The 115,343-nt window shown below is 38.6% G+C and carries 103 protein-coding genes, 1 tRNA gene, 6 pseudogenes, 1 riboswitch and 1 other annotated feature (2 of these 112 only partly in view); of the genes and pseudogenes, 43 read left to right on the top strand and 67 right to left on the bottom strand.

Features of this window, described 5'->3' with window-relative positions:
- The 3 genes and pseudogenes from NSQ41_RS14795 to NSQ41_RS14805 form a co-directional block, all read right to left on the bottom strand.
- A protein-coding gene (locus tag NSQ41_RS14795) for a hypothetical protein (protein ID WP_339210251.1) crosses the window boundary here: on the bottom strand, positions 1-479 show its 5' portion. The gene continues 139 nt to the left of window position 1, outside the view; the window shows 479 of its 618 coding nt (coding positions 1-479); the start codon lies at positions 477-479; its stop codon lies off the left edge, out of view.
- Positions 480-573: 94 nt separating this feature from the next.
- Positions 574-810, bottom strand: a complete 237-nt coding sequence (locus tag NSQ41_RS14800; RefSeq protein ID WP_066246758.1) for a hypothetical protein — start codon at positions 808-810, stop codon at positions 574-576.
- Positions 811-1,757 (bottom strand): annotated as a pseudogene (locus tag NSQ41_RS14805) (RHS repeat-associated core domain-containing protein); the annotation flags it as partial.
- Positions 1,758-2,290: 533 nt separating this feature from the next.
- On the opposite strand from NSQ41_RS14805, the pseudogene NSQ41_RS14810 reads away from it, so the two are divergent.
- Positions 2,291-2,437, top strand: a pseudogene (locus tag NSQ41_RS14810) (ISNCY family transposase); the annotation flags it as partial.
- Between the two features lie 400 nt (positions 2,438-2,837).
- Here NSQ41_RS14810 and NSQ41_RS14815 read toward each other — a convergent pair.
- The 9 genes and pseudogenes from NSQ41_RS14815 to tyrS all read right to left on the bottom strand — a co-directional run bounded on the left by NSQ41_RS14815 (position 2,838) and on the right by tyrS (position 15,581).
- Positions 2,838-3,215, bottom strand: a complete 378-nt coding sequence (locus NSQ41_RS14815) for a DUF2750 domain-containing protein (protein ID WP_311066398.1) — start codon at positions 3,213-3,215, stop codon at positions 2,838-2,840.
- A 4-nt stretch (positions 3,216-3,219) separates the two neighbouring features.
- A pseudogene (locus tag NSQ41_RS14820) lies at positions 3,220-3,851 on the bottom strand (polymorphic toxin type 8 domain-containing protein); the annotation flags it as partial.
- Between the two features lie 89 nt (positions 3,852-3,940).
- A complete protein-coding gene (locus NSQ41_RS14825; protein ID WP_327856380.1) occupies positions 3,941-4,369 on the bottom strand; it encodes a hypothetical protein in 429 nt (142 codons plus the stop codon).
- 18 nt (positions 4,370-4,387) lie between these two features.
- Positions 4,388-5,035, bottom strand: coding sequence for an RHS repeat-associated core domain-containing protein (locus NSQ41_RS14830; RefSeq protein WP_339210254.1), 648 nt, complete (start codon positions 5,033-5,035; stop codon positions 4,388-4,390).
- Positions 5,036-5,161: 126 nt separating this feature from the next.
- The gene (locus NSQ41_RS14835) at positions 5,162-5,509 is read right to left on the bottom strand and encodes a hypothetical protein (RefSeq protein ID WP_144597829.1); all 348 of its coding nucleotides are present in this window, start codon (positions 5,507-5,509) and stop codon (positions 5,162-5,164) included.
- 39 nt (positions 5,510-5,548) lie between these two features.
- Positions 5,549-6,363, bottom strand: a pseudogene (locus tag NSQ41_RS14840) (RHS repeat-associated core domain-containing protein); the annotation flags it as partial.
- A 118-nt stretch (positions 6,364-6,481) separates the two neighbouring features.
- Positions 6,482-7,051, bottom strand: coding sequence for a hypothetical protein (locus tag NSQ41_RS14845; protein WP_339210256.1), 570 nt, complete (start codon positions 7,049-7,051; stop codon positions 6,482-6,484).
- 15 nt (positions 7,052-7,066) lie between these two features.
- On the bottom strand, positions 7,067-13,300 hold the full coding sequence (locus NSQ41_RS14850; protein WP_339211642.1) for a DNRLRE domain-containing protein: 6,234 nt from the start codon (positions 13,298-13,300) through the stop codon (positions 7,067-7,069).
- Between the two features lie 1,018 nt (positions 13,301-14,318).
- A complete protein-coding gene (tyrS, locus tag NSQ41_RS14855) occupies positions 14,319-15,581 on the bottom strand; it encodes a tyrosine--tRNA ligase (protein ID WP_327863974.1) in 1,263 nt (420 codons plus the stop codon).
- A 48-nt stretch (positions 15,582-15,629) separates the two neighbouring features.
- Positions 15,630-15,845, bottom strand: a binding site (T-box leader).
- A 128-nt stretch (positions 15,846-15,973) separates the two neighbouring features.
- Between tyrS and NSQ41_RS14860 the strand changes: the two genes are divergently transcribed.
- Complete coding sequence (locus NSQ41_RS14860; protein WP_339210258.1) at positions 15,974-18,763, top strand: transglycosylase domain-containing protein; 2,790 nt, start codon at positions 15,974-15,976, stop codon at positions 18,761-18,763.
- A gap of 129 nt (positions 18,764-18,892) precedes the next feature.
- On the opposite strand, the gene NSQ41_RS14865 is transcribed toward NSQ41_RS14860, so the two are convergent.
- The gene (locus NSQ41_RS14865) at positions 18,893-19,339 is read right to left on the bottom strand and encodes a GNAT family N-acetyltransferase (RefSeq protein ID WP_063387342.1); all 447 of its coding nucleotides are present in this window, start codon (positions 19,337-19,339) and stop codon (positions 18,893-18,895) included.
- Between the two features lie 115 nt (positions 19,340-19,454).
- Positions 19,455-21,170, bottom strand: coding sequence for an acetate--CoA ligase (acsA, locus tag NSQ41_RS14870; protein WP_339210260.1), 1,716 nt, complete (start codon positions 21,168-21,170; stop codon positions 19,455-19,457).
- A gap of 159 nt (positions 21,171-21,329) precedes the next feature.
- Here acsA and NSQ41_RS14875 point away from each other — a divergent pair, with 159 nt between their 5' ends.
- The 3 genes from NSQ41_RS14875 to NSQ41_RS14885 are packed head-to-tail and all read left to right on the top strand — an operon-like array spanning position 21,330 to position 23,836.
- Entirely contained in the window at positions 21,330-21,962 is a 633-nt protein-coding gene (locus NSQ41_RS14875; protein ID WP_066248879.1) for a GNAT family N-acetyltransferase, read from the top strand.
- A 34-nt stretch (positions 21,963-21,996) separates the two neighbouring features.
- Positions 21,997-22,638 (top strand): acetoin utilization AcuB family protein, encoded by a 642-nt coding sequence (locus NSQ41_RS14880; RefSeq protein ID WP_063387339.1) that lies wholly within the window; start codon positions 21,997-21,999, stop codon positions 22,636-22,638.
- Between the two features lies 1 nt (position 22,639).
- Entirely contained in the window at positions 22,640-23,836 is a 1,197-nt protein-coding gene (locus NSQ41_RS14885) for an acetoin utilization protein AcuC (protein WP_339210261.1), read from the top strand.
- 35 nt (positions 23,837-23,871) lie between these two features.
- Here the strand turns inward: NSQ41_RS14885 and ccpA are convergent, their stop codons facing one another.
- The 4 genes from ccpA to NSQ41_RS14905 form a co-directional block, all read right to left on the bottom strand.
- On the bottom strand, positions 23,872-24,876 hold the full coding sequence (gene ccpA / locus NSQ41_RS14890) for a catabolite control protein A (RefSeq protein WP_063387337.1): 1,005 nt from the start codon (positions 24,874-24,876) through the stop codon (positions 23,872-23,874).
- A 240-nt stretch (positions 24,877-25,116) separates the two neighbouring features.
- Positions 25,117-26,193 (bottom strand): bifunctional 3-deoxy-7-phosphoheptulonate synthase/chorismate mutase, encoded by a 1,077-nt coding sequence (locus tag NSQ41_RS14895; protein ID WP_063387336.1) that lies wholly within the window; start codon positions 26,191-26,193, stop codon positions 25,117-25,119.
- Positions 26,194-26,670: 477 nt separating this feature from the next.
- Positions 26,671-27,114: a YtxH domain-containing protein gene (locus NSQ41_RS14900; protein WP_063387335.1), complete on the bottom strand. Its 444-nt coding sequence runs from the start codon at positions 27,112-27,114 to the stop codon at positions 26,671-26,673.
- Positions 27,115-27,146: 32 nt separating this feature from the next.
- The gene (locus NSQ41_RS14905) at positions 27,147-27,578 is read right to left on the bottom strand and encodes a DUF948 domain-containing protein (protein WP_063387334.1); all 432 of its coding nucleotides are present in this window, start codon (positions 27,576-27,578) and stop codon (positions 27,147-27,149) included.
- Between the two features lie 197 nt (positions 27,579-27,775).
- Between NSQ41_RS14905 and NSQ41_RS14910 the strand changes: the two genes are divergently transcribed.
- The gene (locus tag NSQ41_RS14910; RefSeq protein WP_066248885.1) at positions 27,776-28,891 is read left to right on the top strand and encodes an aminopeptidase; all 1,116 of its coding nucleotides are present in this window, start codon (positions 27,776-27,778) and stop codon (positions 28,889-28,891) included.
- Positions 28,892-28,950: 59 nt separating this feature from the next.
- On the opposite strand, the gene murC is transcribed toward NSQ41_RS14910, so the two are convergent.
- The 10 genes from murC to NSQ41_RS14960 form a co-directional block, all read right to left on the bottom strand.
- Complete coding sequence (gene murC / locus NSQ41_RS14915; protein WP_063387332.1) at positions 28,951-30,249, bottom strand: UDP-N-acetylmuramate--L-alanine ligase; 1,299 nt, start codon at positions 30,247-30,249, stop codon at positions 28,951-28,953.
- Between the two features lie 203 nt (positions 30,250-30,452).
- Positions 30,453-33,035, bottom strand: a complete 2,583-nt coding sequence (locus NSQ41_RS14920; RefSeq protein ID WP_339193236.1) for a DNA translocase FtsK — start codon at positions 33,033-33,035, stop codon at positions 30,453-30,455.
- Positions 33,036-33,188: 153 nt separating this feature from the next.
- Positions 33,189-34,448 carry a M48 family metallopeptidase gene (locus tag NSQ41_RS14925; RefSeq protein WP_063387330.1) on the bottom strand — a complete coding sequence of 420 codons (1,260 nt, stop codon included), beginning with the start codon at positions 34,446-34,448 and terminating at the stop codon, positions 33,189-33,191.
- An 83-nt stretch (positions 34,449-34,531) separates the two neighbouring features.
- Positions 34,532-34,837: an AzlD domain-containing protein gene (locus NSQ41_RS14930; RefSeq protein ID WP_094244638.1), complete on the bottom strand. Its 306-nt coding sequence runs from the start codon at positions 34,835-34,837 to the stop codon at positions 34,532-34,534.
- Positions 34,830-35,549 carry an AzlC family ABC transporter permease gene (locus NSQ41_RS14935; RefSeq protein WP_094244637.1) on the bottom strand — a complete coding sequence of 240 codons (720 nt, stop codon included), beginning with the start codon at positions 35,547-35,549 and terminating at the stop codon, positions 34,830-34,832. Before NSQ41_RS14935 ends, NSQ41_RS14930 begins: the two co-directional genes overlap by 8 nt.
- Positions 35,550-35,567: 18 nt before the next feature.
- Positions 35,568-36,125: an XRE family transcriptional regulator gene (locus NSQ41_RS14940; RefSeq protein ID WP_339193237.1), complete on the bottom strand. Its 558-nt coding sequence runs from the start codon at positions 36,123-36,125 to the stop codon at positions 35,568-35,570.
- A gap of 105 nt (positions 36,126-36,230) precedes the next feature.
- Entirely contained in the window at positions 36,231-37,019 is a 789-nt protein-coding gene (locus NSQ41_RS14945; protein WP_063387326.1) for an ABC transporter ATP-binding protein, read from the bottom strand.
- Positions 36,994-37,962, bottom strand: coding sequence for an ABC transporter permease (locus NSQ41_RS14950; RefSeq protein ID WP_339210262.1), 969 nt, complete (start codon positions 37,960-37,962; stop codon positions 36,994-36,996). The genes NSQ41_RS14945 and NSQ41_RS14950 overlap by 26 nt, the downstream gene beginning before the upstream one ends.
- Positions 37,963-37,979: 17 nt before the next feature.
- Positions 37,980-38,942, bottom strand: coding sequence for an ABC transporter substrate-binding protein (locus tag NSQ41_RS14955; RefSeq protein WP_063387481.1), 963 nt, complete (start codon positions 38,940-38,942; stop codon positions 37,980-37,982).
- 263 nt (positions 38,943-39,205) lie between these two features.
- Positions 39,206-39,943 (bottom strand): MBL fold metallo-hydrolase, encoded by a 738-nt coding sequence (locus tag NSQ41_RS14960; protein WP_066248904.1) that lies wholly within the window; start codon positions 39,941-39,943, stop codon positions 39,206-39,208.
- Positions 39,944-40,046: 103 nt separating this feature from the next.
- Between NSQ41_RS14960 and yhfH the strand changes: the two genes are divergently transcribed.
- Positions 40,047-40,178, top strand: a complete 132-nt coding sequence (gene yhfH, locus NSQ41_RS14965) for a protein YhfH (protein ID WP_065095529.1) — start codon at positions 40,047-40,049, stop codon at positions 40,176-40,178.
- Positions 40,179-40,239: 61 nt separating this feature from the next.
- Here the strand turns inward: yhfH and NSQ41_RS14970 are convergent, their stop codons facing one another.
- From NSQ41_RS14970 to NSQ41_RS14990, 5 genes are all read right to left on the bottom strand, one after another.
- A complete protein-coding gene (locus NSQ41_RS14970; protein ID WP_339197135.1) occupies positions 40,240-41,253 on the bottom strand; it encodes a LacI family DNA-binding transcriptional regulator in 1,014 nt (337 codons plus the stop codon).
- 277 nt (positions 41,254-41,530) lie between these two features.
- On the bottom strand, positions 41,531-42,949 hold the full coding sequence (gene hemY / locus NSQ41_RS14975; RefSeq protein ID WP_094244633.1) for a protoporphyrinogen oxidase: 1,419 nt from the start codon (positions 42,947-42,949) through the stop codon (positions 41,531-41,533).
- 12 nt (positions 42,950-42,961) lie between these two features.
- Positions 42,962-43,900: a ferrochelatase gene (gene hemH / locus NSQ41_RS14980; protein ID WP_063387321.1), complete on the bottom strand. Its 939-nt coding sequence runs from the start codon at positions 43,898-43,900 to the stop codon at positions 42,962-42,964.
- A gap of 41 nt (positions 43,901-43,941) precedes the next feature.
- On the bottom strand, positions 43,942-44,982 hold the full coding sequence (hemE, locus tag NSQ41_RS14985; protein WP_339210263.1) for a uroporphyrinogen decarboxylase: 1,041 nt from the start codon (positions 44,980-44,982) through the stop codon (positions 43,942-43,944).
- 127 nt (positions 44,983-45,109) lie between these two features.
- Positions 45,110-47,221 carry a PBP1A family penicillin-binding protein gene (locus NSQ41_RS14990; protein WP_339211643.1) on the bottom strand — a complete coding sequence of 704 codons (2,112 nt, stop codon included), beginning with the start codon at positions 47,219-47,221 and terminating at the stop codon, positions 45,110-45,112.
- A 133-nt stretch (positions 47,222-47,354) separates the two neighbouring features.
- Here NSQ41_RS14990 and NSQ41_RS14995 point away from each other — a divergent pair, with 133 nt between their 5' ends.
- The 8 genes from NSQ41_RS14995 to NSQ41_RS15030 all read left to right on the top strand — a co-directional run bounded on the left by NSQ41_RS14995 (position 47,355) and on the right by NSQ41_RS15030 (position 54,425).
- Positions 47,355-47,861: an antibiotic biosynthesis monooxygenase gene (locus tag NSQ41_RS14995; RefSeq protein WP_339210265.1), complete on the top strand. Its 507-nt coding sequence runs from the start codon at positions 47,355-47,357 to the stop codon at positions 47,859-47,861.
- 110 nt (positions 47,862-47,971) lie between these two features.
- Positions 47,972-48,721 carry an ABC transporter ATP-binding protein gene (locus tag NSQ41_RS15000; protein ID WP_063387318.1) on the top strand — a complete coding sequence of 250 codons (750 nt, stop codon included), beginning with the start codon at positions 47,972-47,974 and terminating at the stop codon, positions 48,719-48,721.
- Positions 48,705-49,916, top strand: coding sequence for an ABC transporter permease (locus tag NSQ41_RS15005; protein ID WP_339210267.1), 1,212 nt, complete (start codon positions 48,705-48,707; stop codon positions 49,914-49,916). The genes NSQ41_RS15000 and NSQ41_RS15005 overlap by 17 nt, the downstream gene beginning before the upstream one ends.
- A gap of 683 nt (positions 49,917-50,599) precedes the next feature.
- On the top strand, positions 50,600-51,022 hold the full coding sequence (locus NSQ41_RS15010; protein WP_063387316.1) for an HIT family protein: 423 nt from the start codon (positions 50,600-50,602) through the stop codon (positions 51,020-51,022).
- Between the two features lie 130 nt (positions 51,023-51,152).
- A complete protein-coding gene (gene serC, locus NSQ41_RS15015; RefSeq protein WP_063387315.1) occupies positions 51,153-52,232 on the top strand; it encodes a 3-phosphoserine/phosphohydroxythreonine transaminase in 1,080 nt (359 codons plus the stop codon).
- A gap of 82 nt (positions 52,233-52,314) precedes the next feature.
- Positions 52,315-52,842: a tryptophan transporter gene (locus NSQ41_RS15020; RefSeq protein WP_063387314.1), complete on the top strand. Its 528-nt coding sequence runs from the start codon at positions 52,315-52,317 to the stop codon at positions 52,840-52,842.
- Between the two features lie 319 nt (positions 52,843-53,161).
- Positions 53,162-53,527, top strand: coding sequence for a hypothetical protein (locus NSQ41_RS15025; protein WP_063387312.1), 366 nt, complete (start codon positions 53,162-53,164; stop codon positions 53,525-53,527).
- A gap of 295 nt (positions 53,528-53,822) precedes the next feature.
- Entirely contained in the window at positions 53,823-54,425 is a 603-nt protein-coding gene (locus NSQ41_RS15030; RefSeq protein WP_066248920.1) for an HTH-type transcriptional regulator Hpr, read from the top strand.
- Here NSQ41_RS15030 and NSQ41_RS15035 read toward each other — a convergent pair.
- A complete protein-coding gene (locus NSQ41_RS15035; RefSeq protein WP_063387310.1) occupies positions 54,409-54,747 on the bottom strand; it encodes a DUF1878 family protein in 339 nt (112 codons plus the stop codon). The genes NSQ41_RS15030 and NSQ41_RS15035 overlap by 17 nt on opposite strands.
- A gap of 123 nt (positions 54,748-54,870) precedes the next feature.
- On the opposite strand from NSQ41_RS15035, the gene NSQ41_RS15040 reads away from it, so the two are divergent.
- Positions 54,871-55,050: a hypothetical protein gene (locus tag NSQ41_RS15040; protein WP_066248923.1), complete on the top strand. Its 180-nt coding sequence runs from the start codon at positions 54,871-54,873 to the stop codon at positions 55,048-55,050.
- Between the two features lie 63 nt (positions 55,051-55,113).
- On the opposite strand, the gene NSQ41_RS15045 is transcribed toward NSQ41_RS15040, so the two are convergent.
- Positions 55,114-55,200, bottom strand: a complete 87-nt coding sequence (locus NSQ41_RS15045) for a YjcZ family sporulation protein (protein ID WP_063387309.1) — start codon at positions 55,198-55,200, stop codon at positions 55,114-55,116.
- 209 nt (positions 55,201-55,409) lie between these two features.
- Here NSQ41_RS15045 and NSQ41_RS15050 point away from each other — a divergent pair, with 209 nt between their 5' ends.
- Positions 55,410-56,246, top strand: coding sequence for a peptidylprolyl isomerase (locus NSQ41_RS15050; protein ID WP_094244627.1), 837 nt, complete (start codon positions 55,410-55,412; stop codon positions 56,244-56,246).
- A 272-nt stretch (positions 56,247-56,518) separates the two neighbouring features.
- Here the strand turns inward: NSQ41_RS15050 and NSQ41_RS15055 are convergent, their stop codons facing one another.
- The 4 genes from NSQ41_RS15055 to NSQ41_RS15070 all read right to left on the bottom strand — a co-directional run bounded on the left by NSQ41_RS15055 (position 56,519) and on the right by NSQ41_RS15070 (position 62,039).
- Positions 56,519-56,713: a sporulation YhaL family protein gene (locus NSQ41_RS15055; protein WP_063387307.1), complete on the bottom strand. Its 195-nt coding sequence runs from the start codon at positions 56,711-56,713 to the stop codon at positions 56,519-56,521.
- A 70-nt stretch (positions 56,714-56,783) separates the two neighbouring features.
- Positions 56,784-57,728 (bottom strand): 3'-5' exoribonuclease YhaM, encoded by a 945-nt coding sequence (gene yhaM / locus NSQ41_RS15060; protein WP_066248928.1) that lies wholly within the window; start codon positions 57,726-57,728, stop codon positions 56,784-56,786.
- Positions 57,729-57,808: 80 nt separating this feature from the next.
- Positions 57,809-60,787: an AAA family ATPase gene (locus NSQ41_RS15065; protein ID WP_339197151.1), complete on the bottom strand. Its 2,979-nt coding sequence runs from the start codon at positions 60,785-60,787 to the stop codon at positions 57,809-57,811.
- Positions 60,788-60,800: 13 nt separating this feature from the next.
- A complete protein-coding gene (locus NSQ41_RS15070) occupies positions 60,801-62,039 on the bottom strand; it encodes a DNA repair exonuclease (RefSeq protein WP_339197153.1) in 1,239 nt (412 codons plus the stop codon).
- A 178-nt stretch (positions 62,040-62,217) separates the two neighbouring features.
- Here NSQ41_RS15070 and NSQ41_RS15075 point away from each other — a divergent pair, with 178 nt between their 5' ends.
- A complete protein-coding gene (locus tag NSQ41_RS15075; protein WP_066248936.1) occupies positions 62,218-62,403 on the top strand; it encodes a YhzD family protein in 186 nt (61 codons plus the stop codon).
- A 779-nt stretch (positions 62,404-63,182) separates the two neighbouring features.
- On the opposite strand, the gene NSQ41_RS15080 is transcribed toward NSQ41_RS15075, so the two are convergent.
- The 10 genes from NSQ41_RS15080 to NSQ41_RS15125 form a co-directional block, all read right to left on the bottom strand.
- Positions 63,183-64,676: a coproporphyrinogen III oxidase gene (locus NSQ41_RS15080; RefSeq protein WP_130158840.1), complete on the bottom strand. Its 1,494-nt coding sequence runs from the start codon at positions 64,674-64,676 to the stop codon at positions 63,183-63,185.
- Between the two features lie 97 nt (positions 64,677-64,773).
- The gene (locus NSQ41_RS15085) at positions 64,774-65,637 is read right to left on the bottom strand and encodes a Cof-type HAD-IIB family hydrolase (protein WP_094244621.1); all 864 of its coding nucleotides are present in this window, start codon (positions 65,635-65,637) and stop codon (positions 64,774-64,776) included.
- A gap of 95 nt (positions 65,638-65,732) precedes the next feature.
- On the bottom strand, positions 65,733-66,962 hold the full coding sequence (locus tag NSQ41_RS15090; protein ID WP_063387298.1) for an ROK family transcriptional regulator: 1,230 nt from the start codon (positions 66,960-66,962) through the stop codon (positions 65,733-65,735).
- A gap of 181 nt (positions 66,963-67,143) precedes the next feature.
- Positions 67,144-67,551, bottom strand: a complete 408-nt coding sequence (locus tag NSQ41_RS15095; protein WP_339197162.1) for a GreA/GreB family elongation factor — start codon at positions 67,549-67,551, stop codon at positions 67,144-67,146.
- A 183-nt stretch (positions 67,552-67,734) separates the two neighbouring features.
- A complete protein-coding gene (locus tag NSQ41_RS15100; RefSeq protein WP_339210270.1) occupies positions 67,735-68,082 on the bottom strand; it encodes a YlbF family regulator in 348 nt (115 codons plus the stop codon).
- A 119-nt stretch (positions 68,083-68,201) separates the two neighbouring features.
- Positions 68,202-69,404, bottom strand: coding sequence for a Ger(x)C family spore germination protein (locus tag NSQ41_RS15105; protein WP_311066422.1), 1,203 nt, complete (start codon positions 69,402-69,404; stop codon positions 68,202-68,204).
- Positions 69,401-70,510, bottom strand: a complete 1,110-nt coding sequence (locus tag NSQ41_RS15110; protein WP_339210272.1) for an endospore germination permease — start codon at positions 70,508-70,510, stop codon at positions 69,401-69,403. The genes NSQ41_RS15105 and NSQ41_RS15110 overlap by 4 nt, the downstream gene beginning before the upstream one ends.
- Before the next feature lie 15 nt (positions 70,511-70,525).
- Positions 70,526-70,759, bottom strand: a complete 234-nt coding sequence (locus NSQ41_RS15115) for a hypothetical protein (protein WP_066248956.1) — start codon at positions 70,757-70,759, stop codon at positions 70,526-70,528.
- Between the two features lie 24 nt (positions 70,760-70,783).
- Positions 70,784-72,409, bottom strand: a complete 1,626-nt coding sequence (locus NSQ41_RS15120) for a spore germination protein (RefSeq protein WP_130158436.1) — start codon at positions 72,407-72,409, stop codon at positions 70,784-70,786.
- Positions 72,410-72,516: 107 nt separating this feature from the next.
- Positions 72,517-73,644, bottom strand: coding sequence for a DUF445 family protein (locus NSQ41_RS15125; protein ID WP_339210274.1), 1,128 nt, complete (start codon positions 73,642-73,644; stop codon positions 72,517-72,519).
- Between the two features lie 120 nt (positions 73,645-73,764).
- Here NSQ41_RS15125 and NSQ41_RS15130 point away from each other — a divergent pair, with 120 nt between their 5' ends.
- The 5 genes from NSQ41_RS15130 to NSQ41_RS15150 all read left to right on the top strand — a co-directional run bounded on the left by NSQ41_RS15130 (position 73,765) and on the right by NSQ41_RS15150 (position 78,979).
- Positions 73,765-75,126, top strand: a complete 1,362-nt coding sequence (locus NSQ41_RS15130) for a YheC/YheD family protein (protein ID WP_082829491.1) — start codon at positions 73,765-73,767, stop codon at positions 75,124-75,126.
- 53 nt (positions 75,127-75,179) lie between these two features.
- Positions 75,180-76,289: a YheC/YheD family protein gene (locus tag NSQ41_RS15135; protein ID WP_339197170.1), complete on the top strand. Its 1,110-nt coding sequence runs from the start codon at positions 75,180-75,182 to the stop codon at positions 76,287-76,289.
- Positions 76,273-77,625 carry a YheC/YheD family protein gene (locus tag NSQ41_RS15140; protein ID WP_339210276.1) on the top strand — a complete coding sequence of 451 codons (1,353 nt, stop codon included), beginning with the start codon at positions 76,273-76,275 and terminating at the stop codon, positions 77,623-77,625. The genes NSQ41_RS15135 and NSQ41_RS15140 overlap by 17 nt, the downstream gene beginning before the upstream one ends.
- The gene (locus tag NSQ41_RS15145; protein WP_339210278.1) at positions 77,615-78,655 is read left to right on the top strand and encodes a YheC/YheD family protein; all 1,041 of its coding nucleotides are present in this window, start codon (positions 77,615-77,617) and stop codon (positions 78,653-78,655) included. Before NSQ41_RS15140 ends, NSQ41_RS15145 begins: the two co-directional genes overlap by 11 nt.
- A 126-nt stretch (positions 78,656-78,781) precedes the next feature.
- Positions 78,782-78,979 (top strand): hypothetical protein, encoded by a 198-nt coding sequence (locus NSQ41_RS15150; protein ID WP_144597082.1) that lies wholly within the window; start codon positions 78,782-78,784, stop codon positions 78,977-78,979.
- A gap of 83 nt (positions 78,980-79,062) precedes the next feature.
- Here the strand turns inward: NSQ41_RS15150 and NSQ41_RS15155 are convergent, their stop codons facing one another.
- A complete protein-coding gene (locus NSQ41_RS15155) occupies positions 79,063-79,308 on the bottom strand; it encodes a hypothetical protein (RefSeq protein WP_339210279.1) in 246 nt (81 codons plus the stop codon).
- Positions 79,309-79,557: 249 nt separating this feature from the next.
- Here NSQ41_RS15155 and NSQ41_RS15160 point away from each other — a divergent pair, with 249 nt between their 5' ends.
- A complete protein-coding gene (locus NSQ41_RS15160) occupies positions 79,558-79,773 on the top strand; it encodes an alpha/beta-type small acid-soluble spore protein (RefSeq protein WP_063387285.1) in 216 nt (71 codons plus the stop codon).
- A gap of 75 nt (positions 79,774-79,848) precedes the next feature.
- Positions 79,849-80,055 carry a DUF1657 domain-containing protein gene (locus NSQ41_RS15165; RefSeq protein WP_063387284.1) on the top strand — a complete coding sequence of 69 codons (207 nt, stop codon included), beginning with the start codon at positions 79,849-79,851 and terminating at the stop codon, positions 80,053-80,055.
- A 628-nt stretch (positions 80,056-80,683) separates the two neighbouring features.
- On the opposite strand, the pseudogene NSQ41_RS15170 reads toward NSQ41_RS15165, so the two are convergent.
- Positions 80,684-82,044, bottom strand: a pseudogene (locus tag NSQ41_RS15170) (transposase).
- Positions 82,045-82,301: 257 nt separating this feature from the next.
- Here NSQ41_RS15170 and NSQ41_RS15175 point away from each other — a divergent pair.
- Complete coding sequence (locus NSQ41_RS15175) at positions 82,302-83,591, top strand: globin-coupled sensor protein (RefSeq protein WP_130158449.1); 1,290 nt, start codon at positions 82,302-82,304, stop codon at positions 83,589-83,591.
- A 373-nt stretch (positions 83,592-83,964) separates the two neighbouring features.
- Here the strand turns inward: NSQ41_RS15175 and NSQ41_RS15180 are convergent, their stop codons facing one another.
- The 5 genes from NSQ41_RS15180 to NSQ41_RS15200 form a co-directional block, all read right to left on the bottom strand.
- On the bottom strand, positions 83,965-84,669 hold the full coding sequence (locus tag NSQ41_RS15180) for an ABC transporter ATP-binding protein (protein WP_094244608.1): 705 nt from the start codon (positions 84,667-84,669) through the stop codon (positions 83,965-83,967).
- A complete protein-coding gene (locus tag NSQ41_RS15185) occupies positions 84,662-85,417 on the bottom strand; it encodes an ABC transporter ATP-binding protein (protein WP_339193252.1) in 756 nt (251 codons plus the stop codon). The genes NSQ41_RS15180 and NSQ41_RS15185 overlap by 8 nt, the downstream gene beginning before the upstream one ends.
- Positions 85,414-86,406 (bottom strand): branched-chain amino acid ABC transporter permease, encoded by a 993-nt coding sequence (locus tag NSQ41_RS15190; RefSeq protein WP_339193253.1) that lies wholly within the window; start codon positions 86,404-86,406, stop codon positions 85,414-85,416. Before NSQ41_RS15190 ends, NSQ41_RS15185 begins: the two co-directional genes overlap by 4 nt.
- Positions 86,407-87,267, bottom strand: coding sequence for a branched-chain amino acid ABC transporter permease (locus NSQ41_RS15195; RefSeq protein ID WP_063387478.1), 861 nt, complete (start codon positions 87,265-87,267; stop codon positions 86,407-86,409).
- 89 nt (positions 87,268-87,356) lie between these two features.
- The gene (locus NSQ41_RS15200) at positions 87,357-88,568 is read right to left on the bottom strand and encodes an ABC transporter substrate-binding protein (protein ID WP_339193254.1); all 1,212 of its coding nucleotides are present in this window, start codon (positions 88,566-88,568) and stop codon (positions 87,357-87,359) included.
- A 560-nt stretch (positions 88,569-89,128) separates the two neighbouring features.
- On the opposite strand from NSQ41_RS15200, the pseudogene NSQ41_RS15205 reads away from it, so the two are divergent.
- From NSQ41_RS15205 to NSQ41_RS15240, 8 genes and pseudogenes are all read left to right on the top strand, one after another.
- Positions 89,129-90,312, top strand: a pseudogene (locus NSQ41_RS15205) (IS701 family transposase).
- Positions 90,313-90,457: 145 nt separating this feature from the next.
- Complete coding sequence (locus NSQ41_RS15210; protein ID WP_063387274.1) at positions 90,458-90,898, top strand: Hsp20/alpha crystallin family protein; 441 nt, start codon at positions 90,458-90,460, stop codon at positions 90,896-90,898.
- Positions 90,899-91,031: 133 nt separating this feature from the next.
- Positions 91,032-91,211: riboswitch (cobalamin riboswitch) on the top strand.
- 135 nt (positions 91,212-91,346) lie between these two features.
- Positions 91,347-93,611 carry a ribonucleoside-diphosphate reductase subunit alpha gene (locus NSQ41_RS15215; protein ID WP_066250873.1) on the top strand — a complete coding sequence of 755 codons (2,265 nt, stop codon included), beginning with the start codon at positions 91,347-91,349 and terminating at the stop codon, positions 93,609-93,611.
- Between the two features lie 12 nt (positions 93,612-93,623).
- Positions 93,624-94,667, top strand: a complete 1,044-nt coding sequence (locus NSQ41_RS15220) for a ribonucleotide-diphosphate reductase subunit beta (protein WP_063387272.1) — start codon at positions 93,624-93,626, stop codon at positions 94,665-94,667.
- A 187-nt stretch (positions 94,668-94,854) separates the two neighbouring features.
- Positions 94,855-95,145: a hypothetical protein gene (locus tag NSQ41_RS15225; protein ID WP_339193255.1), complete on the top strand. Its 291-nt coding sequence runs from the start codon at positions 94,855-94,857 to the stop codon at positions 95,143-95,145.
- 87 nt (positions 95,146-95,232) lie between these two features.
- Positions 95,233-95,640 (top strand): fluoride efflux transporter CrcB, encoded by a 408-nt coding sequence (crcB, locus tag NSQ41_RS15230; protein ID WP_339193256.1) that lies wholly within the window; start codon positions 95,233-95,235, stop codon positions 95,638-95,640.
- Between the two features lie 12 nt (positions 95,641-95,652).
- Positions 95,653-96,015: a fluoride efflux transporter CrcB gene (gene crcB, locus NSQ41_RS15235; protein ID WP_063387269.1), complete on the top strand. Its 363-nt coding sequence runs from the start codon at positions 95,653-95,655 to the stop codon at positions 96,013-96,015.
- A gap of 60 nt (positions 96,016-96,075) precedes the next feature.
- A tRNA-Pro gene (locus tag NSQ41_RS15240) sits at positions 96,076-96,149 on the top strand.
- Positions 96,150-96,224: 75 nt separating this feature from the next.
- On the opposite strand, the gene NSQ41_RS15245 is transcribed toward NSQ41_RS15240, so the two are convergent.
- The gene (locus tag NSQ41_RS15245) at positions 96,225-97,316 is read right to left on the bottom strand and encodes an AI-2E family transporter (RefSeq protein WP_066250881.1); all 1,092 of its coding nucleotides are present in this window, start codon (positions 97,314-97,316) and stop codon (positions 96,225-96,227) included.
- Positions 97,317-97,457: 141 nt separating this feature from the next.
- Positions 97,458-98,486 carry a sporulation integral membrane protein YtvI gene (gene ytvI / locus NSQ41_RS15250; RefSeq protein ID WP_327848610.1) on the bottom strand — a complete coding sequence of 343 codons (1,029 nt, stop codon included), beginning with the start codon at positions 98,484-98,486 and terminating at the stop codon, positions 97,458-97,460.
- Positions 98,487-98,865: 379 nt separating this feature from the next.
- On the opposite strand from ytvI, the gene NSQ41_RS15255 reads away from it, so the two are divergent.
- Genes NSQ41_RS15255 through NSQ41_RS15265 form a run of 3 tightly spaced genes read left to right on the top strand, consistent with a single transcriptional unit; the run spans position 98,866 to position 100,292 of the window.
- Positions 98,866-99,312 (top strand): sporulation protein, encoded by a 447-nt coding sequence (locus tag NSQ41_RS15255; protein ID WP_063387267.1) that lies wholly within the window; start codon positions 98,866-98,868, stop codon positions 99,310-99,312.
- Positions 99,275-99,550 (top strand): DUF1232 domain-containing protein, encoded by a 276-nt coding sequence (locus NSQ41_RS15260; RefSeq protein WP_066250884.1) that lies wholly within the window; start codon positions 99,275-99,277, stop codon positions 99,548-99,550. The genes NSQ41_RS15255 and NSQ41_RS15260 overlap by 38 nt, the downstream gene beginning before the upstream one ends.
- Before the next feature lie 52 nt (positions 99,551-99,602).
- Complete coding sequence (locus tag NSQ41_RS15265) at positions 99,603-100,292, top strand: TerC family protein (protein WP_066250886.1); 690 nt, start codon at positions 99,603-99,605, stop codon at positions 100,290-100,292.
- 173 nt (positions 100,293-100,465) lie between these two features.
- On the opposite strand, the gene NSQ41_RS15270 is transcribed toward NSQ41_RS15265, so the two are convergent.
- Together NSQ41_RS15270 and hmpA are read right to left on the bottom strand one after the other, a co-directional pair.
- The gene (locus tag NSQ41_RS15270) at positions 100,466-101,881 is read right to left on the bottom strand and encodes a SpoVR family protein (protein WP_063387264.1); all 1,416 of its coding nucleotides are present in this window, start codon (positions 101,879-101,881) and stop codon (positions 100,466-100,468) included.
- 234 nt (positions 101,882-102,115) lie between these two features.
- A complete protein-coding gene (gene hmpA, locus NSQ41_RS15275) occupies positions 102,116-103,336 on the bottom strand; it encodes an NO-inducible flavohemoprotein (RefSeq protein ID WP_339193257.1) in 1,221 nt (406 codons plus the stop codon).
- A 177-nt stretch (positions 103,337-103,513) separates the two neighbouring features.
- Here hmpA and NSQ41_RS15280 point away from each other — a divergent pair, with 177 nt between their 5' ends.
- Together NSQ41_RS15280 and NSQ41_RS15285 are read left to right on the top strand one after the other, a co-directional pair.
- On the top strand, positions 103,514-103,951 hold the full coding sequence (locus NSQ41_RS15280) for an Rrf2 family transcriptional regulator (protein ID WP_063387262.1): 438 nt from the start codon (positions 103,514-103,516) through the stop codon (positions 103,949-103,951).
- A gap of 155 nt (positions 103,952-104,106) precedes the next feature.
- Complete coding sequence (locus tag NSQ41_RS15285; protein WP_063387261.1) at positions 104,107-104,352, top strand: YhdB family protein; 246 nt, start codon at positions 104,107-104,109, stop codon at positions 104,350-104,352.
- A 342-nt stretch (positions 104,353-104,694) separates the two neighbouring features.
- Here NSQ41_RS15285 and NSQ41_RS15290 read toward each other — a convergent pair whose 3' ends face one another.
- Positions 104,695-106,443 (bottom strand): phospho-sugar mutase, encoded by a 1,749-nt coding sequence (locus NSQ41_RS15290; RefSeq protein WP_063387260.1) that lies wholly within the window; start codon positions 106,441-106,443, stop codon positions 104,695-104,697.
- A 297-nt stretch (positions 106,444-106,740) separates the two neighbouring features.
- Positions 106,741-107,163: a CBS domain-containing protein gene (locus NSQ41_RS15295; protein WP_063387258.1), complete on the bottom strand. Its 423-nt coding sequence runs from the start codon at positions 107,161-107,163 to the stop codon at positions 106,741-106,743.
- A 158-nt stretch (positions 107,164-107,321) separates the two neighbouring features.
- Between NSQ41_RS15295 and NSQ41_RS15300 the strand changes: the two genes are divergently transcribed.
- Positions 107,322-107,741 (top strand): disulfide oxidoreductase, encoded by a 420-nt coding sequence (locus tag NSQ41_RS15300; protein WP_063387257.1) that lies wholly within the window; start codon positions 107,322-107,324, stop codon positions 107,739-107,741.
- A gap of 299 nt (positions 107,742-108,040) precedes the next feature.
- Entirely contained in the window at positions 108,041-108,514 is a 474-nt protein-coding gene (locus NSQ41_RS15305; RefSeq protein WP_339210281.1) for a thioredoxin family protein, read from the top strand.
- A 171-nt stretch (positions 108,515-108,685) separates the two neighbouring features.
- Here NSQ41_RS15305 and ltrA read toward each other — a convergent pair whose 3' ends face one another.
- The 3 genes from ltrA to NSQ41_RS15320 form a co-directional block, all read right to left on the bottom strand.
- Positions 108,686-109,945, bottom strand: a complete 1,260-nt coding sequence (ltrA, locus tag NSQ41_RS15310; RefSeq protein ID WP_094245397.1) for a group II intron reverse transcriptase/maturase — start codon at positions 109,943-109,945, stop codon at positions 108,686-108,688.
- An 896-nt stretch (positions 109,946-110,841) separates the two neighbouring features.
- Positions 110,842-111,666 (bottom strand): aldo/keto reductase, encoded by an 825-nt coding sequence (locus tag NSQ41_RS15315; protein ID WP_094244595.1) that lies wholly within the window; start codon positions 111,664-111,666, stop codon positions 110,842-110,844.
- Between the two features lie 81 nt (positions 111,667-111,747).
- A complete protein-coding gene (locus NSQ41_RS15320; protein WP_327848599.1) occupies positions 111,748-112,323 on the bottom strand; it encodes an NAD(P)H-dependent oxidoreductase in 576 nt (191 codons plus the stop codon).
- Positions 112,324-112,521: 198 nt separating this feature from the next.
- On the opposite strand from NSQ41_RS15320, the gene NSQ41_RS15325 reads away from it, so the two are divergent.
- A complete protein-coding gene (locus NSQ41_RS15325; protein ID WP_339210283.1) occupies positions 112,522-112,761 on the top strand; it encodes a hypothetical protein in 240 nt (79 codons plus the stop codon).
- 101 nt (positions 112,762-112,862) lie between these two features.
- Complete coding sequence (locus NSQ41_RS15330) at positions 112,863-113,480, top strand: DedA family protein (protein WP_117016936.1); 618 nt, start codon at positions 112,863-112,865, stop codon at positions 113,478-113,480.
- Between the two features lie 201 nt (positions 113,481-113,681).
- Here NSQ41_RS15330 and NSQ41_RS15335 read toward each other — a convergent pair whose 3' ends face one another.
- Both NSQ41_RS15335 and NSQ41_RS15340 read right to left on the bottom strand, forming a co-directional pair.
- Positions 113,682-114,830 carry a thiolase family protein gene (locus tag NSQ41_RS15335; protein ID WP_339210284.1) on the bottom strand — a complete coding sequence of 383 codons (1,149 nt, stop codon included), beginning with the start codon at positions 114,828-114,830 and terminating at the stop codon, positions 113,682-113,684.
- On the bottom strand, positions 114,827-115,343 hold the 3' portion of the coding sequence (locus tag NSQ41_RS15340) for an AMP-binding protein (protein ID WP_339210285.1). The gene runs 965 nt beyond the window's last position; only the last 517 of its 1,482 coding nucleotides appear in the window; the start codon falls outside the window, past its right edge; its stop codon occupies positions 114,827-114,829. Before NSQ41_RS15340 ends, NSQ41_RS15335 begins: the two co-directional genes overlap by 4 nt.

Below are 115,343 nucleotides of genomic sequence, written 5' to 3' on the forward strand. Positions count from 1 at the left end.
TCCTTATACATTTTTTCACTGAATGCAATAACGCAAACCTCTTTTTCTCTTTCTGCCCATATTCCCCACTTCATTGAAGGAGAAGCCCATACTACAGTATAGGAATTAACAAATATGGAGTCGGCTGGACTATCTTCTGGACTGAAATTCAAAATATCCAAGTATTGATCAGGGGTAATACTTATTTCTAACTTAACCCAATTAAAATAATCGAACTCTTTAAAATAATAGGTTATTGGATCAGGATCAAGTACAGCCATTATGATAAAATCATCATTTGTTTTATTAGCTAATTCCCTGATTTCACTCCAGAATTCGTCTGTCATAGTGAAATCAAATTCTTTAAACAAGTAATTTGTAAACTCTTTATGAAATACTTGGTTTGGTAAAGAACTATTAGAAATAAAAATTGTATTTATAAGATTTTTGAGATTCTCAAATTCCCTCATATTATCAATAAATTTATTTTTATATTCCATTATTTCGCCCCTAACCTTATTTTTAAAGTATCTTTTTTACCATTGGGACTATAAATCGTAAATCTGAGAAATTTCACCTTTTAAACAGACATACTTACATAAAACACCTTCCAATTTCGTCTATTAATCTCTCTAATTTTATCCCCAGCTCATTTGGTTCATCATCATTTAATCCTTTTTCCAAAAACTCTTCATTTACAATATCTCTCAATTCGTTACCTAAAGTTTCATTTATATTAATTTCATTATTTAAAACCCACAGAAGGTCGGGTCTACGGGATTCCAAGCATTCTCTTAATAAAAGTAACATATCTGCGCTTAGCTTTAACATTTACTTCCTCCTTATACCTTTTGAGCCCTTTGCGTAAGTAGTAATTATTTTTCCGTTCTTATTTAGAACTACAACCGCATTCTTACCCACATATTTCGTTCTTCCTCCTGACTGTTGAACCACTTTTTTTTGGGTTTCTAGTTGCATCTAGAATAGCTTTAGGAGCCACTCCTCTACCACCATCTCTTTGCATAGCCTGTGCTAAACCATGTTTAGTATATCTTGTTATTTTTCCAGCTACAGCCTTTCTAGTAACTTTAGCAAAATTTAGAGCCCGTCTAGCTTTATACACCCTATACGCAATTTTGGCACCTTTAAACGCCGCACCGCCAACCAATCTCACACCAACGGCAATCGCCGCAGCCTTCCAACCACCTTTTTTAAATGCCTTATACCCATCATACGCCGCAAATCCCGCATTAATCGCCATCCACACAAAATGCCCATCCGGATCGACCAGCATCACCGGATTGTTGTTCGCATACGTATAAAGCCGTTCTGTGTAAGGATATCGTCCGAATCTCCTGGATCAGGGTCCATGGACAAGAACACGCCATGAGTTGGATGGTAGTATCGGGCGATCAAGTAGTAGAGTCCAGTCTCTTCATCATATTGGTATCCGGCATAGCGGTACGGGTTTTCTTCTGCCATCCCACCTGATTGGGAGAGAAGCTTGCCCCATGTGTCGTATTGATAGCGCGCGGCAAGGTTTCCTTGGGCATCCGTCAAAGCAATGACATCGCCATGCGCGTTGTAGTGGTAGAAGTAGGTGGCATTGCCTTTTTCATCGCCAAGAGCTGGTCGTTTTCTCCGTATACATACGATCTTACCACATTTCCGCTCGCATCGGTTTCATACAAGACGTTGAGGCTGTCGCCTTGATAATGGTAGTTGGTCACAACCCCATTTACTTTCTTTTGGATGCGCCGGCCGTCTTCGTCGTATTTTTATAACAAAAAGAGATTATACCCGAAATTCCGGTATAACCTCTGACCAAGAAACACTTTAATGCCGTTCTTGCGATTGAATCATCGAGTGTAGCCAAAAGATCGCTTTCTCTTTTTTTAAATGCTAGGCTTCATCTCTAATTTATAAGGTTTTAACTCTCTTTTAATAAAATCTTATGAATATCCTCGATGTTTGAGGTCGTAGGGAGCATATACGGAGTATTTCCAAGGCTGATGAAAAGTTTCGCTAACATGCTTCAAAAGTGAAAACTAGTCCACTAGTTAAAATAATAGTCTTCTTCTAAAATGTTTATTGCATAATAAAAATGCAGAGCTTTGCAGAGAATTTGGCTTATGCCAACTTTACATGGAGTGGTGGGCGGGATAGCCTTGTTAGGCGAAGCCAGCCCTTGATATTGCTGGCTTTCTGGCTTTTTAATCACGCCCACAGAGGCTTCATATCAAGTTGCAATTCTCTGCACTTTTCTTTGCAAAACTCTGTATTTTTCTTTGCTAAAAACAGCCAATGGCTGTGGCTGTTTGGGCTTCGACGGGAGATTGAACGGGTATTTAACGAGTAAAGAGTAATGGGATGGAGCCCCCCATGATATGGATTTCATCGATATTTACTGCATGTGTTATGTTGCATTCTTATGCATAATTTCGAGTTTTTACTCTAGTTTTGCAACACCATCGAGCATATTCAACCTCCACCTCATGGATACGCAGGACGAAGGAATGTGTGGACCATCATCTAGTGATACTTGGGAGGGTGAGCAACCATGAGAAGTGTGGAGACTTTTAGCACGGTCATACGCAGTATTATAGATATTGTAAATATGTTCCGTAGGATAGGTCTTAACATGTAAATATATTGTATAAATTCAAGTAATATTTATTTATATGAGGTGGCAAAGCTATCATGTGTTTGCGAAATTTAAAAAAAACGTAAGAAATCTGAAGAAAATTAAAGTTTATAGAGGGAGGTTCTAAAAATGAATTTACAAAAAGAGCGGCAGTTACTGAACTGCCGCTCTTTTACCCCAAAATTTTACTATAGATAACGTTGCTATCAAAAGTCTAATAATTTTCTAATTCACCTTCTAAATCTCCTAACAAAACTTCAACTTCCATTACTGCGGAATCATAACCATTCCAAAAAATCGATGGTCTATATCCATCTTCTTTTATCCTAGGAAGCCATTCATTCATAAACTCATCGAGTTCAATTGGTTCAGGAGTATATCCTTCCCATTCTTTGGCGGCACAATATTGAGCAAATTCTCTTTTAGGCCAAAAAGGAATTAGTAGATTGCCATTATCATCCTCAGTCATTGCCCAACCGTCTTCGTAGAGTCCCCATACCTCTCCCCAATCGACCACTTTTTTTATAAAGTATTCATACCTTTTGTTAGCTGGTAAGTTAAGAACAGAGTAAAATTCTTTTTCATTTATCATGTTTTTACCTCCTTCTTCCATAGCGATCATACTTGTGCTGAGTTCTATGATTTCTTATTGTTTGTATATCACTGTGTTCGTACCCGTATCCTTTTCTTGCCTCATATCCACGTCTATGAGCTAACTCATATCCCTTTGGCACTCTTATAGTTCTTCTTTTCCCCTTTTAATCTCATTAATATCACGTCGAATTTCACCACGTAAAGCTGATGATAATTTATCATCATTTGCTAATTCTCTTAAACGTGCTTGTTTACCTCTTCTACCACTAGCAAAAAACTGTAAATCCAACCTTCCAGCCCGTCTAACTTTATACACCCTATACGCAATTTTGGCACCTTTAAACGCAGCACCACCAACAAGCCCTACGCCTACTGCAATCGCCGCCGCTTTCCAACCGCCTTTTTTAAAGGCCTTATACCCATCATACGCCGCAAATCCCGCATTAATCGCCATCCACACAAAATGCCCATCCGGATCGACCAGCATCACCGGGTTGTTATTTACGTACGTATAACCGTTTTGTGTGAGGATATCATCCGAATCTCCTGGATCTGGATCTAACGATAAGAACACGCCATGCGTGGGATGGTAGTAGCGGGCGATCAAGTAGTATAGACCCGTTTCTCGGTCATAAAAGTCACTCTTTTATATGGTTTACTTGACAAATACTAGTTTATAGTACGAAGGACGTCGTTTTTCCAATATTAGTCAATTAAAAGCTTTTAACTTTGATTTTTAAGTGGATAATCTACTAGAAACTCCTCCCCATTAATCACTATACTTTTCGCTTCAATAAATAATAGTGCCTCCCAAAACTCAAGTACAAAATTAGCCGAAGAAAAATATTCGTCAACCCATTGTTCTTTTGTCGAGCTAATATGAATTTTACCTATGCCATTTTGATAATAGTCAATTGAAGTTAGTTCAATGTAATCCCCATCTTCTGGATTAATAGGATTTAAGCGGGAATCTCCGGAATTTTCTACGAAATAAAAAGAAGAAACACCCTTAAATACAATCTTATAATATTCCTTATTATCACTTAATTTAACGTTTAGGCTAATCGTATGAGATAAAATATCTATATGAAAGCTTTCGACTACGGTAGCCCACATTTCATTTAATAAAGCAATTAATTTTTTCAGATCCATATTCATTACTCACCTCATCTATCTCCTGTATTTACTAATCGCTCTCACAATTTGTTTATAGGATCTTCTTGATACATTAATATGTGTAAGTTCTCTATGACTAGACCATTCACCGTTTAGCTTCAAAGAGCCTCGACCATCTTTACTTATTCTAAAGTACGGTTTATTACGTATTCCACCCTTATTCATAACTCTTACAACTAGGGGCTTTCTACCATCTGCAATAGTTACCTTCCATCCATCTCCCTTAGTTCTCCCTAAAGTTCCACCAAATTTTTTTGATACTTTTTTCGCTAAACGATAAGTTCTTGAAAATTTACCTGCTTTATATGCTCTATACGCAATTTTGGCACCTTTAAACGCAGCACCACCAACCAGTCCTACGCCAACGGCAATCGCCGCAGCCTTCCAACCACCTTTTTTAAATGCCTTATACCCATCATACGCCGCAAATCCTGCATTGATGGCCATCCAGACAAAATGTCCATCCGGATCCACCAACATCACCGGGTTGTTGTTCGCGTACGTATATCCGTTTTGTATAAGGATATCGTCCGAATCTCCTGGATCAGGGTCCATGGATAAAAACACGCCATGAGTTGGATGATAGTATCGGGCAATCAGGTAGTATAGACCCGTTTCATGGTCATATTTGGTATCCCGCATAGCGGTAGGTTTTTTTCTTCTGTTTCCCGAATTCTAAGATGGTTTCCCCATACCTCGTAATTGAAAAGGCAGATTTCCCCTAGCTAAGAAACCTGCCTTTCTCTCTTATAAAATTTCTTACATAGTCTACAACTTCTTATCTTTTTGAGGTGGATTTAAAAACATATCATCATCAATGTCATATCCTTCTGGAGCCCAATAAGTTTCAGGATAACCATATTCATTAAACAACTTCCTCAAATACCTTATCGTTTCACTCCATGTCAAAAAAGTAACAAAACTATAAGGTGGATCTCCTTCATTATTCCATACTGCCCAAGTTCTATTTGGCAATTCAGTAACATACCATCCCCCGTCTTCTGGAATATGAAACATAAAGAATGTATTATCACTAGCCTCAGACCATGTACGATAGCCAAGCTCTTTAGCAAACTGTTCATATTTGCTAAAGAAAATCTTTTTAAAAAAATTCATTTTTCCCTCCACATATAAACATTTTACAAAATATATAAGCTATTTTTTCCTGTTCTTCGCTTTCCATATTGTAATCCTCCAGGCTTCTCCACTTCTATAAAATTTACCTTTAAAATGAGGATGATTTTTAGTAAACTTGTTACTTTGTAAATGATAACCATGGTTATTATGCGGAGGATGGAGTTCTATAGATCTATATTTCCTTTTACCTTTATTATTTTTAGTAGAATAAAGAACTCCCCAATATCCTTTACCCGAATCGTTTGCCCCCTTTATCCGTCCTATTTTGTGAATTTTAAAGCCTGTTTTCTTTATCTTTTGAAATATGTCTTTAAATAATTTAGCCCTGTGCCCATCCGGATCGACCAGCATCACCGGGTTGTTATTTGCGTACGTATAACCGTTTTGTGTGAGGATATCATCGTCATCCCCCGGGTCGGGATCTAAAGATAAGAACACGCCATGCTCTGGGTGATAGTATCGGGCAATCAAATAGTGCAGTCCGGTCTCTTCGTCATATTGGTATCCTGCGTAGCGATATGGGTTTTCCGCTGCCATATCCCCCGATTGGGAAAGAATCTTGCCCCACGCATCGTATTGATAGCGCGCCACGATGTTTCCTTGCTCATCCGTTAAGGCGATGACATCGCCATGCGCGTTATAATGGTAAAAATACGTCGCATTGCCTTTTTTCATGGAAAGGAGTTGTCCGTTTTCTCCGTATACATATATTGTACCACATTTCCACTCGCATCGGTTTCATACAAGACGTTGAGGCTGTCGTCTTGATAATGGTAGTTGGTCACAACCCCATTTACTTTCTTTTGAATGCGCCGGCCATCTTCGTCGTATTTTGATATAACAAAAAGAGGTTATCCCCGAAACTCTGGGATAACCTTTTGACCGAGAAACACTTGGAAGCCCTCCTTACGATTTTATCATCGAGTTTAGCAAAAAGATCGCTTCCTCTTTTTAAATGATAGGCTTCATCTCTAATGTATAAGGTTTTAACTCCCTTTTTAATAAAATCTTATCAATATCTTTGATGTTTGAGGTCGTAAGGAGCACATACGGAGTATTTCCAAGGCTAATTAAAAGTTTTTCATCATTATTGGCTAACATAAGGGCTGCCCCTGCCTCAAAAGTAAAATCTAGCTCATTGGAGTTCGTTTTACAATAGTATGCATCCTCCAAAAAAGTAATAAGCTGAAATCCATTTTGAGATTGCATTTCTTTTATTTGAATAAACTCTAGTTTCTCTTTAGGATTAAACGATTGTAATTTTGGCATTTCTTTTTCCTTTACAATTAAAAGATGGTCAATCTCTGCTTTATAAGCGATTTCCGTTTGTTCCGCCGTCACTACATAAAATTCATGATGATTCACCTGTAATACGACTTGCATGCAGCTAAAAGCTTCCCGATAATCAGGATCCAAATCTGAAGAACTTATGAATACTCTTATATGTTGTGATTGAGAAATACTACGTAAATCATCAAGCTTTGTTTGGATCGGAATAAGGTAATGTGGTACCGATGACAATTGAACCCCTCCTTTTTAAAAATGTATATCCTCATAAACTCCGCCGCGTTTTAAATCTAGATTAATCTTCCATGTTCCGTCTTTTCGCTTTTTATATCGAATTTGATATTTATTGTCAGGGGTATACCTTCTCACAGAATTTCCATCTCTTTTTTGAATGACTTTTTTCCCTTTCGTTAAGTGCCTAAATATACTTTTAGCTACAGCTTTACCACCGGGCAAATCGGTATTAATCCTAGTCCGATGTTTTTTAGCATTTTTACCAAGAAGCCACACAAATTTAAGGCTTTTCCCTGTATGTCTGACAAGTTTTAATTTTCCTCCACCAATCGCACCTAAGGCCGCTTTTTTAGCTACGTATTTCCATCCTCTTCCGGTTTTATACGCTTTATATCCTTCATACGCCGCAAATCCCGCATTGATGACCATCCAAACAAAGTGCCCATCCGGATCGACCAGCATCACTGGATTGTTGTTCGCATACGTATAGCCGTTCTGTGTAAGGATATCGTCAGAATCTCCTGGATCAGGGTCCATGGACAAGAACACGCCATGCTCTGGGTGGTAGTATCGGGCAATCAGGTAGTATAGACCCGTTTCTCGGTCATATTGGTATCCCGCATATCGGTATGGGTTTTCGTCGGCCAAGGAGCCGGATTGGGAAAGAATATTCCCCCACGTATCGTATTGATAGCGCGCGGCAATGTTTCCTTGCGCATCCGTCAAAGCAATGACATCGCCATGGGCGTTATAGTGGTAAAAGTAGGTGGCACTACCTTTTTTCATCGCCAACAGCTGGCCGTTTTCTCCGTATATATACGATCTTACCACATTTCCGCTTGCATCGGTTTCATACAGAACGTTGAGGCTGTCGCTTTGATAATGGTAGTTGGTCACAATCCCATTTACTTTCTTTTGAATGCGCCGGCCGTCTTCATCGTATTTGTAGGTGACAAACGGAGTGCTTTCGCCTTTTCTTGTAATCGAAACCAATTGGTCCGCTTCGTTCCATTCATATCGATACTGGCCGTCTTCCAATCGATTGCCGTTGGCATCGTACGTGATCGTTTCACTGCCAAACCGAATAAGCTGATTGGCCTCGTTATAATCGGCATTTGTCGTCGTCGACTGCCCACCCTTTGTTTTCACGACTTTCGTCCGGTTGCCGAATCCATCATACGTATACTCGATCTTCGTTCCGTCTGGAAGCTCTTCTTCCACTAATTGATCCAGCTCATCATAACGGTAATCGATTGCTTTTCCTGTTGGGAATTCCACTTTCGTCCGATTGCCGTTTTCATCATAACGGTACGTTTCGGACAGTATTTCTTTTCCGTCCGCTGTACCAACCGATACGTTTTCGACGAGGCCGCGATCATCATATATAAAGGTTGAACCGGCTCCGTTTCCTGTCGTGAAGGTGCGGATGTTTCCTTTCTCGTCGTAGTCAAAGCGGTACGTATACGTCCCGTCTGTCACAATTGTATTTTGGTCCAAGGCATTATATTGAAAATTCACTGTTTGGCTAAAGGAGCCATGGGAAAACATAAACTGCTGCAATTTATCCGATGTCGTTGGATATTGCCATTTTTGCAGTCCACCGCGATCGGATTGTTCGATAACACGGTTCGCCGAATCAAATTTTCTTGTCTTCGTCGTGCCGTCTTTTAGATATTGGACGGAAAGTTCGTTTCCATTTTTATCGTAGCTGAATTCGTAATATGGGACGTTATTGTAGGAAATTGTTTTGACTCTTTCCGTTCCGTCATAAGACCATTGAATCGTGTTTCCCTTCGGAAGGACTGTTTTAGTTTTATTTCCATTTGCATCATATTCATTCGTCGTCGTATCTTTGAGCGGACCAACAGTTTTAATGAGTTTATCAGCTGCATCATACGAGTAGGTAAAGGTTTGCGACCGGCCGCCGCTTGTCCGAATGACTTTTGATGTCATATTTCCGTTCGCGTCATAATCATAATTGACGGAAGTGCCGTTCGCTAACAGCAGCTGTTTTAAGCGATTCGATAAATCATACGTGTATTCTTTCTTGTTTCCTTTCTCATCGAACTCGCTCAATATATTACCAACGGCATCATAATTCTTTTTCGTAACATATCCGGCTTCATCAGTTTCTTGAATAACATAGTTTCCGCTAGAATCATACTTATTTTTCGTCACGACGTTTCCTTCCATCAAACGGATCGCGTCAAACCACACTGTTCCCGTGTAATTGCCTCGAAACACAACGGATACATCGATTTTATCGATGGGCTTCGAAGGATTGATGGAAACGGCGGCACGGTTCCATTCTTGGGTTCCGATCGGAAAGTCTGCAGCATACGTTTGAGTTGCCCCGTCTGTAAAATACGCTTTAGCCGTTATGGAATAGTCGCTCGGGCTCACCGTACCGTTTGCTTTGACATCCTGCGCTTTCGAAAGACCTGTGAGTGTCAAACGAAGCGGTGTATCATTTGATGTTTGGCCAACAATCACCGTCTGTTTATATTCGCCGGCCGATTGCGTGGTGCTTGTTCTTAAAAATTTTAAAGAGGATCCTCCGTCAAAGGATTGCGTAGAATCCACACTTCCTCCTGTTCCGTTCCAATTCGCAATGGTCCCTTCAAAACTGCTATTGATAACTGGGTTATAACTCGAAGAAACCTGTGCCTCTTCCAATTGGATGCTATCAAACCAGGCTTCTCCGGAAGCATCTGGAGACTTATGATCGACCTCTAAATACACGCGAATTTTGACGGCACTCGGTGGAGTAGTAAACGTCACTTGCCGTTCTGTCCATGGTCTCGTACCGGTTAGTTGGCTGTAGCGATTGTCAGCCCAAGAAATCCGGCGATTTTGACTGTCTAAAAATTCGATATTAAAGAACGCATTGGCCTTCGTCAAATTCGTTTTGATCTTCCCGCTTAACGTATACGTCGTGTTCGGTTTCACGGCAATTTCTTGGGTAGCCGCCACATAGCCAAGTTCCGTTCCAGGCGAACTTGAGGCAGTGACGATTTTTAAAGTTTTTCTTCCAAGCGACCGATGATGACGATTCGTGTCTTCAAACAATTGTCCGGAATCGTTAGAACGAAGAAGATTCCAAGCTGTGATTCCCTGTTCGAAGCCGCTATTTGAGAGTAAGTTCGCTGCACTGCCTAATGTATTGCTTTCTTCAATAATATTCCCATAGGTATCGTATTTTGCTATAGAAGATGTTTTTCCGGATTGATCAGTTTCGGATACAGGATTTAAGCCATCGTAGGCAATCGTAGTGGTATCGCCTTCCGTATCTGTCTCGGAGATGACATCATTATTTTTGTTATACTTGTATGTTTCTGTACCGTACTGATCTTTCACCGATAACACATTCCCGTTTGCATCATACGTATATGTTTCAGTAGGTTTCACAGCATTTTGATCATTCGGATCCCGTGATTCTACTAGATTATTTCCCTCATACACGTAGCTTGTCGTAATGTTTAACCCGCCTGCATCTTCGATTATTTGAATGGGGTTCGCTGCTTCATTAAAGGTATACTGAATTTTGCGGCCATTCGGCTGGATCACGACGAGCTGCCGTTTCGTTTGATCATAATTCAACTTATAAATGCGGTTCTCGGGATCTATTACTTGACTGATCCTGTCTCCATTGTAAATGAATTGATTGACAACAGCTTTAGCTTCTGTATGCGTCGGTTCATATACTTTCTCTAGACGGCCATGTTCATTATATTCGTATCTCGTGGTTTCTTTGCCCGCCTTGGTGACTTTTGTTAACAAACCATTCTGATACTCAAACGTGATCGAACGGTTTAGTGGATCGGTAATTTTTTGAATTTTGCCGCTTGCGTTATACTCCATAGTCAGTTTTCTTCCTGATGCATCAATAATGGACACAAGCTTTCCATTCGCATAACTATAAGTCGTTGTATTTCCATGACCGTCGACCATTTTGGTTAACTTTCCGTCGCTTTTTCGGAAGTGAATTTTCGTTTGATCTTTGTCGGTCAATATATATTCATCGGCTGTTTCGCTTAATTCCAAATAAACACCTGTCGGAGCTTTATAAGTACCATCGGATAGCTTCGTGAATATATGGAGCGTACCATCTTCATCTGTAAATCTCGCTTCTTTACCCTGAGCAATGATGCTTATTTCCGCATCACTCTGCCATCCTTTTCCAAATAATCCATCCGAAGTAGATAGACTATTGTAAGTTCTTGTCATTCCTAGCCCCGGTCCTCTTCCAGAAATCGATACATCATCTTCGTCGACGATGAGGTTACCGGTAGCGGCATTCACGCTTGCATAAGGAACATCAATGATGGACCAGTATTCCTCCTTTCCTAAATACTCATTCCCCTCCGGAATTTTTACCGTCAACGCCTGATTGGAATATATTGTTTCCCCATCTGCATCGTATGCACTGAGTCTAAACCAGTAATTGGTGCTTGTCGCGTAATTTGTCCCCATTTTTGCATATAATGGGGAAGGATCCTTCGGAAGCTCCATTCCCTTTCCATCATGATGCAGCGTTAAAGATCCGGAAGCCCCTTTTTGGATTTCCTCTGAAGTAGGCCAGATTCCTTTATTTTGAGTCGTCCAATGGTCCACATCTCCTACATCAAATGCTTCATAGTACTGGCCGTTAAATATCCACACTTTGTAGCCTGTTGCACCGGGAATTTTTTTCCAATCCAGCATAACATAACCGGATTTGCTTCCTAATTGGTTGGCGTAAGCAAATCCAGAAGGAGCTGACGGCACAGGTAAATCCGAAATGCTCGGCTTATACGCATCCGAGTAGACGGTTTCCCCTTGAGCGTTATAGGCACTGACACGAATCCAGTAGTTGGTCGCCGTTGCATATTTTGTTCCTGCATTTTCATAGACTGGGGAAGGATCAACGGCCAATTCTGCGCCAAGACCATCATGTAAATGGAGTTTATAGCGGCCAGTATTTATTTCTGCAGCAGTTGGCCAATATTTTTTGTTTTTCGTTGTCCAAGAAGTGACGTTCCCGACATCAAGCGATTCATAGTTTGAACCGTTAAAAAGCCAAATTTTATACCCCGTCGCTCCGCTCACCGGTTTCCATTTGAAATCGATATATCCTGTTCCGTTGCCATTGGTATAACTAACCCCCGTTGGTGCAGATGGTTTCTTCAAATTAGGAATGGTTGGCATAAAGGCTCCAGACATGGCGCTTTCGCCTTGGGGAAAAATCGCGCTTACTCGGAACCAGTAGTTCTTGTTATTCGGATAACTTCCTCCTGAATTTCGATAGACTGGGGAAGGATCGACAGCCAGCTCCGTTCCTTTCTGATCTTGGTGCAGGTCGTATTTTCCGGCGTTAATTTCAGAAGAAGTCGGCCAAATTTTCTTTCCATTAGTGCTCCAAGAGGTAACATTGCCTACCTCAAAGGCTTCGTATGATTTACCGTTATATATCCATACTTTATAGCCCTTTGCCCCAGGAACCGGATCCCATGATACATTCACATATCCTGTGCCGTCTCCATTGCTAAAAACTGTTCCTTTAGGAGTTTGGGGAGCAGGGATCGTATACGTCACCGACAAATACGGTTTATAATTACTATTCGTAGAAGAAACGACTTTTTTCCAATAGGTTTTTCCATTTCCATTCGTATGAAGTTTGAAACCATACTGTTGCTTCTTGCCAGAAGCCCATTCTTTAACTGTATTCGTTACATTAAATTCCGCCCATTGATCTCTGGCCACATCAACTTTCCCAATATTAGTTGAAGAGGGCTTATTATTCCAATTCAATGCACTAGCTGACCATGAACCATTCACAGCATCTAACCATAACCCCGTTTTGGTGGTAGAGGAGTATGAATGGGTTACATAAACATTAAAAGTGGCATTCGTAATATTCATATTCTGTATACTTGATAGATTGTGATTTAAGAAAGCATAGCAAGTGCCGGTTGTGTTATCATAATAACCAACTTTTAAAACATACTGTCCTTGTACTGAATCCCATTTACTGGATGAAGAACTGTAATTAGTCGTTGGATATGCACTCATCACAAATGTATCCGTTGACACATTTATTGAAGTGCTTGGATCAATATAAACTGGATATACGCGTTTAGGATCTTTCAACCATTCAGGATCAGCTTTTATCGTTAAAACATATCCTTGCGCTTCTTTTTGCAATTCGTATGTTACATCTTCTGAACGCTCTACTTCACCAGAGTATTCATCGACATTGGAATCTACCATAAACGGCTTCGGCAGTTCAAAAACCTTTTCTTTTTCTTGATTCATAAACAGTATTGAACCATCATTTTGGACTTCAGCCTTTAAATCCGTTTTCAAATAAAATTTAAATATATGATAACCGGTAAATGAGTGAAGAACTAAATCTTCTTTTGTCGCTTGATTGAATGTAATATTCTGTAAATCTATAAAAGGAAAGATATTTTTGTGAAAAATTTTATTATCTTTTTTCTTATAAATAGCAGAAACATCCTTCGCCTTTATTGGCTGTACACCATTGCCGGCTGCTTCTAAAATGGAAAAGGAAATTGAATGTCCATTATAATGGAAAGTGGCATATTCTCCTTTGACCATTTTTTTATGAAAGTTTGTCTCGATAATAGTATTCTCTGTTTCGACAGAATTCGACTGATCGGTGCTTTCTGTTAGATTTGGAGAAATTTCCTCAAATGGCTTCCCCTTCTTTTTCCTTATATGGATCGGCTCAAAATAAATCTTTTTGGTAAATGTGCCATCACCATTGTAAAAAACTTTTGTATTCTCTGTCCGTTCCTCAATGATTTCCCCTCGTTTAAGGTTAATTTTAGGGGTCGGGACTTTTGACGGTAAATGACTTTCAGTAGAGTTGTGGTCTTTAGAATGAATGGTTTCTGCGAAAACGTCTAAAGGAACGGATGAGAAAAATAACAGATTCACAATTGCCCATATCAACCATTTTTAAACGACTAATTTTCATATAATTCCTCCTTTTCAATAATTTGTTAAATTGATTGTACTTTATAAAAGCTAGATTTAGGTACATTTTTTGACATACAAAATTCTGTATTTTTCGACAAATTTCGCTTCTTTTGTACGAAAAAACCCCCCTTCAATGAATAAATTAATCCATTCAATTGAAGGGGGAATGCTTTTGACCTATTTAATAGAATACGGGTATGAGCGGTGGTCGTTTAGAATCACTCGCCCGTATATTTTCCAATTGATTTTAATAGGCCCCTAAAGTGTGAGCAGAGGCTTATGATTATTTGAAATGAATTAAGAAATATTTCTTTTTGCCCCGGCGGATCACAGCAAATTGACCTTCGATGGTGTCTTTTTCAGACACAATATAATCAAGCTCCTGCACCCGTTCGCCGTTAATGTAAATCGCACCGTTTCCGATGTCTTCTCTTGCCTGCCGTTTCGATGGAGAAATTTTCGCCTGAACTAATAAATCGACTAATCCGATTTCTTTTTCGGTCGTTTCATACGAAGGCACATCTTTAAAGCCTTGTTTTATTTCTTCTGCTGTTAAAGCTTTTATATTGCCGCTGAACAGCGCTTCGGAAATTTTGACTGCCTGTTTGAGTGCTTCTTCGCCATGGACAAGTTTTGTCACTTCTTCCGCTAACGCTTTTTGCGCAGACCGTTTTTCAGGAGCATTTTTCACTTCTTCTGCCAATTGTTCAATTTCTTCTTTTGATAAGAAAGTAAAATATTTTAAATATTTGATGACATCCCGGTCATCGGTATTGATCCAAAATTGATAAAATTCGTAAGGCGATGTTTTTTCTTTATCGAGCCAGATGGCTCCTCCTTCCGTTTTGCCGAATTTTGTGCCGTCGGCTTTCGTGACGAGCTGGAGTGTAAGACCGTATGCTTTCGCATTTTCTTCCGTTTTTCGAATTAGTTCAAGTCCTGACGTAATATTTCCCCATTGGTCGCTTCCGCCGATTTGCAAGCGGCAATCATAGGTTTGGTACAGCTTTAAAAAATCGTACGATTGCAAAATCATGTAGCTGAATTCCGTAAAGGAAATGCCCGTTTCAATTCTTGACTGCACGGTTTCTTTCGCCAGCATATAGTTTATGCCAAAGCTTTTGCCGATATCGCGCAAAAATGTGATGACATCCAATGGCCCGATCCAATCGTAGTTGTTGGCCAAAATGGCCGGATTCCCTTCTTTTTCAAAATCCAAAAAGCGGGAAAGCTGTTCCTTAATGCGTTCTGACCACTGCTTCACCGTTTCTTTTTCATTTAATGTTCTTTCCTGTTTTTTTCCGCTTGGATCGCCGATCAAGCCTGTTGCGCCGCCAACAAGAGCAATCGGTTGATGACCTGCCTCTTGAAATCTTTTTAACGTTAAAATCGGCAGCAAATGCCCGATATGAAGGCTGTCTGCCGTCGGGTCAAAACCGCAGTACAGCTTCACCTGTTCCTCTGACAACAATTTATCTAATCCTTCTTCATCCGTTACTTGATTAATGAGTCCGCGATATTTTAAATCTTCTAGCAAAGCATTCATCAAACCCACTCCTTTTCAAATTTTATCCAAATAAAAAACGCCCCTTCATGAAGGGACGTATAATTACGCGGTACCACCCTGCTTAAGAACATTTGCATGTTCTTCACTCATTCTGATAACGGCTAAAACCGTCCTTTGCTACTTCACTTTCACAAAGAATGCTCATGGAGGTAATTCACAAAGCATTTATGTGCTGATTCGCACCGGCCATCAGCTCTCTGAAACAGGGAAATGCCTGCTACTTTCTCCAATCAACGCTCAAGTATTTTTTTCATTAATAAACATTTTTAGCATAATTGACATCCTTTGTCAACTAAGATTAGAACAGAGGGCGTCAACCGGAGAAAAAAATATGCTATAATAAACTAGATTTTGTAGAGGGATGATGAAAAATGGAGAAATGGTACGAATTTTTTAGGAAGGTAAGCTCCTTTTATCACAAGCACCAGCAAAAAATGGTCATTGCCTATAACGTAACATGGAACTTATTTCTTTTACTATTAGTTATCGGTTTAATAGGCTTCTCCTTTATCGGAGGATTAGGAGCTGGTTATTTTGCATCGCTTGTAAAAGATGAGCCGATCCGTTCCGAAAAAGAATTGGAAAAAGACATTTACGATTATTCTGAAACAACGAAAGTGTACTTTGCAGACAATGTCTATTTAGGGAAAATTCGCACAGATCTTGAACGTGAAAAAATCAAAATTGATCAAATTTCCGAGCATTTAAAACATGCAATTGTTGCAGTGGAGGACGAATATTTTTACGAGCATAAAGGGATTGTCCCAAAGGCGATCATGCGGGCGATTTTCCAGGAGTTCTCAAACTCTTCTGTCAGAACCGGCGGAAGCACCCTCACACAGCAATTAATTAAAAACCAAATATTGACCAACGAAGTGTCATTTGAAAGAAAAGCAAAAGAAATCCTGCTAGCATTGAGATTAGAAAAATATTTTACGAAAGATCAAATATTAGAAGCCTATTTAAATGTATCTTCATTTGGACGAAACAGCTCCGGAAGAAACATTGCAGGCGTGCAGGCTGCAGCGCAGGGGATTTTTGGCAAAGATGCGAAAGACTTATCGATACCGCAGGCAGCTTTTATCGCTGGTCTCCCTCAAAATCCTTTTGCTTATACACCGTTCACAAAGGACGGAGAAGTAAAAGAAGATTTACAGCCTGGTATAAACCGAATGAAAACCGTCCTAAGAAAAATGTTTGCAGAAGGATATATTACAAAAAAAGAATATGAAGAAGCACTTAAGTTTGATTTAAAGGCTCATTTAGCCAAAAAGAAAAAACCTGATATTGAGCAATATCCTTGGATTATATACGAAGTTGAAAAAAGAGTGAAGGATATACTGGCTGAGCAGCTGGCGAAAAAAGACGGTCACAAGCTGGAGGATCTCCGAAAAAATAATAAAGAGCTGTTTAATCGATACATGGCGCTGGCCGATCAAGACATGAGACAAAACGGCTACAACATTCATACGACCATTGACAAGAAAATTTATGACAAAATGCAAGAGGTTGTCAAAAACTACGAGTATTACGGAAATCCAAAGCTTGAAAAGAAAAAAGATCCTGAAACAGGCAAGACCGTAACCATCGAGGAACCGGTTGAAGTCGGCGCTGTTTTAATCGAAAACAAAACTGGAAAAATTATCTCCTTTGTTGGCGGCCGTGATCATAACAGGGAGCAGACAAACCATGCTACAAGAGCATTAAGACCAAACGGTTCAACAATGAAACCGCTCGCTGTCTATGCACCCGCGATGGAAATGGGCATCGTCCAGCCGGGAACTGTTGTGGCAGATCTTCCATTTTCAATCGGGAAATATCAGCCGAAAAACTATGGAGGCGGCTATCACGGATTAACAAGTATTCGAACAGCATTGAAACATTCATATAACATTCCGGCGGTAAAAACCTATGCAAAAATTATTTCGCAAAATCCGGTATCCTATTTAGAAAAAATGGGATTTAGTTCACTTGCTCAAGAAGATTACAGTTCATTCTCCCTCGCTCTTGGGGCAATGACTTACGGAGTAACCGTGGAGGAAAACGTAAACGCCTTTTCAACATTTGCCAATAACGGTGAATTTGTCGACGCCTACATGATTGAAAAAATTGAAACACAAGACGGAAAAGTTATATATCAACATAACAGCAAGAAAGAGAAGGTCTTTTCCCCTCAAACAGCCTATTTAATGATTGATATGATGCGGGATGTCATTCAAAGCGGAACGGCTTCCTCTTTAAAAAGGTATCTATCATTTCAATCTGATTGGGCTGGAAAAACAGGAACTGGGCAGGATTATCGGGATGCATGGTTTGTTGCTGTAAATCCTAATGTATCCTTCGGCACATGGATCGGTTATGACACGCCGAAAAGGCTGGAAACGACCTACAAAGGTTTGACCTACAGCAATAGAAATATATTGCTTTGGGCAAAATTAATGAACGCCGCATACAGCGTCAAACCTGACTTAATAGATCCTAACACTTCCTTTAAAATGCCTAAAGGAATTGTTTCAAGATCGTATTGCGCCCTCTCTGGGGATCTGCCTTCTGAATTATGTAAGAAAGCTGGACTCGTTCAAACTGACTTGTATAACGCTAAATTTCTGCCGAATAAAGTGGATAAAAGCTTGGCGTACGGCAAATTTGTTTTAGTAGACAACGTAGCCTATCAAGTGCCGGCAAATGCACCGGCTGAATTTGTCCAGGAAGGGCCTCTGCTGAAAAAAGAAGTATTGAATAATCTTGGGATTTCAGACGTGTCCCAATTGACTAAACTTCTGCCTAGCGGAGTTAATATAGAGGCTTTGACGTTGACCGGCAATAGGGTTCTTCAGGATAATGGCAAAGCTCCTTCTAAAGTGCCCGCTGTAAAGCTTAGCGGAACAACATTATCCTGGAGCAAAAGCGGTGAATATGATGTTATCGGGTACAGAGTTTATGCAGCTCCATCTAATTCAAATAGTTTCAAAAAAATTGCCAGCATACCTGCAAAAAATAACTTAAGCATCTCAGTCGGAAAATCTCCTGCCTCCTATTACGTCGTTGCAGTTGATGTGGCAGGAAAAGCGTCTCCTCCTTCAGCCATTGTAAAAACGGCGCAATCTGGAAAAACAGAGCCGCAGCAAAAACCGAAGCAGACGGCAAATGCAAGACAATAGGCGAATGGAAAAGATGCATTAAACGATCAATAAAGTAGACGAAACAGAAAAAACAGCCCAGCAAAACTTGCTTTCACCTAATAAATATTTTAAAAAGGACCGCACGTGGTCCTTTTTATCTTTTACTGGCTAGTGTGACGGCAGCTTTTTTAAGAAAACATAGCTTACTTTATTGTATCGCATTTTTTCTTCATAGAAGCGGTGTGCGTCAACGCGCTGCAAGCCGGAAGATAAAGAAACAATATTATAGCCATTTTCTACAGCATATTGATGAACATACGTTAAAAGCTTTTCACCGTATCCTTTTGATCGTTCTTCAGGCAATGTCACTAAATCACAAACCCAAATGAAACGCCCGTAGTATAAAGTGATCATTGGCATAAATCCGATGATGGCAACCATTTTATTATGATCGTAAAGAGCAACTAATTGATATCCTTCCTTTTGTTTAGCTTCAAGCACCAATTCAAGAAATGATTGTTCATCAAGATGAGTCCGCAAATGTTTCATCACTGAAAATCCTTCTAAAATTTCCTCTTTCGTTCGCAATTCTTTCAATAAAAGGGATGATTCCATAAGCTTCTCTCCTATTTCCATTTTTAGCGTTTATTTTATCAATCTATTATTAATGCCTGAACCGCCAATAACAAAGCCGCAAGCCTATTTACTAGACTTACGGCTTCTATTATTTTTAATCTTCCAACGTCGACAAGTCACCTGTTGGCAAGTTAAGCTCCCATGCTTTCAACACGCGGCGCATAATTTTCCCGCTTCGAGTTTTCGGCAGTTTTTCGCAAAATTCTATTTCCCGTGGCGCTGCATGTGCTGCCAGCCCTTTTTTAACAAACTGGCGAATATCCTCTTTCAAATCTTCTGATGCTTCATAGCCGCTGCGCAATGCAACGAACGCTTTAATAATTTCTCCTCGAACAGGGTCCGGCTTGCCGATAACTCCAGCTTCCGCTACGGCAGGATGTTCAACAAGCTTGCTTTCTACTTCGAACGGTCCGACCCGTTCGCCGGAAGTCATAATGACGTCATCAACCCGTCCCTGGAACCAAAAATATCCATCTTCATCCATATAAGCGGAGTCTCCAGATACATACCAGTCACCGATAAAATAAGATTCATATTTTTCAGGATTATTCCAAATTGCTTGCATCATGGAAGGCCAGCCTTTTTTAATTGCTAGATTCCCCATTCGGTTTGGAGGCAATTCATTTCCATGATCGTCAATAATTGCTGCTTTTACGCCGGGGATCGGCTTGCCCATTGATCCAGGCCGGATATCCATACACGGATAGTTGCAAATAAGATGCCCGCCTGTTTCCGTCATCCACCAAGTATCATGAATGCGCTTATTAAATACTTTCATTCCCCAGCGAATAACTTCAGGATTTAAAGGTTCTCCGACACTTAAAATATGGCGCAGAGAGCTTAAATTATATTTTTTCACCAATTCGTCTCCTGCACTCATCAGCATCCGAAACGCTGTTGGAGCGCTGTACCAGACAGTGACACCGTATTTTTCGATTGTTTCATACCAATAATCAGGGCTGAATCTGCCTCCAACAATAACATTTGTAACACCTAGGAGCCACGGACCAAAAATACCATAAACTGTTCCGGTCACCCATCCAGGGTCTGCCGTACACCAATAAATATCTTCTTCCTTCAAGTCAAGAACCCATTTTGCTGTTTGATAATGCTGAATCATCGCATTATGGACATGGAGAACGCCTTTCGGTTTTCCTGTTGATCCGGAAGTATAATGCAAAAGAAGTCCGTCTCTCCGATCCACCCATTCAATTTCCAAATCTTTGCTTGCATTTTCAAAATGAGCAAAGAAATCGATTATTTTTCCTTCTTCTTTTACATCTTCTCCAACAACCACCACATGTTTGAGCGCAGGCAATTCATCAATTGGAACTCTTGGCAGCAGCTCTTTTGTTGTTACAATCACTTTTGCCTCACTATCTTCCAAACGATCCTTTACCGCGCTCTCCATAAACGCTTCAAATAAAGGACCTACAATAGCTCCCAGTTTAATTGCGCCCAAAATGACAAAATAAAGCTCTGGACTTCTAGGCATAAATACGAAAACCCGATCACCTTTTTGAAGGTCGGTATGCTGTTTTAAAACATTCGCAGCTTTATTGGAGAGCTCTTTCATCTCTTCAAACGTATACTTTTCGTCACGATTCGCATCGCGATAATAAAGTGCGACTTTATTTTTTTTGGCCCCATCTGCATGACGGTCAATCGCCTCATAAGCCGCATTGATTTTCCCAGTTTTACTCCATGAAAAATTCTCCTCTACTGCTTTCCAGTCAAAGCTCGCATATGCTTCCTCATAGTTTGCTAAGTTGTGGTTTCCTTTTATTGCTGGTAGCGCTTCCACTTTCATCGAAGTACCCCCCTAAAAATTAGTATATTTGTTTATCATTATATAACTTTTTATTCCATTTCGCAATTTTGTAAAAATTTTTCACAAAACAAATCCGATTATGTTCGACAATTCCTGTATAATATGAATAGGTTATTAGATTGGTAGGCGGTGTAATGAATGGAACATAAAAAAACATATCATGCCAAAGAAATTGAAACTCCAAATGGAACGGTGATTGTCGAAGGGCCAATTCCCCCAGATAAACTGGCAGGCTATAAATTTCATGAGGATTTAACAGCTTTCCGTCCTGCACCAAGGCAGCACAAAGCGCTTGTAGAAATTGCCAAGCTTCCTGAAGGACGGATTATTATTGCCAGAAAAGACGAAACAATCATCGGGTATGTTACATTTTTATACCCTGATCCTCTAGAACGATGGTCTGAAGGAAAGATGGAAAATTTAATTGAGCTAGGAGCCATTGAAGTGATTCCAGAATTTCGCGGATGTGAAATTGGAAAAAATTTATTGATTGTTTCGATGATGGATGATGCAATGGAAGATTACATCATTATTACAACGGAATATTATTGGCATTGGGATTTAAAGGGAACTGGCTTAAATGTTTGGGAGTATAGAAAAATGATGGAAAAAATGATGAATGCAGGCGGTCTTGAGTGGTATGCAACAGATGATCCAGAAATTTGCTCTCATCCTGCAAACTGTCTAATGGTTCGTATTGGAAAAAGGGTAGATAACGAATCGATTCAGAAATTCGACCAATTAAGGTTTACAAACAGATTTTTGTATTAATCGCCATGCTATTCTTGGAAAGGGGATGGATAACATGATTATTGAAAAAATCATGCAAAAAAACGTACTCACGCTTTCTCCGGATCACTCGATCCAAGATGCTTTAAACTTAATTAAAAAAGCTAGAATCAAGCATATTCCGATCATCAGCGAAGAGAATACCCTTATTGGCATTATATCAGACAGAGATATTCGCGATGCTGCTCCCTCTATATTAAGTAAAAATGAAAAATTGGATGCGCTTTTAAACAAGCCAGTTAAAAACATTATGAAAACCGATGTCATAACCGGACACCCTCTTGATTTTGTTGAAGATGCTGCTACGATTTTTTATGAGCATAAAATCAGCTGCCTCCCCATTACTACAAATGGAAAGCTTGTCGGAATTATTACCAAAACAGATGTTTTGAATACGTTTGTAAAGTTGACTGGAGCCCATCAGCCCAGCTCCCGAATTGAAGTAAGAGTTCCCAATATAACCGGAATGCTTTCAGAAGTCGCAACAGTATTTCATAAAGGAAAAGTAAACATTTCCAGCGTTTTTGTGTATCCGGAAGAAAACGAAAAATTCAAAACACTAGTTTTTCGGGTGCAGACGATGAATCCAATGGGGCTTATTACTGAGCTTGAGAAAAAAGGTTATACCGTTGTATGGCCTCATATGATGGGGGAATAACATGAAAGACAGCGTGTTTATTTATTCCCCTTTATTTTTAAATTATAAATTTAGTAATAAGCACCCATTCAACCAGCTGCGAGTAGAATTAACAGTTGATTTGCTAAAAAAATTGAAAGCGCTTGAAGATGATGAAATAGTTGAACCAAGATTTGCAACAGATGAGGAGCTGGAGCTTATTCATGATGCCGGCTATATTCGTGCAGTAAAACAGGCAGGGGAAGGAAAGCTGTCTGAGCATGAAGCTTTAAACTACGGACTTGGTACGGAAGATACACCTATTTTTCAAAACATGCATCAGGCCAGTTCTCTTATTGTTGGCGCGACATTAACAGCAGTTGATCATGTCATGATGGAAAAATCGAAGCATGCTTTAAATTTAGGCGGAGGTCTTCATCACGGCTTCAGGGGGAAAGCGTCTGGATTTTGTATATATAATGACAGCGCAGTGGCGATTAAATATATTATCGAAAAATATGGGGCAAGGGTGCTGTACATTGACACGGATGCGCATCACGGAGACGGTGTTCAATGGTCGTTTTATGATGAGCCAAACGTTTGCACACTATCTATTCATGAAACTGGGCGATATTTATTTCCTGGGACAGGAACAGTTCATGAGCGGGGACAAGGTTCTGGATACGGTTTTGCCTTTAATATTCCGTTAGATGCATTTACCGAAGATGAATCATGGCTAAAAGTTTACAAAGAGGCCGTTACAGAAGTTGCAGAGTACTTTAAGCCTGATGTCATCGTCACTCAAAACGGAGCTGATGCCCACTATTTTGATCCACTAACTCATCTTCACGCCAGCATCAATATTTACCGGGAAATTCCGAAACTTGCACATGAAATTGCCCATAGCTACTGCGATGGAAAATGGATAGCTGTCGGCGGAGGAGGCTACGATATTTGGCGGGTTGTTCCAAGAGCTTGGTCGCTCATTTGGCTGGAGATGAAAAATTTAAGCTGCAAAGCACAAGGGGCTCTTCCGAAAGAATGGCTGGAAAAATGGCAGGAGAAATCTCCCGTTGAATTAATCCCAACATGGGAAGATCCCGATCCGTTATATCAACCGATTCCAAGGAAAAAAGAAATTGAAGAAAAAAACAATCACACTCTTGAATTGGCTCTGCAATTCATCCGCCAGCAAAGGGTATATAAAGCCAAAAAAAATGTTAACGGCCAAACTTTTTAAAAAAGCTTGGCCGTTTTTTCTTCAGCTTAAAAAGATTATGATTTTGTCGATTGCCGAATTTCAATGCGATGCGGGAGTTCAACAATATGATTATCTACTTCCTCTTTGTTCATCAATTTTGTTAACAGGCGCATCGCAACCGCACCGATATCGTAAGACGGTTGGACAACGGTTGTTAATCGCGGACGAACCATAGTCGCCAAACGAGTATTGTCAAAGCCGATGACATCAAAATCTTTCGGAATTTCATAGCCTTTATCTTGAGCGGCATGAATCACGCCCAATGCCATTTCGTCCGTTCCAACAAAGATTGCAGTCGGTTTTGGCGACAGCTCCAACACTTTGTCAAATGCTTCAATCCCGGATTCGTAGGAATAATCTCCTTCTACTACAAATTGTTCATCGTATTGGAGTCCTGCCTCTTCAAGTGCACGTATGTATCCTTTAAGCTTTTTCACTTTATTCACAGGCTCTTCCATCGGCCCGGATACATAGGCAATATGTTTGTGTCCTTTATCGATTAAAAACTTAACCGCATCATAGGCTGCCTGTTCATAATTGATATTAACAGAAGGCAGTTCATTGTTCTCATCAAAAGTTGATGCAAGCACAATAGGAACCGGTGAACGTTTAAATTCTTCCACATGCTCCTCTGTAATATTGCCGCTCATAAATACAATTCCATCCACTTGTTTCCCTAAAAGGGTGTTAAGCAAATGCAATTCTTTTTCTTTATTTTGGTCAGAATTGCTTAAAATAATATTATATTTATACATCGTTGCGATGTCTTCAATCCCGCGAGCCAATTCTGAATAAAATGTGCTTGATACATCCGGTATAACAACACCTACAGTCGTCGTTTTTTTGCTAGCCAGCCCTCTTGCGACAGCATTTGGCCGATAGCCGAGACGCTCAATCGCTTCCAATACTTTCTTTCTAGTTGTCGGCTTTACATTCGGGTTGCCGTTTACAACTCGTGAAACTGTCGCCATTGAAACGTTCGCTTCACGTGCAACATCATATATCGTCACATTATTCATGATCAACACTCCTCATCTAAATGATCTATATCAAATAAATAACAGTCTCTTCCGTATAACTCTTATCATACGATACAAAGCATTCGTCCGCAATGTGCTTGGCGTGTTTTCTTATATTTTTACCTTTTTCGTTAAAAAAATATGTTCATTAAAGTATATCCTTCATTAAATAATGTAAACGATCTACGCAAAAAAAGGAACCTTAAAAGGCTCCTTTTTTAAAAAATAGACGATATTCAATTAGGCATTTACTTTCGCTAATGGTCTTAATTCAGAAATAAACTGATTGAATTGCTCAATATTCATTTGCTGCGCAGAATCTGACAAAGCTACTTCCGGATCCGGATGAACTTCAGCCATAATACCGTCTGCCCCAATAGCAAGAGCAGCTTTTGCAGCAGGAATTAGAAGGTCTTTCCGGCCTGTTGAATGAGTGACATCAACTAATACAGGCAAATGTGTTTCCTGTTTTAAAATCGGAACTGCTGTAATGTCCAGCGTGTTTCTTGTAGCGCGTTCATACGTGCGAATTCCGCGTTCACAAAGAATGATTTGATCGTTACCTCGAGAAATAATGTATTCCGCAGCATTCATAAATTCTGATAACGTTGCAGAAAGACCGCGTTTTAACAATACAGGCTTGCGAACAGATCCTGCTGCTTTTAACAATTCAAAGTTTTGCATGTTCCGTGCCCCGATTTGGATGACATCGATGTAATCAAGGGCCACATCAATATCTTGAGGCGACACAATTTCACTAATAACTGCCATATCAAACTCATCAGCAATTCTTTTTAAAATTTTTAAGCCTTCAATACCTAAACCTTGGAAATCATATGGTGATGTTCTAGGTTTAAATGCACCGCCTCTTAGCAGCTTCAAGCCTTGTTTCTTCGCTGCTTCCGCAACAGCAGCTACTTGCTCATAGCTTTCTACCGCACAAGGACCGACAACAAAGTATTGGCTGCCATCCCCGATTTTTTCGCCTTTGACGTCAACGATTGTATTCTCTTTCTTTTTCTTTCTTGATACTAACAATGCTTTGCGATGATCGTCCTCTTGAAGCTCTAATGCCGCTTTAAATATTTCCTTAAAAATATGCTGTAAAGTGGAATCTTCAAATGGACCATTATTATGTTCTTTTATCAAATCGAGCATTTTTCGTTCACGGACAGGATCATATCGGTTAACTCCTTGCGCTTCTTTCGCTTTCCCAATTTCTTGAACAAGCTTGCCTCGCTCGTTAATTAATTTTAAAATTTGCAAATTGATTTCATCAACCCGTTCCCTAAGCGCTTCTAATTCTGTATTGCTCATTTTTTCCACCCTTTCACATCCGTCAAAATTTTAAGCATTTGATTTTAATTAGGGTTTATTATAAACCATATTCCTTGAAATGTCACTAAAAATTTCTTTATCGATTAAACGCTTTTAAGCGGTAAAGTGTTTATTTTTTTCAAAATATTTTCTTTAGTTCTTCACAAGTCATTTCCCAAAGATCATCATGCCAGATAAAATTATTATACAATATTTGGGGGATTTATGTTTCATTTATATTATGTTTCAGTTATGGAATCGGACAATTCTTGTACATGTAAACTAAATGATTAGGGCTTTGGCAATCAGCAGCAAAAGCTTAAAATTCTTGAAAACCTTGCCGGCTGATGGACTTGTAACACTGTTCGAAAAATATTCCCCATGAAAATTTTCACGCTCTTTTCCTCTATTCGCTGCCTATTTTCCTGTAAACGAAAATCATCGGCTTGTTTGCCGATGATGATTGTCTTGCCAAACCTATGACTTTGTTTCTTTATTGTTTTCGCTTTGAAGCTCTTCATCTGAGGCTTGTGAAGTGTCAGTCAAATTTTCTGTTTTCTGACTTTGTTCGTCGTCAAGCTCGGTGTCAGCGGAATCTGAAGGATTTTCTTTTTCAGAAATTTCATTTTCATTGCTTCGTTCCTTTATTTTTTTTACCAAGCCCTCAGACTGCTCTTGGATTTTCTGTTGAATATTTTGTGATTTTTCTTTTGCCAAGCTGATAAACTGTACTCCTTTTTCATATGCTTCGCTTGTAATTTTTGATGTTTTTTCCTTCACTTTTCCCGCCTGATCATTAAAATTTTCGCGAAGCTCTTTTCCTGACTTTGGCGTAAGCAATAATGCGGAAGCTGCCCCAACAACAGCGCCTATAATAGAACCTATTATGAACCCTTTTTTATTCGTGCTTTTTTTTGACATGTTTGCGCCTCCTGTTTTTTAAGTAAAATTAATTAATCAGTTTGCTTCTTTGATCGTTTTCTCTGCTTTACTTTATCAATCAATTCCATCACAGCATTTGTCCACTGGATGGCTTGAGCAACTTTTTCTTCATTTTTTTCCAATTGTCCAGTTACACTCGCTGAAACTTTTTTCATAGACCGATTAAATTGTTGAATGGATGTTCCAATCTCTTTTACGGCATCCACCACTGAGTTGACCTTCTCAGATTTTTTCTGAATGTCTTCCGCCAATTGGTTTGTTTTATGAAGCAAATCTGTTGTTTCTTTTGTAATGCCCTCCACCTGCTTTTCAAGGCCCGCAAGCGTCCCGGCTACTTGATCGAGTGTAATGCGCAGAGATTTTAATGTTTTGGCTAAATAAACAACTAACACTGTAAAAGCTACGGCTATTAGCGCAATGCTTGCATATAATATGAATTCCAACTGCTGCACCTCCAAGTAAAACCAATAATACAATTCCCTAATTTTTCGGAATGCAAACATAAAATCTGCAATCATTTATCTATTCGACATTTTGTCAATTGAATCCTTTCGATCATATCAAAAATAGAACAAGTTTTAAATCCAATCAGGAAACGCTACAATATTATTGTATAACGAAAAAAAAGGAGGCCGGCAAGTTGAAAGATCCAAGAATCGAAAAATTGGCAAAAATTTTAATTCATTATTCATGCCAACTGCAAAAAGGCGAAAAAGTGCTTATTGAAAACTTTGGTCTTGAGAAGGAGCTTGTGATTGCTCTCATCCGCGAGGCTTACAAAGCTGGCGGGCATCCGTTTGTTTCCATTAAAGATCATCAAATAAACCGAGCTTTATTGCTTGGAGGACAAGAAGAACAATTCGAAATGATGGCTGATTTCGAAGCAAATGTCATGAAAGAAATGGACGCATACATAGGCCTCAGATCAGGCAAAAACATTAATGAATTTGCTGACGTTCCAGAAGAAAAAATGAAGCTGGAAGGCAGAACAATCGGGCAAAAGGTGCATCGTGAAATCCGCGTTCCGAAAACAAAATGGGTGGTTCTCAGATACCCGAATGAATCCATGGCACAGCTTGCAAAAATGAGCACAGAAGCGTTTGAAGACTTTTATTTTAATGTCTGCACTCTTGATTACGAAAAAATGGATAAAGCGATGGATGCGCTTGTTGAACTGATGAACAAAACTGACAAAGTACATATTAAAGGTCCTGGCACTGATTTGACTTTTTCAATCAAAGATATTCCTGCGATTAAATGTGCAGGACGCATGAATATTCCTGACGGTGAAGTATTTACAGCGCCTGTTAAAAATTCTGTGAACGGTACCATTACGTTTAATACGCCTTCTCCGTACCAAGGATTTACATTTGAAAATGTTCGGTTAACATTTAAAGACGGAAAAATCATTGATGCGTCAGCTAATGATACAAAACGATTAAACAGCATTTTGGATACAGATGAAGGAGCAAGATATATCGGTGAATTCGCCATCGGTGTCAATCCATACATCCTTCACCCGATGCAGGACATTCTGTTTGACGAAAAAATCGCTGGAAGCTTCCACTTTACACCAGGGCAATGCTACGATGAAGCGTATAATGGCAACCATTCCAATATCCACTGGGATTTGGTCGTCATTCAGCGTCCGGAATATGGAGGCGGAGAAATTTATTTTGACGACGTATTGATCCGAAAAGACGGACTGTTTGTCATTCCGGAATTGGAGCAGCTAAATCCTGAGAATTTAAAATAGTGCATTCTTCGCTATAAAAACAAAACGACTGTAACATTTTTTGTTACAGTCGTTTTGTTTTAAACACACAGCTTTTCATAGGCATCTTGATATTTTTGAATATCTCCTGCACCCATGAATAAAATAACGCTGCTTTCATGCTTTTTCAAAACTTTAATGTTCGTCTCATCGATTAACTCTGAATGTTCAATTTGCGCCTGCAAATCTTTAATCGTGAGGTTCCCTATGTTTTCACGGGCAGAGCCAAAAATTTCGCATAAGTATACTTTGTCGGCGCTTTTTAAACTATCCGCAAACTCATTAAGAAATGACTGTGTTCTTGAAAAGGTATGAGGCTGAAAAACAGCAACAATTTCCCGGTCAGGATATTTTTGCCGCGCAGCTTCAATTGTTGCTTTTATTTCCGTAGGATGATGGGCGTAATCGTCAATCAGCACTTGTCCTCCGAAATTTTTGGCGCTGAATCTTCTTTTTACGCCTTTAAACGTTTTGACGCGCTCCTGAATAACATCAATTCCAATATTTTCGTATTGGCATAACGTAATAACCGCCAGCGCATTTAGAACGTTGTGATCCCCGAATGCAGGAATTTCAAACGTGCCGTAAAACGTATTCCGAATATATACATCAAATACAGTTCCCGTTGTGCTTTTCACCACATTTCTCGCTTGAAAATCGTTTTCCTCATGAAAACCGTAATATAATACCGGAACTTTCGCTTGTATTTCCTGTAAACGCTCATCATCTCCGCAAGCGATAATTCCTTTTTTCACTTGTAAAGCCATTTGCTGAAATGCTGAAAAAACATCATCCAGATCACGATAATAATCAGGGTGGTCAAAATCAATGTTCGTCATAATCGCATAATCCGGATGATAGGATAGAAAATGGCGCCGGTATTCACATGCTTCAAAGACAAAATATTTGCTGTTTTGAACTCCTTTTCCCGTTCCGTCTCCAATCAAGTATGAGGTAGGAAAAGCACCTTGCATAACATGAGACAGTAAACCGGTTGTAGATGTTTTACCGTGCACGCCAGTTACCGCTATGCTTGTGAATTTGTTCATCAATTCCCCTAAAAATTTGTGATAGCGGTAAACCGGCAATTGAAGTCTCTTTGCTTCTTCAATCTCCTCGTGTGTATCTGGAAAAGCATTACCAGCTATTACAGTTAAACCAGGGTGAATGTTATTTTTCGAAAAAGGAAATATTTGAATTCCCCGTTCCTCCAAGCCTTTTTGTGTAAAAATATATTTTTCAATATCAGATCCTTGTACATTTTCATTCATATCATGAAGGATTTGAGCTAAAGCACTCATCCCTGTTCCTTTTATGCCAACAAAATGATAAGCAGTCATATAAGAACCTCCAACAATCGTCTATCTGTAAAATAATATATGACGAATGACTAGTTTTGCAACTATAATATTTATTTCCTGCAAGCTTCATAACGCAATATTGTATACTTTTAGTGTTTCCTAATTGAAAGCAACGTATATCGTTTTAAATCGGCATTGCCAAAATCAGCCCAACATTTTAATAATATCATGTTCAGTACATCTCAACTACTCTCTTTTATTGTTTTCAATTGTTCTTCTGACACTAGCACGTCTCGCGGCTTGCTTCCTTTCGGCGGGGAAATGATCCCCTGCTCCTCCATTAAATCAATCAATCTGGCCGCTCTATTATAACCGATTCGAAAACGGCGTTGAAGGCTTGAAGCCGAAGCATGCCCCTGCTCTACAACAAACTCGCAGGCTTCATAAAAAAGATCATCTTCTTCTGCTTGGAAATTTGTTTTCGCAAGCAATTCCTCTTGTTTAAACAAATAATTGGGCGCCATCTGGTTTTTTACATGGTGAACGACGCGATCAATTTCATCATCAGAAACAAAAGTTCCTTGAACTCTTACCGGTTTTGCAGAACCGTTTTCTAAAAACAGCATGTCTCCTCTTCCTAGGAGTCTTTCTGCACCGGAAGTATCAAGAATCGTTCTTGAATCTATTTGCGATGATACGGAAAATGCTATTCTTGTAGGAATATTCGCCTTTATTAAACCGGTTATAACATCAACAGACGGTCTTTGTGTGGCAATTAATAAATGGATGCCGCAAGCTCTCGCTTTTTGGGCAATCCGGCAAATCGCCTCCTCCACATCGTTCGGCGAAACCATCATTAAATCAGCGAGCTCGTCAATCACAATCACGATGTACGGCAATCGTTTCTCCTTTTCCTTGTCGCCGACCCGTTCATTAAATTTCTCGATATCTCGAACGCCTACATGGGCAAATAATTCATACCTTCTTTCCATTTCATCTACCGCCCATTTCAGTGCAGCAGTAGCTGCTTTTACATCCGTAATAACAGGGCTGACGAGATGAGGTATGCGGTTATACGGTGCAAGCTCCACCATTTTTGGATCAATGAGGAGCATTTTCACATCATTTGGAGTTGCTTTATAGAGCAGGCTGACTAAAATCGTATTGATACAAACGCTTTTTCCTGACCCTGTAGCTCCCGCAATCAAACCATGCGGCATTTTTTTCAAATCCGTCACAATCGGCTCCCCTGAAATGCTGAGGCCCAGAGCAACCGTTAACGGAGAGCGGTTGGCTTGAAAAGCTTTCGACCGTAAAATCTCTCTTAAAAAAACCGTTTTGCTTTTCCGGTTTGGCACCTCAATCCCTATTGTGTTTTTCCCCGGTATCGGAGCCTCAATCCGGATGTCTTTTGCAGACAAGCTTAATTTAATATCGTCTATCAAGTTAGTTATCTTGCTCACTTTTACGCCGGGTTCAGGGTGAACCTCAAACCTCGTGACGGAAGGTCCTTGTGACACATTGACCACTTTTGCATTGACATGAAAATTTTGCAGCGTAAGATCGAGCAAATTCTTTTGCTTTTCTATCCACTGATCATCCGCTTCTTCCTCAAACGGCTGAACGTTCAGGAGGGTGAGCGGCGGAAACAAATAATTTTGCCGTTTTTCCTTTACTTCAAGCTTTCGTTTATCTTGCCCAAACATAATGACATTATATGGAATAATTGTCTTTTCGTTTTGATTTGATGAAAGCTTTCCTCTGGAAACAGGCTTTCGTCTGTCATCGGACTTTTTCTCTAAATGCTTTGGATCCGCTTCCTGTTTTAGGCTCGTCTCCTGTTTTGGACCCTCCTCCTGATTTAGATCTGTTCCTTGTTTTAGATCTGTCTCCTGTTTTAGATTCGTCCCCTGCTTTAGAACTGTCTCTTGTTTTAGATCCGTCTCCTGATTTAGACCTGTCCACTGTTTTAGATTCGTCTCTTGCTTTGATCCCGTCTCCTGGTTTAGATCCGTCCACTGTTTTAGATTCGTTTCTTGCTTTGATTCCATCTCCTGGTTTAGATCCGTCCACTGTTTTAGATTCGTCTCTTGCTTTGATTCCGTCTCCTGGTTTAGACCTGTCCACTGTTTTAGATTCGTCTCTTGCTTTGAATCCATCTCCAGCTTTGAAGCCTCGACCGATTGAGCTTCCTCAGCTTCCCGCTGTTTATCCTCCGAAGGCGGTACTGTTATTTCAAAATATGAATCCTCAGCTTCGTGATCTTGTGTTTTTGATATTTCTTTTTCATAATCGTTTTCATATTCTATCATTTCATTTATTTCTATTTCTTCTGCTGCAGCAAACTCCCTTTGCACTTCTTTTTGTTTTTCCAGATCATTGATGAAAATATCATGTACGTCTATGTCCGTCTGTTGCTGATATCGCTCTTCAATTTTTTTGAAAAATAAATCATCTCTATTCCTTGGTCCAAATCCAAAAATCGGTGAAGGGATTTCCGTTGGCTGAAAAGATTTTCTTTCCTTTTGTACGCCTTGTGCACTATTCAGTCGAGACTGCTTGCGTTCAGAAGATGTTTTTGCTTTTGATTTTGCCGCATCCGCTGGGCGTCTCGTTTCTCGCAATGTTTCATCATCGGATATTAGCGGAAACCGAAAGTTTCCTTTCGGATATTGATATGTAACTCTAGCTTGCATCTCTAATCTATCGTCAGTTAATGATTGATCTTTTATTTTTTCAGTAGAATTGTTTTTATCTATCTTTCTTTCATATTCTTCTTCCTGATTATCGAAAAACAACCGCAACAGTTTTGACAACCAGCTCATCTATGATCACTCTTTCATTCATTCTAATCTCATCCTATATTTTATCAATAAAAATACTTTTTGGAAGTTTAAAAAGCAATGACAAACATTAATATTATATTGCTAAAATCACAGATTTAAAAATAAATAAGACTCCCTGTATAAACAAGGAGTTTATTCTTTATTTTTTATATTTTCGATATACATAATTCGTTCAATCAGAGGCGGATGATCGTAACGTAAAAATTTCACTATTTTCGGCGGATTTATTTCGCTGCGGCTAAATTTCGCCAAATGTTGAAATGTTTTTACAGCCGCTTCCTCGTTTTTTGTCATTTCAATTGCATATAAATCCGCCTGTTTCTCTTGATACCTTGATACTATGCCGGATATAGGGCTTGAAGCGAACGATAACATCCCCAGCAGCAAAAGAAATAGAGGAAGCGACGACAATTCACGTATAGATTGAATGTTCAGCCTTTTTCCCCATCGATTTGTACAAAAAATCATTAACCGATGAATGATATATAAACCTGCCAAGGAAAGAAGCAAATACCCGGCTATTCCGATATAGATGTGCTTCATCACATAATGTCCCATCTCATGAGCCATAATGAATAATATTTCATCTTCGCTTAATTTATTTAACGTCGTATCCCACAAAACGATTCTCGAATTTGATCCTATTCCTGTCACATAGGCGTTCAACGCATTTGTTTTGGTGGACATATCCACTTCATACACATGCTCCGCGGGAATATCTGCTTTGGAAGCTAGCTGTAAAATTTCTTCCTCCAGCTTTTTATTTTTCAACGGGTAAAAATCGTTGTACAGCGGATCAATGATTACCGGCTGAATAAACATTATAAACAATGTGAATGGTATCGATGCAAACCATGCCCAAAGCCACCAGCGCTTTTCAAATTTTCGAATAATGATGTATAGAAACGTGACGACAACCGCCATTAAAACATAATTCACAAGAAAATCGGTCACTTCATCCTTCAGCCACGAGTTCAACGTCTGGGTCGAGATTTGAAAATCCTTTGACAGTTTGTAGTTCAGCCAGCTGACAGGTAATGTTAGTAAAGTGACAAGCAATGACAGCCAAAAATAGTATAAAGCTGTTTGGACTATAAAAAAACGGGATGCTGTTTCCGCCCATTGCTGAAATGTTTTTGAAATCCCAAAGCTTAGCACAATAAAAAAGATGATCCACTCTAACGGAATGGATATGAAAAATACCAAATTTTTCAATTGCGAATAATTTTCTGACAGCTGCAGCTCCTCTGCCGTTAAAAACGTTTTCGGATCAGCAGCAGTACCTTCAATTCCCTTCGGCAGCTCATAACCCGTCCAGAAGAATAAATAGAAGTATAAAACCAAACCGTAAACTGCATATAATAAAATGATCGTTAGAAGACTCTTTTTCAAGCCGAATACCCCCTTGAGCTTAACTCCCTCCTTTAGTAGTTTAGATAAAAAAACATCGTAATAGAACTGCTTTTCCAAAATATTTAGAAAAAGAAGCTGTAAAAAGATAAAACGGCAATTGAACAAATAACTACAAAAAAGACGTTGGCTCCGAAATAAGCAGCAATGAACGCTGTAAATGCACCGACTGCTCCAAACAGGAAATCCTCGTGAATAAAAAAGACCGAGGGCACGATCAATGCACCTAATGTTGCATATGGTACATTTTTTAATACATTTTGCCAAAACGGAGGGAGATGTAATTGACTGAAAATAACAAAAGGAAGCATTCGCGGTATGTATGTCACAATGCCCATTCCGATAATCAACCAAAATATTTGGCTATTCATCTTGCTGCACCTCTAATTTTCTAAAGATACATTCCACAACAACGGAGGAAAATAAGGACGACAATGCAATAGACCAGCCTATAGACAGCCGTCCGGTCGTCAATAAAACGGAATTTATCACTGCAGATAATAAAGCTAGTACGATAATTTTCCGATGTTTTTTTAATGAAGGAACCAATAAGCCGATGAATAGGGCATATAGAGCAATTCCCATGCTTTCCTGTAAGAAAGCGGGCAAATTTTCTCCAACTATATAACCGATTCCAGAATTGATCACCCAGCTGCTATATGCCATCAAGCATAGTCCAAACATATATGGTGCTGTGACCATTTCCTGTCTGACAGCCGCAACTGCATATGTTTCATCTGTTACACCAAAGCCGTACAGAGCTTTTATCCAAATGGAGTCTTTCTCCACTTTCTCATTTAATGATGCTGACATAAGGAAATGGCGGATGTTTACAATGAAAGTTGTCATAATAATTTCCCAAGCACCAACATGCGCAGCAATTAGGCTTAATGACATATATTGAGCCGCTCCTGCAAAAACGATTGCGCTCATCATCACCGTTTCCGCAATCGAAAGTCCCGTTCTTTCAGCAAGAAGGCCGAAAGCGATGGCAACGGGGAAATAGCCGATGGCAATGCTGATTCCTGCTTGAATGCCTTGGATTAATTCCGATTTATATTTTGCCAATGCTGTCGAATGCAATCGGAATCACCTCCATTTCTAGTTTTCCGGATAATAAATGATCACATAATATTTAACTTTTTGATCCGTTATATTTTTATAATCATGCTTTTTGTCCGCTGCAAATCGGATCGCTTCCCCTTCGCGAACAACATAAGAACATCCATCAATTACAATTTCTAAAGCTCCCTTTTGAATGATCAAAATTTCTTGCACCCCGCGCGCATGTTCATCCGATTGATGGACATGTCCAGGCTCTAAATGTGCTTCAAACACCTCAAACGGCTTGCCGATTTCAAACGTAAACATCGGGTATACTTTATACCTTTCATCATCATCAGATATAGCCGGTATGTTTGATAAAGATATTTTTTGAACGCTTGGCGCCTCCTCCTTCATCAAAGCGGAAAATGATACATGAAGTCCGTTCGCTATTTTCCACAGCGTGGTAACAGTCGGATTCGCTTCCCCTCTTTCAATTTGTGCCAGAATCGCTTTGGAAACACCTGTCTTTTCAGACACCTTGTCAAGGCTTAGCGCCATCCTTTTTCGGATTTTACAAAAATTTTCCCCAATAATTTGCTGAATCGGCTTCATGTTTTCCTCCTTTTTTATGTTTTGTTTATTATATCATACATTTGTTTTATATATTGAACAAAATTGCATTTAAAAACCTCTCCCCTGAATGGAAAGAGGTGAATATCAGCTTAAGAGCACCCGGTCAGATACTGCATCTTGAATTTTGGCAAATTCGTCCATTAATTTCGGAATGGTCAGTTTTACTTTTTCTTCAGCAGATGCCTCAAAAATGATTTTTCCGCGATTCATCATCAGCAATCTGTTTCCTAGATCAATCGCCTGCTGCATATTATGTGTAATCATAATCGTTGTTAAATTATATTCTTCAATAAATTTTTTCGTAAGCGACAGGACGACCTCTGCGCGTGCGGGATCTAATGCGGCTGTATGCTCATCAAGCAATAATATTTTCGGTTTCGTAAATGTTGCCATCAAAAGCGACAACGCCTGTCTTTCCCCGCCTGACAGCAATCCTACTTTCGCATTTAAACGGTTTTCTAATCCAAGCCCTAAAAGCGACAGCTGCTCCTTAAAATAATTTTTCCGCTTATTCGTTACACCTCTGGCCAAAGTTCGTTTATGAACACGGCCGTAAGCGATCGCCAAATTTTCTTCAATAGTCAACGTCGGCGATGTGCCTGACAACGGATTTTGAAACACTCTGCCGATATATTTTGATCGTTTATGCTCAGGAAGTGTTGTTATATTTACGCCGTCAAGCCAGACTTCCCCCTCATCGGGAAACAGCTTTCCAGCTATGATGTTCAGCAAAGTCGATTTCCCTGCGCCGTTGCTTCCAATAATCGTAATAAAATCGCCTTTTTCGACCTCTAAATGAATTCCATCTAAGGCGATTTTTTCATCCAATGACCCTTCGTTAAACACTTTATGAATGTGTTTTAGCTGAAGCAACTTGTTCACCCCGCTTTCTAGCCAATTTTCTTTTTTTCTCACGCCGTTTTTCTAAATATCGCGGGATGATTAACGCCAAAATGACGATACAAGCTGTAATTAATTTTATATCGCCTGTTTCAAAAAAGTTAAATCTAAATGCAAAGGCGACTATGAAACGATAAATGACAGCACCGATTATAACAGCTAAGGTAGCCCGAACAATCGTCTTGCTGCCGACAATTGCCTCTCCAATAATAACGGAAGCAAGCCCGATCACAATCATTCCAATTCCCATATTGGCATCGCTGAAGCCATTATATTGGGCGACAAGCGCACCTGACAGAGCAACCAAACCATTTGACAATCCTAATCCTAATACTTTAAGAAAGTTTGTATTCGCCGAAAAACTTTTAATCATTTCTTCGTTATCTCCGACAGCTCTTATAGCAAGTCCGATTTCCGTTTTTAAGAAGTAATCAAGGATGAGCTTTAAAAAAGCGACCAATAACACCATTGAAATGATGACTGACCATGTGGTCGGGGAAAAAGAAATGACGCTCTTAACGGCTTGATCGATCGGTGCCAGCGCATCGGCCAGCTTTGAGAAAAGCGTTTCCTCCTGTAAAAGCGAAACATTCGATTTTCCCATAATTCGCAAATTAATGGAATAAAGAGCGATCATCATTAATATACCGGATAACAACGGATTAATTTTCCCATACGAATGCAAAATTCCCGTTAAGATCCCAGCTAGAAAGCCGACAATCATTCCGGCAATCGTCGCCATAACAGGATGAGCTCCGTCTATGATCATGACGGCTGCGACGGCAGCTCCAGTAACGAAGCTACCGTCAACCGTTAAATCTGGAAAATCTAATATTCTAAAAGATAAATAGACTCCGAGAGCCATTATTGCGTAAATAAGTCCCGCCTCAAGTGAGCCATATACTGCTGTCAGCATGTAAACACCCTTCCAAATTACTCAATAAACTCTGCTTCTTTGCTCCACTCGTCTAAAATCTTAACGTTCATCTCAGCTGCTGCTTTTTTATTAATAAGAAGCTTTAAGTTTTGCGGATATTGAACAGGCAGTTCAGACGGCTTTTTCCCTTCTGTTAAAATTTTTGCAGCCATTTCTCCTGCTTCATAGCCAATGTCATAATATTCAAATCCGTACGCAGCAAAACCGCCTTTTTTGACTGAATCTAATTCACCGACAAACAGCGGGATATCGTTTTCATTTGCAACGGAAATGACCGAATCAAGCGCAGAAACAACGGTATTGTCAGTGATAATGTAAAAACAATCGACTTTGCCGACAAGAGATTCAGCAGCTTGTTTCACTTCAGCTGAAGTAGAAACAGAAGCTTCGACAATTTTCAAATCCGTTCCTTCTGTCGCTTTTTTAACAAGGTCAATTTGTGCAACAGAGTTTTGTTCGCCTGAATTATAGATCATTCCTATTCTTTTGCCATCTAAATATTGATCAATAAATTTCACCGTTTTCGGTATGGCATCAGGATGGGTATCAGTTGTTCCTGTTACATTCCCTCCTGGATTTTCCATCTCTTTCACAAGCCCGGCGCCGACAGGATCTGTTACGGATGTAAATACAATTGGAATATCCTTTGTAGCATTTGCTGCAGCAAGTGCACTAGGCGTTGCATTCGCAAAAATTAAATCGACGTTATCTCCGACGAAGTTATTCGCAATCGTTTGGGTATTCGATTGATCCCCTTGAGCGTTTTGAATATCATAATCTACATTTAACCCTTTATCTTTAATTGCTTGTTGAAATCCCTTCAATGCCTCATCCAGCGACGGGTGCGCTACAAATTGAGTGATACCAATTTTAAATGTTTCTTTCTTTCCTTCTTCACTATTGCTTTCGCTGCTGGACCCTTTGCTGCTTCCACAACCTGACAGCACGAGGAGCGCCATCAAAAAAATTCCTCCGATTGCTCCTATCCTAGTTTTCAAAATTTTCTTCCCCCTTTTTTACTTTTATGCTTTAAATTATAACAATATATTTTTGATTTTCAATTATTTTCTGACGAATTTTCCAAAAAAATAAGGATGCCAACATACTGCATCCTTACAGAAAATGGAACACTATTCTATCAAAATGAAGTTTGGAAGTAGCTTTAAGTTTATGAAATGTTCGGCAAAAGGCTGTCCCATAATTTTGCTAATATAATTTCTCTTTAATCAATATGTAACGACAACCCTGTTTTAGCCAGCTTGATCGATCCATTAAAAATCGTTTTAGCTTCTTCTATCAATTCTTCATGATTGCCTTTATGAGGCAAATGAGTCAGCAAAAGCTCTTTTACATTTGCTTCCTTAGCAATTGTCGCAGCTTCGTGGGAATTCATATGCCCAAACTTTTTGCCGTCTTCATTCGCATACATATTGCATTCGCATATAAGCAAGTCCGCATTTTGGCTGAATGGAATGAATTCATTTTTAAAGCTTGAATCTGCCGTGTATACAACCGTTTTATGTCCTGAAGTAAATCTCATGGCAAAACAGTCAACAGGATGATCTGTTTTTAAAAATGTAATCGTAAACGGACCGATCGAAATCGATTGATCAGGATCGTATGAAATTCCTTTTGTCACACTCAAATGTGTGAGTCTGTCAAATTCTTTTGTATCAAGGCTATGTCCGTAAATGGGCAAAATTTTGTTTGATTTTTGCAGCATGCCGGTAATTTGTCTTGCATATTGCAGCGGTCCAATATCTGCAATATGATCATGATGATAATGAGAAAGGATCACAGCATCTAAATCTGAAAGTGATACAAAATTTTGCAGTTGTGATAATACAGCACTTCCGCAATCAACTAACAGGTTAAACCCCTTTTCCTGAAATAAATAGCCTGATGTAGCCTCATTCGCTTCTGGATAGCCTCCCCAGAACCCTACAACTGTTACTTTCATCACCCTAATCCTCCTCAATAAGAAAAAATGTTTTAAAACAGTATTGACATTTTTCATTCTGTTATAATACAATGTTAATAACAACAGCACGGGGGGATAAAAAATGTTAGGACAAAAAATCACTGAATTTTTTAGAAACTTGCCAAGAAAAAAATGTATTGAATGCGGAAAAGAAATTGAAGAACAGCACGAATGCTACGGGAACAAATGCAATCATTGCTTACATGTAAAATAAATTTATTCAGGCAATTCTAAAAAGAATTGCCTGAATATTTTTTCTCTTCTCTTAACCTGTACTAATACACATTGTAATTGGCTAGCTTTGAAGAATCCCTTACAATTAATGTAAGAGGCAAAAGATGCACCTCTCTCTCTTTATACCGTCTCGTTTTTATTTTTTCCATCATCACTTCCATTGCTAAATGACCCATTTCTTTCACCGGCTGATTAACCGTCGTAATCATAGGCTCCATCAGTTCAGTTATAGCCTGATTGTCAAACCCGACGACCGCTAATTCTTCCGGGACACGGACGCCAAGTCTCTTTGACTCAGAAATCATCCCGGCTGCCACTTCATCAGAACCTGTGAAGACTGCCGTTGGAGCTTCAACCATCTCCATCATTTTCCTCAAGACATCTTTTCCGTCTTCAAATGTAAATACATTTCGGAAAATATATTGCTCAGGAAGGTACAATCCGGCTTCACGAAGTGCTTTTCGAAAACCTTCTTCCCTAGCTCTCGAAACATTACTGTTTACATTTCCGCAGCAAAAAGCAATTTTATTGTATCCTTGATCGATTAAATGCTTAGTTGCAACATACCCTCCGTAGTTTTGATCCATATGAATCATCGGGACATTTGCCTGTTCATCGAATTCGTTGCATAAAATAATCGGACCGTATTCTAAAAACGGCTCAACAGCCTCCCAGCCATTTAGCAATGTCGTCATAATCACTCCATCTACTTGTTTCGTTTTTAACAAGTTTAAATAGTCTAATTCTTTTTTTGCTGAATATAACGTTTGACAAACAATCAATTGATAATGGTATTGAGACGCAACGATTTCCAGCGATTCAACAAATTGTCCAAAAAACGGGTTCATAACCCTAGGAATAATGACAGCAATAATTTCAGTTTTTTGATTTCTTAAACTTCTAGCTGAAGAATTAGGTACATACCCTAATTGCTTCATTGCTTCTAGCACTAACTGTTTTTTTTCCTCCGATACGTAAGGCTGATTATTTATCACCCTTGAGACTGTCGTTTTCGATAAACCAGCCAGTTTTGCCACATCTTCAATTGTAGCCACTTTCATTCCTCCAAAAACTTTGGGATCCCTTGATTTTCTTTTGATTATAGATCAATGGTCAACAGATGTGCAATGAATTTTTTATATCTTTCCAGATCGCTTTTTCTAAAAAAACAGAAATGCTAACTTGTTCAACAAATATATATTTTCTTCAATTTGAATTGTCGGACTTTAAACAATGGGAACCAACCAAGGCGTTTTAAAGATCAGAAGTCGGAAGCGTCAAAACTTGCTAAAATGGATGCCTCCTCTGAAAAATAAGAGACAAGCCTGCCTTTTAAGCTTGTCCCAAATGTAAAAATTGAAGAACATCTTTCACCGCTTTTTTACCTTGATCAATGCAGTCCGGGATCCCCAATCCTTCAAAAGAAGCACCCGTTAAATATATTCCGGGGTATTTTTGCCCCATAATACTTTTTATATTTCTTATGTTGTCAAGGTGTCCGACAATGTATTGTGGCATTGCTTCCCTCAATCTTGTAACAATAGAAAAAATCGGTTCTCCTTTTACCGGCATCAATCGATTTAAGTCATCCAAAACGGTTTGAATGATCACATCATCCGGCTGGTCAACAACCGCTTCATCTCCTGCTTTTCCAACATACGCTCTTAGCAGCGTTTTGCCCTTCGGAGCAGTATGCGGCCATTTTTTGTTGGTCCATGTACAAGCAGTAATCGTATAGCCGCTGTTTCTCGAAACAACAAACCCCGTTCCATCTGCGGGCAGCTGAACAGCTTCTTCCGGAAAAGCCATTGCAACGGTTGCAACAGATGTTGAAGGCATTTTTTTGAAATAAGCGAGTGTTTGCTGCTCATTCGGAAACATAGAGGGAATAGCATCATGCTGAGCGGTAATGACTATCGCATCCGCCTTGTCAACAGTTCCGTCAGATAATTCCAAATGGTAGAGATCATCTTCCTTTTTAATCTCCGAAACTTTTATTCCTTTTTTCACTACCGTATGATCCAATTGGCGTTCTATAGCTTCAACAATCGATTGCAAACCAGTTGAAACGGTTTGAAAAATCCCTTTATGTTGCTCCTGTTGTTGTTTTTGTTTAGACTTTTGCGCCTGCTTGGCCATTCCTAAAATTAAACTGCGATGCTTTTGTTCAATTTCATAAAAGTGCGGAAAGATTGCTAATAAACTTAAATTATAAATATCTCCTGCATAAATCCCGGAAAGAAGCGGTTCAATCAAATTTTCAACCACTTCGCTGCCGAGCCTGCGTCCAAAAAATCCGCCTAATGACTGATCTCCGTCCACTTTTTTCTTCGGCAGGAAAAGGTCAAACGAAGCCCGCAGCTTGCCAGTTAACGAAAACAAACCGGAGGTGGCGAAAGAAGCAATATTTGTTGGCACGCCCATAACCGCTCCTTTCGGGATCGGATGGAGCTTGTCGCCGACAAGGACAAAAGATTGCCCCACGTCATTGTTCACCAAATAATCTCCGAGCCCTACGTCCTTTGCAAGCTGCGTAGCGCTTTTTTTTCGCTCCAAAAAGGAATCCGGACCTCTTTCAATGATAAATCCGTCCCTTTTTATCGTTTCTATTTTTCCTCCTAATCGCGGCTTCGCTTCAATCAGCACAACATCTATTGGAAGATGATTTTTTTTAATTTCTGACTGCAAGTAGAACGCAACTGAAAGCCCAGTTATTCCCCCGCCAACAATTGCTACCTTTTTTCTTCCCATAAAATCTCCTTCTTATTTTGACATTCCTAAGTGTTTTAACACGACTGTAGCTAAACAATCGATGAATTCAGGTTTTGCATTCGGCATTTCTGGACGATAATAAGCTGCTCCAAGCTCGTCTGTTACTGCCTTGCACTCGACATCGTTATCGTATAGAACTTCCAAGTGATCAGCCACAAAACCTACTGGAGCATAAACAAACGTCCGGTATCCTTTTTGTTCAAACAGATCTCTTGTTAAATCTTGAACATCTGGTCCGAGCCACGGCTCCGGAGTATTGCCTTCACTTTGCCAGCCAACAGCAAAATGCTGCACTCCGGCTTCTTTTGCAATTAATTCAGCTGTTTCTTGTAATTGATCTGGGTAAGGATCCCCTAATTGAACAATTTTTTCCGGCAGACTGTGTGCTGAAACAATTAATACAGCTTTTTCCCGTTCTTCTTCAGTCATTTTCGCGTACGTTTCTTTTATTTGTTTAGCCCAATATTCAATAAATTTCGGTTCTTTATACCAGCTTTCGATAGACGTGATGGAAGGCCCTCCGAGTTTTTTTGCAATTTCCTTTGCCCTGCCGTTGTACGACTTAATGCTGAAGGTCGAATAGTGCGGAGCTAAAACGATGCTGACCGCCTCAGTGATTCCATCTTTATTCATTTGTTCAACTGCATCTTCAATAAACGGCTCAATATGTTTTAATCCTAAATACATATGGAATTCTATTTCATTTTGAATGTGATTTAAATGCTTTTCTAAGCCTTTCGCTTGTTCTTCTGTTATTTTAGCAAGAGGAGAAATGCCTCCAATCGCCTTATATCGTTCTTTTAAATCTTCCAGACTTTCTGGATCAGGCTTTCTTCCATGGCGAATGTGGGTGTAATAGCGTTCAATATCCTCTTCTTTATATGGTGTACCATATGCCATCACTAACAAACCCATTTTTTTCTTCGACATTACGTGCACCTCCAAAATTCAAGTTGATCATTTATTTCGATCTATTTTTGCGTATAATCATGAATAAATTCCGTTAATTTTTTTAATGTTTCCGGTTTTACTTGTGGAAAGACGCCATGTCCAAGATTAAAAATAAAACCTGGCTGTTTCATTCCTTCATCTAAAATAGCCTCTACCCGTTCTTTTACAAAATCCCACGGCGCAAGCAAAACTGCCGGATCAAGATTTCCCTGCAATGTTTTGGAAATCCCCATTTCTCTGGCAGCAGAAATCGACAGACGCCAATCTAAACCGATCACGTCTAAAGGCAAATCATTCCATTCTTCTACTAAATGTCCTGCACCCACTCCAAACATAATAAGCGGCGCCTCTTTTTCCTTTAATTCCGAAAAGATGCGGTTCATCACCGGCTTAATATAATATCGATAATCAGAAGCATTTAATGCTCCGACCCATGAATCAAAAATTTGCACCGCTTTAACCCCTGCGTCAATTTGCGCTTTCACGTAAGCAATGGTCATATCGGCAAGCTTTTCCATTAAAAGAAACCAAGCTTCTGGTTCAGCATACATGAATGCCTTTGTTTTGTTATAATTTTTGGAAGGGCCTCCCTCAATCATGTAGCTGGCAAGTGTGAATGGTGCTCCGGCAAATCCAATCAACGGAACGTTCAGTTGCTCATTGACTAAAAGCTTAATCGTATCTAAAACATATGGAACATCTTCCTCAGGATGAATTTCACCAAGTTTTTTTACATCCTCCAGCGACCTGATCGGATTTTCAATAACAGGCCCTGTTCCCGCTTTAATTTCAACTTGAACTCCAAGGGCAGGCAGCGGCGTCATAATATCTTTATATAAAATTGCGGCATCAACCCCGTACTGCTCGACAGGAAGTCTAGTGACATATGCACAAAGCTCTGGTTGATGAGTAATTTCAAATAAGCTGTATTTTTCTTTTAACGCCCGGTATTCAGGCTGGGATCTCCCGGCTTGCCTCATATACCAAACAGGAACATAGTCCGCCGCTTCGCCTCTGCACGCTTTTAAAAAAGTATCATTAAAGCTTTTCTTCCTATCCATGTAAATCCCCCTTTAAAAACGATTCCTTTCTAATACTCTTTTTAAACTATACCTCTTCCCGTGCCCGATTGTATAGGAATATAAGGGAAATGTCATAAAATCGACGAAAGATCTTTCCAGCATTTTGTTATTCCCAGCGCGGGCTGACAAAATCAGTACCTTCCCCTTCCTGATGGGTTTGCGGATTATAAGGGACAACTTGATAAAAATGCTCTGAAAAAATGTTAATATACGGTATTTCATATTCTCCTTTTCCCTTTACAGATCCGACCAATTTCTTGCTTTCTCCGCTTCGTTCATAAATTCGGTATACGACCCGGTCATCATCTTGGGCAGGCCATTTTAATGTCACTTTAAATAATTGAAGTGCGTGAAATTGATATGTGGCGGAAAGCGAAGGGATTCGTGAAAGCCTGATTGGTTTTTCTAAATCTTTCGCTTTTTTCGGAATCGTAAAGGATGTTTTTTCCTCAAATTTCAAACCGCTTAAAATATTTTTAAACATTTTCGTTGGATAATCGCTCCCACCCTTTAAAAAATGTTCTTCATCTGTCCGGTCATATCCGATCCACACTGCCCCCGTCACGTCAGGAGTATATCCGACAAACCATGCATCCATCACGGCGCCCTTTTTTCCAGGAAATGATGTCGTACCCGTTTTTCCAGCTAAAGCTCCTTCATATTGTCCCGCTTTGGCAGTTCCTTCTTTAACAACCTGCTCCAGCATCCTCGTCATATTCCACGAGGTTTGCGGAGAAAAAACTTGATATTTTTGTTTTTTTACTTCTGCCACTACATCGCCGTTGGCATTCACAATTTTTTGTATGAAATACGGCTTGCTGTATTGGCCATTATTGGCAAAAGTTCTGTATGCATTTGCCAAATCAAACGGCGACACGCCGTACTTTAGTCCTCCTAAAGCAATCGCCAGTCCTTTATCCTCAATATAAATCCCGTTTTTCTCTAAATACTCTTTGCTTTTATCGATTCCAAGCTTATCGAGCACCCATACAGAAGGAGCATTTTTTGAATGGATTAGCGCATCATACATGGTTACATGTCCGTCATAACGTCCATCGTAATTGCTTGGAGAGTATCCTTTATAATCCAATTTCTCATCTTTTAGAAGAGAATAAGGCTGAAAAAGTCCTTCCTCCATTGCCGGAGCATACACAGCTATCGGCTTAAACGTTGACCCCGGCTGGCGCTTCGCTGTCAATCGATTAAATCCTTTGGAAACATAATTTCGTCCGCCGATCGCAGCAAGCACACCGCCTGTTTTATTATCTAATAAAATAAAAGCGCCTTGAGCATCATCTTTCGTACCTTGAAAATAAGCCTTTTCTTTAAAAACTTTGAATGCTTTTTCCTGAACATCGATATTGATCGGAACGGTAATTTTATATCCGCCTTTTAGGAGTTCTTCATTTGAAAGATGATACTTATTTTCCGCTTCCTCAAATACCATGTCAATATAGGCGGACAGCCAAGGCTTATCTTCCGTTTTATGAATATTCAGACCTAATGTTTTCCCCTGGCTTCTGACAGCTTGCTCCGGAGAAATATAGTTTTCGCGCTCCATTAAGGTTAATATCGCATTTCTTCTTTCTAAGCTTTTTTCTGGGTGCAAAATCGGAGAATAGGCTGCTGGAGCCTTCGGCAGGCCGGCTAGCAGCGCCCCTTCTTCAATAGTCAGTTCAGAGGCATCTTTATTGAAAAAAAATTTTGATGCAGACTGGATGCCGTATACGCCATGTCCAAAATAGATTTGATTCAAATACATCTCTAAAATTTTTCTTTTGCTATATTTCTGTTCAAGATAAATGGCAATGATAGCTTCTGTCATTTTTCTCAAAACCGTTTTATCGTTTGTTAAAAAAACATTTTTGGCGAGCTGTTGGGTGATTGTACTGCCGCCCTCTACTTTTTTGAAAGCAGCAATGTCCTTGAACAGCGCCCTTGAAACTGCCCGAAAATCAATGCCGTGATGCTCATAAAACCTTTTATCTTCAACAGCGATGAAAGCATTTTGTACATGCTTCGGAACTTTATCAATATCGATGATCTCTCTGTTTTCTAAATATAATTTCGTAATGGGCCGTCCTTCTTGATCGATCAAAGAGGTCGCAGAATGCAAAACAAGCTTTTTTTCATCCACAACGATAGCGCCTATCCAAATCATGGCAAAGTATGCGATAATACTTAACACAGCAGCAGCTAAAACGATTCCCGAGATCATCTTTATTTTTTTCAACAATGTTTTCACCTCTGTTTAACTCCCATAATTAGTATTGTATAATTTTGGATACAGTATGTAACATGTTTAACTTTTTTTTCAAATTGTCAAGTGATTTTCGTGCGAGGTGACTGTTATGAATGTTTATATAGCTTTCGGCACTATTGAATATTTAAGCAAAATCAAAAAAAATAATCTAGCAGAATGCATGTTATTCATGCATGACGGTGAAAGCGCCGTCCTTATGCATGAAACAAAAGGAACAACAATTTTTAAAGAACCCAAAAAATATAAAATTATTGATAAAAGAGGAAGTATCTGCAGCGATGGAGGGTTTGCCGTGTTTACCTATATATCTGTTACAGATGAAGGAAAACCTCTATTTGAACAGCAATTTAAAGAGCTATCTCGATTCATTGAAAGCCATTCGGGCTTTGTTGCCTTAAGAGTTCTCCGCCCTCTTTTCAAAAACACTTATATCATTTTCACTTTATGGGAGACAGAACAAGATTTTAACAAATGGGAGCAAAACGAAGCTTTTGCTAACCACTTTAAAAAAGCTTTAGGGATGAGCGATAAACTCATTTTTCCTTCTCCACCCCGAGTAAAGAAATATTATATTGTAAAAGATGAGAAGGAATGATTTAAAATGGAAAGAGAGAAGAATGGATCAAAACATGCAAAAATCGTTGAAACGGCTAAATACATCAAGCCTCATTTAATTTTAAAAAATAAAGGGGAGAGGCGGAAAATATGACTTTATTATCAGTAGATCAGATTACCGGCGGGTACACAAATAAGCCTGTTTTAAAAAATGTTTCATTCACTGTAAACGAAAATGAAATGGTCGGTTTAATTGGATTAAACGGTGCGGGGAAAAGCACAACGATCAAGCACATCATCGGTCTGATGGAGCCAAGTGACGGGACTATTAAAATTAACGGCAAAACATTTCAGGAAGATCCGGTGCAATATCGAAAGCAATTTAGTTTTGTTCCTGAAACCCCTATTTTATACGAAGAAATGACGTTATTTGAGCATTTGCAATTGATGGCTATGGCGCACGGGATCAGTGAAGAGACATTTAACGAGCGGCTCGATCCTCTTTTAAAAACATTTCGAATGGAAAAGCAGTTGAAATGGTTTCCGGCACATTTTTCTAAAGGGATGAAACAAAAGGTCATGATTATGTGCGCTTTTTTAGTTCAGCCATCCCTTTACATAATTGATGAACCGTTTGTCGGGCTGGATCCGTTAGCCATTCACGCCCTGCTTGATCTCATGAATCAGGCGAAAAAACAAGGTGCTGGCATTTTAATGTCAACCCACATTTTAGCAAATGCAGAACGGTTTTGTGACACTTTTGTGATTTTGCACAACGGAACCGTCCGGGCTCAAGGAACTAAACTTGAGCTGCAGGAGCAATTCAATATGCCTGGTGCAACATTGGACGATCTTTATATTCGGCTGACAAAGGAGCAAGACGATGAGATCAATCAATGATATTTGGCCTGCCCGTTTGGCAGCACATATAAAAGAAACACAAACATACTTGCGTTATATGCTGAACGATCATCTGCTTTTAGTGATTATGTTTTTATTAGGCGGAGGAGCCTATGCGTATCAGCAATGGCTTGATCAACTCCCACCTCATTTTCCATCAGCATTCTTAATGGCACTCTTGTTAGCATTAACGGTAACTTTTTCGCAAGTGCGCACGTTGTTAAAAGAACCTGACATCATCTTTTTACTGCCTATGGAAAAAGGATTAAACCATTATTTTCAGCGTGCTTTTATATACAGCTATATCCTTCAGACTGTCCAAATGATCGTATGCCTAATCATTCTTGCACCTTTATATTTTCAAAGCGGTGAAGGTGAAGGGATCAACTATTTATTCCTTATCTTCCAGCTTACGGTTATTAAATATTGGAATTTGTGGATTCAATGGAAAATGACGCATTTTCCGGAGCGGTTATCCCAGATAATGGATAAGTTTGTCCGATATGCTGTCAATTTCACGGTAATTTATTTGGCTGTTAAGGAAAGCATGCTGTCCCTGTTTATTTACGGCATGATGGCATTGGTAACCATTTATTTCTTCAAGATAACGAGGAACAAAACGCTGCAGTGGGAATTTTTAATTTTGCAGGAAAATCGCAAATTGCAATCATTTTATAGATTGGCCAATATGTTTACTGATGTGCCGAAACTGAAGGCTGAAGCAAAAAGACGGAAATGGATGGACTGGATTTTGTCTTTCATCCCTTACAAGCAATCAAATGTATTTTTATATGTGTTTTCCAGATCCTTCATTCGTTCAGGAGATTATTTCGGATTGTTTATCCGCTTATTGATGATCGGCGTTATTGTCAGCATCTTTTTGCCTTTGTCACTTGTATCTTGCATCATTTTGCCGGCAGCTGTTCTCTTCCTAACCGGAATTCAATTAACGAGCTTATACAAGCATTATGATGCTCTTTTTATCGCTGACTTATATCCAGTTCCACAAAATATAAAGAAAAAAAGCTTTTTACGCCTTCTTTTTACCATTCTTTTCATTGAGCTAGCCGTTCTTACCATTGTTTTATTAACGCAAACGAATATTTTATTTGTCGGCGTCCAGCTGGCAATCAATGCGTTATTTGCATATATTTTTGTTTATATGTACTTTTCGGGAAAGTTTTTGGCACGATAAAGGAATGGAACGGAAGAATCTTCTTGGACATCTGTTTTTTATCGTTTTTCATGGACGGTTTGAATAAACTTTATGGCATTTAAGGAAGCGTCCTAATTTATTTTCAACAGGAAGCTCTTTTTCATTTGGACCGTGAGAAAAAGCGTTCATTTTCCAAGCAACCTGTTTTGGCAGATGGCTGCGAATGCTAAAAACATTTCACAAAGCCAAATTTCCCTTACGGAGCCGGATTGTTTTTTTAAGAGCGAGCGTTTTTTTGACTTAACGCTTTTTGCTTATGCCGCCAATTTTAAAAAAATTCATGACAATGCTGAGAGCTTCCCGAGGCGTTAAACGCCTTTTCATATTTATCATCAAAAAACGCTCAATTTTTTATTTTACACAACATAAAAAATAAATTAGTGGGTATGCTATTGACTGAAGAGGGTGACAACACACTTAAACAGATGTTTGTCATTAAAATTTTTTCATGTCGTGTTCTAACAAAAGTTTAAAGTGTCAAAAAGGAATACCATTCATTATTTGAAAATGGGGTGTTGACGAAAGACACTTTTAAATCGCTTTTTTAACATGTGCATTGAAACCCCTCTTCAAAGGAACGGACTTATGTTCGTTCCTTTTTATGTTTTCTTTCATTTTCAACACGTGGTAAAATAAAGAAAAAAATTGCGGGGAGTGTCATTATGAGCGATTGCATTTTTTGTAAAATTATTAACGGAGAAATTCCTTGTGCAAAAGTATACGAGGATGAACACGTTTTAGCTTTTATGGATATTATGCAGGTAACGAAAGGACATACACTCGTCATCCCAAAAGTACATAAAGAAAACGTTTTCGAGCTCACACCTGACATCTCAAGAAACTTTTTTGAAGCTGTTACGAAGGTCGCAAAGGCGGTAAAAAAACAATTGAATCCAAAAGGATTAAATTTAATCAATAACAATGGCGAAGAAGCCGGTCAAACAGTGTTTCATTACCATATGCACATAATTCCTCGACACGGAAAAGAAGATGGTTTAGGCATAGTATGGAAATCCCATCAAAATGATTATACTCCAGAAGATCTTGCACAGCTTGCTGAAACAATAAAAGGCGGATTGCAATAAAAAATAAACGGCTAAAGGATCCTAACAACAGGATCCTTACTGTTTTCTAACCGACACAAAATTTTTTATTTCCCCTCTCCTTTTTTCATGATAGGATGTTTTTATAAATGTGTTAAAAGGAGGACGAATCGTGGATCGAGTATACAATTTTAATGCAGGACCAGCAGCTATACCAGTCGAAGTATTACAAAAAGCTCAAGGCGAGCTGTTGAATTTCAATCATACAGGCATGTCCGTCATGGAGCTGAGCCATCGGAGCCAGGCGTATGATGAGGTTCACAATAATGCCAAAAGCTTATTGAAAGAATTGCTTAATATCCCTGATTCGTATGATGTGTTATTTTTACAAGGCGGGGCAAGTCTGCAATTTGCCATGATCCCGATGAATTTTTTGAATAATGAAAATATCGCCTATTATATTTTAAGCGGAGCATGGTCTGAAAAAGCGTTAAGCGAAGCAAAAAAATTTGGTGAAACAAATGTGTTGGCATCAAGCAAAGAGTCAAATTACACACACATCCCAAAACAATTCGAGGCAAATTCGCTCCAAAATGCTGCGTATTTGCATATTACGTCAAACAACACAATTTTTGGGACGCAATGGCATGAGTTCCCAAGCACGAATGCACCGCTGATTGCGGATATGTCCAGCGATATTTTGAGCAGAGAGCTGAATATCGAACAGTTCGATCTCATTTACGCAGGGGCGCAAAAAAATCTAGGACCTTCCGGAGTCACTGTTGTCATCATTAAAAAAGATCTAATTGAAAAAGCAAATAAAAATGTACCAACTATTTTGAGCTATCAAACACATGCAAGCAAAAACTCTTTATATAACACTCCACCGACCTTTGCCATTTACATGCTTTCTCTAGTGTTGGAATGGGTAAAAGAACAAGGCGGAGTAGCTGAAATTGAACGCAGAAACAAACAAAAAGCTCAAATATTATATAACGCTATAGACGAAAGCGATGGCTTTTACAAAGGACATGCAGAAAAAGAAAGCCGCTCATTCATGAACGTAACATTTACGCTGCCGTCTGATGAATTGACAAAAGCGTTTGTTCAAGAGGCAAAAGAAAATCGATTAATAGGTCTATCCGGTCATCGTTCTGTCGGTGGCTGCCGTGCATCCATTTATAATGCGGTAACGATTGAAGCATGTGAAAAGCTCGCCCAGTTTATGAAAGAATTCAGAAAAAAACATTAAAAGCCTATCCTAACTTTAACGATCATACGCTATAATAGTGGAAAGTTTATTAAAGATGAGAACAGAAGAGGAGAGTTTAGAGATGAGAACGAAAGAATTAGTCATTTTATCTTTATTTGTCGCCATCGGCGTTGCTCTTCATGCGATTGTTCCGCCCATATTTAACGGGATGAAGCCGGATATGATGCTGTTGATGATGTTTTTAGGAATTTTCCTGTTTCCTGGGATGACAAACGCCGGTCTGCTGGGCATTGCAACTGGCATATTATCCGGATTGACAACCAGTTTTCCCGGCGGACTCGTTCCGAATATTATTGATAAAATTTTGACGGCATTTTTAATATATTTTCTATTTCTAGCCTTAAAACCACTCAAACAAGCAATAGCAAGGGCGGGAATTTTAACAGTCATAGGAACATTAATTTCCGGCACAGTGTTTCTTTTAGCAGCGCTCTTACTTGTAGGTCTCCCAGGAGGCGCCGGATTTACTGCATTGTTCCTTGCGGTTGTATTGCCGGCAACAGTTATCAATACAATTGCAATGGTGATTATTTATCCCATTGTTGAAAGCATTCTTAAACGTTCTAACGTTCTATCAGAAAATAAATAAAACAGATTGACCCGATCTATGATCGGGTTTTATTATTGTATATAATAAAGAAGAAAAGCTATTAAAAGTGACGTTAATCCGCCAATCGCTAAAACTGACGCCCTCTTTTTCAGAAGATGTTTTGGAGGATATGAACTCGCAGAATTGGCTAACTTCAAATTATAAAAAGCTCCTACAAGAAACAACATGCTAATGATAAAAAATAAAAAAATAACACCCGCCATAATTTCCCTCCCTTACTTTTAGTTTATGCATCTTCAACTAAGGCTATGTTTTTATTGACGGATTTTGAAAACAAGGAACTATAGGAGTGGTAAAAATGTCAAAAGGCAAATCTTTTCTATATGGATTTTTCGTCGGCGGTGTTGTTGCCGGAGCAGCTGCACTGATTACGGCTCAAGCGAGGAACGGCAATGTTTTAAAAAAAACCAGATGCAATTTGCATAAGCTTGAAAACATATTTGGAGACTTGAAATCTGATGGGAAATCGTTAAAAAAGCAAATCGCACAATCAGCGAAAGAAGGCTTGCAAATTGCTAAAGAAGTCGCTGCAGATGTCAATCGGTCCATTCAAGCATGGCAGATGGAAATTGATCCGAATAAAAAAAATTTGGAGCTGCATGTAAAAGAGATTAAAGATAAATTAACAGAGCTAGAAGATCAAATCAAAAAAGAAAGAAACTGACGCTTCAAGTTTGCGGAAGCCTTTTACAATTAAAAATATTAAGCATGTCAAAGAATTGGCAGGGTGTCAATTCTTTTTTGCTATAATTTATAATCATGAAAAATTGTTACAGTATAGAAAATCTTGATCGTTCTCATCATTCTTCGCAAAATTTATTACCGCTTCTATGTGTACTATTTTTAGTGTTTCACTATTTATTTAAAAATTTCGTAAATTACATCTTTATAAATCTTTATTTTATTGGCATAATAGAAGATATTAAAAATGTTAGTATTATACAAAGTAGGTGGAAAAATTGAAGAGATCGCTCGACAGCTATACGATAAAAGATGCACTTCTGTTCAGCCAGCGTGTCGCTCAGCTAAGCAAAGCGCTTTGGAAATCCATTGAAAAGGATTGGCAGCGCTGGATTAAACCATATGATTTAAACATCAATGAACATCATATATTATGGATCGCCTATCATTTAAAAGGAGCCTCGATCTCAGAAATCGCAAAATTTGGGGTCATGCACGTATCGACGGCATTCAACTTTTCGAAAAAATTAGAAGAACGCGGTTATTTAAAATTTTCCAAAAAAGAAAATGATAAAAGAAATACTTACATACAATTAACAGAAAAAGGAGAGGAAGTGCTGCTTAAGCTTCTTGAAGATTATGATCCATCCAAAAACACCGTTCTGAAAGGCGCGCTTCCGCTGCAAAATCTATACGGAAAATTTCCTGAAATGATCGAAATTACAGCAATTATCCGAAACATTTACGGAGACGATTTCATGACAATTTTTGAACGCTCATTCAATAATATCGAAAATGACTTTGTCATTGAAGACGGAAAAATCAAGAAAAAGAAAGATGTGGAGGAACATTCTTATTTAAAAACTACAGTGAATCAATAGTTCGTTTTAAGTCTTTCATTAATTCAGTATACAGCCCTTGTAAATAAAGGGCATCGATCGTTTCATTGACATCCAGCTTTGGCGTCAGCTGTCCGGCAAAAAGCGTAAGGAGATTTTCAAAATATACAAATCCTTGCGCTTTTTGCTCCTTATGCTCCTTTGCTAATTCATCGCATATGCGAAAAACCTCTTCTATTTCCTCCTTCATAAGCCCTTTTTCCATCACGAGCTTGTAGAAAGGATACATTTCAATATTCATCATTTTCATAAACAAAGACATATAATATTCTAGAGTTTCCAGTCTTCTTTCTAAATCTTTCATTCCATCACATCTTTCTTCGGTTCATAATGGGGGCTGAAAACTCCCCAAAAATTTCCCATAACCCTATCTTTTTTGTCATTATTTTGATATTGTAATAGGTATGAATGGAAGGGGGGATTTCAAATGCTATTATATTTTATCATTTTTGCCGTCTTCATTCTATTTTATATAAACAAACTGACAACTGCTCTTTGTTCCATTCGTGAACTCCCTGAAGAAAAACAGTCAAACGTATTCCGCACCATTAATGTCTTAATTACCATTTTACTAATTTCATCATACATAGAAATTTCCTTTACTTAAAAGTTTTTTTACTTCATTAAAAAAGCCGGCAGAAAACCTCTTCTGCCGACTTTTTTGAAACCATTAATAGATCCAAGCAGCACCAACAATAATTAGTAAGATGAACAATACAACGATTAACGCAAAGCCTCCACCATATCCTCCGCTCATCACGACACCCCCTTTTTGTGTCTTTACGTTATCGTATGCACTGTTCTTTTTTTCGCATAGGCATTTGTCCTTCTTACTGGAATTTTCTTAACCCAAATTCGAAACGATTTTTCCATTACTTGGACAAACAGTTGCAAATCATATAGTTTCATGTCAAAATGTGAGTATATTTGTTTTAGATAGACAAAAAAAGGTAGGAGTTGTAAAGTATGAAAAAATTTGCATTAGCGGTTATCGCAACGGCCAGCTTATTCGCTTTGAATGCATGTTCAAACGGTGCAAATGATGCGGTCGTTGAAACAAAAGCCGGAGATATTACGAAGGACGAATTTTATGAAGCATTGAAAAACCGTTTTGGTAAAGATGTTTTACAAGAACTTGTGCATGAAAAAGTATTAAGCGAAAAATTTAAAGTCTCCGACAAAGAAATTGATGAAGAGCTCGAAAAAATGAAACAGCAGTACGGCTCCCAGTACGATTTAATTGCTCAGCAATACGGAGACAAGGTTTTGAGACAAATCGTGAAGGTCGACTTGCTACGCAAGAAGGCAACAGAAGCGAATATTAAAATTACAGATAAAGATTTAAAAGAATATTATGATTCATTGAAAGGAAAAGTACGCGCCAGCCACATTTTAGTGGAAGATGAAAAAACAGCGAAAGAAGTAAAAGAAAAACTTGATAAAGGCGAAAAATTTGAGGATTTGGCAAAAGAATATTCGATCGACGGATCTGCCTCCAACGGCGGAGATCTTGGATGGTTTGGCAAAGGCCAGATGGTGAAAGAATTTGAAAATGTGGCATTTAAATTAAAAGAAGGAGAAATCAGCGATCCTGTTAAAACAGAATACGGTTACCACATTATTAAAATCACTCAGACGGTAAAACCATTCGAAGAAATGAAAGACAGCCTGAAAGAAGATGTCAAAAAACAGAAAATATCTGATCCGTCATTGATGCAGGAAGCTATTGACAAAGCAATTAAAAACGCAGATGTAAAAGTAAACGACAAAGATCTAAAAGATTTGTTTGAAACCCAAAATTAACATATGGCATATAGAAGAAAGGGGGACTAAAAGCAAAGCTTCGTCCCCCCTTTTTAGCATTCAAAACATGTGAGCGTATATAAATGTTTTTTTATCAACCTGCACCAGCTTTGCCGGGTTGACAATGGATCTTTTTATCCGGATTAAAGCAGCTCACGTTTTGTCTGATGTCTTTTGACTGTTTGATGATGTTTTTCCGAAAATCGTCGCGCTCCCGCTGGTCGGATAGAGGAAATTGAAAGCATAGTAGAAAAGCTGACACAATTTAGTTTCTAATTTGCAGATGTCATCTTTTCTTTCGCTCGCTTTTCTTTTTCTTTTTTCATTCTTTCGATATATACATTTCCTTCCCGCTCAATAAAAATTTCTTCTATTTCTTTGTCTTTTTTAGCTGTTTTATATGCCATATATGCACTAAAAATAATTCCAACAATACATAAATATACCCACCACGGCAGAAACGTCATTCCATCTCCTCCTTGCATAGACAAGCTTTTTTTATTTCATTTTATGCAAGGGGCTCTATATTATGATTCTCTATCGATGAAATGACGGTTTATAGAATGAGCGATTGTCCAGAGCGAAAATCCGTTCCGTAAATTCTCCCGGCTTGACTCGTTCAAGCGCCCGGTCCAGCATGTTCATTTTTGCATCGATATTATCAATATGATGGAGAATTTCCGCTTCCTTAACCATCGGCATTTTCGGACTTCCCCATTCCGGTTTCCCGTGATGGCTCAATACCATATGCTGCAAAATGACGACCTCTTCGCCGGAAATCCCAAGTTCCTTCGCTGCTTCCCCAATTTCGTTTACCATGATGGAAATATGCCCAAGCAAATTCCCTTCAACTGTATAAGAAGTGGAAATGGGGCCCGACAGCTCAATTACTTTGCCAAGATCATGAAGTATGACCCCGGCATATAATAAATCCTTGTCTAAACTCGGATAAAAGTCAGCAATCGCTTTGGCAAGATCAAGCATGGAAACAACATGATAGGCAAGGCCTGATACATATTCATGATGGTTTTTCGTCGCCGCCGGATATAAGAGAAAAGCGCTTTGATGCTTGTTCATCAAGAATCTTGTTATCCGTTGAATGTTTGGATTTTTCATTTCAAATATGTACTTCGTAATTTTTTCAACCATTTCTTCTTGAGATAATGGCGCTCTTTCTACAAAATCCTGTACATTTAAATTTTCATGCGGCTCTGCCAATCGGATGTTGCGGATTTTCAGTTGATTTCTTCCCCTGTAATGATGGATATCGCCAAATATTTTAACAATCTGTTGAGGCAGATAATTTTCTTCATCTTCTTTGCTCACATCCCATAGTTTTGCTTCAATTTCCCCGGAACGGTCTTGCAAAATTAACGTTAAAAAAGGTTTTCCATTGCTTGCAATACCTTTTGTTACTGATTTTATCAGCAAAAAAAGATCTACCTGCTCCCCAACATTGTAATGAATAATTCCTTTAGCCATCGTATTCTCCTTCCACTTTCCGCCTCGTAACTTATAGTATAGCATACGAACCAAATGTGCGACGGTCTAACAAATATATTTTATAAGTAAATGATTTCTTCGTCTTGAAAGTAAGATAATATATGCTGATGGCAAGTAAACAGCAGCATTTGATGATGATCCGACAGCTGTCTCATAATACTCACAATATTTTTTATGCGCAAATGGTCAAAATTCACAAAGCTGTCATCGATCATTAATGGAAGATGAATTCTCTTTTGCATGCTTTCTGCCAGCGCAAACCGGATCGCCGTGTACAGTTGTTCAGCTGTTCCTTGACTCAGTTCTTCAGCCGTAAAAACAAGCCCGTCTTTCCTTTTCACTGAGAAAGAAGGCGAACCCTCCGCCAGATAAATGTTTTCGTATTCCCCAGACGTTGCTATTCGGAAAAAATATTCCATTTTATGCAACAACTTCGGCATTTTTTCATTTCGAACATAATTCGTCGTATGTTTCAGCATCTCTCTTGCCACTGCCATTGCCGCCCATTTTTTCGCAAGCTTTTTTGCTACAGAACGCTTCATTTCAAACGAATATTTCAACTCAGAATATAGACCTGATAGTTCTATTTTTCTAATCTCTATTTCTGTTTCCGCTAATTTCTTCCGGATAGAATCCTCCATTTTTTCGAGTTCTTCTTCTTTTTCCTCAAGAAATGTTTCTCGCTCTTTCAAAGCCCTCTCATTTTGATAATCGTTCATATCGCTTGATGTCAATAATCCTTTCGTTCGCAGCTGCCCTTCAATCCAGTTTAATTCGGTTTCGATTTTTTCTCTCTCTTTTTTGAGCATTCCTATTTTTCTATATTCTTCCTCGCTTGCTGCTCCGACTGACTGAAACAGCTTCTCTAATTCTCTTTCAATGCTTTGAAAGGTCAAACGAAATTTTGTTTTTTCCTCTTGAACCTCTTTTAGCTGCTTCATCAATGCCTCTTTTTGCGATCGTTTCTTTATATTTTCTTCCATTATTCTTCTCAGTTCTGAATAGCGTTTCTCAATTGAGTCGGCACGAATGTTATAATATTCACACAAAGGATCAAACTTTTTTCTAAACTGATTTAAGTTTTCTTCATACAAACGAACTTTTTCCTCTAACATTCTTTTTTCTCTTATCAGCTTTTGACAGCTTGCGATGCGTTCAAACTGCTCAAGCAATTGTGATCCTTCGGCTTCTTTCGGAAGATGAAAATGTTCATAAAACGGGAAAATTAAATGTTGCAATTGATACTTTTCATGTTCCCATTCGTCATATAACGAAAGAATCCGTTCATAAGCTTGTTCTTTACCTTTATAATTCATCTTCTCGATCTCAATTTTTTGGCGGACTTGCTGATCCTTCCATAATATTTCCTTAATATGCTTCAAACGCGACGTTCTTTCCAAGATTCGGGAATCATTTTGTTTATCAAGTTTTTTCACAAGCTGTTCATGCTCATTTTGTAAATGCTTTAACAGCTCATCATCCTGTGGACGGAAGAAAAAGAAAACAATGATGAATGGAAGAAACGCTGTTAAAAACAGCCAATTCTTATAAACAAACGAAAGAACAATGGCAAACGCAAAAACAGATAGCAAAGATACAGTGAGAATTTTCCATTTTTTTAATTTTTCCCGATTCTTTTTTTCTCTTTCATTGATTTTTGCTTTTAACTGGGCAATCTGCTCTTTTAAATAATGTTTGTCGGCCGTTTGCGCCATTTCTTGTTCTATGGCTGACTGCTCCTCTATTAATCTTTCCCTTTCAGATGGATCAAGCAGAAAAGATTCGTATTCTTTTATGCGGCGCTCACATTCTTCCAGCGAATATTGGGCACGCTCATATTGTTCATCGAGAAGCTTTTTTCTTTGAAATAATTGTTCATATTTCTTCGCAGCATCCTTTATTTTTTCCTTCATGCGAACAGATGTGTCGATTTTTTTTATAGCATTTTCATCTTGATGGCCGAAAATATAGATGAGCTCCTCATGAATCTGTCCTTCCAGCATTTGTTGTTGAACAATGAAAAGTTTTTGTTCTTCTAATTGTTTTTGGATGAGGGGAAATTGACTTTTTAATTCCTCAAATATTGTCTCGTCAGCTGGACGGCCGTCGATCTTCAAGGCTGATAAGGAATCCTCGATCCCCTTTTCTTTTTCCTGCACCCTTCCCAGCTGTTCTAAAACTTCGTCTCTTCTTGCCGAAAGCTTTTCCAGCCGAACAAACCCGTCCTCCGGGAATTGAATGCCGTCAGGAAAATCTTTTAGCAGCTGCAAGCATTCTTTCCGTCTTTCCAAAAGGGGAAGAACTGCTATTTGTTTTTCCACTTTTTTCCGTTCTGTTTTCAGCATCACCTTCTCGTTCTGGCAGTCCTTCAGCTGCTTCTCTAAGCTGTCCCTTTCTTTGATCAAAAAATTGTAAGCGCGCTGCTGTTCTTTTGCATGTTGCAGTTCTGCAAAGTCCTCCTTCAGTTCATTTAACGATCTGTTCAGCAACGGTTTTCGTCCGTTCGGTTTATACAAATCCTCCTGCTCTCTCTGCAGTTTCTCCTCTAAACGATATAACTGATCAGATCCGAATACACTTGTTAAAAATAAATATTTTCCCAGCTTCTCACGATTCAGCTCATACACTTTTTGCAGCCCGAATAAATCAAAGGAAAAAATCGCTTGATATGTTGGTCTGTCGGTTCCTTTTAAAATTTCAGCCAGCTCTTTATCCCCTCCTGTCCGTCCATCCTGGAAATAAAGAGTTACATCCCCCGCTGCGGCTCTCCCTTTTACGCGCTCCACTTTTACTGTTCCGAAATTTTCACATTCAATGATTAATGCCCCGCCGTATTTTCCGCCCGCTTTCGGTTCGAACCGTTTATCCGGATGCTGTTTAACGGGAAATCCGAACAGCATGCTATGGATAAAAGACATCAGCGTCGATTTTCCGGCTTCATTTAAACCGTAAATGACTTGTATGCCATGATCCGAAAATGAAATTTTTTTATCTGCAAATTTTCCGTAGCCATAAATATGCAGTTCTTTTATTTTCATCTTATCACCTTTTTTACGACCGCTTCCATTCTTGCTTAAACAGCTCATAATAAATCATTGTTTTCGCTTCTTTTATCAATTCTTCTTTTTCATTTTCTGTGAAAGATTGAAAGAAACGCCGAAATAAACGATTTTTATATAAAGGCTCCATCGCTTCGTCAAATTGATGAAAATGATCCAAAATTTGTTCAAAATCTTTCGAAATGTAAGAGGAGGAGAAAAAGTCGTCGCTCGGCACGATTTGATGCTGAATGGAAACAATCCAAACGAATTCGTTCTTTCCTTCTTCCTCTTCATTCAATATTTGCGCAAGCTCATCCAAATGATCCTGATCCATAAGATCCCAAAACAATGATGAAGCTCCATCTAGCATAATTGTCAAAAGAGCCGAGCCATTTCGTCTCTGCTGTTCCTTTACCGCTCGAATATGATCATATAGCTCGCCAACAGCAGCTATTTCATTTACAGAGAGCTTGATTTCATTCCAAAGTATGTCAAATACCGGCACAAATCGGTACGAGCTTTTCCCGCCTTCTGCTAATTCTACAAGATACACTCCCTTTTCTCCCGTTTCTTTTTTATGGCGGCCTTGGATATTTCCCGGATAAATAATCGGAGGGTCGGAATGATGTAAAATTTGCCGTTTATGTATATGTCCTAAAGCCCAATAATCAAAATCTTTTTCCAATAAATTTTGAATCGTAAAAGGACAATACGGCTCATGTCCTTCCGTCCCTGACGCGGTGCCGTGAAGAAGACCGATATGAAGCGGCGCTTCGTTTCTTTTTTGAAATTTATAGACAATATTTTCTGTAACCGAACGAGTCGGATAGCTGTAGCCGTAAATGTTGGCTAAAACCTTTCCGTCGCGGACAAACGGTATACATTCTACATCACGATCGGAAAAAATATGAACGTTTTCAGGCCATTGAATATGAACCCAATTACCTCCTGTATGATCATGATTTCCAAAAATAATAAAAACTTGGATGCCTTCTTCATTGAGCCGTTCAAACTGTTTCTTTAATCTCAACTGGGCTTTCAAACTGCGATCTTCGTCATCATACAAATCTCCTGCGATCAGTATAAAATCGACTTTTTCTTTTGCCGCCAGTTCAATTACACGTTCAAATGCCGTAAAAGTACTTTCTTGAATTCTTTTAAAGATGCTTTCCGGCAAATGCTCAAGCCCTGTGAACGGACTATCTAAATGCAAATCTGCCGTATGTATAAATGTTATGCGGCGAGTCATAGTCTCCCTCTTTCCACTTGTTTCCGGAACGTACGTTTGCTTTTCCATATTATATCATTTTAATGTGAAAAAATACATCCCGGTACCCGGGCCCCCTGCCAAAAAATTTTAAAAAAAGCTGAAAGGATTTTTTTTCAGGAAAAAGAAATATATTTTTTAAAAAAGGAGGATGTTTGAAATGCCGACATATTTTTTAACTGCGTTTACAAACAAAGGAGAACTGCTTTTAAATGAAAAGTTTGAAGCAAATTCAGAACAAGAGGCAAAAGAAATCGGTTCAGAAATATTGAAGGAGCATCAATGTTTAAATACCGCGCATCGCTTAGTTACTTCTTCTGGCCGGCTTGTTTTATTTCATCGCTAAAACTTAACAGGATTGACAGTCCACAAAAGAATGACAGGGGAAGTCTTTCACAACAAAAATACTGCGCGGCATAAGCCGCTCGCGATATTCATCCTGCTCCCAAAATTTTATGAGGCTAATTTAAAATATCTAAATGGATATGACGCTTTTTAGCCATTTACCCGTGTGGAAAAATTGTAGTGGGCATCTAAAATCAGTTTTTTCCTAGTCCCCTGCATTTTGTGGGGGGCATTTTTCTTTCCAAAACTGCCTCCCAAAAATTAGGATGATTTTGGTTCTGGAGCTTACTAAAATCCCGATCACAACAATGCTAATAATGGTCGCGACGACATCATGTTTAAGAACTAAATTTGAAAAAGTAATAGCTAAAAGACCGACTATTCCAATTATGATGAACATCTTATTATCTCCCATTTTGTTCACAGAGCCCCCTTCAATATCATCCCATTAATTTAAAAAATCATTATGGCTAACATGATGAAACAGATTTATCAGAGGCTGTCCAAGAAGTCCTAAAAATAAAAGCAAGTAGAGAAAGAGCTCGTATTTCTCTACTTGCTTTTGTATGTTTTGTCTGAAGTCTGCCGGCTACGTTTGTTGCAGATTAATGGCGCAATCGCTTTTATGATTAAGTCTCGCGATCTCATCTATTAAAATTTGTTCTAAAGTGTTTTTAGGGAAATACGGGAATCGTTCTCCATTTTCGACGTTCCCAAGCTCCTGTTTTCTATCGGGCCCTCCTTTCAACACGACCCGATACGTTGTGGAGCGTAAAATTATCAATTTTCGCCATAAAGAGCGTTTAGCAATTTGATTTTTTCATTTGTATAATGTTTAAAGCCATCGTTATACGATTTCGGATCTTTCGGATTGGCGAAATGAGTGATTTCCCGGGAAACCGGGTCGATCAATTTGCTTGATGCCCCGCAGCCTAATCCGATAATCGTTTGCATTTCTTCCATGATGATTATATTGTATATACTCTCATAACCCTTCCGGGAATATCCGACATTTTCTAAATTTCCTAAAATATTTTTTTGACGGTACAAATAATAAGGCTCATAATGATTGGCCTTTGTCCATTCAACCGCTTTATTCATCATTTTTTCTACTTCGCTTCGTTCAGCTACTTTATATTTTTCTTTGTTTTTTGTCATTTCCGATGCCCGCTTAAAGGAAAGCGTGTGGACAGTCAATGATTCAGGCATCAATTTGGCTGTCTCCTCAAGGGTGAACTCAAATTCTTTTAACCCTTCCCCCGGCAGTCCAATAATTAAATCCATGTTGATGTTGTTGATGCCCATTTCCCTAGCTAAATGAAATTTTTCAATCGTCTCCTCAACTGTATGATGTCTTCCGATTGCTTTCAATGTTTCCTGTATATATGATTGAGGATTAATGCTGATTCTGTCTATGTTCCATTTTTTTAAAACATTCAGCTTCTCTCTTGTAATTGTATCCGGCCTGCCGGCTTCTACTGTGATTTCCCGAATGCGATCAACATTTGGAAAAGATGTATACATTTCTTCATAAAGCATATCCATTTCTTCTGCCGTAATGCTTGTCGGTGTCCCTCCGCCGTAATAAACGGTCGTAATATTTATGCCTCGTTCTTTTAACCATTCGCCGATCATTCTCATTTCATAATGCAGACCGCCGAGAAAAGAATCAACTTTTCCTTGCTTGCCGCCAATAGCATAGGCAGGAAAGGTACAATATGCACATTTTGTCGGGCAAAAAGGAATGCCGATATATATACTTACTTCTTTTGTCAAATTGTAAAGATCAGGAACAACAGTTAATTGTTTTTCTACAATTTGTTCCATGATGCGAATTTTTTCATTTGATACGAGCAAATCTTCTTTTAATTGTTTATAAATTTCTTCATTTTTTCTTCCTTCAAGCTTCTTTTTATGAAAAAGCTTAGTGGGTCGAACACCTGTTAAAATCCCCCATTTTTGCGTAATTCCCGTATACTGTTGAAGAGCTGTTACATAAACATTCAATACCGCCTGCTTCATTTGTTTGAATTGTTCTTTTTCATCTGTTGCGGTAAAGCTTTTTTCTAAAAAAGCTTCATACGTTTTTCCTTCTGCTTTTAGCTCGCAAGCCAACCGAAAATCACTCTGTCTGAATTCGAAATTGAATAATGCTTCGATATCATGTTCAGAAGGTTTTAAAAAAATTTCGGCTTCTTCAAAAAACAAATTAGATATTAACTGAAGAGGCCGCATAAAACGTTCATCATTTATGCCGCTGATTTGAATGCGCATGTGATCACCTTGTCGAATAGAATAAAACTCCTTATAGTGTACTAAAGGGGATTTTTTCAGTCAATACGAAAAAAACATCCTAAGAAGCGGATGTTTTTTATCTGTTTTTAATTTTATTTAAAAATTTAATTGGGTATTGTTTTCGGAAATGCTCTTTTACCATATATGAAACGCCTTGTTCATCATTCGACCTCGTGATCCAGTCTGCTGCCCGTTTTACTTCAAACGGAGCATTCCCCATCGCAACCCCCAAACCTGCCTGCTGGATCATATCCAAGTCGTCAAGGCCGTCGCCGATTGCGACCATTTCATCCAGCTTAATGCCTAAATGATTGCCAAGTACCTGCAAGCCATTCAGTTTAGATATTCCCTTTGGAACAATTTCAATTTTTCCGTCATGAATCTCGATCACATCTACATCATAAAAAGAATCAAGTATCGTTTTTTCCGCCTCTTTCAATTCCTCCTTCGTATCAAAATATACATCAATTTTTGGGGCAGCTACTGGCTCATCAATTAACGCATCAGCAAGAGATTCTACAAATTGAATTGGATAAAAAAGCGGATCTGACGAATTCAATAGCATTTTGCTTACAAGATTTGAAGAGATTTTTTTCCGGTTGCCGATCGAAAAACGCTCATGAATGATTCGAATATTACAATTAAAATATTCGAGCACTTGCACAATATTAAATGTTTTTTCTTCTGAAATTCGCTTCACATAAAGAGGTTCATCTAAACGGTTTCCGATGAACGCTCCCCCATGAGTAATTAAGTGGCTGTCTATTTTGAGCGCCTTTGCAACTTTTTTTGCCGATTGAAAATGGCGGTTCGTCACCAAAGTAATATATACATCCTTTTTTTGAACAAATTCTATCGCATCCTTCGTAGAATGCTGAAGGCGTCCATTTGAACGGAGGAGCGTTCCGTCGATATTTAAGGCAAGCAAGCGGTAGAGCATGTGTTGTCCCCCTTCTCTTGTTGTTAAATTCTATTATGAAAATATGTCCTTGTGAGACAAATTAGAACTTTTGTGTACTAAAGGAAGGGGAAACATTATGACACCGATTCATATTGAACAGAAAACATTTCATTTAGTACTAGGGCAACAGCGCCAATGACCGTCGCTTGATCTCCCAGCTTTGACAACACAATTTCTGTTTTTTTCGCTTGCTCTGTCAAAGCTCTTTGTTCAACCACTTCTTGAATCGGAGTTAAAATAAAATTCTTTGCCTTTGCCAATCCGCCCCCAATAATAATCCGCTCTGGATTGAATAAATGGATAATGTTCATGATGGCAATTCCTAAATACCTGCCAGTCTCCTCTAATATGTCTTTAGCAAGCAGGTCTCCTTCTAATGCAGCCTCATAAATCAGTTGTCCGTTCACATTTTCTATCATTCCGTTTGTCCGTTCTATTAATTTCGTTTTATACCCAAGGGATATTTTGTTTAATGTACGCTGTTTAATCCCTTCAGACCCAACAAGTGCCTCTAAACATCCGTCATTCCCACACGAACATTTCAAACCGCTGCTTTCTATAAACATATGGCCGATTTCACCCGCTAGTCCGTTCGTTCCATGAAACAGCTTCTTATTTAAAATAAAACCTGCCCCAACCCCATGACTGATCTTAATGCATACAAGATTGCTAATTCCCACCCCGCTGCCAAACCAGTTTTCGCCTATTGCCATGGCACGAACATCATTTTCAATTTTGACAGGAAGACGAAATTCTTTTTCAAGCTCTTTTTTTAACGGTACATTTCGATGCTGCAATTGGGGAGCAAAACCGCTTGAACCTTCATCTGCGTCAATCCTGCCATGAATACCGATGCCAATTCCTACGAATTTTTTTAATTCTATACAAGCTTCATCCATCATAATGTAAAGCTGTTTGGCAATCATTTGGAATAAACGTGAACTCGTCATCTCTTCTTTCATCGTGATTGTTTTATATAAAAGTGTTTGAGCGTTTAAATCCGTGATGGCAAATCGGATTTCCCTCGGGCTGATATCAATACCGAAAACATAAAAATTTGATGAGTTGATTTTCAGCAAAATGGGTTTTCTTCCCCCGCTGGAAGATCCGGTCTGCCACTCTTTTACCAATCCTTCTTCCAACAATTCATTTACAATATTTGTGACTGTCGGAGGTGTTAATTTTGTTTCTTTCGCAATGTCAGATCTTGAAATCGATCCGTGTGTCCGAATTGTATTAAGAATTAAAGATTTATTCAATGATTTCATTAATTGGAAACTGCCGACAATTTTTTCATCTTTCATGACAACCACCCCGAAATATACAGAGGCTCGTAATGTAAACCCTTACATTTTAGTATCTCAATGAATCAAGGTTTTCGCAAGTAATATTTTATTAGAAATTCCTACAGCTCGACGCTGAAAGAGGAAATGAATAGAGTATGAAAGGGGATTTCTCCCCTTTCATTTTTCATAATTTATTTTTCTAATAATGGATTTCAGAAATTTTAACAGCTGTTTTTCCTCCAGGTATGTCTAAATCAATCGAATTTCCTCTCATTTCAAGCAGCAGCTGATTACCGATGGGAGATAAAAATGAAATTTTCCCTTGATCAGGATCAGCTTCTTCAGGAAAACAGATTGTATATGTTTCTTCATCCTCTTCTTCCAAATATACAATTTTCACTGTCGCCCCAATAAAAACTTTTGTGAAAATATCTTCATCTTCTTGATTAAAAAGCTGTTCCAATTCCCTTACATATTGCAAAAACTTTTTTTGGTTATTCATATAAAATCGGCCGATTGGAGAAGTTCTGTCATTTTGTTGTTTCTGAAAAAGTGTTAATTGTTCTCGCAATGCCGTTTTTAAGCTGGATAGCGTACTATGGCTCATAAAATATGCCACCTCCTTTTTCTTTAATAAAAAAATGGAAAATGAGTCTTTGGTTCATGATCTGTTCCCTCCAATTTTGAAAATGAAAAAAGAGATGCACAAAAAGTACATCTCACTCTAGACTACCAAATATTTTATTTTTTTCAATAAAATCCTTGATTTGATATTCTTTTCTTTTACTATTCACTTTGTTTTATAAAGCTCATCAAGCGGCTCCAAAATAATGCTGGTTATCCTCTGTAAAAGCATATTCATGCTTTCCTCTGCTTTCAACAATGCAGCAATCTTGCCGTTTTGCTGTACTAATTGAACGCATTTTTCTGCATGAATAATTTCTTCTTCAGTAATTTCTTTTCCGGTTACTTGTTTTTCATGCAGGTTTAATTGAGTGCTGCGAAAGTTGTGGAAAATGTTTTTCGCTGATTCATCGTGTTGGACATCATCATACAAATTTTTTAATTGAATATATTCCTTGCTTTGTTCCAATGCTTTTTTCAAATCGTACGCGGAATTATATAAAATATCAGACACTCCTAATCCCTCCTCGCTCCGCGAGCCCTTTTAGCTAATATAAAGGATGACAAGGCCGCCTGTCAAAAAAGTTTTAAAATTCCCTTACACCCTGAGGAATTTTTCGGAAGTTCGGGAAGCTACGGTTTCATTTCATGAAGAGGAGAGTTATTAATTGTGCCGATTCTCCTTAGCTTTACGTCAACGTCCACATGAACCGGTATGTCTTTAAAATGAGAATGCCAATCTTTTTTAACTTTATGCCAAATCGACGGATGGCTGCGATGAAGGGCTTCTCCAAATCCAAAAATATCTACTTCATATTTTTTCTGGGAAGCTTGAATAGCTGTCAGAATATCTTTTTTAACCTTTTCCTCAGCTTTTTTCTGCAAAAGGTTTATCGTTTCTATTTTCTCCAAATCCATTCGTTCGCATTGAACCTCGGCTACCGCCCCATCTATATGCAGCTGAACGGTGCCTTTAAACTGATGACCGTCAACTTTTGTTTGAATCTTGCTGTTTGTTCGGATCGTTTCAATTGCCACCTTCTTCTCTTTGCATGGCACATTAATGACTGCTCTTTGCACTTTTCCTAATGCATAATGGAGACCATTGCTTTCCTTCTCCGTTAACCAGTCAACTAACTTATCTTTCCTCATGATAGCTACACTACCAAATTTGAGATACGCATCAGCTTTTGTTTTTTCAACATTTTCTATTTTTTCTCCAGCTTCAGGATTGCCTATTATTTCTACACCTATCACATGAGGTTCAATGCCTTTATAAACTAACTCGTTGACAAATTGATTGATTTCTATTGTTTCGATAGGCCCCCATGATTTTTCAGATAACTTTAATGAAGAACTTAATTTATGTGCAGGAATTGTCTCCAGCTGGCTAAGTACTTTTAAAATGTTTTCAGCTCTAGTGTTTTTAGCGATAGAGAGATAAAAATCTGTCCGAAATTCTTTCCCCCTTACTACATAATCAATAATTTCCCCCATTCCTTCTTTTGCTAAATCCTCTCCAATAATCAACATGCGGAGATGACTTGAATAAACGGCTCTTGGCGAGAAAGTTGTCACTTTTCTCATCGCCTCAGACAATGTACGCGCTTTCGACTGGAATGTTCTAACAGGAGCTTTTGTTATTCCCCCTTGTTTTACAGTTGCTACCTGTCCCGGGTTGATCACTTGTATCGTTACAAGTAATTCATCATCTACTTTGTCTATTCCTAATGCTGAAACGATTGCGATGTCATTTAACTCCCTCCGATCCCAGCAGCCTGCCAGCAACATGATGGACGCCAATATGAATAAAAGACTTGTCAACCGCTTATTCATTTATTTCCCCTCACATGACGCTGACGTTTTTTCATTAGAGCTGTACCCAACAGGATGAGAGGAAAAAGAAACCCGATCGTTAAAGAGTACAAAGGCCAAATATTATGTACAAACTCAAAAAAGTGAACGATGTTCGGATGGAAGGCGATCGCATACACAATCAGCATCATAGAAATAGGAAGAGTAATCGAACGATAATCTTTTATTTTAAATAGTTGAGAGAGACCTAAAACAAAAGCATAAAAACTGATGGTTAGCTTATAAAAAATAGATAAAAACCAAATTCCCGCCATAATAACCTCTACACGCTGAAAAAATTTTCCTATTTCAATTTTTCTTGCCAGGGCATAGCTCGGATATATTTGTCTGGCTGTATTTTCGACACCTAAAACAAGAATAGAAAACATGACAACAAATGTAAGCAGGATTCCTCCAATTATAACGCCTACTAAAAATCCTTTTTCTGCTCCTTTTTGATGATTGACAAAGGGAGCAATCATTAAAAAAACGATTAATTCTAAATACGACAGACTAATAAAATGATAAAACCCAAATAAAATCGGTTTCATTCCTTCTCCCAATATCGGTTGCAGGTTTCCTATTTTGATTTGAGGCAAAATCGCGATGAAATAGATTGCTAAAAGGATGAATAGCCATAATGAAATGATTTCTGAAGAACGTCCAATCACTTCTAATCCTAAAAGGGTTGCCATAACAACGACTCCCATAAAAACAATATGGATAGCATCGATCGGTGTATCAGGCATCATTTGAGTAGTTGTAAAGTCGCCGATTTCCCTGAGCAATGCACCCGATAAAATAAAAGCATACATGAGAAATAATGCAACCGCGAATTTTCCAATCCATTTTCCGAGCAAAAGCTCGCATATTTCTACAAGAGTCATATTTGGAAAAATTGAATATATTTTAATGTACATAAGCACTAAAAGAATGGAGATGATGACCGTAAAAATGGTTGCTATCCAAGCATCCTGTTTCGCATCATTCACTAATGCAGTAGGAGCAACGAGAATTGAACTTCCAATCGTAAATAATAAAACTAACATTTTATATTGATTTGCTGTTATTTTCCCGTTGTCTAACATACCTTCACCAACCTCTTATTGAAATATTTTGTTCACTGCTTCGCTTAGCGGCTGGTAGATCCATGTGAGCAATTCAATCGGATTTGGAATAGGAAAATTAATGCATCTGGCAATACTTAATCCTGTTCCTAAAAAAAGAAAAATGATAAACACAATAAAATCCTTCCAGAGCTTATGTTTTAATAGCAGCAGAGCTTCGATTATAAAAATACATGCAGAAACGAAAAGAATGCCGATTATGTTCCACATTCATTTAATACCCCTTTAGGTAATCTATTTCTTCTTTCGTTGATTTTCGTTTTGAAAAAGTGATTTCTCTCTTTTCGTATTTTGCTGTGAACTAAAAACTCGTGGTCGAAAAATAAGCAGACGGCGGGGCAGACGAATAAAAACGTCCTTTTGATCTGCCAGCGTAAACGGAGCCATTGGACTTAAATAAGGGACGCCAAATGAACGAAGACTGCTCAAATGAAGAACTAGCGCCACCAATCCAAGGATAATTCCGAACAAACCGAAAGATGCGGCAAGCCCCATAAAAACAAATCGTAACATCCGCACGGTGATCGCTAGGTCATACGAGCTGACCATAAAACTTGAGATAGCTGTAAATGCTACAACAATTACCATTGCGGCGGAAACAATTCCCGCGTCTACTGCTGCCGTCCCGACAACTAATGTTCCAACAATTGAAACGGCTTGTCCGATAGCTCTTGGCATTCGAAGTCCTGCTTCCCTTAAAATTTCAAGCATAATTTCCATTAGAAATGCTTCAATAAATGCGGGAAACGGAACGCCTTCCCTTTGGGCGGCAAGACTGATCAAAAGCTGTGTCGGCAGCATTTCCTGATGAAAAGTTGTAATAGCAACATAAAGAGACGGTGCAAGGAGCGCAGTGAAAAAACCGAAAAAACGGAGAAAACGAATTAATGAACTTATATCTGCGCGTTGATAATAATCTTCAGGGGATTGCAGAAATTGCACAAAAATTGACGGTACAGTTAAAACGAAAGGAGTGCCGTCCACTAAAATGGCTACGCGGCCTTCGAGAAGATGTCCTGCCACGATATCAGGACGTTCCGTATTATAAATAGTTGGAAATGGCGTGTATGAGTCATCTTGAATCAGCTCTTCGATATAACCGCTCTCTAATATTCCATCAATATCAATTTGTTCAATTCTGCTTCTGACCTCCTGCACCACTTCTTCTCTCACAATCCCTTTAATATACATAATGCTGACTTCCGTTTTTGTTACTTTTCCGACTTTTTTTGATTCAATCCATAAACGATGGTCTTTTATCTTTCTGCGAATAAGGGAAGTATTGACACGCAAATTTTCCGTAAATCCTTCCCGAGGACCGCGAATAGTTGTTTCAGTTGTTGTCTCTTGGACTCCCCTCTCCTTTCCGCCTTTCATTTCAACGGCAAAGCCTTGTTCGTATCCATCGAATAATAAAACAACTTTTCCAGACAGAACAGCATTCGTGATAACGTTGAAATCATGCACATCTTCAATCGAACCGACGGTCAAGACCATTTCTTTTATATAATTGAGCAGCGTCAAACCTGCCAGATCTTTCAGATCCACTTCATTTCTTCTCAATTCAAACATTAACGATTCCATAACAAAATTATGATTCGCTTCACTGTTAATCAAACCGTCCGTATAAATAATCCCGACGCGGATTTCCCCTTGTCTTCCTATTCTTATTTCCCTTGTAACAATGTCGCTGCTGTTGCCAAATGCTTCTCTAATTTTTTTTAAGTTTTCATGCAAGCTGCGTTTGATCGTTTCTTTGCTTTGCGGTTGCTCGCTGCTATCTTGCTTTTCCTTGTCTGCTAATAGCTGTTCAAATGACTTTTTATCGATCGATTTCTTAAAAAATTTTAAAAAGCTCATGCCGAATCCCCCTAACGTTTTTGAACCTTTTACTTGTAAAGTGCCCAATTGTTCTTTTAATATGTAAAAAATCCCATGAAGCAGGCGGTTTGCCTGTTTTCATGGGATTAAATAAACAGAATGATAATCGATTGTACGAACCCGATTATACCACCAAGGAGAGCGCCTAAGTAGGTAATCATTTTAAATTCCCTTTTGGAAATAGTCAGTACAACTTCTTCGAGACGTTCAACCGAGAAGGATTCTACCTGTGCCGTCACAATTTCATCGATATCGAAGGCTTTCATAATCTGTTCCACACTGTTTTGCAAATAAAGAACAGAGCTGGAAATGACAGCTGGCAGCATTTTTTCCATAATTGCTTGTTTATACGGCTGGATAAGCTCTGAAATTGGTTTATCCAATGTTTCGTAGATACGTATTTTTTCCGAAATAAGTTTTGCAATGGACAAGCTTGTCTTTTCTTTGTCCATCCTGCTTGTGAACTCAGAAACCGGCATTTCAAGCAATCGGCTCCATTCTTTAAAAAGAATGGAATAAATCAGATCAATCGTCCCTTGATGACGAAAAAACTTTGCTGCTTCTAATTGAATTTTATCTGCGATATTCAAGTTTCCTAAAAACATTTGAATCATGCCGCCAAACGTTCCTTTTTGTTGAAGAAAGTCATCGATCATTCTTTGCAGCGCTTGTTTCCCTTCATCACTTTCAACATATTGAACGCCTTTCATTGCAATCCATTCTGCAAGACTAGGAATTTGCAATTCGATGTTCTTCTTCCATTCTTGCGGCAAAAAATGACTGACTTTTTGATCTGTATTGAAAAAATGAAGTATGCTTTTTTCAATCGCTCGTTCAAGTCGGGTGGCAATCATTTCCTTGCTGTTGGATACTCCATACTCTTCCAGTAATTCCGTTAAAGTTTTTTGTTTGGCAAGCCAAGCATCTATCGATTGAAGCAGGAATGATTGTATTTTCTGCTGGAAGGAGACCTCCTCCATTTTCTTTTTGATTCCTTCTGGTGTAACTAAATGCTCGATCACCATTTTTCCAAGCTGCCTAGCCAGCTCATCCCGGCGTTTCGGAATAAGGCCTGGCGTAAAGGGAAGCTTTTTTCCAAACAAATAGATTGGTCTATATGGGCGAAAAAGCATTTTAATGGCAATGTAATTCGTAACACCGCCAATAAATGCACTAATTACGACCATTATAGCTGATGTTAATATAAATTCCATTTGCATCTTCCTCACTGTTTATTCACAAGATCAACTGCCAGACATACGATATCATAGCATGATTTACCTAAGTTAATATTATAAATCGGTTAACATTTGTAAGCAAACGGGGTAATTCAAATGGCAGAAACAAAAATTTTAATGATTCCACTCGAAGAAAAAAACGGTTTCTATATGGAAATAAGCGATTCTTTGCAAAAAGCTTTGACCCTTCCACTGATCCAAACGTTTTCCTTACATTGCGGCCAAGAAACAGTTAAAACAAAAGCCTCCTTCATCCGAAACGAAAAAATCGTTCTTTATGCCAGTGAAGAGATTTACAACGCTCTTCATCTTCCTATAAAATCTTTAACGCTTCGTCTTCAGTATGATAAATTCACCAACACCTTCAAACTTGGACCGGTCATTTGTGTATTGATTGATTCTATTCAGGACGATGAAAAAATCCAGTTTGGAAATATTGATGATTTTTGTAAAGAGATGGCGAATTACTGTGCGGAAATTGGCGCATTTTTTTGTATTTCAACATTAACTGATCTGCAGCAAAATCAGAAGAAAGGGTTTCATTTATCTCATCAAAATTGGAAAAAGGAAACCATTCCTTGTCCTGACGTGATTTATAATCGGATTCGATCAAGAAAATTAGAGTATTCTCAAAAATATTTGAAGTTTTTGCAATTTGCAGCTGCAAACGATATACCGGTGTTTAACCACCGCTACTTAAACAAATGGGAAATTCATAAAATTTTTGCGTCCAACCAGCATCTTCTTCCCTACCTTCCAAAAACGATGCTTTTAACAAAAAAATCAGATTTGCAAGTGTTTGTAAATGATTTTCAAGACGTATTTATTAAACCGATTAACGGCAGTCAAGGGAGAAGAATTATTCGCTTGAAAAATAAAAACGATCTTTTCGAAATATACTTTACCCATCCCGGTAAAAGCGAGCAGCCAATTATTTTTCATTCCTTTCAGGAAATGTATAAACATCTCTTTCCATATCTCAAAAGAGAACCGCATATTATTCAGCAGACAATCGACACAATCAAATTGGATAATCGACCGCTTGATTTCAGGTTTCTATGCCATAAAATCAATCATCAGGGCTGGAAAATAACCTCTTCTGTCGCCCGCCTTTCCGCTAAAGATCAATTTGTTAGCAATTTAGCTAAAGGCGGAGAGCTGTATAAAATTAAAAAAATCTTATCTGACATTTTTGACAAAAGCACTTGTTTACATCTTTGCAGCATTCTTTCTGAAATAGCACTGGAAGCCGCCAAAACAGTTGAAATGAACGTGGAGGGAGAATACGGGGAATTTGGAATTGATATGGCTGTAAGTGAGGATCAGAAACCATGGATTTTAGAAGTCAATACAAAGCCATCCAAAAATATTGAATACTCTCTCAATCCTTCCATTCGTCCGTCTGCCAAAGCAATCATCCGTTATTGTTTCTTGATAAGCGGTTATGATGTTTCATAACGATTCATATAATAATTGGGTAAATATAGATAAACGGAGGCAGGCGGATATTTGTGGCAGAACCTCTTTTGTCTTTCGGATTTTTAGTCAATAAATATTTTCATGAAGCAGCCTATTTTAAAAATATTTCAAAAGCGGCAAAAAAATTGAATATGAAATGTATTATGTTTCGCCCGTTGGACGTACAATTCGCAAATGGTACGTTAACGGGATTTACATTCAATTTAACATCTAATAAATGGGAGCGAAGTACTTTTCAACTTCCACATTATATTTATGACCGCTGTTTTTATGGCAAAGATGCTGCTTCCGTTCAAAACAAAAAAGCCGTTCAAAAATTAAAAATACAACAAAATGTTTCTTTTCTAGGCTACGGATTCCCAGATAAATGGAAACAATATAAAACATTAAAAACTGATCCATTCATTTATCAATATCTTCCTGAAACAGAATATTTCCAACATCCCGATCAAGTTTATACATTTTTGCAATCATATGAGGAATGTATCTTAAAACCAATTCACGGCAGTTCAGGAAAAGGAGTGCTTGTAATTAAAAAAGAAAAGGAAACGCTATTTCTATACTTTTTCATTGGAGCAAATCAAAGGATCGTCCGTTTGAAACATTTCAATCAATTAAAACCATTTCTTGCGAAGAGACAAGTTGACTCATACATTCTTCAACGATTGCTCCCTTTAAAGGACAAACAGCAGCGTCCATTTGACTTGCGCATTTTATTTCAAAAAAACGAGTTCGGTCAATGGATTATGCAAGGAAAAGGAATTCGAATCGGTCAAAAACATACGTATGTATCCAACTTGTCAAAAGGCGGTTCTGTCGTTTCCCTTGAACAATGGGAAAAAGATATTCCAAGGCAGCGATTGAACCATATTTATAACCAAATCGAACAGCTTGCTCACCATCTTCCGCAAAAAATTGAAAAAAATTTTGCTCCTTTATTTGAGCTTGGTGTGGACATCGGCATTGATTTGCAAAATGAAACGATATGGATTCTAGATATTAATTCTAAACCAGGGAGAAATGTCGTTTTAAAAACAGATCCTGCGAGAAAAACAGTTCTGTACGAAGCTCCTGTCCGCTATGCCCGCTACTTGCAACACTCTCTACAAACCGGGGTGGAAATAAATGATTTATCAAATTAAACAGGCAGACCACCTAAACCAAACCGTTTTGCTTCCTAGCTCTTTTTCCCATGTAACGATCGAAGCGATCTCTTTCGGCAAACGGAAAATAGCGTGCCGTTCTATTCTCCATCACGAAGACAGCCAAAGCATTTATATTTCAAAAGATATTGCCGAATCTCTGCTTTTACCTAAAAATATTAGGATCAAAGCTTTAGTCCATAGTGAAACGCTATTTTTAGGCCCCGTTGTCGGCATTTTCACAGCAGGTTTTTATAAATCCCTTTTACGCCCATTAGGCGACAGATCGATATTTTTTTCAAAATTAGTGGTCAACGGCTGTTCAACAGGCGCTTTTTGTTTTGTATTTGGGATACATCAAATTCATTGGGATTTAGAGATGATTGAAGGCTATTCATTCAATGAATCCGGATGGGTAAAAATAACCGTTCCATTTCCAAATGTCATCTATGATCGTCTTCCAAATCGGAAGGTAGAAAACTCAGACTACTTTCAGTCTGCGAAAAAAAACTTATTTATGCGCTCAATTCCGCTTTTCAACTCAGGCTTTTTCAACAAATGGGATGTCCATCATATTTTATCCAAAGATGGGACAGTAAGGCATTACTTGCCGGAGACATATCATGCTCCGTCTATAAAAACAATTGAACAGCTGATTAACCGCTTTCAAACGATTTATTTAAAACCTGAAAACGGAAGCCTTGGCCTAGGAATATTTAAGCTGGTGAAAAATCGGAAAAATGGATCAATTCTTTGCTGCTATTATGATGAGAACGGAAAAGGCCAGTTGAAGCTGTTCTCTTCTATTGAAGGCTTTTTGCAGCGTTTTTTTGCACAGCGATCATTAGATCAATATATTGCTCAACAAGGCATTTCCCTTCTTCAATCGAGTGGAAATCCTGTCGATTTCCGCGTGCACACAAACAAGAACGAAAACGGAATCTGGCTTGTCAGTGCAATCGCTGCGAAATTGGCCGGAAAGGGAAATCCTACAACACACGTAAAAAACGGAGGAACAATAAAATCTTTGCATGAATTATCATTGCCGCTGAATAAAGAGGACATTTACCGTTCACTTTCCACCGCGGCTCTTTCTATTAGCAAGGCAATTGATCGCAAAATGGACGGTGAAATCGGAGAAATCGGTTTTGATTTCGGCATCGACAATAACGGGAACATATGGCTATTTGAAGCGAACTCGAAGCCTGGCCGCTCCATTTTTATGCATAAAGATTTGCAGCAAGAAGACCGGCTAACATTGCGCTTTCCATTCCAATATGCCGAATATTTAATGAAAAAAACAATTTCAACTGAGGAGATCTATGATGCCCCATGAAATGCTCGTCGGAATTTTAGCTGGTGATAACGATCGAAGCGGTTCTTTTTATGGAAACATTTCGTTATTTAAAGCTATACAAAGACATTTGGCTGAGCAGAACAGTTCAAGCTTTGTTTTTACACCTTCTGGCATGAAAGAAAAATCGATCGTCGGCTATATATATGAACCGAACGAAAATCGCTGGTTGAAAAAAAAGTTTCTATATCCAGATGTTGTCTATAATCGCTATCCGTTTCGCGATACAGTTCAAAAAACAGATTTCGTTTTCCGCTCTTTAAACAAAAAAAACATCCCTTATTTCAACAGACATTTTTTTAATAAATGGGATGTCATTACTTGTTTGCAAAAAAATAAGCACCTTCTTCCTGTCATACCTGAATCGCAATTAGTAACATCGAAACAAGATTTTTATACATTTTTTGAAAAATACCCCTCCGTTTATTTAAAGCCTGTTGGACAAAGCCAAGGGAAAGGAATCATTAAAATAACAGCCGAATCCAAACATAACTACATTATCAAAACGGTAAATTCTATAAAAAATGAATCTTCATTGGAAAATATTTGGAAAGAAATAAAACACATTCTAAACGAGCCGTATATGATGCAGCAGGAGATCGTTTCCGATCAGATTAACAGTCAGAAATACGACTTGCGCATTCTCGTTCATTACAGTCAAAACAAATATGTTATTTCGGGAATTGGCGTGCGCGCATCTAAAAACATCACAACACATGTAGTACATGGAGGCTCTATCCTTCCCTTCTCCTTTGTCAAAAACCGTGTCGATACTAAAAAAATGGAAACTATTTGCCATGAAATTGGCAGCACACTCTCTCAATGTTTTCAATTCATTGGGGAATTTTCTATTGATGCAGGAATTGATACAAAAGGAAATATTTTTATTTATGAGGTTAATTCGAAACCGATGGTGTTCGATGAAAAAGACATATTCCAAAACGGAATTGTCCAGCTAAGCAAATTGTTCCATCATTTAGCAAAAAATCAAATCGATTCCAAAAAAACTTGATAAAAACGGATGCACAAGCCACAAATTTTTGTAATCATCCATGATATCATACATTCTTTTTATAATTTTACCTTTTCCTGAGCAACCTAATGAATAATTCCAGTGAATAAGGAGGGTAATACGGTTATGGATAAGGATAAGGAAGTAAAAGATTCGCTATATGAAGGTCGTGATCAATCGTTTATGGACATTGACAGAATGATTAATGAAGGTCTTTCAGGAGGATCTGTTCACTACCGTTACAATGCGACCAATATTGAAGAAGCAAGGGACCTCGAGGAAGAAGAACCGCCATTTGACATAGAGAAAATTAACGAAAAGTAAGCCTGATGTTTGAAAAACACATCAGGTTTTTTAAATTTTAGCTGTAAAAGAATTCAGAGCATAAAGCTTAAAAGCCCCTTTCGTTATGTTTCCTGAATGATTGCATGCTCTTCTTCATGGCATTGGCTGCAATATAAAAGATGTATACACTGATGATTTTTTAGTGAATCTCTTTTTCCATCTAAAAACTTCATCAAGTCCATTTCCATATAAGCACTGTAGTCATCTAAATAATCAGTTATTTTCCCTGCATCCAATAAAATGCCTCCGCATTTGGAACAATACTTATGAAGTTGCTGAAATCCATTGCATAACGGACAGGCTCGCATGTGAAAACTCCTTTATTTGTTGTTGATTTATGTATAATGTTCCCTTTCTAGTCTGATTTACAGAGTAACGACACAAAACAGAAATTACCATTTCTCATTTCGAATAGATTTTTACATCCTACTCATACTACTTAATGAACACCATACATCCCGGTGGGTTAAGCCGAGTTTGGCAGTGAATCTTTTGATTCACGCTGGTGCAAATCCAGCTAACCCAGCCAAAAAAAATTTCACAAGGAGTTGAAAATTATGGCTCAACAAAACCGCAGCAACAACTCAAACCAACTTTTAGTTCCTGGTGCACAACAAGCGCTTGAACAAATGAAATACGAAATCGCAACAGAATTCGGAGTAAATCTCGGACCAGACACAACTTCCCGTGCCAATGGATCTGTTGGTGGAGAAATCACAAAGCGTTTAGTTGCACTTGCTCAACAACAAATTGGCGGTTTCCAACAACAATAACTAAAAAATTAATATTCATGGCTATGGAGGCACTACCCGTGTCTCCTTTTATTTGAGAATAAGGAGGTTTTTCAAATGACAGTTGGTACAAAATTGATGGAAACTATTTCAAGCTGTGAAAGTGCGGTTGCGAACTTACATAGCTTCGCACTGGAAACAGAAGATCAACAAGCTAAGCAGTTATACCAAAACCTTGCAAAACAACAACAGGAAGTGCTTGATCATTTAAAAGCGAGACTAAATTACATTCAAAACGAAGAGCCGCAATTTAAACAGCTATAAATCAGGAGAGGACCATTCACTCTCCTGATATTTCCCATTTTGTGCTTGAACCCTTCCAATTCAGCTTCCTCTTTCTATTTCTGTTAATTCTAATCCTTCCAAGCTTCATTCCATTACAGGAAAATCGCACCTCTCTTCAACTTTCAAATCCACTCACGAAGTGTCGTGTTTCCCCCTTTCGTTCGAGCAGTTGTTATAAGCATTTAAAATCTGATCTTTCTAAAAACAATTGCAGTAATAAATCGTCTATAAAAACCTTAGATATCCGTTAGATCATCACATTGAGATAGACTGCCAAACAATCGAATTAATATTCAAAAAACAAAAAAATTATGGTAGATATTCCATCTTTTTGCTAAAATATCTAAATATTGGGGGGAAGGGAATAAAAACTGAAGATCATTTTGTTAAAGAAAGCGTCATCATGGAAGTCTTGACTGCACGCGCATTTTGTCGATTATAAAAAAATTCTTGATTCATGCCGCCAGCTGCAACATCATCTACAGGTTATTTGCTCGGAATGTGCTTTTCGGCGAATATGAGTTTTACACCATACTAAAATCTTCGCCTTTATAAAACATCATTCATTTTTGAATATAAAATTTAACAAATTAGAATAAAAATTAACTCAACTTTCGCAGCTCAATTTTGGTAAATAAGCCTTGATATAATTAGGCAAAACTGCAATCCATTTACGTAATTGACTTTCGATGAATTTTTTAATCTTTTAATTTACATTTTGAAGTGCATCTTCAAAAATTTCAATGAGTAGTTGAAGTGCAAAGGCCCAATCTAGTTCATCGATTTCATCACAAAGTTCATAAAAATGCCGCCTAATGTTCGATAATCTGTACTTACTCGGTTTTGCCAAGACAAAACAATGTACCTTGTAAACACAATAGTGGTATGGCTGATCATGGAATCATAAGATCTTCCTTGGAACTCTTTTTGGAGTTTCAATAAGGATTTGACTGTTTTGAAGAATACTTCAATATCCCAACGTATCCCATAAATACGAATGATTTCTTGATCCGATAAAGTACAGTCTGTACTCAAAATAGCTAGCCACTGTCTCTTTTTATTACGATTACGGACAAATACCACTTTAACAGGTACGCCATTTGCCATCGTTGTGTGAATAGAGCGCAAAATACCCTTTTGATGTTGTGATGGTTTAGCTGTTTGGTATAGTTTTTTTAGGCTCACCCATTCACCGTTCACTTGATATCTTTGTTTTGTATCCTTCACCATTCCAATAACATCCAACCCTTGATCCACAATGGACTTGATCAAAGGCTGTTGGGTAAACCATGTATCCATTAAAACGTATGAGGCATCGATTCCTTGAGAAAGTGCCCGTTTAATCATATTGGGAATAACTTCCGGCGCTTTTTGTAAAGCTTCGACACGCCGCTTATAACCGGATGTACGCTTATCGATTCGGTTATCAATCCCATTGATTTGGGAATTCGTAGAGCTTAATAAAGCAAAATCAATAGGCAAAAATGTAGCACCATCTGACCAGCCGAGTGTAAGCATACGAAATCCTTTGTAATAACGCATTTTTTGAGAAGAATGATCGAAACAGCGAGCAAGCAGTTCAACCTTTTTACTGCGATTTCGTTCATAAGATGAGTCGTCCACGATCAGCACTTTCGGACGGTCGTGTCTCGTTAAACTACTTACCTTCATAATGGTGAAAGTACTCAAAACAAGTAAAAACCTGCGCCAATTGTATTGAGGGTTATTTAAGAAGCGATAAATAGCGTTTTTTTCCGGCAAATCTTTAGCTTTTTTACTTTGAAGAAGTCGAAACAAATTTTTGCCTTCAAAAACTAAACTAAAAACTAGCTGGAATAAATAGGCGCAGGAATAACCGAAACCCTTGTTAATTCCCACTTTCCTTAAATATTTTAAGATTTCAAGTTCATCAAATATAGCTTTTACTTCTTTTGGTAGTTGATTGTTCAGTCTGTTATTCGTTATCATAATAAGAGACACCTCACCTGCTTTTGGTAATGTTTTTTCTGGACAATTAAACTATACCAAAAGTTGAGGTGTTTTTTTTGCAAATTTTTATGTCAAGAAGTATTCGAAACAACCAACAAACCCATTAACCGTAAGGCTTAGAAATCCAATTTACTGTGAGAAAGTTGAGAAATTAAAAAATAATCGAAAAAATTATTATTTAGCTGCCGATATATACAGTGGACACTAATAATGAATTTTGAAGGGGAAATCAACCAATGTTTAAAAAAAGAAAACAAGTTCCATCACTTTTTGAAAAACAAGTAGATCTTCAACAAGTAAAACTTGAAGTGACTGATGAAAAATATCAAAGACAATTAGCGATGGTTGGCCTAACAAAGGATGATCTTATTTGTACTCTTATATTAAAAGATGCGATTGAAGAAAACATAAAGTTTATTATCGATGCATTTTATGATGCTCTCCATCAAGAACAATTTTTGATTGACTTAATTAATAAATACAGCTCGATCGAAAAACAGAAGGAAAGATTGAAAAAACATGTGCTGCTTATGTTTAGCGGATCCTTAACAGATGAAGATATAACAAGAATGAAGCGGATTGCTGTAGCCCACGTCCGCATTGGATTAGATACGATCTGGTACATGAGTTCATTCCAGCAATTACAGAAATCAATTTTTTCCGTTGTTGCGAAAGCGTGTCCATCGAAGGAAGATTATCATAAAGCGGTGGTCACCATTGCAAAAATGTTAAACTTTGAACAGCAAATTGTGTTGGAAGCATATAATGAAGAGTATTTAAAAAGACGGCAAAAAATCGAAAAGGAAAAACAGGAGCTTCATGAAAACATCGCCCAAACCTCCATTCGTCTTGCTGATCTTATTGAATCAGCCAATTCAGCTATACAAAAAATTAACGAACGATCCAAACAATTTGCCTTAATTGCAGTTGATCGTTTTGAAACAGCGGCATCAACCGAAGCAGAAGTCAGTTCAAGGAGAGAAGACTTGAATTTTCACTCCGGTTTAATGGTCAATATAAAAGAACGGACAGATGATATTGCTTTAAAAATAAAGTCGCTTGAACAAACTTCTGAAAAAATTAATCATGTCGTCTCGATTGTTACTTCTATTGCTGAACAAACTAACTTGCTGGCTCTAAATGCCGCAATTGAATCAGCGCGTGCAGGGGAATACGGGAAAGGATTCGCTGTTGTTGCTAGTGAAGTGAGAAAGCTGGCGGAAGAAACAAAAAATTCCGTGCTTGGCGTTTCCAATTTAATTGAGGAAATCAGAGCGAAAATTAACGATATCGCTTCATCTATTGTGGAAGTAACAGAGCTTACAGGCAATGGTTCGCAAAGAATGAAAGAGATGAACCAATTCTTCGACAATATTTTGTATGCCTTCGACAAAAATAAAGAACAAACTGAAAAGACGAAAAATGAACTCGAAAACTTTGCTGAAATCATTGATGATATAACAAATTTCATTGCGCAAATCAATGAGACTTCAGAACATTTAAAAAAGCTGGCCAATCATATATAAATTCTTTTTCAGACGCTTGAGCCCCATCATTCCGAACTTAGGAGAGATGGGGTTTTTATTGGTACTGAACCATAAAATAGATAGATGAAAAGGAGGGCGGCCGGGAGATGTTTGTTTCATAAATCACCATACCGCCTGTACCGTCGGCAAATCCGCTTGTTGCAAATGTTTTTCCTTCTTTTTCTGGATGAATCACAAAAAGCTGAACAAGTACTTTGGTTCTGTACAAATTTAATAGTACGAGGATCTATAAAAATTGTTTGCGCAGTTCTAACATCGTTATCGTTTTGCTTGGAGATTAAAAAAATAAGGATATATGCTCGTATATTGAACATATATCCTCATATTCTTCCAAATGTTATGTGGTGTTTTTCTATACCCCAAGATATTTATGTTGTATTTCATTATTTTTCATTAATTCATCTGGGCTGCCCTGCCATACAATAGTACCTTTGTTCATAATTAAAATTTCATCTGCTACTTTGCATGCGAGTGATATATTTTGCTCAACCATTAAGATCGAAAGTCCTTCCTGCTTCAGTTTTACAACTATATCGCCGACCTGATCGATAATGACAGGGGCTAATCCTTCCGATGGTTCATCCATTAATAAAAAGCTGGGATTTGTCATCAAAGCTCTTCCGATTGCAAGCATCTGCTGTTGTCCGCCTGAAAGCTCAGTACCCATATTTTTTTCTCTTTCTTTTAAAACAGGAAATAATTCATATACCCTTTCCAAATCCCAATTATTATTTCGGTCTATTAAATTTTTACGGGCAGCCATTGTCAAGTTTTCACGAATGGTAAGAGAAGGGAAAATCCGCCTTCCTTGTGGAACGAATCCAATTCCAAGGCACGAAATTTGATGAGGCAACAGGTTATTCAGCTGCCGTTCCTTAAATTGAATTTTTCCCCTCCGCGGTTTAAGCAGCCCGGCAATCGTATGAATCGTTGTTGATTTACCTGCTCCATTTCTCCCAAGAAGAGCAACACATTTCTTGCTTGGAACTGAAAATGAAACGCCTTGAAGAATATGACTCGTTCCGTAGTAAGAATGGACATTTTGAAGCTCAAGCATGAGCTTTTGCACCTCCCCCAAAGTAAATTTTCCTTACTTCTTCATTGTTTCGAACTTCTTCGGGAGTGCCGCTTAATATCACTTCTCCGTGATGAAGAACAGTAATTCTGTCAGCAATGGAAAATACAACATCCATATCATGTTCAATAATTAGTATAGATACTGTCCGAGGAAGCTTTTGAATCATTTCAGCTGTCTGTGCAGTTTCTGCTGGAGACATTCCTGATGTCGGTTCATCCAAAAGCAAGATCTTCGGTTTAGACGCCATCGCTAGCAGAATCTCAAGAAGCCGCTGCTCTCCATAGGAAAGATTGTTCACCTTGACATTTCTGCGTGTAGAAATCTCCCATTGTGCAAGGATTTCATCTGTTTCTTTTTTGAGGTCGATATGCTTTGTCAACGCATGAAACATTTGGTAGCGATATCGTTTCGTTGCTGTTAAAGCAAGATGAAGATTTTCTTCGACTGTCAAATTTCCGAACAAGTTGTTTTTTTGAAACGTTCGCGACATTCCTAAATGAACCAATTTACTGGAAGGCATATTGCTTATTTCTTGCCCTTCCAAAAATATTTTTCCTGAGTCAATTAGCAGGACATTTGTAATACAATTAAAAAGAGTTGTTTTCCCCGCACCGTTAGGGCCGATGATAACATGGCGTTCTCCTGGCTGAACTTCCAATGATACGTTTTGAAGAACTTGTAATGTTTTGAATGATTTGTTTATATTTTCTACTTTTAATATACTCAATTGACTACCTCCTCTTTTTCAACATGCTGCGGAGCGTAATCATCGCTATTTTTTCGTTTTTTATAAAAAATCTTAGATTTCAATAAAGCAAACCAATGGATAATTCCACCTTTGCCAACCAGCACAAGAATCACTAACAGGGCTCCCATTATAATTGGCCACCGTTCTGTGTACGTGCTGATAAAGTTCTGTAAAAAAATGAATAGACCAGCTCCGATTGCCGGACCAATCAGTGTACCAACTCCTCCAATTATTACCATCATCATAACTTGACCCGAAAACATCCAACTCGATACATCTGGGCTTACAAAAAGGTTGTAAAATCCGTATAAAGATCCTGCAAATCCTGCTAGGGCTCCGGAAAATGTATATGTTAAAAGCTTATAAATGCGTACATCGTACCCCAATGCACTCATTCGTGCTTCGTTTTCCATTATTCCTTTGACAACTTTACCGACTGGAGATTCAACAAAAAATCTAAGCAGTAAATAAACAATAATAAAAGCTGCTGCCATTACGGAATAAATCCCTATAGGACTGACAATTTCGCCAAAACCGAGATTCAAAGGAGCGGAAACTTTCATGCCGTCTGCTCCGCCAGTCCATTGCTTTAATTGCCAAGCCAGAGCAAACAGCAATTGTCCGAAAGCAAGAGTAATCATTAAAAAGTAAAATTTCGAAGTGCGTATAAATATCGCGCCAGTAACTAATGCAAGAAGACCAGATATGCAGATAGAAAAAAATAGTAACAAGTAGGAATTTGGAATATGCGGTCCGAGAAGTGCCACGGTATAGGCTCCAATTCCGAAAAATCCTGCATGACCTAGTGAAACCATTCCTGCATACCCCATTATTAAACCAAGACTCATGGCAAAAATAGCCATAATGAAGATTTCGGAAACAAGATCGATCCCATACACACTTAAAACGAAGGGCAGAACGAAAGCAATAAGCAGAAATACAATGAAAATTAGAATATTCTTTTTCAACTATGCCACCTCCCTTCCAAATAGCCCTTGAGGACGGATAATTAATACTACAACCATGAGAAGAAATACGATTAGCATTGATAATGAAGGAAACCAAATCTTGCCGAAGGTCTCAATCAATCCGATGAGAATTGCACCAATGAAAGAGCCTTTCCACGAACCTAAGCCGCCGATCACTACAACAATTAATGATGTAACGAGAATGTCTGATTCCATACCTGTATACATCCCGATTAACGGTCCTCCTAATACTCCGCTCAACGCAGCTAATCCTGCACCGAAAGCAAAAACTCCAGTAAATACAGCCCCAACGTTTATTCCAAGAGCTGAAACCATTGCCCTGTCATCCACACCTGCACGAATAATCGCACCGATTCTAGTTTTGCTCTCAAAATACCAAAGAAGCAGCGCTAGCAGACAGCCAATTAAAACAACAAACAACCGATAAAAAGGGAAAACCATCGGTCCAATGGAGATCGACGAATCGAGCAAAGCAGGGACAGCCATCGTTTGAGGCTCTGTACCCCAAATCCACTTTGCGGTATCCGCAATAACGAAGGCTAAACCAAATGTGAGCAGCACCTGCTCAAGCTCTTTCCCATAAATTTGCCGAATAAATAATTTTTCAATAATAATCCCGATCACAGCCGTAACAGCAACTGATAGCAATAAAGCAATCCAAAAACTGAATTGTTGATTCATAAAGGTAAAGGCCATATAGGATCCAAGTAAAAATAATGTACCGTGCGCCAAGTTAACAATATTCATAACTCCTAAAATAATCGTCAACCCTGCTGCTATCATAAAATACAGCATCCCATACGCTAATCCCGTTAATAGCTGTACAGAAAATATAGACAATGACAAAACGATCCCCCACTTTCTCAATTTATGAAACGACAAATTGGGACTGGAGAACTTTGCCCCAGATCCCAATCCTGTTACATGGACTAATTTGCAGGAGCTTTTTCAGGCATCGTTACTTTTTCGGCTGTCTCCAGTACTTCAGGGACAATTTGATTATCCTTTTTTGTGTTCTTTGCGATGTAGAAATTCTGTATTGGGTTGTTCGTTTTTGGATCAATCGTAATTGGTCCGCGTGGGCTGTCAAAGGAAATCCCTTTAAGGACTTTTATTAAATCCTCTGCATTTGTGCTTCCTGCTTCTTTAATCGCTATATCTATGACTTTTGCGGAGTCATAGCCTCCCACTGAAAAAGTGTTTGGCAGCTTTCCGTATTTTTCCTGATATGCCTCTACAAACTTTTTGTTTTCTTCATTTTCTAGCCAAGGCGAGTACAGGATGCCAGAAATGATTCCTTCTGCTGCTTCACCAGTAGGTTCGAGGATCAGTTGATCGCCAAATTCCATTGGACCTGACAGCGGAATTTTTCCCTTTAAGCCAAAATCATTGTATTGCTGAACAAACCGAATTCCATCGCTGCCTGCCATGAATGTAAAAACTAGTTCAGGCTTTACTTGGGCTACATCAGTAAGATACGTTGCGAAATCATTCGTTCCTAATTTAGGGTATATTTCTTTTACTACCTTACCGCCAGCAGCTTCAAAAGCTTCTTTAAAAGCGGAAACAACTTCCTTTCCTGCAGGGTAGTCGGGTGCAATCGCTACCGCTGTTTTTCCAACATTTTTTGCTAAATATTCTCCAGCACTGCTGCCATTTTGCCAGTTGGAAAATGACAGGCGGTAAATGTAATCGCTTTTTTTGCTCCAGGAAAGATCGTTTCCGGCAGCATTGGCATCAATTAATATAATTTTGTCTTTCTCCACCTCGTCTCTCAATGCGTAAGCGACTGCTGAAGAAATTGGTCCAACAAGTATATCTACTTTTTCATTCTTGACTAATTGGCGATATTTCCTTAAAGCAACTTGCGGGTTTGCTTCATCATCTTCAAATTTTATTTCCACCTTTTTTCCGCCCAACTTGTTATCATTTTCTTCAAGATAAAGGTTAAATCCGTTTTTAATGCTTTCCGCAAGCGGAGCGAATGTTCCAGTTGAAGAAAGGATGACGCCAATTTTGATTGTATCTTTTTCACCGCTGGAATTAGACTTGCTATTGCTTACAGCCGATCCTGAACAACCTGATAAAATCAACATTATAGTAATAAAAAGAACACTCCAAAATTTACCTTTTCCCACCATTTTATACCCCCCTAAAAGCATTAGTTAAACGCTTTCATTTTTTGAATTGCAAGGTTAAAAAGCTTTTCACTCCCTTCTTTATATTTTTTAATATTCCAAATTTTTTTATTATTGTTTTTTATATTATTGCCTGCAGATTGGCTTCACAACATCGTTGTTTCAGAATGTGCAACGAATGAATAATTTTTAAATTTATAAAGTTGTCCACAGCGGTTTCCAATCATTGTGAATTTATCCAGCTTGATCTGTTAATTCCCAGCATGGCTGCAATTAAGCAGCTTACTTAATTTTCTTCGTATGTAAACTCTTGTTTAATAACAACAATATGCTATCCATTCGTTCACCAAGTTTTGCTAGGTTGTGCTTTTAAAAGCAACAAACACGAAACGATTTGGACGCAGCGGACTTATTTATATTTTTATGATTAAAAACAGTAATTTACTGTAGATGAGCAAATTCACTAACATAAATTTACATCCGAACAAAAAAGGAGACATGAACCCGATTCCTTGATTAGAATAGATGTGTCACCAAACCATTCTCAAGGAGGTTCATGTCTCATGAATAGACTACCACATCACCAAGGAATCGACAAGTTTTTCGCAATGTTGGGGCTGGCCCTTTATTTCTCTAAGCCGGTCATGAAGCATCTCGTTCATATTATCGATGCGCTGACAACGAAAGGATTTGTGGGAACCTTGACCGATCTGCATCATGAGAGCTTTCATCCCAACCATCGAACGACACTGAGCCATTTTTTCACGAAAAGCCCTTGGGATGAAGAAATCTTGCTTCGCAAACTCCAGCAGTGGATGCTTCGTCATGTGGAACGAACGGCCAAGCGAAAGAATCACCCCATTTTTTTGTTTCGATCGATGATACGATCTGCCGAAAAACGAAGCCTTCGTCACAGGCGAAACACGCTATTGAAGGGTGTAATTGGCATTATTCTCACGCGGACAAAAAGTCGATTTGGGGACACTCTCTCGTCTGGCTCATGGTTCATACGATGACGCAAGCCTTTCCCTTTGCGTTTCGCCTCTACGACAAGGCGGATGGGAAAAGCAAGGGTCAATGGGCCATCGAGATGCTTTCTTCTTTGGATGTGCACGGTTCTGTTTATGTGCTGATGGATTCTTGGTACCCATCGAAAACACTCGTGGAAGCCTGCCTGAAAAAAGGATTCCACGTCATTGCGATGCTCAAGACGAATCGGGTTCTTTATCCAAAAGGCATCGCCATCCAAGCCAAACAGTTTGCCCGCTATATCGAACCGAACGACACCCATCTCGTCACGGTGGGAGAAGAGCGTTATCGCGTGTATCGCTACGAGGGAGCGCTGAAAGGTCTCGATGATGCCGTTGTGTTGTTGGCTTGGAAAGCCGATCAGCCGATGACACCTGAACATCTTCACTGCGTCTTGAGCACCGACCGGGAGCTAAGCGATGAAGAGATCTTGCGCTACTATGCCCAGCGTTGGTCGATCGAATGCTTTTTTCGACAAGCGAAAGACCAGCTGAAGCTCGATGGGTACCGCGTTCGTCAACGTCGGGCGGTGAAACGGTATTGGATCTTGGTGCAACTCGCTTATGTGTACAGTATGGTCGAATCCAACAGCGATTTCTCTACCGGGCTTGACTTCCTTCGAAAGAAGAAAGGACATAGCCTCGTGGAGTTTATTTACGATGCAGCGAAACAAGATATTCCCATTGATGTCGTTAAAAAACAGCTTCATGTGGCATAAGGGGTACTCCGTTTGTCTCTTTTTACATGGTAATTATTGTAATGAAAATTGCTCAACTACAGTAATTTAAACTTTGCTTTATGTATATTTCTCTTCCCAACACAAATAATATTTTCTGTAAAAAAATCAAAGGAGGAACAATCATATGGCTCTCATTCCTTACGATCCTTTTTCTGAGATCAACCAATTTAGACGAAACATGAATCGCGTTTTTTCTGAAAGCTTCCCGCATTTTTTTGAAAACTTTGAGACTATGAATACCCCCCGGCTTGATATTCATGAAACTGCTAATGAAGTAATTGTTACTTGTGATTTGCCCGGCCTTGAAAAAAAGGAAGACGTTGACATTCATCTTGATCGCAACGTTCTTACGATCAGCGGCACAATTCAAAGAAGCAAAGAAGTAAAGGAAGAAGAAATGCATAGACGCGAACGGTTTGTCGGGCGGTTTCACCGCGCTGTTGCATTGCCGGCAAATGTAAAAGAAGAAGAAGTGAGCGCGACATATAAAAATGGCGTTTTGGAAATCCGTATTCCAAAACAAACCGAAAACAACAAAAAGAAAATTGATATTCAGTTTCATTAATTGTTTCGTGAGGTTGCAAAATTTCAATCAGCCTCACTTTTTTATTGCAATTTTCGCCAAGTACGATTATGATGAATATATAACACCAAAAATCTATATATTGTGTAATCAAAAACAATTAAATACTATATATTGAAAACCTAACGACAAAGGTGCTGTTTTCAGCTTAAAAGGGAATCCGGTGAGAATCCGGAACTGTCCCCGCAACTGTGAGTGCTACGAAATGAATAATCCACTGTACGTTTCGTATGGGAAGGATTCAAAGTAGGATGAAGCACGAGTCAGGAGACCTGCCTTTGTCCGAACGTTTCTAATTCTTCGGGGGTTGGGAAGATGAAACGATGGTTTGAATGGAGTAGTTTCGCCTTGTAAACTGCCTCCCTTTTAATCATCGTTTGATCCGCTCAGCTTCCTGAGCGGTTTTTTATTTTGATAAGGAGGATGTTTGATGAATATTACGAAAGCATTAAATCTATACGAGGTTTTTCAAAATCATTTTAACAGGAGCGATTGGGAGCTTTATCTAAGACAGCTTGAAAAAAAGTTTCCATCCCTTTCCTTTCATGAATACAGCGAGAGAGTGTCGACAACCCTACAATACCAGCAGATTGATGATCTTGAAAAATTTACAAACCTGCTGATTATTGAAGCTTTAGCAAACATTTCGGAAAGTGAGCCGGATTGGACTTTTTTAGCTGCACACGTATTTCTTGAAAAAATTTACTATGAAGCGAGCCAAAACAGAAATTACAACCAACCGGGCTACGGCGATTTTTATTTGTTAATCGAAACATTAACCGATCTTGGAATCTACAGCCCTCTTTTGCTAGAGCATTATTCAAAAGAGGAAATTATGGAGCTGGGAAATGCCATTGATCCTGAGAAGGACAAGCTGTTTACATACATCGGATTAAGGACCCTTTACGACCGGTATTTAGCTAAAGATTTTCATAAACGAACATTTGAGCTTCCACAGGAACGTTTTATGATCATCGCTATGACGTTAATGATCAACGAGCATCCGTCCAAACGTTTGCATCTTGTAAAGGAAGCGTATTGGGCATTGAGCCATTTATATATGACGGTTGCAACACCTACATTGGCTAATGCAGGAAAATCAGTCGGTCAGCTTTCAAGCTGCTTTATTGATACGGTAGACGACAGCCTTCAAGGCATTTATGATTCGAACACTGATATTGCCAATGTTTCTAAAAGCGGCGGAGGCATTGGAGTTTATTTAGGGAAAATCAGAAGCCGCGGAAGCGATATCCGGGGGTTCAAAGGAGTTTCATCAGGTGTCATTCCTTGGATGAAGCAATTAAATAATACGGCAGTGAGCGTCGACCAGCTCGGCCAAAGAAAAGGAGCAATTGCCGTTTATTTGGATGTTTGGCATAAAGATATTTTCGCCTTCCTAGATGCAAAATTAAATAACGGAGACGAACGGCTGCGCACCCATGATTTATTTACAGGTGTATGCATTCCTGACCTATTTATGGAGCAAGTTGAAAAGCGCGGGGACTGGTATTTGTTCGATCCCCACGAAGTTCGCAAAGTCATGGGATTCAGTCTGGAAGATTATTATGATGAAGAAAAAGGTAACGGCAGCTTTCGGGAAAAATATTTTGAGTGCGTGAATCATCCTTCCTTATCTAAAGAAAAAGTGCCTGCGATTGAAATAATGAAACGGATTATGATCAGCCAGCTTGAAACGGGAACGCCTTTTATGTTTTATCGGGATGAAGTGAATCGAAAAAACGCAAACAAGCATGCCGGCATGATTTATTGCAGCAATTTATGCACAGAGATTGCGCAAAATCAAAGTGCTACTACTGTTGAAGAACAATATGTCGAAGATGGAAAAATTGTCATTGTGAAAAAGCCCGGCGATTTCGTCGTCTGCAACCTTTCTTCCATCAACTTGGCACGGGCTGTTCCAGACAACGTTCTGGAACGTTTAATCCCTATTCAAGTGCGGATGCTGGACAACGTTATCGATTTAAATAACATTCCGGTATTACAGGCAAAGCTTACAAATGAAAAATACCGTGCAATCGGTCTTGGAACGTTTGGCATGCATCATTTATTTGCACTAAAGGAAATTACATGGGAAAGCGACGAGGCAGTCCAATTTGTCGACCAACTATATGAAAAAATTGCGTATTTAACCATTCAGTCGAGTATGGAGCTCGCAAAAGAAAAAGGCGCATACCCTCTCTTTAAAGGCTCGGAGTGGGATACAGGGCGATATTTTGAAATCCGCGGTTATACGTCAAAAAAATGGCAGGAATTAAAGGAAAAAGTGCAGACTTTTGGGATTCGCAACAGCTATTTAATGGCGGTCGCACCGAACGCATCGACCTCCATTATAGCCGGAAGCACAGCAAGCATCGATCCAATTTTCCAAAAAGTTTATTCAGAGGAAAAGAAAGACTACAAAATTCCAGTTACCGTTCCCGACTTAAATGCGAAAACGACTTGGTATTATAAATCCGCTTATTTGATCGACCAAACATGGAGCATCAAACAAAATGCAGTGCGCCAGAAACATATTGACCAGTCCATTTCCTTCAACTTTTACGTCCTAAACACGATTAAAGCGAAAGAATTGCTGGAGCTTCATTTGACAGCTTGGAAATCCGGATTAAAAACAACGTATTATGTCCGTTCGACATCAAGCGACATTTATGAATGTGAATCATGTGCAAGTTAAGGAGGAAGTAATATGGAGCAAACATTAACAAAACGAGTTATTATGGATCCTGATGCACCAAACCGTTCAACAGCAATAGTGAACGGAAAATGTTCCAACGTGCTCAATTGGGATGATGTCGCCTACCCGTGGGCATATCCAAAATATAAACGGATGCTCGCAAACTTTTGGACACCTTTTGAAATTAATATGGCTCAAGATGTGAAGCAATTTCCTGAGCTTTCAGAAAGAGAACAGGACGCATTTTTAAAAATTATCGGCCTCTTAGCTTTATTAGACAGCATTCAAACCGATTATGCCGGAAAAGTTGCTGATTATATTACAGACTCGAGCATAAACGCCTTAATGATTTTGCTCGCTCAGCAGGAAGTGATTCATAACCATTCATATTCGTATATTCTTTCAAGCATCGTGCCTAAAAACGTACAGGATGAAGTATTTGAATATTGGCGGAACGAACCGGTTTTAAGGAAGCGAAATGAATTTGTCACCAACGGGTATAAAGCATTTGCAGAAAATCCGAATGTGGAGAATTTGTTAAAATCGATCGTCTTTGATGTCATACTGGAAGGTTTATTTTTCTATTCCGGTTTCGCATTCTTTTATAATTTAGCCAGAAACCAAAAGATGGTAGCCACTAGCACGATGATTAACTACATTAACCGTGATGAACAAATACACGTAGGTTTGTTTGAAAAAATTTTCAAAGCGGTGCTGAAGCAATATCCTGAATATGATACAGATGAACTGAAACAATTCGTTTCGAAAACATTTATGAAAGCAGCCGAGCTGGAAATCGAATGGGCCGGTGTAATTATCGGCAATGACATTGAAGGCCTGCATTTAAAAGATGTGGAGAGCTATATTAAATTTTATGCGAATTTCCGTGCCAATCAGCTGGGATTCGAACGTCCTTTTGAAGGCTATCGGACAAATCCTTTGAAATGGATACGGGCTTACGAAGAAGTGGACTTAGGAAAATCAGACTTCTTTGAACAAAAATCGAGACAATATACAAAAGTCAACACGATTGATAACGGCTTTGATGAGTTGTAAAAATTTACGTTCTCATGATAACGGGCAGCAGAGACTGCCCGTTTTTTTATCTGCTGCCAAACCAAAAGGAATGCTATGAAAGAATTGTTCGATAAGCAACTACTTTCTTTTAAAAGAGCTTATCTTTTTGGGAACCTAAGCATCCCATTTTTCCATGCCATGGTATAATATGTGCGGAGGGGATCTTATGTTAAAATCAACCTTGATCATAATGTCAATTTTGTTAGTAACAATTCATTTCGCTATTCTATATTTTTGGATGTTTGATTGGCAAAAATTAGCTACAAAAACAGGCTTTATAAGTTGGTTTGCCTCGATTCTATTAGGCATCTTTGTATATTTTGCTTTTCAAACTTTCAGCAGATACGACAAAGCTGCTGTCGTCATCAGAAACATATTGTTATGTTCAACTTTACTGACCATCTTTTTAGCTTGTATTGCGTTCATTATAGAAGCAATTACAAAGGCGATGCCCTAAAAAAGAAATATAGTTTTCACGAAGATTAAGAAAATCATATTGGCTAAAAAGAGCTATGTTGTTTTCCACCATTGCGAGGTGAAGATAATGATTTATTTATTAGTCGGTTTGGGCGGGATAGCAGGTGCCTGCCTTCGATACAGTGTCGGCCTATGGACTTCCAGCTTTTGGACAGGATCTTTCCCAGCAGCGACACTTTTAGCCAATTTGGCTGGAAGTTTTCTTTTGGGATGGTTGACTGAATATGTATTTAAAATAAAAGGATTTCCTCCCCATTTTGCCGCAGCGATCGGTACTGGCTTAATCGGGGCATTCACTACATTTTCAACTTTTAGTTTTGAGAACATTCAATTGATGATTGCCGATAAATGGGAAACAGCCATTATGTATACATTGTCAAGCTTAATAGGCGGTTATTTATTTGTTTCGTCTGGTTATCATCTTGGCCGAAAAATGCTTTCCCAGCACAACGCACGAACGGCCGATCATGAATAGGAGTGAAGAGTAATGCTTTTCAACTTTATCGTTGTAGGAATCGGAGGTTTTTTAGGAGCTAATGCCCGCTTGATCGTCACCAATTGGATTAAAAAGAAAAGCAATATGAAGTTCCCTGTCGCGACATTTATTATCAATGTCAGCGGATCTTTCCTGCTCGGCCTTTTGATCGGCATGAATATTTCAGAAGCATATCTACTGTTATTTGGAACGGGATGTTTAGGAGCCTTTACCACCTTTTCTACGTTTCAGCTTGAAAATAAACAGCTGTTAACAGAAAAACAAAAAACAGTGTCCATTTGCTATTTTCTTTCAAGCTATGCGTTCGGTCTTTTGTTTGCCTTTCTCGGCTTCCAACTAGGCGCTATATTTTAAAAACTTATTTGAATCATATTGTCATGGTTTGATTTTTTCTTTATAATACAGATTGTCCAGCGGGATGTAGCTCAGCTTGGTAGAGCACCAGCATGGGGTGCTGGGGGTCGCAGGTTCGAATCCTGTCATCCCGACTCTGTAAACCTCCTAAATCATCATTTAAAACCAAAAACGCCGCTTGAGCTTTTTCAAGCGGCTTATATTTTGAATTACGTCTTTTTAATCCCTTTCCTCAGTTTAATTAATTTATATAAGTTAATCACAACCGTTTTGGTTACAGCATATGTTGGAACAGCCAAAATCATCCCCAAAATTCCCGCGATATTTCCTGCAACAAGCAACAAAATAATAATGGTCAACGGATGTGTATCAAGCCTCTTGCCGATAATAAACGGAGAAATCACATTCCCATCAATTTGCTGAACAATTGTCACGACAATAATCGCAAGAAGTGCTTTAAAAGGTGAATCGAGCAAGCCGACAATAACGGCCGGAGCAGCCCCAATAAACGGACCTAAATACGGAATAATATTGGTGATTGCCACAGTTATTCCAAGCAGCAAAGCATACGGCAGATCAATGATTAAGTATCCGATAAACGTAAAGAGCCCGACAAACATGGAAACAAGCATTTGTCCTTGAATATAGGTAGATAAGGTTTCGCCTGTTTCCTTTAAGATAATCATAACTTCATCGCGGAAATCACTCGGAAAAAACTTTACGACCTGATGCGGCAGCTTATGTCCGTCCTTGATCATATAAAATAAAATGAACGGCACCGTGACAATAATGAGTGTTATATTTGTGATAACGCTGAAAACGGACTGAACGCCATTCGTAATATTATTTGTAATTCTCGATGCATATTGCGTAATGGTGCTCTCAATTTTTTCAATGGAAAAATAATCTTGCGTCAATACCCATTGGAACCAGCTTGTTTGATACAGGTTTTCAATGATTTCTCTCGTTTTTGTTATATAAAAAGGAATGTTTCGAATTAAATCATTAAACTGCTTAACAATCGTAGGCCCTACCAATCCGATGGCGATCGAAATTCCGCCGATAAACACGATATACAAAATCAAAATGGCCAGCACTCTTGGAATTTTTCGCTTTTCAAGAAAGCCAATAATCGGAGCAAACAAAAAGTAAAGAAAACCGGAAATAATTATGGGAAAAAACAAAGTAGTTATAAAGATCACAATGGGCTCAAAAAGAAAAGATATTTTTGTGCTGAAATATAAGATCAAAATGATCAAAAGTATTTCTAACGTCCAAAAATGAAGTTTTGATTTAAACAAAATGCTTGCCTCCCGCATCCAATTTTGCAACATTCATTCCAATATTTAGAATATCATGTATTTACATATTCTAAGCAATTTTTTTCAATCCTCCTATTGCTTCTAATCCAAATTTTCCGCTCAAATTTAAGGAAAACCTTTTTAAATTTTTATGTTAAGCTTTATGATGTTTGCTCTTCGCAATGTTTCAAACAAAATCACAACAACTGGACCTAAAAATAAACCTAATATACCGAGCATCTTTAGTCCAATGAACATGCTGATCAAGGCGGCTAGAGGGCTTATTCCCATGTTGGTTGACATAATTTTCGGTTCGACAGCACGTCTGACGACAGTGATCACAAGAAATAAGACGACTAATCCTATTCCGAGATTGGTTTGCCCCTGGCTAAATGCATAAATAGCCCAAGGAACCAGCACCGATCCTGTTCCCAATATTGGAAGGATGTCAACAACCACGATAATGATCGCCAAAATCAAGCTATAATCCACACGAAGCAGCACCAACCCAATATAAGCTAGTATAAATGTCAGTAAACTTAAAATAACTTGCGCCTTAATAAAGCCGAAGCCTGCTTTATAAAGATCATTCACAACATATTTTATTTTATTTCTCGTTTTTTCTGTCAGCATGGTCTCGAGCGAAGCCCATATTTTCGGCAGATCCAAACTGATTAAATAAAGAGCAATCAAGTAAATCAGCGCTTCAATGAAAAAGCCGGGAATGCCGGAAACAAATAATATGAGCGATTCCATCAATTGCTTCACAAGACCGTCAACTGCATTGACAGAATTATTAATGGAAATTTCAATAGACGTCATGACACCTTCTGGAAGGGAAGCGGAATAATTTTCCCACGTATCAAGAAGAGGATTAATAAAATCATGATTGAATTTTCTAACATATAAAGGGATATTTTCTATAAAACTCACAAAGTTTGTATATATAAAGTTTATCAAACCAAAGCCTAGAATACATAATAAGAGTAAAAAAACAACAAAAATGAGCAAAACTGCATAAGGTCTTTTTATTTTAAATCGACTTTGGAGAATGCTGATAGGCTTTTCAAGTACAAGAGCTGTAAGCAGCGCAAGCAATATCGGGATGCTGAACGGTATTAGTATAAGAATGGCAATACCAATGATGATAAGCGGCAGATACTTTTTCATTTTCAATACATCATTCTCCTATCTATTCTATACTCAAAATCATCATGTTATCCTTATTATATCGCGGATTTTCCATTTGAACTATTGAAATTCCTTATTATTTTTATAAATTGTTATTTGTTCCGACATTTTGCAAAACACATTTACTTCAGACAAAAAAAAATACTAGACAAATCGCAATTTGACCAATATAATCAAATTAGAAAAACGGAATAAAGTAAAAATTCCCAAAGGGGAGTAGCTTAACAATAAAGTCGTCATTTCGTGGAGCTATCCACCGGCTTTATTGAACAACTGGATGTTGTTAGCGAGACCTTTGCCATAAAAATGGCAAAGGTCTTTTTGTATCTTAAAACAATTTTTGGGAGGATGATTTGAGTTGCTGCTTAGAAAATATATGTCCAAAATCGGAATAGGCTCTGCAACAGTCGATCTTGTACTGGATAAAGAAACGTATTCTCCAGGAGAAAAAGTAACAGGCACGCTCTACATTAAAGGAGGCACTATAACCCAAAAGATTAAGCAGCTGCAATGTGATCTTATGAAAATAAACAATCAGGCTGATCAGCAATCAATCGCCTCCATTACGTTATTCGCTCCTGACATAATCGATCCAGCTGATTGCGCAAAAATTCCTTTTGAATTTGTTTTACCAAAGCATCTTCCCGCAACAACAGACAGTTTAACATACCGTTTTAAAACAACATTAGTGTTTGAAGAAGGAATCGATAGTCTGGATCATGACACAATACAAATTTTAAAAAATAAACCTAGTGGAGGGGAAAACGATGAGAAAAATATGGAAAAGAATTCGGTTCATTTATAACTTTCGTTCATTTTTCCCTTTTATATTTGAATTTTTCTTATCGAAGGAGGTGAATAGGAAAAAAAAGCTATTCTCGATCGCTTTTATAATTGGATATTTCCTGTTGCCGTTCGATGCAATCCCAGATTTCCTGTCCTTAATTGGAATTGTGGATGATGTCGTTATATTTACTTTTATCATGCAGCAAATGATCAAAATGGCTCCGAAGGAATTACAGGAAAAATATTGTCTTGCATAACAAAGGATAAAAACATCGAAATGAGTATAAAATATTTGAGGAGTGATAAATATTGGAACTATTCTCACCTGAGTTTTTTTCAGCATTACTTTCGATTGTTATCATTGACCTTGTTTTAGCTGGTGATAATGCCATTCTAATCGGTTTAGCAGCTAGAAATGTGCCGAAACACCAACAAACAAAGGTCATTATATGGGGGACATTTGGAGCGATTTTTATCCGGGCAATTGCGACGCTTGCGGTTGTTTGGCTTTTAAAAATCCCTGGACTGCTATTAGTCGGCGGAATTCTTCTCCTTTGGATCGCCTATAAACTTCTCATCGATAAAAAAGAACATAACGTCGATACCGGGAATAGCTTTTGGTCCGCTATGAAAACGATCATTGTAGCAGACGCTTTAATGGGGCTTGATAATGTTTTAGCGGTTGCCGGTGCCGCGCACGGATCGTTCCTTTTAGTCATAATCGGATTGTTAATTTCCATTCCAATCGTTGTGTGGGGCAGCACGCTCATCATCAAATGGATTGAACGGTTCCCAGTTATCGTGACAATTGGGGCTGCCGTTATTGCCTTTACAGCAGCCAAAATGATCGTAGATGAAAAATTTCTAAAAGGCTTCTTTGAAGAAAACCCGCTTCTAAAATGGGGCTTAACCATTATTCTTGTTGCAGGCGTTATTTTTGCCGGATATTTAAAAAAGAAAAAAGCTTCCCCTGTGGAAGCAAAAGAAGAAGCATCTTAAAAAATGATGCTGATACCGTTTTTCCTAAAGCCTAAAAACAAATTCCGTGGGGCTGTCTAATAAGTCGATTTTCCGGCTTATAGACGTCCCTTTAATGTTTTAGCAATGTTGATATATCAATGTTTATGATGTTTCGTTTTCAATGGATTTTGACTTTCTGGACAGCTCCATCATTACAAATATTTTCGATGGACATTCCGGCCGTCAAAATTAAATAAAACAGGTTTATCCTCAATAATCGTTTCTAAATGGACACCTCTCCCCCAAAGCTGATAAATGTATGGAAGCACCTTTTCAAGGTACTTAATATCAAGTTCAATCCCTTCATACCAATGTTTTAAATATAGTTCGCCGTTTTTCATATAATCCCCATCCATTACCGTAATGTACGGAAAACCGCCATTCACCCGCATGCTTACGAGCTGATCCCGCACTTTTTCCCAATCTTTATCAACAATTTTATAGTCTTTGCCTTGTTTTTGAAATAAGTACATGTCTTCCCGCATAACAAGATCTTTTGTTAAATAGTTGCGAAGAAATGAAATATCCGATTCAATTTCCCGCACCTCAAACAGCTTTTCCCTGCCCGAACCGGGTTGAATTCCCCGCTTTTTCATTTCCTCGGTCGGATTGTTATACCTTTCTTCGATATCCTCAAATATTTTTAAACCTAAATAATAAGGGTTAATGCTCGTTCTTGACGGCTGTACGACACCCGCATTTAATTTAGCATATTCAATTGCTTCATCAGAGGTCAAATCCAGCTCTCTCATGATCCGCTGGTGCCAATACGTCGCCCAGCCTTCATTCATTATTTTTGTTTCAAGCTGAGGCCAAAAGTAAAGCATTTCCTCTCTCATCATTGTTAAAATATCACGCTGCCAGTCTTCAAGCTCCCGGCTATACTCTTCGATAAACAAAAGCACGTCTTTCTCCGGTTTGGGAGGGAATTTTTTCTTTTTCTTGATTGTCTGTTCACTTTTTTCTTTTTTTTCTCCTAAAGACCAGAGATCATCATACGGTGTTTTGTATGTCTTAAGCTCTTCTTCCTCATCAACATCATCCAAGCTCCAAGAAAGTTTTGTCCGAACTAAAGACGGATCAATATGTTCTTGGATGGATAAAACCGCGTCTAAAAATTTTTCCACTTCTCTTTTTCCATATAAAAGTTCATATTTCTTGATTCTTTCCGCTGTTGCCGCCATGCTTTCGACCATATCCCGTTTCGTATTACTAAAGCGAATATTGTTTTTAAAAAAATCACAATGCGCGAGGACATGTGCAACAATTAGTTTATTTTGAATAAGAGAATTAGTATCAAGCAAAAAGGCATAACAAGGATTTGAGTTAATCACCAGTTCATAAATTTTACTAAGACCTAAATCATAATGGAGCTTCATTTTATAAAATTGCTTTCCAAAGCTCCAATGGGAGAAACGAGTCGGCATTCCATATGCACCAAATGTATAAATAATATCAGCTGGACAAATTTCATATCTCATCGGATAAAAATCAAGACCAAACCCCTTTGCGATTTCTGTTATTTCTTCAATTGCATATTGAAGAACTTTATGATCCTCCTTGTTCATTGTTCATCCCCCTTCTTTTTCCTTACAACAATTTATGAAAACAAACGGGAGATGATGAAAAACATTTTGAACGTTGTGTCAGATTGCACTATTTCCATTTCACATCTTGAACTGCCTGTCACCAAACGAAAAGCAAAAAAGGGAGACATTCCTGTTCAAAAATACACAATCTTATAAAAAAAATGGTGCCTTCTCACGGCACCAAATATTAAAAACTTTTTTGGAAAAACTACATTAAATGGTCGAACCTTCAGGCTGCGCAATTTGTAGAGCTGGTCCAAAAAATTCGTAATGAATATTTTCAAAAGCAACCCCCAGCTCCTTTAAATAATTAATGACTGCTTTCATAAATGGCACAGGGCCGCAAATAAAATAATCTGCATTTTCAGATATGAATTGCTTAAGAATGTCTTTAGTCATATAACCTGTATGATTGGCGCTTTCTTGACGTGACGGCTCCGTATAACAAATAAAGGATGTTCCATTTGGCAACCTGTTCATTAACTCTTTTACTTCCAAACGAAAAGCATGAACATCTTCATTTTTAGCAGAGTGAACAAAACGAACCGGTCTAGAAGGATTTTCTTTTGCTATTGTATTCAGCATGCTCATAATTGGCGTTACTCCAACACCGCCGCTGATGAAAACAACCGGCGAGTTTTGCGTGACATCCAATGTAAAATCGCCAGCAGGCACGCTAATATTAAGCTCATCTCCAATTTGAACATCATCGTGCAGGTAATTCGATACGACCCCTTTTGGTTGATCCGGTTCTGCCTCACGTTTAACAGAAATTCGAAAATATTCTTTGCCAGGAGCGTCTGATAAGCTGTATTGACGATTCAGCAAATATTGATGGCCGTCTATTTTTACTTTTACGGTAACATATTGTCCGGGCAGGAATGATGGCAATACAGCATTATCTTTCGGTTTTAGGTAAAACGATGTAATAACAGAGCTTTCTTTTACTTTATCTACAACAACAAACGGCTTAAAGTCTTTCCAGCCACCTTCCATATTTTCAGCGTCAGCATACATTCGTTGCTCCAATTCGATAAATACGTTTGCAATTTCGTTATAAGCTTCTTCCCACGCAGAAATAATTTCATCTGTTGCTAAATCGCCTAACACTTCTTTCATAGCTGCTAATAAATTTTCGCCGACAATTGGATAGTGTTCTTTTTTAACCCCTAAGCTTCTGTGTTTATGAGCAATTTGCTTCACAGCTGGCAAAATCGTCTCCAATTGATCAATGCGCTCGGCAGCAGCATAAAGTGTGGTTGCTAGCGCTGTTTGCTGTCTTCCTTTCTGTTGGTTTGTATGATTAAAAATATTTAATAACTCCGGATGATTGGAAAGCATTCGTTTATAAAAATGACTTGTGATTTCTGTTCCTTGCTTAGCTAAAACTGGCACGGTGGACTTTATAATTTCAATAGTACGTTCGGATAACATAAATTTGCACTCCTTTGTTTTTAAAAAAAGATGTATTTTATATATATCTTTAAAATAGTTGATCTTCGTCTTAAAAGCAATATTTTAAATACATCTTTTGAAAAGATGTCACATTTTTGAACCTAAATTATCCATCAGTGTATAATGGAGCTAGTACGGACAAAGAGAGGGAGGCCAATGCGTCTTACAAACTATACTGACTATTCGCTCCGTGTGCTCATTTACATTGGCACGAAAAACCGAGAGGAATTATCCAATATTAAAGAAATTGCGGATGTGTACGGCATTTCAAAAAACCATTTAATGAAGGTCATTTACCAGCTTGGGAAAAACGGGTATATTGAAACGATTCGAGGACGAAATGGCGGTTTCCGTTTAGCACGTCCTGCATCCGAAATAAATATTGGCGATGTGGTCAGAAAAACTGAAGAAGATTTCCATCTTGTCGAATGTTTTAATGAAAAAAACAGCGAATGTGTGATCACATCCGCCTGCAGGCTGCGCCATGTTTTCCAGCAAGCCTTGCAAGCTTATTTACAAGTGCTGGATCAGTACACACTCGCTGATTTAATCATAAATCAAAACGAATTGAAGCATTTGTTTAATGTGAAGTAGAAAAAAGCCTTAAATGGTCTTTCGTTTTTTGAATGAGGCATTTATACATTTGTTTTGAAAGAAACGGCTGTTGTTATGTCCAACATTTGCAACGGTACAAAAAACCGATTTATTCATACAATAAACATAACTCCTTTTAGGGAGGGATGTTTATTATGAATAAAATGGATTACGACAAAGCATTATATTACACGCACCGTTCGCAATGGGACAATTTGATTATTTTAATGGTGCGCACAAACGACGATTTTCTTTCCAAAAAAATTGAGCATTTTTTACACGCTTATAATTTTGAACACGATTATCAAATTATTGAGCATAAACTATATGCTTTACTTCGTTATATTGACCATGCATTAGAAAACGTAACAGAGGTTGAACCGGAAATCGCGCTGAAATAGTTTCCAGAAAGGTGACTCAATAGTTTAAGCAACCTTTTTTCAGAAAAGTTATTTCTGAAAAATGGGGTTGCTTTTTCTTTCTGTTTTAGTCGTTTAAGTTATTGCTTCAATGCTGAAAGCGGCGATCGTTTTTGCCGAAAGCCCGTTTTTTCAGGAGCCTTTTTTCATGGCTATTGATCCGCTGCTATAATCGGCTATCAACTTTGCCAAAACTCGGGACTTAGCCCGCTTTTTTAAGAGCGTAAACGAAAAAGCGAGGGTGGAAAAACGTCTTGTTTTTCTCCCTCGCTCTTATTTTTAAGACTTATTGGACAGACTGAAGGGATCTCAATCGAAATGGAGTTAAGCTTTTTTAACTGTCAGAATATCATTTACTTTTTCCATTACGGCATTTATTAATTCTTCCAATGCCTTTTCACTATTATTCAGTGAATCGGCCTGAACAGCAAAATAAAATTTCACTTTCGGCTCGGTTCCCGAAGGCCGCAAACAGAACCAAGATCCGTCTTCAAGGAAATATTTCAATACATTTGATTTTGGCAAATCAATTGTTTCCTTTTTGTTCGATTGAAGCAATGTACGTTCACTTGTTAAATAATCCTCGATAATCGTAACCGTTTTACCTGCAATTTCAGCAAGCGGATTTTGGCGGAAAGATTCTAAAATTCGCTTAATCTGTTCTGCTCCGTCCTTACCTTTTAAGGTTAACGATTTTAACCCTTCTCTGTAATACCCGTATCGATTAAAAATTTCCATTAATCCGTCATAAAGTGTGAGCCCTTTTTTCTTATAAAATGCACATACTTCAACAGCTAAAACGGCCGCTTGAACGGCATCTTTGTCTCTGGCAAAATCGCCAATTAAATATCCGTAGCTTTCCTCATAACCGAATTGAAATTTGTATTGTTTCGTTTGTTCAAATTCTTTAATTTTTTCCCCGATAAATTTAAACCCGGTAAGCGTATCAATTGTTTTTAGTCCATATTCCTCCGCTATTGCGCGTCCTATTTCCGATGTAACAATCGTTTTTAGAACAACGCCATTTTCAGGCAGCAATCCTTTTTTCTTTTTCTCAGAAAGGATATAGTTGAGCAAAATCGCACCCGTTTGGTTTCCTGTTAACACAATGTATTCGCCTTTGTCATTTTTGACAGCAACTCCTAAACGGTCAGCATCAGGGTCAGTTCCGATTAAAATATCAGCATCAATGCGTTTCCCTTCTCTTATCGCTAGCTCAAACGCTGCATGCTCCTCAGGATTCGGCGAAGCCACTGTCGAAAAATTTGGATCTGGAAGCTCCTGCTCTTTGACGACGGTTACATTTTGATAGCCTAATGATTGAAGAGCTCGTCGAACCGGTTTATTGGCTGTACCATGAAGCGGCGTAAAAACGACCTTTACATCTACTTCTTTTGCCAAATTAGGATTCAGTGAAATCGTTTTGATCTTTTCATTATATGCTTCGTCTATTTCCGCTCCAATGATTTTAATCAAGCCTTTTTGTTTTAAAATATCTTCATTTTCAACAGCAACTTCTAATTCATTTTCAACTTCATTCACTTTTTTGATGATTTCATCAGCTATTTTTGGAGGAATCTGACCTCCATCCTCTCCGTAAACTTTAAATCCATTATATTCCGGCGGGTTATGGCTTGCCGTTATTACAACACCTGAAAATGCGTTTAAATAACGGACAGCAAAAGATAATTCAGGAGTTGGCCTTAATTCATCAAATACATAAGTTTGAATACCATGCGTTGCGATAGTTTTTGCCGCTTCCATAGCAAATTGCGGCGATTTGTGGCGGGAATCGTAAGCAATTACCACGCCGCGTCTTTTGGCTTCTTCTCCAAAAGATTCAATATATCTTGCCAATCCCTCAGAAGCCTTGCGGATTGTATAAATGTTCATCCGATTTGTGCCTGGGCCAATTTCTCCCCGCATTCCTCCTGTACCAAACTCTAAGCTTTTATAAAAGCAGTCCTCTAATTCGAGTTCATTGTCTGCTTTTTCTAGTAATTGCTGTTTTAGCTCTTGATCTATATCTTCTTTCGATATCCATCGTTGATAATTTTCTTTCCACTTTGCCATAACTTAACACCCCTCCAGTTCCCCTTCTTTTTCTCTCCTGAAATATTTTATCACAAATTTTATGGAAATGAGATGATCATCCCTATTTTTAGAACTATTCGAAACAGCTTTTACATATTTTTCGCAAATGATCGTCTTTCCATTTCTCGAGTTATTTATAAATTTATGTATTATTTGTATCATTTGAAAAAAAAACAAACCGAGCGACAAAGCTCTTTGCCACTGAACGGAAAAAAGAGCGCCAAACGGACGCTCTTTTTTCAGCAAGGCACTCCCATCCCGGGATTGCAAGAGGGGTTATTGAAGATCTTTTTCAGAAATGTTTGTTAATGCTTCTCCTGCCGCTTCATCAGAAGTCTTATTTGTTGCTAAATCTCCTAATGCGACCATGCCGACAACTTGATTATTTTCCACTACAGGCAACCGGCGAATTTGATTTTGTGCCATGATTTGGGCAGCTTCTTGCAGACTCGCGTCTGGACTACAGCATACAGGGTTTGTCGACATAACTTCTGCAACGGTTGTGCTTTCGTTTTTGCCCTGAGCTGTTGAGCGAAGCGTAATATCACGGTCTGTAATAATTCCTTTTAATTGTCCATTATCTGCAACAGGGATCGCACCAACATTATGCTGTCTCATTAACTGAGCAGCTTCCTGAACAGTTTGATTTGATGAAACGGAAATGACATTAGAAGACATGATATCGCGAATTTTATCCATAGTCTCACTCCTTTCGTTGATAGTTTGAACAATATGTAAAAATTTATGAATGATAATAATTCTTAGCTGATGTTTTATTGATTTCATCGCAAAATCATTTTTAATTCAGGGGAAATGTATTATAATGCCTTTAGAAAGAAAACAGAGAGGTTAGTTGGATGGATGATAAGCGAAAAGACAATTTGCTGTTGATAGGCTGGATCGCTTCTTTAATTTCTACCTTAGGAAGCCTGTATTTTTCTGAGATCATGCATTTCGAACCATGTAAATTGTGCTGGTTTCAAAGGATATTTATGTACCCGCTCGTTGTTATACTTGGAATAGCTGTAGTAAAAAAGGATTACAAAATTGCAAGCTATTCCTTAACTTTGTCCATTATGGGAGGAATGATTTCCATTTACCATTATTCTATACAAAAAATTCCTTTTTTGGGGGAACATAGCCTCGCATGCGGAAGAGTTCCTTGTACAAGCGACTACATTAATTGGTTTGGATTCGTTACAATTCCTTTCTTGGCTTTAATTGGCTTTTCAATTATTTTCCTCACAAGCTTTTTCATTTTACGGCAGAAAGGATAACGTTTCCGTTATTTTCAGATTTTTCAAGAGGCGAATGATGCAAATTCTATAGACCAGCAAACAAAACCTTTGGATTTATAGCTTTCAATTATGTTTTTTTACCCATATTAAGACTTAATCGCAATCCGGCAAGTTCATGAGGTCTTAGAAAGATAAACATTTATTTTTTGCGGTTGCCGTCATTCCCGTCATTTATGAAAATCGGTTTACATTTTTTAGTGCAAAGGAACGAAAGGAGTGAATAACGGCGATACTTTCCCCAAAATTTTTAAAATTACGGGGTCTTCTCGCCAAATTATATGAAAAAACTGCTTATATTCGGCGGAATCATTATTGTACTGTTCGCGGCACTGGCAATTGTAACAAATTTGCAAAATAAGCAAAAGGCGGAAGGAAATCCGTACAAAAAGTCGAGCCTGCATCCTGAAACCGTCAAGCTGCTGGATGATCCAAATTATCAAAACATCATACTTCCGGATGAGCTAGAAACAAAATTAAATAATCAAGAAGATGTCATTGTCTATTTTTTCAGTTCTACCTGCCCGCACTGTAAAAACACAACACCGATCTTAATGCCTTTGGCAAAAGAATTAAATGTGGATATCTACCAATACAACCTTCTTGAGTTTGAAGAGGGCTGGGACGAGTATAAAATTGATGCAACTCCAACGCTTGTCCATTATGTAAACGGAAAAGAAACCGATCGTATCGTCGGTTCACAGGAAAAAAGCGTTTTTCGGGAAGCGCTGGAAAATTGGACAAAATCAGAATAAGGAAAACCTGTCTTTTCATGACAAACATGGAAGCTGTAAATGCCTGCTTGGCAATATGGAACAATTGTCTGTCGGAGAAAAACAAAAACTTGCACAAATCGAGTAGGAGGGGGTGACTAACCCCCGACCTCTCACACCACCGTACGTACCGTTCGGTATACGGCGGTTCAATTAAGTATGACGTAGTGCTTGATATCTTTCGAATAGACTTCTTAACCCTCGACGCTTCCAATAGGAGTTGTCGAGGGTTTTGTGTAGGATGGGACTGCAGGCAATCCGCCAATATTTCTTGCGTGTATTGCCCCATTCGAATGCTTTATGGCTTGGAACTTCTAATCCTCTGAGTTTCCGAATTCTTGTTTTCGGGGTTTTCCATTCTTTCCACAAACACATCCGAAGCCTTCGTCTAATCCATTCATCAAATTCTTTGAACTTACTTGGTGTTTCTGCCAAGGCAAAATATCCGCACCATCCCATTAAATACTTATTCAGTTTCTCAATCCTTTTCTCCATTGGATACGGTTTCGACCTTGATGTAATTTCACGGATCTTGTTCTTCAAACGTTTCACACTTTCGTTCGCAATCCGTACCTTTGGAGTCTTATTGAGTGTGAAGCTGAAACCGAGAAACTTCCGTTTCCAAGGACGGTCTACCGCCGATTTCTCTTTATTTACCTTGAGCTTTAACTCCTTCTCTATAAAGTTCGTAATGGAGTTCATGACACGAATTCCTGCTTTCTTTGTTTTCACATAGATGTTACAGTCATCCGCATACCGAACAAACTTATGTCCACGTTTCTCAAGCTCTTTATCCAATTCATGAAGCATGATGTTTGATAAAAGTGGACTAAGCGGGCCGCCTTGAGGCGTTCCCATGTCCGTTTCCATTACCACTCCATTGATCATCACGCCTGATTGAAGATACCGGCGAATTACCTTCAGTAGAATTCGATCTTTGATCGTTTTCGCCAAGATCCCCATCAGTTTGTCGTGATTCACCTTGTCAAAGAATTTCTCTAGGTCTATATCGACTACCCAACGATATCCTTCTTTGATATAACCCTTTGCTTCCCTAACCGCATCATGTCCCCTTCTACCTGGTCGGAAACCATAGCTATGGTTCGAGAAGGTCGGATCAAAGATTTTCGTCAACACTTGGGCAATCGCTTGTTGGATGAAACGATCCGTCACGGTAGGGATCCCTAGAAGTCTTACTCCACCGTTCGGTTTCGGGATTTCGACTCGACGGACGGGTAAGGGCTTGTAGGTTCCTTCTCTCAACGACTGTCGAATGGAGTCCCAATTTTCGTAGAGGTGTCTTCGTAGGTCTTTTACGGACATGCCATCTACTCCGTGACCTCCTTTATTCTGTTCGACTCGTTTCAGTGCCGCCAGGAGATTTTCCCGTGACAAAATCATTTCCATCAACATTGATATCCTCTCCACGTGAACGAATTCTTCTATTTGTGCCATCTTCTGCTCCACCCTCTTGAAGTCCCCCGTGGGATTCACCACTTCCTCCTTCAAGTAAGTCCTATCGGATTGTCTGCTTCCACACAGAAGGTGAACGCCTAGCGATTCGTTCTCCTTAATTGTTCAGTCCTTCCTCTTCCATCTCGAGCTTGAAAGAGTACTATGACTTCTGCTGACTTCTGACTGTTCAGTTATCTATCACTAGATAGGTTACCAAGGTTACTTGGCGTGCCAGCCAGATCTCCCCGGGTAAGTACATGCACTTTCACACCATCTATCCGCCTCATTTACTCGATATGACCTTCGACAGAAAGAGCTTTGTTTTGTTTCGCAAACTCACTCAATCATACCTAGCCTTATATGAGGTTCGTGTTCCTCGGACCGGTGTTTTGCCTCCAGCTTCCTTCAGATTCCGCGTCACCACGGACACCCTTGCTCTTGGCTAACCTCTACTTCTGTCTTCGGGGTTCGGGACTTACACCCTATAGTTCATGTACATGCCGGGCGCACGAAAGTTAAAGCCGCTTTTATTTCAAAAGCGGCTTTTTGAATAATCAAATTTTGTCAATCTTAACAGGAAAAGCGGACAGAATATCCGTATCTCCAATATTTAGAAATTTTGTTCACACTGCAATAAATCGTCTTCATACGCTTGGCTCCAGCAAAATGATGAATGATTTGCAAATCACTATCGCAAAATAATCAATTTATCCGGAAAGATTTCCAAACATATTTCTTCTTCAAGCTCACAAATGTATTTCCATTGAAGCTGAAGCATTTTTTCACCTTTCAAAAGCTGCTGAACAGCATATAGGAAAGGCTTGTAGTATTACCGATTTCTTATTTCTTACCTTTTAAAAAGTATCAGGATCAGGACCTATCCGCTCATTTTTATTGAGGGAATCGATTTTTTCCATATCTTCTTGAGATAGTTCAAAATCGAAAATAGAAGCATTTTCAATAATTCGATGCTCTTTTGTCGATTTTGGAATTGTCACGACCTCATGTTGAAGATCCCAACGGAGAATCACCTGTGCGATCGTTTTATTGTATTTTTCAGCAATCTCGGCTAAAGTTTCATTATCGAGAAGCCCGCCTCTCATAAGCGGAGACCAAGCTTCAAATTGAATGTTTTGCTCTTTGCAATATTTTCTAAGTTCCTCCTGTGTTAATCTTGGATGAAATTCCACCTGATTAACCATCGGTTTAATCTCCGCACTTTGCAATAAATCCTCTAAATGGTGAACATGGAAGTTGCAGACTCCAATCGCCCGAACTCTTCCGTCTTTATACAACCGTTCTAATGCCTTCCATGTTTCTTTATATTTTCCTGAAACTGGCCAGTGGATTAAATATAGATCCAAATAGTCTAATCCTAATCGATTTAGGCTGTCATCAAACGCTTTTAATGTAGAGTCGTAGCCTTGATCGTCATTCCAAACTTTTGTTGTGATAAATAGTTCTTCTCTCGGTATTCCCGATTCTTTTATCGCAATTCCGACTCCCTCTTCATTTTTATAATATGCCGCCGTATCTATGCTGCGGTAGCCCGCTTTAATTGCTGATTTTACAGCTTGAATTACTTCTTCCCCTTCATTGACTTTATATACGCCTAAACCAAACCACGGCATTTTAACACCATTATGTAAAGTCACCGTATCTTGCAAGCTTTTGACCAACCAACTCCACTCCCTTTCTAGTTATGGTGCATCACTTCTATTATGCATGATCCCTGTCAAAAAGTGAATATTTCGAAAAAATTAAATCATTTCAACTATATCTTCTACTTCCTTTAGCATCGCCTTTTTCGTATTTTCATCGACATAAGGAACTGAATAAAAAAACTTATGAGTGATTGTTTCAATCCCGCAAAAATTTAAAATACCGACATCAACGATTGTCTCCATTGATGCAATTAACTGATACGGCTTTAAATAATTTTCCGGATGAGATGTTGTTTGAAAAATAATCGCTCTTTTATTTTGCAAAAGCCCTTTTGCCCCTTCATCCGTAAACGTAAAAGCGAAGCCATTCGTGAATATTTTTTCGATATATCCTTTTAAAATAGCGGGCATGCCGTTCCACCATGTCGGATAAATAAAAATTAATTGTTTTGCCCACGAAAAATGCATTTGCTCTTCTTGTATCGCTTTGGATACGGCTGGATTGTGTTTTGTAAAGTAATCCTCTTTTAAGACAGGATTAAAGTTCATTTCATATAAATCCCGAATTCTAATTTCATGCTGCTTTTGCTGAAGTTTTTGTACAGTAGTCTGCAAGATCGCGTAATTAAAACTGTTTGGATTTGGATGGGCGTAAATAATCAGTGAATTCATAAAACTACCTCCAGACGATGTTACTTTTAGTATGAAAGTTCTTGTTAAACTTCATGCACGACAGAAAATAATGAATCCCCTTTCATTTTTCATAATTTTTGAAATGGAAAATAATTATAAAATAAGGTTGAAAGTTAGTTGGAAATTGATAAAATAACAGTAATCTAAATCTTTTTTTGAAAAGGTTGGGAATACTATTTGAGTACAAAAAAAACTTGCCGTTTTATTATTCATGCAACTGGAAAAAATGGAGAAACGTATTTAGCGACCTGTCAAAACAAATGGGAAGTAAAACAATGGATTGCAGCCAATCACTCGAAAGTAAATAAAAAAGAATTGAAAATCATCGACAAACAGAAAAAACAAATAGTAGCCAAAAACATTTTCATTGTGTCCACCGTTTTATTTGCACTTTACGAGCTTTATATACTTCTTTAGGGACATCCAGTCAATTGGCTAGATTTTATTTTTGATCATTTTTTGGACAATTTCTTTAGTATAATATATAGAGAATTTGTTCTTTATTAGGAGGAACTTGAATGGAAAACTGGATTACAGAATTTATGGAGCAATATGGCTACCTCGGAATTTTTTTAATTATTGCGCTAGAAAACATTTTTCCACCGATTCCGTCCGAAATTGTCCTTCCTTTTGGCGGTTTTATGACCACTTATTCGAACTTGACAGTTCCAGGAGTTATTTTGGCGGCAACTTGCGGCTCCGTTGTCGGTGCAATCATTTTATACGGCGTCGGTCTGTTGCTAGATGTTGAGAGGTTGGAAAAAATTGTTGACCGTTGGGGATACATATTGAAAATTTCAAAAGAGGATATACATAAAGCAGACAATTGGTTTGACCGTTACGGCATATGGACTGTGTTATTTTGCCGAGTTATTCCGTTATTGCGAAGCTTAATTTCCATTCCTGCTGGAATGTCCAACATGAATTTCGTTTTATTTTTGATTTTCACTACGATCGGTTCTCTCGTATGGAATATATTTCTCGTATCGGTTGGCGCGGGATTAGGAGAAGCTTGGCCTCTCATTACCGAATACATAGACATTTATTCAAAAATCATTTATGCTGTGATCGCCGTTCTTGTATTTGCTGCAATCATCATTTGGTATTTTTTTCGATTCCGACGCTCCAAATCATAACGCTTTGCCTGAAGCGCTGAAAAATAATATATGCACGTTTTTTATACTTTTAGCTCGCCTCAATCAAACAAATACCGCTCGCAATGATGATTGAGGCTTAGCTATTCCATTCATCGCTGATAAGCGATTATTTCCACTTGCCTGGCCGAATGAAAGGATATTGGAAAGCTGCTTCGAAAACGCGCTTTCCAATGATTTGTTTTATGCGTCATACAATTCAAACAATGTAGCGAGGCCCAGACCACCTGCGATTCCTAATGTTGCGATTGCCCGTTTGCCTCTCAATCTTTTCATTTCTGTGCAAAGCCTTGCAACAAGAATAGCGCCTGAAGCACCATAAGGATGTCCGATGGCAATAGCCCCTCCTCCCACATTCAGCTTTTCCAATGGTATGTTTAATTGCTTAACAGAAGCCAATACTTGAGAGGCAAAAGCTTCATTAAATTCGATTAAATCGATATCCTCCATTTGGAAGCCGGTTCGTTTCAGCAGCTGTTGCACTGCTGGAACAGGACCAATGCCTAAAAGGTTCGGATCGACACCTGCACTTGTACAATCGACAAATTTCAGAACGGGCAGAAGCCCAAGCTCTCGGCATTTTTTTTCAGACATGACAAGGACGGCACAAGCCCCGTCATTCAATGGACAAGAATTGCCAACAGTGACTGTGCCATTTTCTTTAAATATCGGCTTCATGGCACGAAGCCTTTCCAAGCTCAACCTTTTCCTTGGACATTCATCACGATCCATGCCATTTACAGGGACAATTTCACTGCTGAATCTGTCATTCTCCATCGCTTGAACCGCTTTTTGATGGCTGCTGTATGCAAACAAGTCCTGCTCTTCCCTTGAAATTTGAAACGCTTCCGCAACATTTTCCGCCGCTTCCCCCATTTCAGGATCACCGAACGACTCCGGCGAAAACCGTGCTCTCGTATAGATCTTAGGTGGCTTCATTTCATATAAAGATAAAGGTTTTTCAATTCTCCAAGGGGCAAGGCTTGTACTTTCGACTCCTCCGGCAATATAAATGTCGCCGGCTCCTGATTGGACAAGCCGGCAAGCGAGATTCACCGCTTCCAATCCTGATCCGCATTGGCGATCAACAGTAATACCCGGAACTTGATCGGGAAGCCCCGCTAAAAGGAGTGAGAGTCTAGCGATATTTCCTCCTGGACCGACCGCATTTCCTAAAATAACTTCATCAATTTCCTGCGGATCAATTCCGCTCTCGTCTACAACCGCTTTGATGACTGCAGCAGCCAGTTGTTCAGGGCGGACGTTTTTAAACATTCCCCCCATTTTTCCAATAGCCGTTCTTTTTGCCATAACAATGACAGGGATCGTCATTTTTCTTCCCCTTTCACAATGAATTCAAGTTCTTTTCGCGCAATCTTTCCGCTGGATGTATAAGGGAACTCGTCCACTTCATAAAACGTTCGCGGGCATTTATATAACGGGAGCTCAGATCGGCAATAGCGCTTTAATGCATTGAAGCTTCTATGCTGAGCTGTCTCTTTCCATTTAATAAATGCAACCGGCTTTTGCCCCCAATAATCGTCCTCTACTCCAATAACAACCGCTTCCTCAACCTCATCCCGTTCCTTCAAAACTTTTTCAATTTCTTCCGGATAAATATTTAAACCGCCGCTGATGAACATATTTTTCTCGCGTCCAACGATCGTTAGAAAACCGTTCTCGTCTAAGTACCCTAAATCACCAATTGATGCGCCGTCATCCTTCAATACATTTTTTGTTTCAATCGGGTTGTTGAAATACCCTGAAAATAATAAATTGCTGCGTACGACTACTTCCCCAACTTCATTAAAGGATGCTTCCGACCCATCTTTTTTTCTGATTGCT

The organism is Aeribacillus sp. FSL K6-8210 (assembly GCF_037963925.1).
Lineage (GTDB): Bacteria > Bacillota > Bacilli > Bacillales > Aeribacillaceae > Aeribacillus > Aeribacillus composti.

What these genes read in the sequence shown, in the direction of transcription:
- NSQ41_RS14800 (WP_066246758.1), bottom strand. Translation starts at nt 810, where the DNA reads ATGTTAAAGCTAAGCGCAGATATGTTACTTTTATTAAGAGAATGCTTG.
- NSQ41_RS14815 (WP_311066398.1), bottom strand. Translation starts at nt 3,215, where the DNA reads ATGATAAATGAAAAAGAATTTTACTCTGTTCTTAACTTACCAGCTAAC.
- NSQ41_RS14825 (WP_327856380.1), bottom strand. Translation starts at nt 4,369, where the DNA reads ATGGATCTGAAAAAATTAATTGCTTTATTAAATGAAATGTGGGCTACC.
- NSQ41_RS14830 (WP_339210254.1), bottom strand. Translation starts at nt 5,035, where the DNA reads ATGCGGGATACCAAATATGACCATGAAACGGGTCTATACTACCTGATT.
- NSQ41_RS14835 (WP_144597829.1), bottom strand. Translation starts at nt 5,509, where the DNA reads ATGAATTTTTTTAAAAAGATTTTCTTTAGCAAATATGAACAGTTTGCT.
- NSQ41_RS14850 (WP_339211642.1), bottom strand. Translation starts at nt 13,300, where the DNA reads ATGGTAGATTCCAATGTCGATGAATACTCTGGTGAAGTAGAGCGTTCA.
- tyrS (WP_327863974.1), bottom strand. Translation starts at nt 15,581, where the DNA reads ATGAATGCTTTGCTAGAAGATTTAAAATATCGCGGACTCATTAATCAA.
- NSQ41_RS14860 (WP_339210258.1), top strand. Translation starts at nt 15,974, where the DNA reads ATGGAGAAATGGTACGAATTTTTTAGGAAGGTAAGCTCCTTTTATCAC.
- NSQ41_RS14865 (WP_063387342.1), bottom strand. Translation starts at nt 19,339, where the DNA reads ATGGAATCATCCCTTTTATTGAAAGAATTGCGAACGAAAGAGGAAATT.
- acsA (WP_339210260.1), bottom strand. Translation starts at nt 21,170, where the DNA reads ATGAAAGTGGAAGCGCTACCAGCAATAAAAGGAAACCACAACTTAGCA.
- NSQ41_RS14875 (WP_066248879.1), top strand. Translation starts at nt 21,330, where the DNA reads ATGGAACATAAAAAAACATATCATGCCAAAGAAATTGAAACTCCAAAT.
- NSQ41_RS14880 (WP_063387339.1), top strand. Translation starts at nt 21,997, where the DNA reads ATGATTATTGAAAAAATCATGCAAAAAAACGTACTCACGCTTTCTCCG.
- NSQ41_RS14885 (WP_339210261.1), top strand. Translation starts at nt 22,640, where the DNA reads ATGAAAGACAGCGTGTTTATTTATTCCCCTTTATTTTTAAATTATAAA.
- ccpA (WP_063387337.1), bottom strand. Translation starts at nt 24,876, where the DNA reads ATGAATAATGTGACGATATATGATGTTGCACGTGAAGCGAACGTTTCA.
- NSQ41_RS14895 (WP_063387336.1), bottom strand. Translation starts at nt 26,193, where the DNA reads ATGAGCAATACAGAATTAGAAGCGCTTAGGGAACGGGTTGATGAAATC.
- NSQ41_RS14900 (WP_063387335.1), bottom strand. Translation starts at nt 27,114, where the DNA reads ATGTCAAAAAAAAGCACGAATAAAAAAGGGTTCATAATAGGTTCTATT.
- murC (WP_063387332.1), bottom strand. Translation starts at nt 30,249, where the DNA reads ATGACTGCTTATCATTTTGTTGGCATAAAAGGAACAGGGATGAGTGCT.
- NSQ41_RS14920 (WP_339193236.1), bottom strand. Translation starts at nt 33,035, where the DNA reads ATGAGCTGGTTGTCAAAACTGTTGCGGTTGTTTTTCGATAATCAGGAA.
- NSQ41_RS14930 (WP_094244638.1), bottom strand. Translation starts at nt 34,837, where the DNA reads ATGAATAGCCAAATATTTTGGTTGATTATCGGAATGGGCATTGTGACA.
- NSQ41_RS14940 (WP_339193237.1), bottom strand. Translation starts at nt 36,125, where the DNA reads ATGAAGCCGATTCAGCAAATTATTGGGGAAAATTTTTGTAAAATCCGA.
- NSQ41_RS14950 (WP_339210262.1), bottom strand. Translation starts at nt 37,962, where the DNA reads ATGCTGACAGCAGTATATGGCTCACTTGAGGCGGGACTTATTTACGCA.
- NSQ41_RS14955 (WP_063387481.1), bottom strand. Translation starts at nt 38,942, where the DNA reads ATGGCGCTCCTCGTGCTGTCAGGTTGTGGAAGCAGCAAAGGGTCCAGC.
- NSQ41_RS14960 (WP_066248904.1), bottom strand. Translation starts at nt 39,943, where the DNA reads ATGAAAGTAACAGTTGTAGGGTTCTGGGGAGGCTATCCAGAAGCGAAT.
- yhfH (WP_065095529.1), top strand. Translation starts at nt 40,047, where the DNA reads ATGTTAGGACAAAAAATCACTGAATTTTTTAGAAACTTGCCAAGAAAA.
- hemY (WP_094244633.1), bottom strand. Translation starts at nt 42,949, where the DNA reads ATGGGAAGAAAAAAGGTAGCAATTGTTGGCGGGGGAATAACTGGGCTT.
- hemH (WP_063387321.1), bottom strand. Translation starts at nt 43,900, where the DNA reads ATGTCGAAGAAAAAAATGGGTTTGTTAGTGATGGCATATGGTACACCA.
- hemE (WP_339210263.1), bottom strand. Translation starts at nt 44,982, where the DNA reads ATGGATAGGAAGAAAAGCTTTAATGATACTTTTTTAAAAGCGTGCAGA.
- NSQ41_RS14990 (WP_339211643.1), bottom strand. Translation starts at nt 47,221, where the DNA reads ATGATCTCGGGAATCGTTTTAGCTGCTGCTGTGTTAAGTATTATCGCA.
- NSQ41_RS14995 (WP_339210265.1), top strand. Translation starts at nt 47,355, where the DNA reads ATGAATGTTTATATAGCTTTCGGCACTATTGAATATTTAAGCAAAATC.
- NSQ41_RS15000 (WP_063387318.1), top strand. Translation starts at nt 47,972, where the DNA reads ATGACTTTATTATCAGTAGATCAGATTACCGGCGGGTACACAAATAAG.
- NSQ41_RS15005 (WP_339210267.1), top strand. Translation starts at nt 48,705, where the DNA reads ATGAGATCAATCAATGATATTTGGCCTGCCCGTTTGGCAGCACATATA.
- NSQ41_RS15010 (WP_063387316.1), top strand. Translation starts at nt 50,600, where the DNA reads ATGAGCGATTGCATTTTTTGTAAAATTATTAACGGAGAAATTCCTTGT.
- NSQ41_RS15020 (WP_063387314.1), top strand. Translation starts at nt 52,315, where the DNA reads ATGAGAACGAAAGAATTAGTCATTTTATCTTTATTTGTCGCCATCGGC.
- NSQ41_RS15025 (WP_063387312.1), top strand. Translation starts at nt 53,162, where the DNA reads ATGTCAAAAGGCAAATCTTTTCTATATGGATTTTTCGTCGGCGGTGTT.
- NSQ41_RS15035 (WP_063387310.1), bottom strand. Translation starts at nt 54,747, where the DNA reads ATGAAAGATTTAGAAAGAAGACTGGAAACTCTAGAATATTATATGTCT.
- NSQ41_RS15040 (WP_066248923.1), top strand. Translation starts at nt 54,871, where the DNA reads ATGCTATTATATTTTATCATTTTTGCCGTCTTCATTCTATTTTATATA.
- NSQ41_RS15045 (WP_063387309.1), bottom strand. Translation starts at nt 55,200, where the DNA reads ATGAGCGGAGGATATGGTGGAGGCTTTGCGTTAATCGTTGTATTGTTC.
- NSQ41_RS15050 (WP_094244627.1), top strand. Translation starts at nt 55,410, where the DNA reads ATGAAAAAATTTGCATTAGCGGTTATCGCAACGGCCAGCTTATTCGCT.
- NSQ41_RS15055 (WP_063387307.1), bottom strand. Translation starts at nt 56,713, where the DNA reads ATGACGTTTCTGCCGTGGTGGGTATATTTATGTATTGTTGGAATTATT.
- yhaM (WP_066248928.1), bottom strand. Translation starts at nt 57,728, where the DNA reads ATGGCTAAAGGAATTATTCATTACAATGTTGGGGAGCAGGTAGATCTT.
- NSQ41_RS15065 (WP_339197151.1), bottom strand. Translation starts at nt 60,787, where the DNA reads ATGAAAATAAAAGAACTGCATATTTATGGCTACGGAAAATTTGCAGAT.
- NSQ41_RS15070 (WP_339197153.1), bottom strand. Translation starts at nt 62,039, where the DNA reads ATGACTCGCCGCATAACATTTATACATACGGCAGATTTGCATTTAGAT.
- NSQ41_RS15075 (WP_066248936.1), top strand. Translation starts at nt 62,218, where the DNA reads ATGCCGACATATTTTTTAACTGCGTTTACAAACAAAGGAGAACTGCTT.
- NSQ41_RS15080 (WP_130158840.1), bottom strand. Translation starts at nt 64,676, where the DNA reads ATGCGCATTCAAATCAGCGGCATAAATGATGAACGTTTTATGCGGCCT.
- NSQ41_RS15085 (WP_094244621.1), bottom strand. Translation starts at nt 65,637, where the DNA reads ATGCTCTACCGCTTGCTTGCCTTAAATATCGACGGAACGCTCCTCCGT.
- NSQ41_RS15090 (WP_063387298.1), bottom strand. Translation starts at nt 66,962, where the DNA reads ATGAAAGATGAAAAAATTGTCGGCAGTTTCCAATTAATGAAATCATTG.
- NSQ41_RS15095 (WP_339197162.1), bottom strand. Translation starts at nt 67,551, where the DNA reads ATGAGCCATAGTACGCTATCCAGCTTAAAAACGGCATTGCGAGAACAA.
- NSQ41_RS15105 (WP_311066422.1), bottom strand. Translation starts at nt 69,404, where the DNA reads ATGAATAAGCGGTTGACAAGTCTTTTATTCATATTGGCGTCCATCATG.
- NSQ41_RS15110 (WP_339210272.1), bottom strand. Translation starts at nt 70,510, where the DNA reads ATGTTAGACAACGGGAAAATAACAGCAAATCAATATAAAATGTTAGTT.
- NSQ41_RS15115 (WP_066248956.1), bottom strand. Translation starts at nt 70,759, where the DNA reads ATGTGGAACATAATCGGCATTCTTTTCGTTTCTGCATGTATTTTTATA.
- NSQ41_RS15120 (WP_130158436.1), bottom strand. Translation starts at nt 72,409, where the DNA reads ATGAGCTTTTTAAAATTTTTTAAGAAATCGATCGATAAAAAGTCATTT.
- NSQ41_RS15125 (WP_339210274.1), bottom strand. Translation starts at nt 73,644, where the DNA reads ATGGAATTTATATTAACATCAGCTATAATGGTCGTAATTAGTGCATTT.
- NSQ41_RS15130 (WP_082829491.1), top strand. Translation starts at nt 73,765, where the DNA reads ATGGCAGAAACAAAAATTTTAATGATTCCACTCGAAGAAAAAAACGGT.
- NSQ41_RS15140 (WP_339210276.1), top strand. Translation starts at nt 76,273, where the DNA reads ATGATTTATCAAATTAAACAGGCAGACCACCTAAACCAAACCGTTTTG.
- NSQ41_RS15145 (WP_339210278.1), top strand. Translation starts at nt 77,615, where the DNA reads ATGCCCCATGAAATGCTCGTCGGAATTTTAGCTGGTGATAACGATCGA.
- NSQ41_RS15150 (WP_144597082.1), top strand. Translation starts at nt 78,782, where the DNA reads ATGGATAAGGATAAGGAAGTAAAAGATTCGCTATATGAAGGTCGTGAT.
- NSQ41_RS15155 (WP_339210279.1), bottom strand. Translation starts at nt 79,308, where the DNA reads ATGCGAGCCTGTCCGTTATGCAATGGATTTCAGCAACTTCATAAGTAT.
- NSQ41_RS15160 (WP_063387285.1), top strand. Translation starts at nt 79,558, where the DNA reads ATGGCTCAACAAAACCGCAGCAACAACTCAAACCAACTTTTAGTTCCT.
- NSQ41_RS15165 (WP_063387284.1), top strand. Translation starts at nt 79,849, where the DNA reads ATGACAGTTGGTACAAAATTGATGGAAACTATTTCAAGCTGTGAAAGT.
- NSQ41_RS15175 (WP_130158449.1), top strand. Translation starts at nt 82,302, where the DNA reads ATGTTTAAAAAAAGAAAACAAGTTCCATCACTTTTTGAAAAACAAGTA.
- NSQ41_RS15180 (WP_094244608.1), bottom strand. Translation starts at nt 84,669, where the DNA reads ATGCTTGAGCTTCAAAATGTCCATTCTTACTACGGAACGAGTCATATT.
- NSQ41_RS15200 (WP_339193254.1), bottom strand. Translation starts at nt 88,568, where the DNA reads ATGGTGGGAAAAGGTAAATTTTGGAGTGTTCTTTTTATTACTATAATG.
- NSQ41_RS15210 (WP_063387274.1), top strand. Translation starts at nt 90,458, where the DNA reads ATGGCTCTCATTCCTTACGATCCTTTTTCTGAGATCAACCAATTTAGA.
- NSQ41_RS15215 (WP_066250873.1), top strand. Translation starts at nt 91,347, where the DNA reads ATGAATATTACGAAAGCATTAAATCTATACGAGGTTTTTCAAAATCAT.
- NSQ41_RS15220 (WP_063387272.1), top strand. Translation starts at nt 93,624, where the DNA reads ATGGAGCAAACATTAACAAAACGAGTTATTATGGATCCTGATGCACCA.
- NSQ41_RS15225 (WP_339193255.1), top strand. Translation starts at nt 94,855, where the DNA reads ATGTTAAAATCAACCTTGATCATAATGTCAATTTTGTTAGTAACAATT.
- crcB (WP_339193256.1), top strand. Translation starts at nt 95,233, where the DNA reads ATGATTTATTTATTAGTCGGTTTGGGCGGGATAGCAGGTGCCTGCCTT.
- crcB (WP_063387269.1), top strand. Translation starts at nt 95,653, where the DNA reads ATGCTTTTCAACTTTATCGTTGTAGGAATCGGAGGTTTTTTAGGAGCT.
- ytvI (WP_327848610.1), bottom strand. Translation starts at nt 98,486, where the DNA reads ATGAAAAAGTATCTGCCGCTTATCATCATTGGTATTGCCATTCTTATA.
- NSQ41_RS15260 (WP_066250884.1), top strand. Translation starts at nt 99,275, where the DNA reads ATGAGAAAAATATGGAAAAGAATTCGGTTCATTTATAACTTTCGTTCA.
- NSQ41_RS15270 (WP_063387264.1), bottom strand. Translation starts at nt 101,881, where the DNA reads ATGAACAAGGAGGATCATAAAGTTCTTCAATATGCAATTGAAGAAATA.
- hmpA (WP_339193257.1), bottom strand. Translation starts at nt 103,336, where the DNA reads ATGTTATCCGAACGTACTATTGAAATTATAAAGTCCACCGTGCCAGTT.
- NSQ41_RS15280 (WP_063387262.1), top strand. Translation starts at nt 103,514, where the DNA reads ATGCGTCTTACAAACTATACTGACTATTCGCTCCGTGTGCTCATTTAC.
- NSQ41_RS15285 (WP_063387261.1), top strand. Translation starts at nt 104,107, where the DNA reads ATGAATAAAATGGATTACGACAAAGCATTATATTACACGCACCGTTCG.
- NSQ41_RS15290 (WP_063387260.1), bottom strand. Translation starts at nt 106,443, where the DNA reads ATGGCAAAGTGGAAAGAAAATTATCAACGATGGATATCGAAAGAAGAT.
- NSQ41_RS15295 (WP_063387258.1), bottom strand. Translation starts at nt 107,163, where the DNA reads ATGGATAAAATTCGCGATATCATGTCTTCTAATGTCATTTCCGTTTCA.
- NSQ41_RS15300 (WP_063387257.1), top strand. Translation starts at nt 107,322, where the DNA reads ATGGATGATAAGCGAAAAGACAATTTGCTGTTGATAGGCTGGATCGCT.
- NSQ41_RS15305 (WP_339210281.1), top strand. Translation starts at nt 108,041, where the DNA reads ATGAAAAAACTGCTTATATTCGGCGGAATCATTATTGTACTGTTCGCG.
- ltrA (WP_094245397.1), bottom strand. Translation starts at nt 109,945, where the DNA reads ATGTTGATGGAAATGATTTTGTCACGGGAAAATCTCCTGGCGGCACTG.
- NSQ41_RS15320 (WP_327848599.1), bottom strand. Translation starts at nt 112,323, where the DNA reads ATGAATTCACTGATTATTTACGCCCATCCAAATCCAAACAGTTTTAAT.
- NSQ41_RS15330 (WP_117016936.1), top strand. Translation starts at nt 112,863, where the DNA reads ATGGAAAACTGGATTACAGAATTTATGGAGCAATATGGCTACCTCGGA.
- NSQ41_RS15335 (WP_339210284.1), bottom strand. Translation starts at nt 114,830, where the DNA reads ATGACGATCCCTGTCATTGTTATGGCAAAAAGAACGGCTATTGGAAAA.